The sequence below is a fragment of the Variovorax sp. 01N425 genome, assembly GCF_056399465.1.
The window spans coordinates 225,224-315,983 of the sequence record NZ_JBFTRJ010000009.1 but is presented as its reverse complement, the minus strand read 5'-3'; the positions used below and the strand labels follow the sequence as shown (position 1 = coordinate 315,983).

The following is a 90,760-nucleotide window of genomic DNA, read 5'->3' as shown; positions in this document are numbered from 1 at the left end:
GGCGCCCGAGCGGCGAGGAGGCCAAGCAGATCGCCAACGAACTGCGCGCCTGGGTGGCCAAGGAGATCGGCCCGATCGCCAAGCCCAAGGACATCCGCTTCGGCGAGAACCTGCCCAAGACGCGCAGCGGCAAGATCATGCGGCGCCTGTTGCGCAGCATTGCCAAGGGCGAGGCCATCACGCAGGACATCTCGACGCTGGAGAATCCGGCGATTCTGGAGCAGCTCGCGCAGAAGAACTGAGCCGAAGCCGCCGCGCGCGCCGATCCCTGCCGTCCGGTGCATCGGCAGGCATCACGCGAACTGGTGATGCGGCCGCATCCGCGGACGCCGAGAATTTCTCTGGCAAAAGAAAGGATCGGCCGTGCAACACCTTTTCACGTTCGCGCTGGTGCTTGCGCTCCTGTCGGGATGCGCCGCCACTTCCTCCACGTCGTCTTCATCGGTGCCACTGCCGCCCGACGTCGCCATCACGCCTCCCGACGCCGCACTGGCGCCACAGCAGCGCGCGTTCTCCGGCAAATGGTCCGGCAAGTGGCGGGGCCTGGCGGGCGGGCAGCAGCAGGAAACGGTGCTCGTGGTGGAAAGCGTGACGGCCGACGGCGCAACGGTCGTCTACGCGCAGGGCGACCATAGCCGCTTTCGGTCCTTCCATCGGCGGACCACCGCGCGCATCGCGGACGGCAAGCTGAGCTTCACTTTCGACCAGCGCTCGCCGATCACGTTCACCTACCAGCTGCAGCCCGACGGCACCCTCGAGGCGCAGTCGCAGTCCAGGGGGTTCACGGCGGTCGCGACCTTGACCCGGGCAAGCTCCTAGCGCAACGGCGGCCTGCCGGTCATGGTCCCACGCGCAGGGCGGCCCGCACCAGGTCCACCTGCCTCGTGCAGTCCATCTTCACCATCATCATTGCCACCTGTTTGCGCACGGTGTGGATGGACACGCCGCGGCGCAGCGCAAAGTCGTTCAACGAAACGCCGGTGGCCAACGCATGCAGCACGCGCGCCTCGGCCAGCGTGATGTCGAGCGCCTGCGACAGCAGGTCGGGGCTTGCCAGCGGGCCCGCGGCCGCGCGCCGCAGCCGGATGAAGACCATCGGTTCCCTGCCGAAGCGCAGCGCGGGGTTGGCACACGTCAGCTCGACGTGCAGCGGGCCGCCGCAGCGGCTGTCCCTGAAAGCGAGCCGCTCGACCCGGCCAGCCCCTGCGGCGCGCAGCACCGCCGCCAGCAATCGTTCGCGCTCCCCGGCATTCGGATGCGAGAGCCGCGCACCCTGAACGACGACGGTTCCCCGCGTGTCGAAGATGGCTTTCGCGGCCGGAGAAGCGTGCACCACATGGCCCGTGCCGTGGACCAGGCAGCTGGCCTCGCCCAATGCGTCGAAGGCGCTGTCGGTGGCTGCGAGCCACGAAGCCGCCTGCGCCCGGCGCCGTTCCGCCGCCAGCTGCACCGCCTGGCTGTAGGCGCGGATCCGATCGCTCGCGAGGAAGGAAGACAGCCCGTCCCATGCCGACGCGCGCTGGAATCCAAAGCTCGTTCTCCGGTCCGGACCGTTCTCGATGATGAAGGAGTAGAGCTGCCTCATGCGGTGCTTGCACATGAAGTCGACGTAGTAGGCATTGCGCTCGCGCAGCGGCTTCGGAAGCAGGGCCTGCGTATCCAGCCATGAGCCCTCGGGCTTCGCCACGTTCGACTGGGTCATGACGTCTTCCGTATGGAAGTGCTCCGCGTAGTCGCGCACCGCGGCCGCATCGGCACCCGACTGCTGGACGTCGACCACGCCGGTGCCCTCGAAGACGATCAGCACGGCCGCATCGCTTCCCACCAGCCGGCTGGCCGTCGAAAGAATGGCGGACCACGGAGGATCGGGGTCCGAGAGGTGGTGAACCGCCTCGAGCGCGCTGCGCAATACGGCGTCAGGCTGCATGGGCTTTCCTCCTGAAGGAAAGATTGCCTCGATCCGCGCGCCCGCGCCGCCCGAGGCAACCCGCACCTGGGAATGTCGTGGAAACGGCCCCGACTGGATATCACTCATTTGAGTGATGACGTAGATCGGCGCCCGAACCCCTCTCTTTGCCAGGGCCATCCAGCCGTTGCCTTCCGCTGCGATTCATCTCATGACAATCTCGTTCGCCAGATGATTCGACCGGTCGAGATCTGCCGAGGAAGAAAGAGCACCTGATGTCCAGCAATGAACTGAATCTGCCTGAACGCTTCGATTTCCAGGGACACGCCGTTGCGTGGGGATCCATCGGGGAGGGACCGCCGGCCGTGCTTCTTCACGGCACGCCGTTTTCCTCGGCCGAGTGGCGGCGGATTGCGCCATGCCTTGCCCGCGAGCGGCGCGTCTTCTACTTCGACATGCTGGGCTACGGCCTCTCCGACAAGCCGGATGCAGACGTCTCTCGCGGCGTGCAGAGCGAACTCTTCGCCGCCTTGTATCGGCACTGGGGGCTCGGCAGTTCCGACGTGGTGGCGCACGACTTCGGCGGATCGAACGCGCTGCGCGGCCACCTGCTGAACGGCCTGGACTATCGCTCGCTGGTCCTGATCGATCCGGTGGCGATCAGCCCGCAAGGTTCGCCGCTGGTGCAGGCGGCCCGGAAGCACGAAGAGGTGTTCGCGAGCCTGCCGGCCCACATCCACGAGGCCATGCTGCGGGCCTACATCGGCACGGCCGTCGGGAGCGCGCTGCGCGAGGACGAGATGCAGCGCTACCTCGCGCCCTGGCTCGGCGATGAGGGGCAGAAGGCATTCTGGCGGCAGGTCGCGCAGATGGACGACAAGTACACCGAGGAAGTCGAGTGGCGCTATGGCGAGATGCGCTGCCCCGTCGCCATTCTGTGGGGAGAGGAAGACGAGTGGATTCCGATGGCCGACGGGCGCGAGTTGGCCCGGCGCATGGGCACTGCGTCCTTCACGCCGGTGCCCGATGCCAAGCATCTGGTGCAGGAAGATGCGCCCGAGGCGATCGTGGCTGCGGCCTTGCGGTTGTGGGCGGCGGTCGATCGATGATTGCCGGGTGCCGACCGCAGGTCACAGCAATCGCAATCCCCGGGGAAATCGAATGAAGGCCTGCGCCGGTTCGGGCATCTTGCCCGCCCTGGCGATCTCCGCGAAGCCCTCTTCCGTGATGCGGGTCACGGTGGCCACCTGCCATACGGCTTGCCGCGCGCGCGATCTGATGGCTGCGAACTCGGCCTCGATCAGGCCTGTGGCCACGAGCAGCGAGACCTGCCGGACTTCCTCCGGATCGGTGACGCGGACAGGCAACTGCACACGGTGCAGCCTCAACAGCAGAAAGAGCGGCATTTGGTTCTCCGATGGCCGGCTCGAGGGGGGCCTCGAATGCCGTCCGTTTGGAATTGGTTGAATGTGAATTTGTCACATTCAAAGCCGCCACCCGAGTCAGAATAAGTCGATCGGCCGTGTCCGCCACCGCCGCCTCGCAGACAGGTCCTAGCCCGGGCGCAGGACCGAGGGGCTGAGCGCGTCCTTCAAGCGCCCCGCGGCAAACGCGTTGACGTGGTCGAAGGCGATGCCGAAGTAGCGCTCGTAGTTGTCGCGCTCGACATAGCCGATGTGCGGCGTGCACAGCGCATTGGGCAGACGCAGGAGCGGATGTTCGCCGGCGCGCACGGGCTCTTCCTCGAACACGTCCACGGCCGCGAAGCCCGGCCGGCCCACCGCCAGCGCGCGTTCCAGCGCACCGGGCGCGACCAGCTCGGCGCGGCTGGTGTTCACCAGCAGGGCGCTGGCCTTCATGCGGGCCAGATCTTCGCCCGAGACCATGCCCCGGGTGTGCTCGTCGAGCCTCACATGCAGGCTGACCACGTCGCTCTGTGCGAAGAAGGCCTCGCGCGAGGGCGCCACTTCGAAGCCGTCTGCGCGTGCCGCCGCAGTCGAGCCCTCGCGCCCCCATACCCAGACCTTCATGCCGAACGTGCGCCCGTAGGCGGCCACCTGGCGGCCGATGCGCCCGTAGCTCCACACACCCAGACGCTGGCCGCCGAGCTGCTGGCCCAGGTGACCCTGCCACCGGCCCTGGCGCAGCCGCGTGGCTTCCTCGACCAGATGCCGGCGGCTTGCCAGCGCGAGCGCCCAGGTGAGTTCTGCGGTGGCCGAACCCGCGCCGCTGCCTTCGGCCACCGCCACGCCGCGGGCAGTGCAGGCCGCGAGATCGACGTGGCCCGCCAGCTTGCCGGTCTGGCTGATGAGACGCAACCGGGGCAGCCGCTCGAGCAGCGCCGCATCGATGCGCGTGCGCTCGCGGGTGAGCACGATGGCCTCGGCATCCGCGAAACGCGCCGCGAGTTCATCGGTGCCCTTCACCGTGTCGTTGAAGATGCGGACCTCGTGTCCATCGAGCTTGCCGAAGCAGTCGAGCGTGCGGACGCAGTCCTGGTAGTCGTCGGGGATGACGATGCGCATCGGGCGGCGCTCCTTCATTGCAAGGTGATGTTCAACTGCTCGACCGTGCGCTTCCACAGCGCGAGGTCGTCGCGTATCAGCGCCGTGAAGTCGGCCGGCGGCATGCCGCCCGGCTCGATGCCCTGGGCCTGGAAGATCTCGCGCACTTCCTGCGTATCGAGCGAGCGCTTGACCTCGGCATAGAGCCGCTGCATGAGCGGCGCGGGCGTGCCGGCCTTCAGCAGCAGCCCGTACCAGCCATGCACGTCGAAGCCGGGATAGCCCTGCTCGGCGACGGTCGGCACATCGGGCAGGCCGGCGAAGCGCGACTTGGGCGCGACCGCGAGCGCGCGCAGCTTGCCCGCCTTGATCTGCGCGAGTGCCGAGCTCATGTCGAGGAACATGAACTGGATCTGGCCGCCCAGCAGGTCCTGCACCGCCGGGCCGGCGCCCCGGTAGGGCACATGCACCGCGCGGATGCCGGCGCGCTGCACGAACAATGCCGCGCCCAGGTGCGCAGAGGTGCCGTTGCCCGATGAGCCGTACGAAAGGCTGCCGGGCTTGGCCTTGGCCATCTCGACCAGTTCCTGCAGGTTCCTGGCGGGGAAGTCCGGCTTCACCACCACCGCATGCGGAATGAAGCCCACCACCGTGAGCGGCGCAAAGTCGCGCAGCGTATCGAACGGATAGTTCGGCATCAGCGCCGGATTGGTGACCGCGAGGATCGAGGGGAAGACCATCGTGTAGCCGTCGGCCGGGCCGCGCGCGATCTCGCTCATGCCGATCACGCCGCCGCCGCCGGGCTTGTTGTCGACGATCACGGGCTGGCCGAGGCCGGGTGCCATGTTCTTGGCGATGGCGCGCGCCATCAGGTCGGTCGGGCCGCCGGCTGCAAAGGGCACGACGATGCGGATCGGCTTCGACGGAAAGGCGGACTGCGCGCTTGCGAGCGGGCTCAGGGCCGCGAGCGCAAGGCCGGCGCCCGCAACGGCGTGGAAGCCTCGGCGCGACATGCGATTGAGGTTCATGGTGTCTCCATTTTTTGTCATGCACCGGATCAAGGGGCGAGCACGGCCATGCCGTCGGCGCTGCGCACGGATGTATGTCTCTCTTTCTTTCCCGCTTGTCGGTGTGTCCGAGCTTAGGACGCATACTCCGCCAGCGCACCTGCCCTCTTCCACTGCGTGGAATTGGAGGGTTGCCGCAAGGAGACACCGAATGCCCACCCCATCCAACCGCTCGCTCGAACGCGGAATCGAGATCCTGCGTGCCTTCCGGCCCGGCTCCACGCTGCTGGGCAATGGCGAGCTCGCGGAGCGCACCGGCCTGGCGCCAGCCACCGTGAGCCGCCTGACGCAGACGCTGGTCGGCGCGGGACTGCTCGAGCACGACCGGCCCGCGCGCGCCTACCGGCTCGCGGCGCCGGTGCTGAGCTTCGCGCACGCCATGCGCACCGGCTCCACCGTGCTGCAGGTGGCCGCCCCGCGGATGCGGGCGCTGGCCGAGAAACTGCGCATCAACGTCGGGCTCGCGGTCGCCGATCGTTCCGAGATGCTGTACCTCGAATCGATCCGCTACAACAAGAAGGCGTCGCTGCGCAGCGTGGTGAGCGGACAGCGCGTGCCGATTGAGCTCACCTCGCTCGGCCGTGCCTGGCTGGCAACGGCGCCGCCGGCGCGGCGCGCCGAACTGGCGAAGGAGTTCGAGGCGCGCCGCAGCAATTGGCCGCGGCTTCGCAGGGAAATCGACAAGGCCATCGAGAGCGTGCGCCGCCGCGGCTGGTGCGCGGCCTCGTGGCAGCCCGAGATCGTTGCGCTGGCCATGCCGCTGGCGCTTCCGAACGAGCCCGTGCACGTGCTCAATGCGAGCCTGTCCACCAGCGATCCGGCGAACGAGGTGGCGCTCGAACTGGGTGCGCCGCTGCTGGCGCTCGGCGAGCAGATCACCCGAGAATTCATCGCGCGCGGCGGCAGTCTGGCGTAGGCCATTCGCCAGATGATGGCGAGAAGCCTGTAGGACGGCGTTGACGGGGCTGGCGTGCAGGTCCACCATGGCCGGGCCACCATCCGGAACTTCAAGGAGATCTCATGGCTGAGAGCGACAAGGTGTTCTCGGGTTCGATCCCGAAGTTCTACGACACGCTGATGGTCCCGCTGATCTTCGAGGCCTATGCCGCCGACATGGCGGAGCTTGCCGCGGCCTCCTCGCCCGGCGCGGTGCTCGAGACGGCGGCCGGCAGCGGCGTGGTCACGCGGGCGCTGGCGCCAAGGCTCGGCGCCGGCGCGCGCTACGTGGTGACCGATCTCAACCAGCCCATGCTCGACTACGCCGCCAGCCGGCAGGGCCCCGACAGCCGCATCGAATGGCGGCAGGCGGACGCGCTTCACCTGCCGTTCGACGATGCTTCGTTCGACGTCGTTTGCTGCCAGTTCGGCGCCATGTTCTTTCCCGACCGCAGTGCCGGCTACGCCGAGGCGCGCCGCGTGCTGAAGCCGGGCGGGCGATTCGTCTTCAATGTCTGGGACCGCATCGAGGAGAACGCCTTTGCCGACGAGGTCACCCAGGCCGTCGCCGCGGTGTTTCCGCACGATCCGCCGCGGTTCCTTGCCCGCACGCCGCACGGCTATCACGATGTGGCGCTGATCCGCGAGGATCTGAGCCGCGCAGGATTCGCCGACATCGCAATCCAGACGCGTGAGAAGCGCAGCCGCTCGCCCTCGGCGCGCGAAGTGGCCACGGCCTACTGCCAGGGAACGCCGCTGCGCAACGAGATCGAGGCGCGCGACGCCAGCCTGCTTCAGCGCGCGACGGACCGCGCGACGGAGGCGATCGCCAGCCGCCATGGCGAAGGGCCGGTGGAAGGCAAGATCCAGGCGCATGTGATCGTGGCGGCGGGATAGCGCGGGCCCAGCAGGCGTCTGCGATCGGCGCGGGCAATTGGCCCCGCTCGAGAGCAGACAAAAATCTTTTTATGGTCTGTCCATGCGGGCGGCGCTTCAACGCGGCGAGGGCGTTGGCAACACTAGCGGCAACAAAAACGCGTCCGGACATCGCCCGCTCGCACCGGCGATCCGCTCGCCCCTTGCCCGGAGACAGACCATGCCCCCCACGACTTCGCGGCTGCGCCGCCTGATCTTCAAGGCCGGTGCCTCGGCCGTCCTGTCCATCAGCGCCGCGAGTGCCTTCGCGGCCTACCCCGACAAGCCCATCAAGCTGATCGTGCCGTATCCGCCGGGCGGCGCGACCGACGTGATCGGCCGGATCATCGCGCTCAAACTGGGCGAGCAGCTGGGACAGCAGGTGGTCGTCGACAACCGGGGCGGCGCCGGCGGCAACGTGGGCGCCGAAGCCGCTGCCAGGTCTGCGCCGGACGGCTACACCTTGTTGATGGGTGCGCTCACCTCCCATGCAACCATGGCCACGCTGGAGAAGGGAAAGATCCGCTACAGCATCACCAAGGACTTCGCGCCCGTCATGGTGGTGGGGTCGGTGCCGCTGGTGGTGGTCGTGAACCCCAGGCTTGCGGTGAAAGACCTCAAGGAACTGGTCGCCTATGGCAAGGCCAACCCCGAAAAGCTGAACTACGCGTCGTCGGGCGCGGGCGCGCCGCAGCGCCTGGCCGCCGAGATCATCCGCAGCGATGCGAAGATCAGCATGACGCACATCGCCTACAAGGGCAGCGGTCCCGCGATGACGGATCTGGTGGGCGGGCAGGTGAACATGATGGTCGAGACGGTGCCCGCGGCGCTGCCGTTCATCGTCTCGGGCAAGCTGCGTGCGCTGGCGGTAACGATGCCCGAGCGCATCTCGATGCTCCCGGAGGTGCCGTCCGCGGTCGAAGCCGGGATGCCGGCGCTGGACATCGCATCGACTTTCGGCGTGCTCGCTCCCGCCGGCACGCCCGAGGCCATCGTTGCGCGGCTGAACGAAGCATTGGCCGGGCTGGTTCGATCGCCCGAGGTCAAGGACATGCTGCTCAAGCAGGGCGTCTATGTGGCAGAGCCGACGACGCCGGCGCAAACGGCAAAGCGCATCGAGCTCGAGGTGGCCCGCTGGGAGAAACTGATCACCACGGCCCACATCAAGGCGGACGAATGAGGCCAGCAGTCCCGATGCACAGAACAAAGGTAACGCAAGCATGACCGACGAGAAATCTCCTTTCGAGCCCGACGATGCAGCCGACGGATCCGGCATGCGCAAGGGCCTCACCAGCTACGGCGACCAGGGCTTCTCGCTCTTCCTGCGCAAGGCCTTCATCAAGGGCGCGGGCTTCACCGACGCGGCGCTCGACCGTCCGGTGATCGGCATCTCCAACACGGGGAGCGCCTACAACCCCTGCCATGGCAACGCACCGCAGCTGGTCGAGGCCGTCAAGCGCGGCGTGATGCTGGCAGGGGGGCTGCCGATGGACTTCCCGACGATCTCGATCCACGAGAGCTTTGCCGCGCCGACCAGCATGTACCTGCGCAACCTCATGTCGATGGACACCGAGGAGATGGTGCGCGCCCAGCCCATGGACGCCGTGGTGCTGATCGGCGGCTGCGACAAGACCGTGCCGGCCCAGCTGATGGGCGCGGCTTCGGCCGGCATTGCCTCGATCCAGCTGATCACGGGCTCGATGCTCACGGGCGGCCATCGCGGCGAACGGGTGGGCGCCTGCACCGACTGCCGGCGCTATTGGGGCAAGTACCGCGCCGGCGAGATCGATGCGGAGGAAATCGCCGACGTGAACAACCAGCTGGTCGCGAGCGTGGGCACCTGCTCGGTGATGGGAACGGCCAGCACCATGGCGTGCATTGCCGAGGCGCTGGGCATGACCGTGCCGGGCGGTGCATCGCCGCCCGCCGTGACGGCGGACCGCATCCGCATCGCCGAGCAGACCGGCGCCCAGGCGGTACAGATGGCGCGCACCGGCCTGACGATCGACAAGGTGTTGACGCCCGAGGCCTTCGAGAACGCGATGCGGGTGCTGTTGGCGATCGGGGGCTCGACCAACGGCATCGTGCACCTCGCGGCGATCGCCGGGCGCATGGGGCTGGAGATCGATCTGGCCGCGCTCGATCGCATGGGGCGGGAAACGCCGGTGCTGCTCGACCTGAAGCCATCGGGCCAGTGGTACATGGAGGATTTCCATCATGCGGGCGGGATGGCGACCCTGCTGCGCGAACTGAAGCCGCTGCTGCACCTTGGCGCCATGACCGTCAGCGGCCGCACGCTCGGCGAGGAGATGGAGCGGGCGGGCCCGGGCTTTCAGCAGACGGTGGTGCGGTCGATCGGCAACCCGATCTATCCCCAAGGCGGCATTGCCGTGCTGCGAGGCAATCTCGCCCCGGGCGGCGCCATCATCAAGCAGTCCGCCGCGGACCCGAAGCTCATGGAACACGAAGGACGGGTCGTGGTGTTCGAGAACATCGAGGACCTGGTCCACCGCATCGACAGCGAGGAGCTCGATGTCACGGCGCAGGACGTGCTCGTGCTCAAGAACATCGGCCCCAAGGGCGCGCCGGGCATGCCCGAGGCCGGCTACATTCCGATCCCGCGCAAGCTGGCCCGCGCCGGCGTCAAGGACATCGTGCGGATCTCCGACGGCCGCATGAGCGGTACGGCGTTCGGCACCATCGTGCTTCATGTCACGCCCGAATCCGCGGCCGGCGGTCCACTGGCCCATGTCCGCAATGGCGACCGCATCCGCTTGAGCGTCGAGCGCCGCGAGATCGCATTGCTGGTCTCCGCGGAAGAACTCGCCCGGCGCGCGCAGGAGTCCCCGGTCGCCGTACCGACCGCCGAGCGCGGCTACCGCAAGCTGTTCCTGCAGACGGTGACGCAGGCCGACCTGGGCGTGGACTTCGATTTTCTGCGAGCGGCCCGGATGGTCGGCAAGGTGCCGCGCTAGCATGGACCGCCGGCCTGCCGATGCGGTGAGGTGGTCCGAAGGCGCGGAGCCGCCGAACACGCGCGTTCCAGCCGATGCCTGCGACTGCCATCACCACATCTACGATGCACGCTACCCGTTCGCGCGGGGCGCGGCACTGCGGCCTGGCGATGCATCGATCGCCGACTACCAGGCCTTGCAGAAGCGCATCGGCACGACGCGCAATGTGATCGTCCAGCCGTCGAGCTACGGGACCGACAACCGCCTGCTGCTCGAGTCGATCGCGCAGTTCGGCGAAAAAGCGCGCGGCGTGGCCGTGGTGGACACCGACGTGACGGATGCCCAGCTGCGCGAACTGCACAGCGCGGGCGTTTGCGGCATCCGGTTCAATCTCGCACCGCCGGGTGCGACCACGTTGGCCATGGTGAAGCCGCTGGCCGCGCGGATCGCGCCGATGGGCTGGCATGTCCAGGTCAACGCGCCCGCGGCCTTTCTGCTGGAGGCGCGTGCGATCTGGGCGGACCTGCCGGTCCCCGTGGTGTTCGACCACCTGGCGCGCGTGCCTCAACCGAACGCGACACAGCACCCGGCCTTCCTGATGGTTCGCGGCCTGCTCCAGCAGGGCAGGGCCTGTGTCAAGCTGTCCGGGTTCTACAACGAATCGGCGGTGGGCGCGCCGGGCTATGCGGATGCCGTGGCGGTGGCCGCCGCCTACGCGCGCGAAGCGCCGGAGCATGTGCTCTGGGGAAGCGATTGGCCGCATCCGACGGAGCAGCCGCACAAGATCCCGAACGATGCGGCCTTGCTCGATGCTTTTGCCGATGCGGTGCCGAGCGAGGCCGCGCGCAAGTCGATCCTGGTCGACAACCCGGCCAGGCTGTATCAGTTTTCCTGAGCGTACATGGCCTGCGCTTCGTGCAGCAGCGCCTGCGACAAGGCAGCGCGTGGGCCGTGCGTGGCCCACACCAGGCCCACGCGCCGCACGGGCGCGCGCGAGGGCAGCGGGACCGGCACGATGCCGTAGCCGACGTGCCACATGGGCGACCAGTCCGGCAGCAGCGCCACGCCCAGGCCCTGCCCGACGAGGGCGGCGATCGCCATCAGGTTGTCGATCTCGAGCCGCTGCTTCACGACCAGGCCGTTGTCGCGAAGATAGCGATCGGCAAGCTGGCCACCCAGCACGGAGCGGTCGTAGCGAATGAAGGGTTCGGTCTCCAGCAACTGGTGGGCAGTGCGGTCCGCCAGGCCTGCGGGCGCCACCACCACGAGCCCTTCCTCCAGCAGCGCGTGCCATGCGCAGCCTTTCCCCACGGCGAACTGGGGCTCGACGACGATGGCGGCATCCAGCGCGCCGAGGGTCACCTGGCGGCAGAGCTCGACGGAATTCCCGGGAGCGACGAACACCGACAGGTCCGGGTACCGATCGTAGAGGCGCTTGAGCAGGGGCGGCAGCACGCCCGTCAGCGCCGAGCCGAACACGCCGAGCTTCAATTCGCCGAGCGCGAAGCCGTCGCCGGCGGCGGCCCGCAGGTCGCGGATTTCCCTCAGCACGGTGCGCGCCCGGTCGAGCATCTTCAGGCCGGCTGCGGTGGGGCGAACGGAGCGCCCCGCCCGCTGCACCAGGGAGAGCCCCATCTCTTCCTCCAGCGCCTTGACGCGCGCCGCAATGGCCGCAGGCGTCAGGTCCAGATGGCGTGCCGCTTCGGCCATCGATCCCAGCTCGACGACGGCAACAAAGCTCTGCAGGTAGCGGGTGTCCATGCGAAGGAATGTAACTTTGCGGATGAACCGGAACAAAAAATTATTTTGCTCTGACGGTGCCGCCATCGCTTCTTCCGAAGGGCCCGCGCTTTCAAACTCGGCCCGCACAAGCAATAAGGGCCCGCTTCGAATCCGTCGATCGGTGCCACCTTCGGAAGACATCACAGCATGACCACCAGACTACGCGGCGTGATTGCGCCCGTCCTGACACCCTTCACCGGCAGCCTGGCGCCCGATGTCGAACGCTTCATCGCGCACTGCGAATGGCTCGTCGGCAACAACGCGGGCCTGGCCATCTTCGGCACCAACTCCGAGGCCGCCTCGATCAGCGTGGCCGAGCGCAAGTCGTTGACCGAAGCACTGGTGGAAGCGGGCATTCCCGCGGCGAAGCTGATGCCGGGGACCGGCGCCTGCGCGCTCCCCGACGCGGTCGAGCTTTCGCGGCATGCGTCCGAACTCGGCGCAGCCGGCCTGCTGACGCTGCCGCCGTTCTTCTTCAAGGGCGTGTCCGACGACGGCGTGTTCGCCTACTACGCCGAGATCATCGAACGAGTGGGGCCCGGCTGTGCGCCGATCTACCTGTATCACATCCCGCAGTTCAGCCACGTTCCGATCACCCTGGGCCTGATCGAGCGGCTTCGCAAGCGCTATCCGACGGTGATCGCCGGCGCGAAGGACTCCTCGGGGGACTGGGCGAACACCAAGGCCATGATCGACAACTTCGCCGCCGATGGCTTCGACGTGTTTCCCGCCAGCGAGTCGCTGCTCTCAATGGCGATGCCGCTCGGTGGCGCCGGCTGCATCAGCGCAACGGTGAACATGAATCCCGCGGGAATCCACCGGGTCTATGCGGGATGGCAGGGTGCAGACGCTCCCGAACTGCAGGCCAGGGCCGATGCGGTCCGCAAGGTGTTCCAGGGCGGCTACATGATCCCCGCCATGAAGCATGCGCTGGCCACGTACGCCAACGATGCGCCATGGCGCATGGTGCGCCCGCCGCTCGCGCCCCTGGACAGCTCGACGCGCGATGCAATCGACGCGCAGCTTCAGGCCATCGACTTCAGCATGCCGGGCTATCCGCGCGCCTGAGTCCACTGCGGCGGCGAAGACCGCCTCGATGCCCGATTCGGATTCATACAAAAAAGGAGACACACATGACGCATTTTTCTCTTCCCGCGGCCTGGCCAGGCCTTTGCAGCGCCCGACGAAGCGCGGCAGCGCTGGCCCTGGCCGGCACCGTGCTCGCATTGATCGGCGCGCCTGCCATGGCGCAGCAGCAGCAGACGCTCACGATGTGGAGCCACTGGCCCGACGAGGTTTCGAAGCGCAGCTTCATCGAAGAGCGGGTGAAGCAGTTCGAGGCGGCTACGCCGCAGTGCAAGGTCAATCTGCAGTTCGTTCAGAAGGCGGACCTCTACACGTCCGTGAAAACCTCCGTGCGCACCGGCCAGGCACCGGACATCTTCTGGCTGGAGCCCGACGAGATCGCATTCGCCAAGAGCGGCTACCTCGAGCCGCTCGACAAGTACATCGACCTGGCCAACCTCGAGGACTGGGCCAAGCGCGCATGGACCTGGAACGGCAAGGTCTACGCCATGCCGCAGGAGGCCTACTCGGTCGAGCTTTACTACAACCGCGACCTGATGAAGAAGATCGGCGTGACGCCGCCGGCCGGCATGCAGATGACGCAGGCCCAGTTCGCCGACATGGTCAAGCGCTCGGTCGCCGCCGGCATCACGCCGACAGCCACGGGCGTGGGCGACCGGCCCTACCCGGGTGCCTACTTCCTGCAGGAGATCCTGTTGCGCAAGCTGGGCACCGAAGACTACGAGAAGCTCCTGACCGGCAAGCTGCCGTTCCAGGACCCGCGCGTGATCGAGGCCATGACCTGGGTCAAGCAGCTGGTCGATGCCGGCATGTTCCCCAGGAGCATGGCCACGATGAAGCTGGGCGAGTCGCACTACTACTTCCACACCAACCCGGGCGCGCTGATGTTCCCGATCGCAAGCTGGTACACCGGGCGCGCCTTCGTGGCACCGGAGAAGGGCGGGCAGCCCAAGGACTTTGCGCTCGGCCTGATGAAGTACCCGGCGATGGACGGCAGCAAGTGCCCCGAATGCAAGACGCTGGCGGTCGGCGGCAGCTACGTGATGTATTCGCGGAGCAAGAACAAGGAATGCGCGGGCAAGATGCTCTCGTCGCTCGCCACCGTGGAGAACGGCAACAAGTGGATGGAGAGCGTGCTGCTGCAGACGGGCGTCAGGACCGACCCGTCCCGCATCACCAGCATCTATGCACCGTACTTCAAGGAACTGCAGGAGCGCGGGGCCGGCGCCAGGTACTTCATCGGGACGCCGCTGCACTACATGAGCGGCAAGTGCGGCGACACCTTCGCGCAGGTGCTCAACCGGGCCTTCCCCGGTGGCCTGGTGAGCGTGAACGACGCCGCCGCGCAGATGGATGCGGCATGCAAGGCCTCGGGCTGATCCGGCAGGCTCGGAGCGATTCGACATGACAGATCCTTCTTCCGGCGTCGCAGCGGCGATGCGCCGCACGCTCGCCTCCTGGCTTTCGGCGCCGGAGGCCGACTCCCGGCGCGCTTCGCTGCCCACCGTGATGCTGTTCCTCGCGCCGGCATTGCTCGTGTATGCGGCCTTGACGGCCTATCCGGTGCTGCGCACCTTCTACAACAGCTTCTTCAACGTGGCCGACCTGGCCTCGTCGGAGTTCGTCGGCTGGGCCCACTATGCCGAGGTCTTCAAGGACAGGACTTTCTGGGCGGCGGTGCGCAACACCGCCGCCTGGTCGGTCATCGGACCCATCCTCGACGTGGTGGTCGGGCTGCTGCTTGCGCTGTGCCTGTACGCCGGCGTGCCGTTCTCGCGCTTCCTGCGCGTGGCGTGGTTCACGCCCGTGCTGCTGTCCTATGTGGTGGTGGGGATCATGTGGGTCTGGATCTACAACTACGACTGGGGCGTCGTGAACGGCATGCTGCGCGCCATGGGGCTCGAGAGCTGGGCGCAGGCCTGGCTGGGCGACCCGCGGTTCGCGCTAGGCTCGCTGATCGTGACCCATGCCTGGAAGTGGGCAGGCTTCAACATGGTCGTTTGCCTGGCCGCGCTGCATTCGCTGCCGTCGGAGGTGCTCGAGGCCGCCGAGCTCGACAACTGCGGCTGGTGGCACAAGCTCACCGACATCATCGTGCCCATGCTCTGGCCGACCTTGCTCAACCTCTACATCCTTGCCTTCATCGGCAAGATGAAAGTCTTCGACCTGGTCTGGATCATGACCGAGGGCGGCCCGGTGTGGTCAACCGAAACGGTGTCGACCTATGTGTACAAGCGGGCCTTCAACTGGAACACCTTCGACCTCGGCTATCCCTCGGCGATTGCCGTGGTGTGGTTCTTCGTGGTGGTCGGCTTCGTCGTCTTCTTCAACCTGCTGTTCCGTCGCCGCGAGCGCATGGAGTACTGATTTCATGACCTCGGCTTCCACCACCCTGAAACCACCCGCCGCGGTGGATCATCGCGAACCGCTGACGGCCGCGCTTTCGCGCATGCTGCGCAACGGCGGGCTCATGGCCGCCGTGGTGCTGTACACGCTCTACTCCGCGCTGCCTTTTCTGTGGATCGGGACGATGTCGGTGCGCACGACCTCCGAGATCAGCGCCAACCACTTCGCATGGCCCGAAACCTTTCATTGGGAGAAGTTCCGCATCGCATGGGTGGATTCGAACTTTGCGCAGTACTTCTGGAACAGCTCGCTCATCGTCGTTTCCGCGGTAGCCATCGTCACGCTGCTGGGCGCGGCGGCGGCGCATTGCCTGGCGCGCTACAACTTCCGCGGCAACCGGCTGGTCTACTTCATCCTGTTCAGCTCGATCGTCTTCCCGCCGCAGATCATCCTGATCTCGCTGTTCCAGGTGCTGGTGGAGTACGAGCTCTACAACTCGCGGCTCGGCCTGATGATCGTGTACGTGAGCCTGCAGTTGCCGTTGACGGTGTACCTGCTCGAAGGCTTCTTCGCCCGCATTCCGCAGGACCTCTTCGACGCCGCCAAGATGGACGGGTATTCCGACTTCGAGATCTTCTGGCGCATCGTGCTGCCGGTGGGAATGCCGGCCATCGCGACCACCATCATCCTGAACTTCATCCAGCTCTGGAACGAGTTCCTGTTCGCGGTGGTGCTGCTGAGCGACCAAGGCTCGCGCACGCTCCCCATCGGCATCCGTGCGTACATGGGGGACTACTTCCAGGACATCGGGATGATCGCCACCGGCATGATGATCGCGGTCATTCCGGTGGTGGTGCTGTACGCCTTCTTCTCCGAGAAGCTCATTCAGGGCATGACGGCCGGCGCCGTCAAGTGAGCGCCGGGCCTTTCTTCTTCTCTTCCCAATTCCAACGACCGGGGCACAAACCGTGGCAGCAGTCCATCTCGAAAACATCTTCAAGCGCTACAAGGGCACGGCGCAGCCCGCCGTCGACGACGTGTCGCTGTCCGTGCAGGACGGCGAATTCATGGTCCTGCTCGGCCCCTCGGGCTGCGGGAAGTCGACCACGCTGCGCATGATCGCGGGGCTGGAGGCGATCAGCGAAGGCTCGCTGGCCATCGACACGCGCAAGGTCAACGAGGTGCCCGCCAAGGACCGCGACATTGCCATGGTGTTCCAGTCCTATGCGCTCTATCCGCACATGACGGTGGCCGACAACCTGTCGTTCGGACTTCGAAGGCGCAAGGTGGATAGCCAGCAGATTGCCGCACGCGTGAAGTCGGCCGCCGGCATCCTGGGCCTGAACGAGCTGCTGGCGCGTAAGCCCGCGGCGCTGTCGGGTGGGCAGCGGCAGCGCGTGGCGCTCGGCCGCGCGATCGTGCGCGAGCCCAAGGTCTTCCTGTTCGACGAGCCGCTGTCGAACCTCGACGCGGCGCTGCGGGTGAACACACGCAACGAGCTGGTGCGGCTGCACCGCCGGCTGGGCGCGACCATGATCTATGTGACGCATGACCAGGTCGAGGCCATGACCATGGGCCAGCGGATCTGCGTCATGAACAAGGGCAAGGTGGCCCAGGTCGGCAAGCCGCTGGACGTCTACCGCGCGCCGGCCGATGCCTTCGTCGCCCGTTTTCTCGGCAACCCGCCGATGAACATCCTGAAGGCGCGCATCGTGCAGGGCCCGTCCTCTGCTGTCGCGGCACTGGGCGGGAGCGAACTTCCACTGGCCCGCTGGGCCCGCGCCGCGCTGCCTCCGGCGAGTGAACTGCTGGTTGGCGTGCGGCCCGAGGAACTGCAATTGCACGAGGCCCGCGAGGGCGTCGGCACGCTGCGGGGCGTGGTCTCGGCCATCGAGCCGCTGGGTGCGGAGACGCTCCTCATGGTCTCGCTGGAGGGCGATGCCGGCGATGTCATGGCCCGCCTGCACCGCGATGTGAAAAGCAGCATCGGCGATCGCGTGGGCCTGACCATTCCGGACGAGGCGCTTTATCTGTTCGATGCCTTCACGGAGAAGGCGATCCCCGCCGCCGACGTGGGCGCGCCATGACGAAGCCCTTGCGCGTGGGCCTGGTCGGCGCAGGTTGGGTCAGCTCGCACCATCTTGCGGGTTGGCGGGCGCTCGAAAGGCAGGCCGTGGTCGTGGCCATCGCCGACCCGAACATCGCCAACGCCGAGGCGCGTGCACGCGAGTTCGGCATCGCCCGGGTCTTTGCGAGCGCGCAGGAGATGCTTGACGCGATGCCTCTTGATGCGGTCGACGTGGCGGCGCCGCGCGAATTCCATGCGGCCATCGTGCGCGCCGCGGCAGAGCGTGGCCTGGCCGTGCTGTGCCAGAAGCCCCTGGCTCCCACGCTCGCCGAAGCCCGTGCACTGGCCGACGAAGTGGCGCCCAGGTGCCGGCTCATGGTCCACGAGAACTGGCGCTTCCGTCGCTGTTACCGCGACCTCGCGGGATGGCTCGCGGAGGGCCGCATCGGAGACGTGGTCCAGGCGAGCATGACCTTGATGACCTCCGGCCTGCTGCCCGACGAGGCCGGCAGGCTGCCTGCGCTCGAGCGCCAGCCCTTCATCGCGGGTCTGGAGCGCGCACTGGTGATGGAGATACTGATCCACCACATCGACACGTTGCGCTTTCTGCTGGGCGAACTGACGCTGGTGCATGCGCGGCTCGGGCGCGCGAGCCCGGTGATGCGCGGCGAGGACCGGGCCTTCCTGTCCTTCGAGACCACGTTGCAGGCCCCGGTGGCGCTGCTGGCCAACCTGTCGGTGCACGGCCGCGCGCCGGCCCAGGCCGACCGGCTGACCCTGGTCGGCACCAAGGGGACCATCGAGCTCGAGGACGACACGCTGCGCTGCCTGGGTGCACAGCCTGCTGAGCTGCGCTACGACCTGCCCGCGTGCTATCTCGCCTCCTACGCGGCAACGATCGCGCATTTTGTCGACAGCGTACGCAATGGCCGCGCCTTCGAGACCGAGCCGGCCGACAACCTGCGCACGCTGGCGCTGGTCGAGGCGGTGTATCGGCAAGGGGAAACTGCGAGCGAAGCCTTCCTGGAACGGACGCCGCGGATCGGGGCCTGAATCGGCACCCGGCCGCGCGCCCGCAATTGAAATTTATTGTTGGCGCACCCGGCCCAGATACAGAGGGATACGCAAGCCGGTCGCAGGGCTGCCGGTGCGCCGAACAATGGCTCCATCACTTCGCAACCATGGAGCCCCCGATGACCGCTTTTCCCCTGCTGCCCCGCCGTTCCTTCCTTGCCAAGGCGGCGCTCGGCATGGCCGCCGCCCAGCTGGCCCCGATCGTTCCCGCCTTCGCCCAGTCCGCGGGTACGCCGAGCCTCCGGCGCCTCGAGCCGCTCAAGAGCATCGACGCGGGCTCGCTCAACATCGGCTACTACGAGGCCGGCCCGGCCGACGGCGCCCCCGTGATTCTTCTTCACGGCTGGCCCTACGACATCCACATGTTCGTCGACGTCGCCCCGCAGCTTGCGGCCGCGGGCTTTCGCGTGATCGTGCCGTACCTGCGCGGCTACGGCAGCACCCGCTTCCTGTCGGCCCGCACGCCGCGCAACGGGCAGCAGTCGGTGGTCGCCGTGGACATCATCGCGCTGATGGACGCGCTGAAGATCAAGGCCGCCACCGTGGCCGGCTGCGACTGGGGCGCGCGCACGGCCTGCATCATGGCCGCGCTGTGGCCGGAGCGCGTGAAGGCGCTGGTGTCGGTCAGCGGCTATCTCATCGGCAGCCAGCAGGCCGGCAAGGCCCCGCTGCCGCCCGCGGCCGAGCTGCAGTGGTGGTACCAGTACTACTTTGCGACCGAGCGCGGCCGCCTGGGCTACGAGAAGAACCGCCACGACTTCGCCAAGCTCATCTGGCAGCTGGCCTCGCCGAAGTGGAACTTCGATGCGGCCACCTTCGAGCGCAGCGCCGTGGCCTTCGAGAACCCCGACCACGTGGCCATTACGGTCCACAACTACCGCTGGCGCCTGGGCCTGGCCGACGGCGAGGCCAAGTACCAGGCGCTCGAGGACCGGCTGGCCAAGGCGCCGGTGATCGGCGTGCCGACCATCACGCTCGAAGGCGACGCCAACGGCGCACCGCATCCGGAGCCCGGCACCTACGCGAAGAAGTTCTCGGGAACCTACGAGCACCGGCTGGTCAGCGGCGGCATCGGCCACAACCTGCCGCAGGAAGCGCCCGAGGCCTTTGCCAAGGCGGTGCTCGACGTGGCGCGCGGCTGAGGCGGCGGACCCCATGTGGAACATCGACCAGGCCTACATCGATGGCGCCTTCGTGCCCGTGCAGGGCAGCGAGCGGCTGGAGATCTGCAACCCCGCGACCGAGCGGGCCATCGGCACGGTGACGTTGGCGAACCGCGAGGATGCGAAGCGCGCCATTGCCGCGGCGAACCGCGCCCAGCCGGCGCTCGCGCGAAGCACCAGGGCGCAGCGCATCGACATGCTCCGGCGCCTCGAGGCCGCGGTGCTGGCACGCACCGACCGGATCCGCGAAGCCACCATCGAGGAGTACGGCGGCCCGCTGGCCCGCTCGCAGTGGGTCAGCAACTACGCCTCGCAATGCTTCGCCACCACGGCGCAGGCGCTGCGGGACTACGCCTTCGAGCGCCGCCTGGGCGAGGCCACCGTGGTGATGGAACCGGTCGGCGTCGCCGGCCTCATTGCGCCCTGGAACGCCGCCGCCGGAAGCATCTGCAGCAAGCTGGCTTCGGCCATTGCCGCGGGCTGCGCCTCGGTCGTCAAGCCGAGCGAGCTGGGCCCGCTGCAGGCGCAGGCCGTGACCGAGGCGCTGCACGACGCGGGCCTGCCGCCTGGCGTCTTCAATGTGCTGCTCGGGCGCGGCAGCGATGTGGGCGACGAGATCGCCACCAGTGCGGGCATCGCGAAGATCTCGTTCACCGGCTCCACGCAGACCGGAAAGCTCATTGCGCGCGCGGGCGTCGACACCATGAAGCGCGTGAGCCTCGCGCTCTCGGGCAAGTCGGCCACCCTGGTGCTGGACGACGCCGACCTGGCCGCCACGCTGCCCCTGGCACTGAACGCCGCCTTCATGAACAACGGCCAGGCCTGCGTGGCGGGCACGCGCCTGCTGATCCCGCGCGTGCACATGAAAGCCGCCATTGAACAGGTGCGAGCGGCGGCGGCCGCCCTGCGCGTGGGCGATCCGCGCGATCCTGCCACCGCGGTCGGACCGCTCGCGAGCCAGGCGCAGTTCGATCGCGTGCAGCACTTCATCCGCCGCGGCCTGGCGCAGGGCGCCACCCTCGTGGCCGGCGGCGAGGGCCGGCCGGACGGTTTCGAGCGGGGCTGGTTCGTGCGGCCTACCGTGTTCGCAGAGGTGCGCAACGACATGGACATTGCGCGCGAGGAGATCTTCGGGCCGGTGCTCTCGATGATCGGCTATGGCGATGAGGACGAAGCCATCGGCATCGCGAACGACTCGCCGTACGGCTTGCAGGCCTACGTCTTCTCGTCCGACGCGCAGCGTGCCCTGCGCGTGGCCTCGCGGCTGCGGGCCGGCACCGTGCTGGTCAATCGCATCGCGCCCGAGCTGGCCGCGCCCTTTGGCGGCGTCAAGCAGTCGGGCGTCGGCAGGGAGTTCGGTGTCTTCGGCATGGAGGCTTTCCTGGAGCCAAAGACCATTGCCGCCGCGGACGGCATTGCGTGAAAAGGTGGGTGCCGGTGGCGGGCCGCGTGCTGGCTGTTGCCGATGCCGACATGGCCAGGCCGCCACCTGGGTACCCATCCGATGCGCTCGACCGGGCGCTTGTCGTACGATAGCTGCTGGCCGCTGCGGCTTTGAGAGAACTCTCCAGGGCCATTCGCCAGGTCAGGCAGCAGCCGATCAGACGTACTGCCATCGTGACATGAGCCCGGTATTCCTTTTGCTTGTTCATGCGGATCCACAGCAGGCAAAGCGCTTGCTGCGGCGGCTGGTTTCGGTCGGCCGCTGCATTGTCCATGTCGATGCCAAGGCCGAGCTTTCCGCGTTCCGGATCGACGATCCGCGCGTAAGTTACGTGAAGGACCGTGTCGATGTGCGCTGGGGCGCCATCTCCCAGGTCGATGCCACCCTGAAGCTCATGCGCACCGCGCTCGCGGAATGCGAGGTGTCGCAGGTGAGCCATTTCATGCTGCTTTCGGGCAACTGCTATCCCTTGCGCCCGCTGGAAGAATTCCGCACCTTCTCGCAGCTGCATGTCGACACGAACTTCATCAAGATGATTCCGCTGGCAAGCACGCGCAAACTGCATGAGCGAGTCCGCCACTTCTGGTTCTACCAGGACCTTCCCGTGGATGGACGGAAATTCACCCTGGTGCGGCTGTCGCGCGGCCTTCTGCAATTCGTCGGCAAGCTCGGGCGCCGGTCGTTCCCGCTCTTTGCGCAGTGGCACTTCGGTTCCCAATGGTGGGCGCTGACCCCTGAAGCCGTGAGCTACCTCGTGTCGTATCCGCATGAAACGTCCGTGAAGCGATTCCTTCGGTTCTCCAAGGCGCCCGACGAAATCTACTTTCATACGCTGCTTGCAAACTCCCCGCTGCAGCACACCGTGGAGCCCGTCAGCGGAAGCGGCGTCTGGGACGCGGCGAACCTGCACCTGATCGATCCCTCGCTGTCGCGGTGGTTCCACACGTCGGACTACGAGGAGATCGTCGCGTCGGGCATGTGGTTCGTGCGCAAGGTTGGCAGCGGCGTCTCCAGCGATCTGTGCGACAGGCTGGACCGCAACGGCAATCACAACCTGGTTGCGGAAGCGGGCGAGGAGGCGGCCTAGCCGTGGGCGCCGGCTTCGGCCCGGCGATCCTCGTCGGTCCCGAAGGCAGAATACGAGCCGGGAGCGGTCGTCCGGCCGCAGGAGGGCAGCGCATGAAGATCGAACCACGCGGCGCTCGCCGTCGCCGCCTGCGGTTTCTGCGCCACTCGGTTTGGCGACAGCTTCTGGGCCAATCTGCGGTGGCTGCAGTAGAGCACTTGCCATGAGATGGTTGGAACTGCTGCGCAGCGTTCTGCGCGTGCTGTGGTGGGCCGTGGCAGCGGCCCTGCCGGTTGTGCAATACCGTTTCCACGAAAGCTACCGCCGCGCAATCGGGTGCCCCGCCACACCGGATTGCTACGTGCCAGGCGCCGAGCTCCTGATCGACATGCTGCTTCTCGCCGCGGCTTCGGCTGTGGTGCTCTGGCCGCTCTGCGCGTGGTACGCCATCGTCAAGCCATGGCTGGCCCGCCGGGCATCGCTCAAACAGTGACAGGAACTGCATCGGATGTTCTTTTCTCGCAAACCGGCGCCGCCTTCCTCGAGGCTCATGCAACTCCACGAATACATCGACCTGCTCCACGGAGGCACCGAGGATCACGCCGGAAGCGATGCGGTCAAGCAAGGCGCCATGGCGCTTGCGCACAGCCTTCGCGGCCCCCTGCAATTGAAGGCATGGACGGCTCCGCCATTGGCGCAGGTCTTTGCCCGCCGCTCGCAGGCGCAGGATGCATTGCTGGTCCATGTGCCCCTCGACATCCGCGATTGCTTCCTGATCGCCATCTTCAGGAACGGTGCGCCCACCGCACAGGAACATCTTCTTTTCGACATCGGTGCGGAATACCAGGAGCCCATGCTGGAGTGCCCCGAGCTCGGTGTGGCCGAGCCGGCGAACGAAGCCAACATCCGCCACTGGATTCCATTGCTGCAGGACAGCCCGTCGGCGTTCGCAATCGTTGAGCGGCGCGGCGGAACCTACATGCAGGTGTTCGCCGACGCCGAGGGCTTTCATCTGGAGCATCAGCTGGTCACTCCCGGGGCGCACTACCGCGCGGCCGAGCCGGTCAGCGCCGAGGAAGCCGTCGGCATCCTGGTGTCCTATGCGTGCGAAAAATACGAGTGGGCCTACAAGCCCTGGGAGTGGCTCGAGCTGCAGGGCATGTGATCCGTCTTGCTGCGGCGGGGTAGATGGACTCTGCAGAAATGAATCCACCTGGACGAGACCTGCTTGCAAACAGCATAAACTTCTCCCATGAGCACCATGACGTATCCCTGCCGGAAGCCATGAAGTCGTTCGTGGACGAGCAAATGTTCGAATGCGGCCACGGCACAAGCAGTGAGGATGTGCACGAGATCATCCGAAAGGACCAGCAGCGGCTCCAGCTGCGTAGTCTGCTGCTCCAAGGAGGCCTCTCGGCGCCCGTCGCAGTGGTAGACGCGGCCCATTTCGATGGCTTGCGCGAGAGAGTGTGCGATGTGGGCAAAAAGGTGGGCAAGGCCGGCGGCAGGTGACGGCGAAAGCAATCATCCCGACGACTCACTTGCGATTTCCGCACGCGCCTGAGCGTCACAGCCGGTGCTCCCGCGCTAACGCTCCAGAAAGAGATCGGCAATCACCGACCTCAGCCACCTGTTGGAAGGGTCCTGCTGATACCGCTCGTGCCAGTGCTGCTTGACGGCGAACCCCGGCAGCGTGAAGGGCGGCTTGAACACCTCCACTTTAGCGATCCGCAGCAAGGTTTCGGCCACGCGCTCAACGACTCGCCTGAGTTCATCAAGCGCTTCGAGGTCGACGTCCAGGCGGCGGTGGGGCCTTGCGGGTTCAGCATCCGTCGCTGGCTTGACGCACGCCCCGTTCCATCTCAAGGCGGGATGCGACGGGGCCTTGGCAAGGATGAAATAAAGGCAGGCTTCGCGAGCAGTTCCGCGATCGCTCCATGCCCGAGGGTTACGCACCCACCAGCACGCGGGTTCGCACCGACTTGCGCACGACCCAGTCGCGCGTCATCGCGTCGAACGCAAGGAAGTGCGGCGCAGCCAGGTGGGCCTCGATGGCCGCTGGATCGTCGTACAGCTCGTAGAGGAAGAAGGCGCCAGGGTCGGCCGGGTCGCGGCATACATCGAAGCGGCTGCAACCCGGCTCGTCGCCGAGCGAACGCTGCGCATTGTGTGCGATGGCTTCGGCAAAGGCTTCGGCTCGCTCGGGGTGGATCTGGAAGTCGACGAGCAGTGCGTGGGTCATGATTTTCAATCTTTCCGTCGGCGTCAGTCGAGGCTCAACTTGGCCTTGCTGGCGAGCGCCGCGAATTTCGCGATCTCCGCCTGTATCTGAGCGGCCATCTGCTCGGGCGTGTTGCCGATCGGCTCCGCGCCCATCTCCAGCCATTGCTTCTTCATCTCGGGCATCGCGAGGATTCGGGTGGAATCGGCGTGGATCTTGTCGACCACGGCCTTGGGCGTGCCGGCCGGCGCCATCAGACCGAACCAGGTCGCGATGTCGAAACCGGTGAGACCCGCTTCCGACAGCGTCGGCACCTCGGGCAGTGCCGACGAGCGTCTGGCCGTGGCCACCGCCAGCGGGCGCAGCTTGCCGCCCTTGATGAGCGGCAAGCAGGAGGCCACCGTGTCGAACATCATCGTCGTCTGTCCGCCCATGAGGTCGACCAGCGCCGGGCTGCTGCCCTTGTAGGCGACGTGCAGGATGTCGGTGCCGGCCATGTCGTTGAACTGCTCGCCGATGAGGTGGTGCGCGGTGCCGGCACCGGTGCTGCCGTAGCTGAGCTTGCCGGGGTTCGCCTTGGCTTGCGCGATAAGCTCGGCCACGTTCTTCGCAGGGTTGGCGGCCGATACGATCAGCACGTTGGGCACGATGGCCAGCACGGTGATCGGCGCCAGGTCCTTGCCGAAATCGTAGGGCAGCTTCTTGTAGACCGACTGCGCGATCGAGTGGTGCACCGCACCCATCAGCAGCGTGTAGCCGTCGGCCGGCGACTTGGCCACATAGTCGGCGCCCAACGTGAGGCCGGCGCCGGGCCGGTTTTCCACCACTACCGGCTGGCCCCACGCCTGCGACAGCTTCTGGCCGATGGCGCGGGCGATCTGGTCGGTGCTGCCGCCGGGCGGCGAGGGCACGACGATCTTGACCGGCTTGGCGGGCCACGCCTGGGCATGGACGGCGAGCGGTGCGGCGAGGGCCGCGGTCGCGAGCAGGGCGGCGTTCAGGAAGCGCTTCATGGTTTTGTCTCCGCGTTGTTTGGAAAACGGGACGGCGGGCGTGGCCGCCGGCAGCACTGCCGCGTCGCGCAGCTAGGCCGCGCGCAGGGCGTTGGTGGCCGCGCGCGTGATGTCGGCCGTGCTGTGCATGCCGCCGAACTCCATCGGCCGCACCTGGCCGGTGGCGAACACCTGCTCGACCGCGCGTTCGATCAGCGCCGCGCCGTCGGCCAGTGCGGTGTCACCGCTGCGCTCAGCCAGCCACTCGAGCATCATGGCGGCCGACAGCAGCATCGCGGTCGGGTTCGCCTTGCCCTGGCCCGCAATGTCGGGCGCGGTGCCGTGCGCCGGCTGGAACAGTGCGTGCCTGTCGCCGATGTCGCCCGAGGGCGCCATGCCCATGCCGCCGACCAGCGCGGCAATGAGGTCCGACAGGATGTCGCCGAACATGTTCTCGGTGACCAGCACGTCGTAGGTCCACGGCTTCATCACCAGGTTGAGTGCCATCGCATCGACATAGCCGCTGTCGGCCGCCACCGCCGGATGGCGCGCCGCGACTTCCTCGAACACCTTGCGGAAGAAGGCCATCGAGGCGAAGACGTTGGCCTTGTCCACGTTGGTCACGCGGCCTGCGCGGCCCAGCCGCTCGGCCCGGCGTGCGGCCAGGCGGAAGGCGAATTCGCAGATGCGTGTCGTGCCGTGGCGCGTGATACGCATGGTGTCGAACACTTCCTGGTCACCGCGTACGTCGCCGCGGCCGCGGGCATAGAACAGGCCTTCGGTGCTCTCGCGCACCAGCACCAGGTCGATGTGCTCGGCCTTAGGGTTCGACAACGGCGTGGGCAGGCCGCGGAAGGTGCGGATCGGCCGCACGCCGGCATAGAGGTCGAAGTGCATGCGCAGGTCGAGCTGCGGAATGATCTCGGTGCCGTCGGCGCCGCGCACGTGCGGCAGGCCCATCGCACCGAACAGGATGGCGTCCGCGCTCTCACAGCGGCGCAGCGTGGTCTCGGGCAGCGCGACGCCGCTGTCGAGATAGTGCTGTGCGCCGGCCGGCAGCCATTCGAGTGCCAGCGCACGGCCGACGCGCGGCTGCACGGCTTCCAGTACGGCCTGCGCCGCGTGCATGACTTCGGTGCCGATGCCGTCTCCCGGCAGGACGGCGATGCGGTAGTTCTTTTCCATGGGAGAGAGGGGCTTGTGTGGCGTGAGAAGGGAAGAAGAAAAAAACATCCAGCCGGGCTACATCTGCTGCAGGCGGTAGCGCTCGAACAGCGCCAGCAGCTCGCGGCTCGCGCGCTGGCGGTGGGCTCGGTTCACTGCCGATGCGCCGGCCGAATCGCCGGCGCGCAGGCACTCCACCAGCGCTGTGTGTTCCTGCGTTGAATTCACCGGCTTGGGCCGCAGCCGCAGCGTGAACATGCGGGCGCGGTGCGCGCGGTCCCAGTGACTGAAGACGGCCTCGGTCAGCAGGCGGTTGCCGGCCATGGTGACCAGCTGCGCATGGAAGCTCTCGTCGGCGCGTGCCCAGGCGTCGAGATCGTCCTTGGCCAATGCGTGTTCCATCGCCTGCGTCGCGCGCACCAGCGGCGCCAGCTCGGAGTCCGACGGGCGGCGTGTTGCCACGATCTCGACGGCCAGGCTTTCGAGCGCGGTGAGGATCTCGTAGATCTCGCGCATGTCAGTGGCCGACATCGGCAGCACGCGCATACCGTGGCGCGGGATCACCTGCACCAGGCCTTCGCGCTCGAGCCGGATCAGCGCTTCGCGCACCGGTGTGCGGCTCAGGCCGAGCTCCAGCGCGATCTCCTGCTCCAGCGCCTGATGGCCGGGCGGCCATATGTTGTCGAGGATGCGCCGGCGCAGGCTTTCATAGGCCGCGTCCGTGCGCGAGAGCGCAGGCGAGGCAGCCGGGGGTGGGGTCGTGGTGCGCGGGGTGGGCATGGACGAGTCCGGGTCGGATGGTCAAATAACGTATGAATTAATGTATACGTTAATCGGAATGCCGTTGCCTGGGAAAACCCGGACGCGCACGCGCTCGCTATATTCCTCCCTCCAGAGTTGTTCTGTACAACCCAAATCAAGAGGAGCTCGCGCCTTGAAGCCATCCCCCAAGAAGCAGGCCGGCCTGAACTTTCCCAGGCCGCTGGTCACCGTCGACGTGGTCATCTTCACCGTGCTGGAAGATGCGCTGAAGGTCATGCTGGTACGTCGCCCGAGCAACCCTGACGATCCCTTTCCGGGGCGCTGGGCGCTTCCCGGCGGGTTCATCGACGTCGACAGGGACGCCAGCCTGCTCGACTGCGCACTGCGCAAGCTGCGCGAGAAGACCGGGGTTGCCGCACCGTATCTCGAGCAGCTGGGCAGTTGGGGCGGCGCGCATCGCGATCCGCGCGGCTGGTCGGCCACGCACGCCTTCTTCGCGCTGATGCCGGCCCGGGACCTGGTGCCCGACCAAGGCGTGAATGCCGCGCAGGTCGAATGGATGGACGCCGCTGCCGCGGGTCGCAAGCGCCTGGCGTTCGATCATGCGGAGATCCTGGCCAGCGCCATCGCCCGGCTGCGCAGCAAGGTGGAATACACCTCGCTGCCGGCCTTCCTGCTGAACGAGCCCTTCACGCTGCCGCAGCTGCAGCACACCTACGAGGTCGTGCTCGGCCGAGCCGTCGACAAGAGCGCCTTCCGCAAGCGGATGCTCGATGGCGGCTTCATGGAAGAGGCGGGGATGGTGGAGGGCGCCTCCGGCCGGCCGGCCATGGGCTACCGGCTGCGCGACCGGTCCCAGGCGGCGCTGTTTCCCCGCACCTTCAGCCCGCGCGACGCCGAGGCTTGACTTTCTCCGTCATGGTTGTACAGTGCAACCAAAGAGAGTTGTACAGTACAACTAACACAAGAGGACCCCGCCATGAAGCAGAACATCCATCTCCTCGTGATCGATCCGCAGAACGACTTCTGCGACCTGCCGGCCGACTGGCTCGGCATCGACGCCGCCACGGGCGCGCCGCTGCAGCCGGCCCTGCCGGTGGCCGGTGCCCACGCCGACATGTTGAGGCTGGCCGGCCTGATCCGCGAAGGGGGAGGCGGCATCGCCGGCATCACGGTCACGCTGGACTCGCACCACAGGTTCGACATCGCGCATCCCACGTTCTGGCAGGCGCGCGGCGGCGGCGCGGTGGCGCCCTTCACCGCGATCACCGCGGCGCAGGTTCGCGGCGGCGACTACCGGCCCCGCGACGCCGCGGCCCTGCCGCGCGCGCTGGCCTACCTTGACGAACTCGAGCGCAGGGGCCGCTACACGCTGATGGTGTGGCCGGTGCACTGCGAGATCGGCAGCTGGGGCCACAACGTGCATGCCGCCGTCAAGGCCGCCTACAACGCCTGGGAAGACGCACAGGCCGGCCTGGTGGAGAAGGTCGCCAAGGGCAGCAATCCCTGGACCGAGCACTACAGCGCCATCCAGGCCGAAGTGCCGGATGCGGAGGATCCCGGCACCGCGCTCAACATGCGGCTGGTCGCGTCGCTCGACCGCGCCGACCTGATCGTGATTGCGGGCGAAGCCAGCAGCCATTGCGTGAAGGCCACCACCGAGCACATCGCCGCCCACCTGCCGTCGGGCAGGCCCGCCAAGCTGGTGCTCGTCACCGACTGCATGAGCCCGGTGACCGGCTTCGAGGCGCAGCACCAGGCCTTCCTCGACGACATGGCCGCGCGCGGCGCGCAGCTGCGCAGCAGCGCCGAAGTGCGCGCACTGCTGGCGGCCAACGCCTGACGCCAACCCGCCCAAGGAGCACACCATGCAACCGATCATCCAGAGCCTGCTCGACACCGACCTGTACAAGTTCACGATGTGGCAGGCCATGCTGCACAGCCACCCGCAGACGCAGGCGGAGTACAGCTTCGTGTGCCGCAACCAGCCGGCCTATCCGCTGGCCGAGCTGCTGGCGGACGTCAACGCGCAACTCGACCACCTGTGCACGCTGCGCTTTGCGCCCGGCGAACTCGCCTACCTGCGCGGCCTGCGCTACATCAAGAGCGACTTCGTCGACTTCCTGCGCATCTTCAGCTTCCAGCGCGAATTCATCACCGCCGCGGCCGAAGGCGATGCGCTGCGCGTCCGTGCGGTCGGCCCGCAGGTGCACACGATGGCGTTCGAGATCTTCGTGCTCGCGATCGTCAACGAGCTGTACTTCCGCCGCTTCGATGCCGAGGCGGCGCTGGCCGAGGGCCGCCGGCGCCTGCACGCCAAGATCGAACTGCTGCGCGGTTTTGCGGAAGAGCCGGCGGCGCGGCATCCATTCGAGTTCTTCGACTTCGGCGTGCGGCGCCGCTTCTCCCGCGACTGGCAGCGCGAAATGGTCGGCACGCTCAAGCGCGAGGTGCCGATGTATTTCAAGGGCACCTCCAACGTGCTGCTGGCCAAGGAGCTGGAGCTGGTGCCCATCGGCACCATGGCGCACGAGTACCTGCAGACCTACCAGGCGCTCGGCGTGCGGCTGCGCGACTTCCAGAACGCCGCGCTCGAAGGCTGGGTGCAGGAGTACCGCGGCGACCTGGGCGTGGCGCTGACCGACGTGGTCGGCATGGATGCCTTCCTGGCTGATTTCGACCTGTATTTCGCCAAGCTGTTCGACGGCCTTCGCCACGACTCGGGCGATCCGGTCGCCTGGGGCGAGAAGGCGCTGGCGCACTACGCCAGGCTGCGCATCGATGCGCATACCAAGCGGCTGGTGTTCTCCGACGGGCTCGACCTGCCAACGGCGATCCGGCTGTACCGCACCTTCGCCGACCGCACGCAGACCGGCTTCGGCATCGGCACCCACCTGAGCAACGACGTCGGCCTCACGCCGCTGAACATCGTGATGAAGCTCACGGCCTGCAACGGCCAGCCGGTGGCCAAGCTGTCGGACAGCCCGGGCAAGACGCTGTGCGAAGACCAGACCTTCCTGGCCTACCTGCGCCAGGTCTTCCAGATCGAGGGGTGAGGCCATGCTCCGCATCACTGTCGCCCAGCTCAACCCCATGATCGGCGACCTGGCCGGCAACGCCGCGCGGATGATCGAGGCCGCGCGCCGGGCCGCGGCCGACGAGGCCGACCTGGTGGTCTTCTCCGAGCTGTCGCTCACCGCCTACTACCCGGCCGACCTCCTGGAGGAAGAGGGCTTCATGGACCGCGTGGAGGAGGCGTTCGGGCAGCTGCTCTCGGCCTCGCGCGAGATGCCGGCGCTGCACTGGGCGGTCGGCCTGCCGGCGCGGCGCGAGGGCGCGGGCAAGAAGCTTCGCAACGTGCTGCGCGTCATTTGCGCGGGCGAAGTGCGGCTCGAATATGCCAAGCAGCTGCTGCCGACCTATAACGTCTTCGACGAGCGCCGGCACTTCGAGCCGGGCCCCGACGTGGCACGCGTGCTGCGCATCCGCGACGCGCGCGTGGGATTCCTGATCTGCGAGGACGGCTGGAACGACGAGGGCGAGGACTACCTCGTCAATCCCTTCGACCGCATGCGCGATGCCGCGCCCGACCTCGTGGTGTCGATCAACGCGAGTCCCTCGAACATCGGCAAGCGCGAGCAGCGGCACCGCATCTTCGGCGCGGCCAGCCGCCGCAACGGGCTGCCGATCCTCTACGTCAACCAGGTGGGCGGGCACGACCAGCTGGTGTATGACGGGGCCTCGTTCGCCGTCGAGCCGCAGGCCGGCGTGGTGTACGAGGCGCACCGCTTCGCGGAGGACCTGCGCACCCTGCGCTTCGAGGACGGCCGCTTTCTCACGCCGGCCGGCGAAGCACCGCCGCCTGTGCCGCCGCAAGGCCTGCCGACGCTGGAGTTCTACCGCCAGCAGATCGTGCTGGGCCTGCGCGACTATGCGCGGCGCTGCGGCTTCCGGCAGGCGGTGGTCGGCTCGTCCGGCGGCATTGATTCGGCGCTGACGCTCGCGCTGGCGGTCGAGGCGCTGGGCGCGCAGAACGTCGTCGCCATCACCATGCCGTCGCGCTTTTCCTCGGCGGGCTCGGTGGACGATTCCGAAAGGCTGTGCCGCAACCTCGGCGTGCCGCTCAAGGCGCATGCCATCGCGGGCGTCGTTTCGCAGTTCGAGCAAGGCTTCGAGACGGCCTTCGGCCAAGGGCTGCAAGGCGTGGCGCTGGAAAATCTGCAGGCGCGCGTGCGCGGCACGGTCCTCATGGGCTACTCCAACAGCTTCGGCCACCTGCTGCTGACCACGGGCAACAAGTCCGAGATCTCGGTCGGCTACTGCACGCTGTATGGCGACACCAACGGTGGCCTGGGCCTGATCGGCGACCTCTACAAGACCGAGGTCTTCGCGTTGTCGCGACACTTGAACGCACAGGCCGGACGCGAGCTCATCCCGCAGGCCATCCTCGACAAGGAACCCTCTGCCGAGCTGGCGCCGGGGCAGAAGGACGCCGACAGCCTGCCGCCGTATGACGTGCTCGACGAAGTCCTCAAGCTGCTGATCGAAGGCGAGCGGCTCGGGGCGGAGGAGTACGCGCAGGCGCGCAGCTTCGTCGACCGGCTGCGCGCCACGCCCGGGGGCGAGGCGCTGGTCGAGCGCATCCGCGGCATGGTCGCGCGCAACGAGTACAAGCGGCGGCAGTCGCCGCCCATCGTTCGGGTCAGGCCCCGGGCATTCGGCTCGGGCCGCCAGATGCCGATTGCGGCCCGCTGGAACTGAGGATGACAAGATGACAAGCACGAACAAGGCGCCCGATGTCGCCGTCTACATCGGACGCTTCCAGATCTTCCACAACGCCCAGCTGGCGCTGCTGCACCGCGCGCTCGCCGCCGCGCCCGAGTGCGTGGTGGTGCTCGGCTCGGCCTTCCAGGCGCGCACGCCGCGCAATCCCTTCACCTGGCAAGAGCGCGCCGAGATGATCCGCGTCGCGCTGCCGGAAGCGGAGCGCCAGCGGCTGAAGTTCCTGCCGGTGCGCGACCACTACGACTCCGCGCGATGGGTCGCGGCGGTGAAGCAGGGCCTGGCCCGGCTGCATCCCGGCCAGCCGTCGGTCGTGCTGGTCGGGCACCTGAAGGATGCGACCAGCAGCTACCTGCGCGACTTTCCCGGCTGGGCGCTCGACGACGCCGGGCGCCGCGGCGACATCCATGCGAGCGCGCTGCGCGACGCCTATTTCGGGGCGGCCCACGATGGTTCGCTGGAGCCGGCCTTGGCAGCCCTCGCCGGCCAGGCGCCGGAGAGCACGCTGCAGTTCCTGCGCGCCTGGGCCCGCCTGCCGCCTTATGCGGTGCTGGCGCAGGAATGGGAGAGCCTGCGCCGCGAGAAGGCGCTGTGGGCCGGCTCGCCGTACCCGCCGGTCTTCGTCACGGTCGATGCGGTCGTCCAGTGCGGGCGCCAGGTGCTGCTGATCCGGCGCGGCCGCTCGCCTGGCAAGGGTTTGTTCGCGGTGCCGGGCGGTTTTCTCGAGCCGCGCGAGACCGTGTGGCAGTCGGCCTTGCGCGAGCTGGAAGAGGAAACCGGCCTGCGCCTTCTGGACAGCGACATCGAAGCCGCCTTCAAGGCGGTGCAGGTGTTCGACCGCCCCGACCGCAGCCAGCGCGGCCGCGTCATCACCCACGCGCACTGGTTCGACCTGGGCCCGCGCCGCCCGCCCGAACTGACCGCCGGCGACGACGCCGCGGACGCCCGGTGGGTGCCCATCGACCAGCTGGCCGGCATGGAGGACCAGTTCCATGACGACCACTTCCACATCCTCGATTTCTTCTTCGGGTTGACCGCGGACAACGCGCAGGGCGGTACCGCATGAAAGACCAGGAGCGATACCGCGGCTGCCTCCTCGGGCTCGCCTGCGGCGATGCGGTGGGCACGACCGTCGAGTTCATGCCGCGCGGAACTTTCGAGCCCGTCACCGGCATGGCTGGCGGCGGCCCATTCAGGCTGGAGCCGGGCGAATGGACCGACGACACCTCGATGGCGCTGTGCCTGGCAACGAGCCTGGTCTGGCGGCGCGGCTTCGATGCCGTCGACCAGATGAACCGCTACTGCAACTGGCGCAGCGTCGGCTACCTGAGCAGCAACGGCGAGTGCTTCGACATCGGCATCACGGTGGCCACGGCGCTGGACCGCTACCTCGTGACCCGCGATCCGTTCGCTGGCGACCCCGACCCCAGGACGGCCGGCAACGGCGCGCTGATGCGGCTCGCACCGGTCCCGATGTACTTTCGCGCCAGCGCGGACCACACCTTCCGGTTTGCCGGCGAAAGCACGCGAACCACGCATGGCGCGCGCGAAGCCATCGATTGCTCGCAGCTCTTTGCGCTGCAACTGCGGGCAGCGTTGATGGGCGCAAGCAAGGAGCACATTCTTGCAACCGCAGTCCCCGAACCCCTGTCCGACAAGGTCGCAGCCATCGCGTCGGGTGGCTACGTCGGCAAGCCGCGCGAGGCCATCAAGGGATCGGGATACTGTGTCGATTCGCTCGAGGCGGCCCTTTGGTGCTTCTTCGGCACCGGGTCGTTCGAGGATGCCGTGCTGGCCGCGGCCAACCTGGGAGACGATGCCGACACCACGGCCGCGATCTGCGGGCAGCTGGCCGGTGCGCACTACGGCGCGTCTTCCATTCCGCCAGCCTGGCTCGAGCGATTGGCCCTGCGCGGCGACATCGAAGGCCTCGCCGATCAACTGCTGGAAGGCGCCGGGCCGTCCTGAGCCGGCCCCGCAGGGCCACTGTCTGCATCCACATGCACTGAAGTGCGCCCCATCGCTCGACATTTGGCGGCCCCGGCCGAGCGTGAATCTCCGCTTTTCACTTCGTGTGGTTTCCCCCAGCGTGGAAATCGCTTTGAAGATGCAACATCGTGCAGCCCTGGCGCGCCGGGGCTCGGGCGGATGAATCTTCATCTGCAGTTTATTTCCAGTCTGGAGACCACGATGGCCGTCAAAAGATCAGGCGCTTCCAAAGCCGCCACTTTCTGCTGCATTGCAGCACTCGTCACGGCCTGCGGAGGCAGCGGTGGCCCTCGCGGCTTTCCCATCGTGGGCGTTCCGCCGGACACCGGCGCACCGCCAGCGCAGAAGCTGGCCTGCGACGACAGCATGAAGACCCGCTTCGCGCCCGATGCGTCGACCACGGTGCTGCTGGTCAAGGCCTTCAAGAAAGGGGAGGCGCTGCTGCTGACGGGCGCCGCATCGCCGAGCACGCCCATCGCGCAGAACGACCTGTGCTTCGTCAAGCTCAATGTCGGCCCGGGCAACCCGGGCGTGGCCGGCGCGCCCTCCACCTCGCCAGGCATCGGCATCGAGATCTGGCTGCCCACGGCGGCCAACTGGAACAGGCGCATCCATGTGAAGGGCGGCGGCGGCTGGGCCGGCGGCACCCATGGAATCCTCACCGGCATCACGCCGGTCTCCGGCAGCGCCGGTTCGGCCAGCGACACCGCGGGCGTGGAGGGTGCCGTTTCCGCCACCACAGACACCGGCCATGCCATCAGCAACGGCTCCTTCGCGATGAACCCCGACGGCACCGTCAACACGATTTTGTGGAAGGACTTCTCGGAGCGCGGCATCCACGAGATGGCCGTCAAGACCAAGGCGCTGGCCAAGGCCTACTACGGCGAAGACGCGAAGTACGCCTACTGGAACGGCTTCTCGACAGGAGGGCGGCAGGGGCTCAAGGAGGCCCAGGCCAACCCCGCCGACTTCGACGGCATCCTGGCCGGCGCGCCCGCCAACAACTGGACCCGGTTCATCACGACCGAGCTCTATCCGCAGATCGTGGTCCAGCGCGACCTGGGCGGCGTGGCGATCACGGCGGACCAGCACACCACGGTCTCGAATGCCGCGATCAACGCCTGCGACATGGTCGGCGGCGTTCACCTGGGCTATGTGCCGGACCCTGCCGCCTGCCGCTACGACCCGACCATCGACGCGGCCGTGATCTGCACCGCCGATGGCGGCAGCAACGCCACCGCAGGCTGCGTGAGCCCGGCCCAGGCGCTCGCGTTCAACAAGTTCTGGTACGGCCAGACGGCCGACGGCTCGGTGCCCAGCCCCGCGGCCGACAACGGCTTCGCGGCCGCCACTGCGCCTGCGCAGAAGTGGTACGGACTGGCGCGCGGCGCCAGCCTCATGGGCCTGGCCGGCGCCACGCCATTCCCCATATCCAGCGACATGGTCGCGCTCGAACTGCAGGATCCGACGATCGCGACGCCCAGCTTCCTCAACGCCACCGGCAATGGCGCCGACCGCTGGAAATCGCTCACGTACGCGCAGCTCGCCAACGCCTGGGACCGCGGCGTGGCGCTGCAAGGCGCGTTCGCCAACATCAACACCGACAGCGCCGACCTGAGCGCGTTCCGCGACCGCAAGGGCAAGCTGATCTCCTATCACGGCCTGGCCGACACCTTGATCCCGCCGCAAGGCACGATCAACTACTACAGCCGCGTCGCCGCGCAGATGGGCGGCGTGGCGGCCACGCAGGGCTTCTACCGGCTCTACCTCGTTCCCGGCATGGGCCACGGCTTCAGCAACGGCACGTCGAATGCCAATGCGAATCCTCCGCTGCCGACCAACGCGCAGCTCTACGAACTGCTGACCGCCTGGGTGGAAAAGGGCATCGAGCCGCCGGCGCGCGTGGAAGTGGCGACGGTGGCCAGCGCCAGCTTTCCGGCCGTGAAGTCGCGCCCGCTGTGCCTCTATCCGCTCAAGGCGAACCACACCTCGGGCGACCCCAACCTGGCCGCGAGCTACAGCTGCTCCTGAGTTGCCCCGTCTCCCCGGGCATTGCGGTTAGCATATTCGGCTGCATACGGCCGGGGCGAGAATCAATGCGGATACTGCTGGTGGAAGACGACAAGGTGCTGGCCGACGCGCTCTCGCGCGCGCTGGTGCAGTCCGCCCACGCGGTGGACATCGTCTCCACCGGCGAAGAGGCCGACCATGCGCTCGCGCTCGGCATCTACGACCTGGCGATCCTCGACATCGGCCTGCCCAAGCTCAGCGGGCTGGACGTGCTGCGGCGGCTGCGCGCCCGCAAGTCCACCATGCCGGTGCTGATGCTGACCGCCTTCGACACCCTGCAGGACCGCGTGCGCGGGCTCGACCTGGGCGCCGACGACTACCTGGCCAAGCCCTTCGACCTGCCGGAGCTGGAAGCACGCGTGCGCGCGCTGCTGCGCCGAAGCACCAATTCCACGCCGTACCTCGAGCACGGCCTGCTGCGCTTCGACACGGTGGGCCGGCGCGTGTTCTACGACAAGAAGCCGCTGGACCTGTCGCCGCGCGAGCTCGCCGTGCTGGAGCTGCTGATGATGCGCGAGGGTCGCGTAGTGGGCAAGGAGCAGATGGTCAACCATCTCTACGGATGGGGCGACGAGGTCGGCGACAACGCGATCGAGGTCAACGTCTACCGGCTGCGCAAGAAGCTCGAGCCGCTCGGATGCGAGATCCGCACCGTGCGCGGCATGGGCTACCTGATGGACCGCGGCGATGCGCAAACCTGAGCCCAGGCTGCAGCGCAAGCTGCTGGCCTGGCTGCTCGGTCCGCTGGCCGTGCTGCTGGTGCTGGACACCGGCGCCGCCTACTGGAACTCGCTGCGTTTTTCCAACCTCGCCTACGACCGCGCGCTGTACGAGATCGGGCGCGAGATCGTGCTGCACGTGAAGCTCGACGGCCTGCAGCCGCGGCTCGACCTGTCCGAGGCCGCGGGCAACATCCTGCTGCTCGACCAGGACGACCTGCTCTTCTACCGCGTGGCCAGCGAGGACGGCAAGGCGCTGGGCGGCGATGAAGAAATGCCGCCGCCGCGCCCCGGCGACCCCGCCAGGCCGCGCTTCTACCGCGACACGGTGCGGGGCGAGCCGGTGCGGATGCTGGTGGCCTCGATGCCCATCGGCGGCAACCCCGAGGCGCCGATGGTGCAGGTGCAGGTGGCCGAAACGCTGCACAAGCGCACCCATCTTGCGTGGGAGATGCTGGCCAACGTGGTGGTGCCGCAGCTGCTGCTGATCGTGATGGCCACGGCGGTGGTCTGGTTCGGCATCTCGCGCGGGCTCGAGCCGCTGCAGCGGCTGCGCCGCGCGGTGTCGGACCGCTCGCACCTGGACCTGAGCCCGATCGACATCCACGACGTGCCGGGCGAGGTGCGGCCGCTGGTGGACGAGGTCAACGAGCTGATGGCGCGGCTCGGCCGCACCTTCGATTTCCAGAACCGCTTCGTGGCCGACGCCGCGCACCAGCTGAAGACGCCCGTGAGCGGCCTGAAGGCGCAGATCGAACTGGCGCTGCGCGAGAGCGACCCCGAGCGCGTGCGCCATTCGCTTGCGCAGCTCTACATCAGCGCCGACCGGCTCTCGCGGCTGGTGCGCCAGCTGCTTTCGCTCGCGCGCAACGAGCCCGGCGCGCTCGACGCCATGCAGCTGCAGCCGCTGGACCTGAACGCCTACGCGCTGGAGGTCAGCATGGACTGGGTGCCGCAGGCGCTCAAGCGCGACATCGACCTGGGTTTCGAAGGCGCCGAGCATCCGCTGGTGATCAACGCCGACCGCGACCGGCTGCGCGAGCTCATCAACAACCTGATCGACAACGCGGTGCGCTACAGCCAGGCGGGCGGCCGCGTGACCGTGCAGGTGGGCCAGAGCGACAGCGACCAGTGCCGCCTGGCCATCAGCGATGACGGTCCCAGCGTGCCGGTGGAGGAGCGCGCGCGCATCTTCGAGCGCTTCCACCGCCTGCTCGGCACGCAGGAGGACGGCAGCGGCCTGGGCCTGGCGATCGTCAGCGAGATCGCCACGCTGCACGGCGCGCGCATCACGCTGGAAGAAGACATCGACGGCGTGGGCAACACCTTCAGCGTCTTCTTCCCGCTGCGCCAAGCCTGAACAGTGCCGCCCAGGCCGGCCCTGTAAGCTGGCTGACAGCTGGGGGACATGTGGCTGACAGCCAGCCGGCAGAAAGGTGACAGCGCCGGCCCGTAGCCTCGAACACGTCGGAACCGCCGTGGTTCCGCGTCCACTTCGAGGAGACACCCCCCATGTCGTTTTTGACCAGTCCGGATTTCTGGATTGCCCTGTCGCAGATCATCCTGATCAACATCGTCCTGAGCGGCGACAACGCCGTCGTCATCGCGATGGCTTCCCGCTCGCTGCCGCCTGCCCAGCAGAAGAAGGCGATCCTGTTCGGCAGCATGGGCGCCATCGTGCTGCGCGTGGTGCTGACCTTCTTTGCGGTCTACCTGCTGACGCTGCCCTACCTCAAGCTGGTGGGCGCCGCGCTGCTGTTCTGGATCGGCATCGGCCTGCTCAAGGGCGATGACGGCGAAGAGAACCTGGAAGGCCATTCGAGCCTGGCTGCGGCCATCAAGACCATCGTGGTCGCCGACCTGGTCATGAGCCTGGACAACGTCGTCGGCGTTGCCGCCGCGGCCAAGGGCAACGTGCCGCTGCTGGTGTTCGGCCTCGTGATCAGCATTCCGCTGATCATCTTCGGCAGCACGCTGATCCTCAAGCTGATGGACCGCTTCCCGATCATCATCACGCTCGGTGCCGCCCTGCTGGGCTGGGTGGCCGGCGAAATGGCGATGTCGGATCCGTCGATCGCCGGCTGGGCCGCGAGCCAGCATGCGCTGCACACGATCGTGCCCGCGATCGGCGCCATCTCCGTCGTGGCGATCGGCAAGTGGCTGACCAGCCGGCAACAGCAGCCGGAACCCGCCAACCAGTCGGCCTGAAGCAGGTGTCGGCGTGAGACGGCGCATTCTGGTCCCCATCGACCCGACCGAGCCGGCCCGCACGCGCGCGGCCATCGAGCAGGTCGTGCGCATCTGCCGGCAGGAGCCGGCGGCTGTGCGGCTCTTGCGGGTGCAACCCGTGGTCTCCGGCCACGTCGCGATGTTCTTCGACCCGCAGGAGCTGCGCGAGCTGCAGCAGAGCGCGGGCGCCGAGGAACTGCAGTTCGCGCAGAACCTGCTCGCGATGTCGGGCGTGTCCTGCAGCAGCACCGTGGCGATCGGCCGCAGCGCCGAGACCATCGTTGCGGCGGCCCGCGACTTCGGCTGCGACCGCATCGTCTTCGGGCGCGACGAGCCCAGCCTTGCGGGGCGCATCTTCGGCTCGCTCGCGCAGCAGGTGCGCCAGCTGCTCGGCGCGAGCGGCGACCTGCAGGTCATCGGCTCCTGACGCATGGCGGCGGCGGCGCCGCGCGCGCCGCCGTCACGTCAGGATGCGTCTTTCTTCGCCATCCTGGTCCAGCGCAGGTCGGTGTGCCGGCCGGCGTATTCGCGGTCGATCTCGTCGATCAGGACATCGGCGTTCTTCGGGTCGACCGCCGCCAGGATCGCATCGATCTTGGCTTCCATGCGGTCGTCGCCTTCCTTGGACTGCGGCGAGCCGACATAGAGCAGGAAGGCCAGGCCGCCGATCTGCCACAGCAGCTGCAGGAACTCCGACTGCCAGTTCTCCAGCGTGTCCCTCGACATCTGGATCAGGTAGCCCGACACCTCCGGCGGCACGCCGAAGTGCTTCTGCTCGTCCACATAGGCGAACCAGCCGAAGACCCAGTGGCCCACCAGCGACACCAGGAAGAAGCCGAGCGTGACCCAGCCATAGCCATACAGTTTCCAGATGGATTTCTTCATGCTTTGCTTTCTGTTGGTTGAGCGCCTTCCTGGGGGGCGCCCCCGTGGCCGCGCCGTGCGCGCTCGCTGCGGGTGCGGTCGAGCGCGGCATGGCTTCTCTTGGCGGCCGCTTCGCATTTCTCGTGCAGCTCGGCCAGCTCCTTGTCAGTGAGCTTCTCGATGCCCATGAACTCGTCGCCGGCGTTCGATGACCGGATCAGCTCGTCGAGCTTGGTCTGAAGTGCCGCCCCGTCGCGGTTCTGCGTGTTCTGGATCAGGAACACCATCAGGAAGGTGACGATGGTGGTGCCGGTGTTGATGGTCAGCTGCCAGTTCTCGGAAAAATGGAAGAAGGGCCCCGCCGCCGCCCAGGCAACGACCAGCGCGACACAGATCAGGAATGCAATCGGACTGCCGGCCGCGCGCGCCGTGGCATTGGCGAAGGATGCGAAGAACTTGTCCATGTCGCGCAGCCTGATGCGTTGCCAACTGCAGAGCGTCATCCAGCGCCGATAAAGAGAGTTTGAATTTTTCCCTTGCGCTTGTGAGACGGCAGCCGGCGAGTAGGAAAGTACCGACCCGCACTGGCGGCACTTGCTTGCGCGGGACCGGTTGCGGCTGCCGCTCAGATGGCGGGGTTCAGGCAATGGAGGTGATCCCATGCATGCAAGAGTCCGTTTCCTTGGCCACTCGGTGCACCAGATGCTGGTGGTGTTTCCGCTCGGGCTGCTCGCCACTGCGGTGGTGTTCGACATCATCTACCTGGCGGGACACAGCCAGGTCATGGCCGCCGTTTCATACTGGCTGATCGCGGCCGGCCTGGTGGGCGGCGTGCTCGCCGCGCCTTTCGGAACCCTCGACTGGCTGGCCATTCCTTCGGGCACCAGGGCCAAGCGCATCGGCGCCATGCACGGCGGGGGCAACGTGCTCGTCCTGCTGCTGTTCGTTGCGAGCTTTCTGCTGCGCGACCGCGACTATGCGCCGCAACTGGGCCAGATGGCCTGGTCCTTCGCAGGCGCGGCCCTTGCCATGGTCACGGCCTGGCTCGGCGGAGAGCTGGTGGACCGGCTGGCATCGGTGTCGACGAAGACGCCGGCATGAACGCTTCGAGCTCGCTGCACAAGCGGCACGTGATCGCGGGCAAGTAGGCTTTCGCGCTGCGCGCCGGCCTCAGGCCCGGCGAAGCGCGGGCACCGGGCGCACGAACTCGGGCCGGAAGCAGCGCTGGCTGCCGTCGGGAAATTCGATCGTCACGGAGACCGCATCGGCGGCCGTGACGCATCCGACCCCATAGCGCGGCACGCGCACCGACGCTCCCCGGGCAAAAGCGGCGGCGTGCTGCGGCGGGTCTGCTTCTTCCTTTGCTGCCGCGTCTCGCGCAGCCGCGCGGCGCTCGCGCTCGTGGCGGGCCAGCCGCACGCAGTTGTCGCAGGCGCCGCAGCGCTGCGCGAGCGCATCGCTTCCAAGGCCCGACAGAAGCACCTGCCAGCGGCACAGGCCGGTCGTCGCATAGAAGGTCATGCGTTCCAGCGCCTCGCGGTCCTGCTCGCGCTTCTCGCGGTGTTCGTCCAGAAGCGCATCGAGTTCGGCGTCTTCGAGGGGCGGCTTCCCGCGCCAGTGCAGCCGTCCCTCGCGGTCGCGCGCCACCCGGTCTTGCTGCCGCAGCAGGCTCAGCAGCACGCGAAGCTTGCCGCGCGGCAGGCGCGCGCGCTGCTGGAGCTGCGCCTCGCTCCAGCCCGGTGCCGCGGCTGCGTTCGGCATCGGCAGCAGCTGCTGCTGCAGCGCACGCAGTTCGGCCAACTCGGGCAGCCAGCCGGCCAGGAAGAACTGCTGCACGGCGCGGTCGCGCCGCAGGTACAGAAGAATGCAGTCGGCGCGCTCGCCGTCGCGGCCGGCGCGGCCCGACTCCTGGTAGTAGGCATCGAGGCTGGAGGGCATCTGGTAGTGCAGCACGAAGCGGATGTCCGGTTTGTCGACCCCCATGCCGAAGGCATTGGTGGCCACCATCACGCGCAGCTTGCCCGCCATGAACGCGTCCTGTGCGGCGCGCCGTTCGCCGGCGCGCCGCCGGCCGTGGTACAGGCCCGCGGACTCGCCGGCGGCCGCCAGTTCGGCGAAGAACGCCTCGGCCGCCTTCACCGTGGCGGTGTAGACGATGCCGCTGCCCTTGAGGCCCGCCACCAGCGCGAGCGCGCGCCGCAGCTTGTCTTCCTCGCGCATCGCCGGCTCGACCGCGTAGTGCAGGTTGGGCCGGTACGCGCCGGTGTCGACGAGGCCGGCGCGCGGAATGCCGAGCTTCTCCATGATCTCCCCGGCCACTTCGCCGTTTGCCGTGGCCGTGAGCGCCAGCACCACCGGATGGTTCAGCGCGCGCACCGCCGCGCCCAGCTCGAGGTAGGCGGGCCGGAAGTCGTGCCCCCACTGCGAGATGCAATGCGCCTCGTCGACCACGAGCAAGGAGGTCGGGTGCCGCTGGAGCAGCGCGAGGAAATCGGCGTCGGCCAGGCGCTCCGGCGTGCTGAAGATCACGCGCGCCGAACCGTCGGCAATGGCGGCCTGTGCGTCGTCGATCTCCTGTGCGGTGCACTGGCTGTTGAGCTGCACGGCGCTCACGCCCGTCGCGTTCAGCTTCTCGCACTGGTCCTTCATGAGCGCGATCAGCGGCGAGACCACCACCGTCTGCCCCGGCGCGAGCACCGCGGGCACCTGGTAGCACAGCGATTTTCCGGCGCCCGTGGGCATGACGGCGAGCGTCGATTCGCCGCCGACCACGCGATCGATCACGCGGCGCTGCCCGGGCCGCAGCCGCCGATGGCCGAACACCTCGTGCAGCACGCGGTCAACGGGTGCTTCAGAGGCGGCGCGGGTGCGTTGCTTGCGGACGGCGGCCCGCGTCGTCGGCTTCGCTTTCTTCGGCGGTGGCTTCTGGTGGTGCTCTGGCATGCGTGAGCGCCAATCTGCCCGCCGGGCGAACGCCGCCCTGTGGGCGCACATCCATGCGCCGCGTCGGCCGGGTCTTAGAAGTCGATGCTGGCCGAGAGGCTCAGCGTGCGCGGCGAACCGACGAACAGGTAGCCCGCGGCCGACGTGCCCCAGTAGTCCTTGTCGAACAGGTTCTCCACGTTCATGCGGAAGGTGACGGGCTTGCCGCCGAGCCGCGTCGCATAGCGCGCGCCGGCATTGAAACGATTCCAGCCGGGGATGTGCAGGGTGTTGGCAGGATCGACGGCGGTCTTGCCCGTGTGGATCATGCGGCCCGTGAGCGTCAGGCCCGGAAGGAACAGCATGTCCCATTCCGCGCCCAGGTTCAACTGCCAGTCCGGCACGCCGATCGCCTTCCTGCCTTCCAGCGCACTCGTGGTCGCCTTGGTGATGATCGCGGCCGATCGCAATGGGTTTTCCCACGGTGCTCCTGCACTAGCGTCACCGCGCGCTCACGCACCTCGGGTGAGAACTTCTTCGACTTCTTCATGGCTCAATCCTCTCCCGAGAGCTTTGAGCCCCACAATCCGGGGCGATTCAAAGAGAGTCAAGGATGGCTTGAGAGGACACGCCTGGGTGCGTGTTGGTATTCAGGCGAGGTCCGCATCTGGTATGGAGAGCGCCAGAAATCGGGTCCTGCCACAGCGGATTGCTTCAGCACTGATCGTACTAACGACGCCATGAGCCCTGGGGCATCTCGAAAGGCCACGCTCACTTTGGACGCAGGTCCGAACCTCGAACAAGCAATTTTCACCAATAGGGTGTTTCAGCGCTTGCTGAAATTAGCTTTGCCGATGAAATTTCTTGACATTTTCACCAAAAAGGCTACTTTCAGCGAATGTTGAAAGCGATCGAGTCGATGAAAGAGGTAGCTTGCCAAGCTGCGGACGCCCTCCGAACGCTGCTCGAACAGGTGTCAGCGATCCAACTGCTGGACATTGAGCACGGGACCCGGGATCCCCACTTCGGGATCAATATCGTGGCGCACATCGACGTGTCGGGCGCGCGGCGTGTCCTGGTTTGCGAAGTGAAGTCGAGTGGGCAGCCGCGCCATGTTCGAATGGCATTGCTTCAGTTGCGCCATTACATCGCTCATCAGGCACCAGACGCCACGCCGGTTTTTATCGCACCGTATCTGACCCCGGAAGCCCAAGCACTCTGTCGCGAGCAGGAAGTCGGGTTTCTCGATTTCGAGGGCAATGCCCGCTTAGTCTTTGACGGCATCTTCATCGAGCGCCAAGTTGCCAGCAAGCCAGTTGCCGAGCGGCGGGAGCTCAAATCGCTGTTCAAGCCGAAGTCAGCACAGGTGCTGCGCGCAATGCTTCGTGATCCCAACCGAGCGTGGCGCGTCACGGAGCTCGCTCAGGTCGCCGATGTCAGCTTGGGCCATGTGAGCAATGTGCGCACCGGCCTGCTCGATCGTGAGTGGGCGCAAATATCCGACGAAGGCATGCACTTGTCTGAGCCCGACGCGCTTTTGGACGAGTGGCGCGACGCCTACGAACCACCGGCTGGCCCGCGAATGAACTTCTACACGACCTTGCACGGTGGTCCGTTGGAGGCGGCTGCGCGGCGGGTTTTGCATGCGGATCGCGAAGCCGGTCGGGCGATATTGGCGTCTTTCTCTGCAGCGCAGTGGCTCGCCCCATATGGCCGCACGGGAATGCAGTATTTCTACGCGGACGATGCGGGCCTTGAACATTTGCTCGCGGGCCTGAAGCTGTCGTCGACTTCGAAAGGCGAGAACGTGACTGTGACTGTGCTCAAGGACCTCGGTGTCTTCCGCGATACAGTGGAGCCAGCACCTGGCGTCATCTGCACCAGCCCGGTCCAGACGTACCTCGATCTCGCTGCGGCCGGGGAGCGAGGGCGGGAAGCAGCCGAGCATCTACGAAAAGAATGGCTGACATGGCCGAAATGACGCAGGGCGAGCCACAGTCCGCCGCCGACTACGACGACCGCACGACAGCGGCCGTCAAAACGGTGCTTGTCGAGATTGGTCAGATCCTTGGGAGCTTCAAGGGCAAGTTCGCCATCGTCGGCGGCGCTGTACCGTGGTTGCTGCTCGATAACCAAGACATGCCGCACGTCGGCACGCTGGATGTGGATCTCGGCCTGGACGCAGGCGCACTAGGCGACGGCGAATATGCCATGCTCATTGAGGCGTTACAGGGCCACGGCTATGAGCAGCGCCGCGAACTCCGACGCTTTCAGCTCGTTCGCGAAGTTCCTACCCAGGACGGCGGTACTCCGATTGACGTCATTGTCGACTTCCTGATGCCCCGTAACGCCGAGATCGTCAAGAACGTGCCGCCTCTGATCAGCGACTTTGCAGTGCAAAGAGCGGACGGTGCCGATCTGGCCCTTCACTTCTATCGGTTGGTGGCGATCACCGGTTCGATGCCGGCTGGCGGGACGAACCGCGTCGAGATCGCCGTCTGCTCGATCCCAGCGCTTCTGGCAATGAAGGGTCATGCAATCGAAGGACGCTACAAACAGAAGGACGCCTACGACATCTATTACTGCGTCCGCAACTACCCGGGAGGCCCAGAGGCGCTCGCCGAGGAGTGCCGCCCGTTGCTCGGTCATGCCAGCGGCGCGGAGGGGTACGGCTTCATTGCGGGTAAGTTCGACACCGTCGAGGGCTTTGGGCCGACATGTGTACGTCGCTTCGTCGAAGAAACGGATGTCCTCGGAGATCGCAGTCCGGAGCAGTGGCAGCAGGATGCTTTCGGTCAGGTCGACGCCTGGCTGCGCGCACTCGGGTTGAGGGAGGCGGCCCCATGACTCACCAACGTTCAGCATCTTCGATGCACTGTCTGCCTGGGGCGAGACGCTACCAGGTTGGCAACATTTCGTTCTGAGCGGGCTCGTGGCGGCGGAGGTGGAATTGCCCGATGAAGCCCTCGATGAGGTTCTTTCCGAGTACCGGATCGATCAGCACCTGGCCGACCCAGATGCAATGCACGTGGACCAAGGCATGACATTGCCGCGGTTTGGGGCAGGCGTGCCGACATTCGCTATGGCTAGTAAGTTGGCCGTGATGTCGTCGGTATCCGAAGTCGATGCACTCGCCGCCAGCGGGCGGGGCTACAGCGAGCAGCTGATCGAGCGCAACCCGCGCCAGACGCGCTCGTCCTCCCTGACCTGGCCGATTCGCCAGGCACCGTCTGGCGAATCTCCGGCACTGCCGCCGGGACATGCTGCGCTGGCGTCTGATGGGCCGTCGCTCGCCGGCGCCGATTCTGCCGGCGCTCCCGGACCGCGACCGTTGGAAGACCTTGCGCGATGTGCACGCTGCCTGGTCCGCCTACGTTCTCCGGCAAGATCATGGCCGCGAACTAACGCACCTGCTGGAACGCCGAGCAGCTGCAGAGCGAACTGGAGAAGACGCGGCGCATGCTGGAGACGCGCGGCGCCCTCGGCGGCAAGGACCAGGCGGGGGACACGGCCGGGCCATAGAAAAAGTCCTGCGGAATTCTTTTCGGCGCCGAATCCTTTTGGCCCTGGAGTGGCCTCCATGCAAGGGTCAACAATCACCGGAGCCCGCACCATGTTTCATCTCAAGCGCAACCTCCCGTCATGGGAGCGCGCAGTTCGGCTGTGTCTCGGCGTCATCGCCGCCCTCGGCGCTTTCTACTTCCTGCCCGCCGGGACGCTTCGCATGCTGGGGTTCGGCACCGCGGGAATGCTCGCGGCCACGGCCATCGTCGGGTTCTGTCCCGCCTGCGCAATGCTCGGCCGGAAGGCCGCGGACCCGGCCCGATGATCGGCGCGTCCGCCGCGCTGATCGAAGCCGCCTGCGCCGGGGACGAGCGGGCGCTGTCGCAATTGCTGCGCGCCTGCCAACCCGACCTCCGGCGATTCGCGCGCCGCACCTGCTCGAACAGCGAGGACGCCGAGGATGCGGTGCAGGTGGCGCTGTGGCAGCTGCACCGCAAGATCGGCACGCTCGGCACCGTGGCGGCCTTTGCCAGCTGGCTGTTCCGCATCGTCGAGCGCGAGTGCTACCGGATCTTCAAGCGCGGTGCCGCCAAGGCGCCCCTTCCAGCGCCGTTGGCAGAGGAACTGGCCGCGCCACCGATTCCCACGGACCTGCGCCTCGACCTTGCGAAAGCGATTGCCGCGCTGCCGGAGGCCTATCGCGTCGCGCTGATCCTGCGCGATGTGGAGGAACTGACCGCCCCCGAAGTCGCGGCAAGCCTGGGCCTGAGCGTGCAGGCCGTGAAGAGCCGGCTGCATCGCGCCCGCGCGATGGTGCGCGAGAACCTGATGAACGGCGGTTACTGGGAGCGGGATGGCGAATCGAGGCCGGGTCCGCGGGCGGACATCGGGTAGCCCTCTTTTTTCACTCGTCCAACGCCGGGTCCTTGCGCGTGCGCGTCAGCAGGCTGCGCACCGAAGATTCGAGCTCGCGCAGCTGGAGCGCAATGCCGTGCAGCTGCTCGGCAAGAGTCGTGAATCCGGCGGGGTCCTCCGTCCTGGCGGCGGCCGGGCTCGCCGGCCGGTGCGAAGCCTCCGGGCTCACGGCGTGCATCAAGGCGGCGACGCTGGCGGCGGCACCGCCGGCTGCACGGCGAAGCGTGTCGATGGCCTGGTCGACCTGCACGTCGCGCCTTGCCATGGCATCTGCCACGCTGCCGCGCCAATCTTCCAGCGCGCGAGGCTCCTTGCCGAACAGGTTGTCGATCTCCTTCATACCCCGATTTTGTCGGAGAACGGGGTTCAGATCACGCATGGCCGTCGGCGGCTCTCGAGCAGCCTTGGCTTAGGATGCGCCGATGCCTCTTTCGCAACTTCCGGCGGATCGCCCCGAAGGGTGCCTTTCTTCATGAGGCCGGCCGGCCCCGTCGCAAGACTGCTCTGGCGCGCGCTGGCGCTGGTGTTCGTCGCCCTCGGCCTGATCGGCGCCTTTCTTCCCGTTCTGCCGACGGTGCCGTTCCTGCTCGCGGCCGCCTGGGCTGCCGGGCGCGGCTGGCCCGCGCTCGAAGACTGGCTGCTCGGGCACCCCCGCTATGGCAAGCACATCCGCCAGTGGCGCCAACGCGGAGCGGTGCCGCGCCGCGCGAAATGGACCGCGACGGCCATGATGGCGCTGAGCTCGGCCGTGCTGCTGGCCGCCGCCGCACCCATCGCCGTGAAGATCGGCGCGCCGGTGCTCATGGCGGCGGTCGCGATCTGGCTGTGGAGCCGGCCCGAAGACTGATCGTCAGACGATCTCGGCCGGACCGGTGAGCACGCGCTGGTACTTGCCCATCGCCTCGGGCTCCACGCCGAGCCAGCGCGCCACCTGATCGAGCGTGGCGCCCCTGCGCAACTGGCGCAGCGCAAAGGTGTGGCGCAGCAGGAAGGAGCCGCCGCCGGCGGCCTCGATGCCCGCATCCTGCAGCACCTGCTTGGCGGCAACGTACTGCGCCTCCTTGCTCCAGGGCTTGCCGGAGCGCGTGGCCGGGAACAGGAACTCGCCCGCGATCAACAGCTCGGCGCGTACCTTGAGCCAGTGCTGCAGCAGTTCGCCGGCCCAGGGAGCGACCGGTGCCTCGCGCGCCGGCGAATTGCCGTTGCCCGGCACCGCCACCTTCCAGGGCCGATCGCGCCGGCCGGCCATCTGCGATGTGGGCGCATCGAGCCGCAGCAGGCGGACGTCTCCGGGCGTGAGCCCCGCGCCCAGCTGCAGGGCAACGGCCGTGCGGTTGCGCAGCGCCTGCCAGCTCAGCGCGGCCTGGGCATGCCGGTCGCCTGCCGCGCCGGGACGTGGCCGGGCGCTCGAGAGAAAGACGATGAGATGCCGGGCCTCGGAGACCGAGAGGAATTCCGGCAGCGGATCGGCCCGCACCGAATCCGCATAGCGAATCTCCGGCTGCGTTGCGATCCAGTCCGCGGCGGCGGTGTTGACGGGAACGTCGTGCGTCTGTGCATGGTGGCGCAGCACCCGGTCGATCAGCCGAAGCAGGCGCAGCGCATAGCGCGGCGACAGCGACAGGTCGTCGCTTTTCATGCCGAAGCGCGCCTGCTGGAACGCCGACAGGTCGCCCTTGTCCAGCGACGCAAGCGTCACCGCGGGCGACTGGCCGAGGCACCAGGCCGTGAAACTGCCCCACATGTCGCGATAGACCGCGATGGAAGAGGGCTGCCGCAAGGCGCCGTTTTCTTGCTGCGCGGCCAGCCAGCTGGCAAACGCCGCCTGATGCGATTCACCGGAGGGTTCGGAGAAGAGGGGAAGCGACGGCATAGGAAATACGCTAACGGCAGGTGTTTCTTTGATGAGCGAAAGGACGGCCGGGCACGGAATGGAGTTCTGATTGAAGGAACGGATTGCCGTTAGTGTATTTGCTTGTCGGATCTCACGGCACTCCCTCGGCGACGCAGCAAATACCACGCAGCCGGAACCACCAGCATGCTCAAGAGCGGCGCGGTGACCATGCCGCCCACCATGGGCGCGGCAATGCGCGTCATCACTTCCGAGCCGGTGCCGCTGCCAAGGAGGATGGGCAGCAGGCCCGCCATGACGACGGCCACCGTCATGGCCTTGGGCCGCACGCGCAGCACGGCGCCTTCGCGGATGGCGGTGCGCAGGGTCTGGTCGTCCATCGGCTCGCCGGCGGCCAGGCGCCGCGCCAGCGCGTTCTTCAGGTAGACCAGCATCACCACGCCAAACTCGGCCGCCACGCCGGCCAGCGCAATGAAGCCCACCGCCGTGGCGACGGAGACCGAGTGGCCCATGGCCCAGACCAGCCAGAAACCGCCGATCAGCGAGAACGGCACGGCCGCCATCACCAGCGCCGCGTCGCCGAACGACCTGAACAGCAAGTAGAGCAGCACGAAGATGACCGCCAGCGTCGCCGGCACGACCAGCTTCAGCCGCTCGGTTGCGCGCTCCAGGTATTCGAACTGCCCGGACCATGACACCGCGTAGCCCGCGGGCATCTTCACGGCGCGGCCGACAGCTGCCTGCATGTCGGTGACGGCGGAGCGCAGGTCGCGCCCGCGCACGTCCACATAGACCCAGCCCGACAGCCGCGCGTTCTCGCTGCGCAGCATCGGCGGACCGTCCTCGATGCGGATGTTGGCGACATCGCCCAGCAGCAGTTGCGCGCCCCTGGCCGTGACGAAGGGCAGCTGCCGCAGGCGCTCGAGCGAGTCGCGGACCTCGCGCGGATAGCGCAGGTTGATCGGATAGCGCTCGCGCCCCTGGATGACTTCGCCCACGTTGTCGCCGCCGATGGCCGTGGACACCACGGCCTGCACGTCCGCCACCGAGAGGCCATGGCGCGCTGCCGCGAGCCGGTCGACATCGACATCGATGTAGCGCCCGCCGGTGAGCCGCTCAGCCAGGGCCGACGACACGCCGGGAACGCCCTTGACCGCGGCTTCGATCTGGGTGGTCAGCGCATCGATGGTGGCCAGATCCGCCCCGGCCACCTTGATGCCGACGGGGCTCTTGATGCCCGTGGCCAGCATGTCGATGCGGTTGCGGATCGGCGGCACCCACACGTTGCTGAGGCCCGGCACCTTGACGGCGCGGTCCAGTTCCTCGACCAGCCTGTCGGCCGTCATGCCCGCGCGCCATTGCGCCCGAGGCTTGAACTGGATGGTGGTCTCGAACATCTCGAGCGGCGCTGGATCGGTGGCCGTGTCCGCGCGTCCCGCCTTGCCGAACACGCGCTCGACCTCGGGCACCGTCTTGATCAGCCGGTCGGTCTGCTGCAGCAGCTGGGACGCCTTCGACACCGAAAGCCCGGGCAGCGCCGACGGCATGTAGAGCAGGTCGCCTTCGTCCAGCGGCGGCATGAACTCGCCGCCGAGCCGCATCATCGGCACCGCGGTGAGGGCCAGCAGCACGGCGGCAACGAAGAGCGTTCCCTTGGGAAAGCGCAGCACCAGCTCCAGCGCGGGCCGGTAGGCCGCCATGAGCAAGCGGTTCACCGGGTTGGCGGCTTCATGCGGAATCCGCCCGCGGACCAGGTAGCCCATGAGCACCGGGATCAGCGTGACCGACAGGCCCGCCGCGGCCGCCATGGCGTAGGTCTTGGTGAAGGCCAGCGGCGAGAACAGCCGCCCCTCCTGCGCCTCGAGCGAGAACACCGGCACGAAGGACAGTGTGATCACCAGCAGCGAGAAGAACAGCGCCGGCCCCACCTCGACGGACGCATCGGCCACCAGCCGCCAGCGCTCGGCCACCGCGGGCGGCCGGCCCTGCGCGGCCTCGAAGGCCTCGATGTGCTTGTGCACGTTCTCCACCATGACGATCGCGCCGTCCACCATCGCGCCGATGGCAATCGCGATGCCGCCCAGCGACATGATGTTGGCGTTGACCCCTTGCCAGTGCATGACCACGAACGCGGCCAGCACGCCGATGGGCAGCGCCACCACAGCGACCAGCGCCGAGCGCAGGTGGAACAGGAACACCGCGCAGACCAGCGCCACCACGACGAACTCCTCGACGAGCTTGGAGCGAAGGTTCTCCACCGCGCGGTCGATCAGCAGCGACCGGTCGTAGGTGGGCACGATCTCCACGCCCGGCGGCAGGCCCGGCTTGAGCGCCTCGAGCTTCGCCTTGACGGCCTCGATGGTCGTGCGCGCGTTCTTGCCCGAGCGCATGACGACCACGCCGCCGGCCACTTCGCCTTCGCCGTCCAGCTCGGCGATGCCGCGGCGCATCTCGGGGCCGATCCGCACGGTGGCCACGTCGCGCAGCAGCACCGGCGTGGCGCCCGTCACTGCGAGCGGGATGGTCCGGAAATCATCGAGCGAGCGCAGGTAGCCGCGCGAGCGCACCATGTACTCCGCCTCGGCAAGCTCCACCACCGAGCCGCCCGAGGCCTGGTTGCCCTTCTGCAGGGCCTCCACCACTGCCGCCTGCGTGATGCCGAGCGCGCGCATGCGGTCGGGGTCGAGCACCACCTGGTACTGCCGCACCATGCCGCCGATGCTGGCCACCTCGGCCACGTCGGGCACGGTCTTGAGCTCGAACTTGAGGAACCAGTCGTTGAGCGCGCGCAGCTGCCCGATGTCGCGCGTGCCCGTGCGGTCGACCAGCGCGTACTCGTAGACCCAGCCCACGCCCGTCGCGTCGGGGCCGAGCGATGCGCTCGCGCCCGCGGGAAGCCTGGCCTGCACCTGGTTGAGGTACTCCACCACGCGCGAGCGCGCCCAGTACGGATCGGTCTTGTCGTCGAACAGCACATAGACGAACGAGTCGCCGAAGAAGGAATAGCCGCGCACGGTTTTGGCGCCGGACACGCTGAGCATGGTGGTGGTGAGCGGATAGGTGACCAGGTCCTCGACCACCTGGGGTGCCTTTCCGGGGTAGGGCGTGCGGATGATGACCTGCGTGTCCGAGAGATCGGGCAGGGCATCGAGCGGCGTATGCGCCACCGACCAACCTCCCGCGGCCACCAGGAACAGGGTCGCGATCAGCACCAGGAAGCGGTTGCCGACCGACCAGCGGATCAGGGCGGCGATCATTTCGTGGCGCCCGATTGCAGTCGCTGGATGGAGACCAGCTCGTAGCCCATGGCGCCGCCTTCCCTGAACTCGAAGCGCACCGGGTCGCCCGGCTTGATCTCGGGGAATGCGCTGGGCGCGGCCTTGCCGAAGCCCATCGTCATCGCGGGCCACTGGAGCGTCGCGACCGGCCCATGCGAAATGGTGATGCCGTCGGGCGCCACGCTCTCGACCTTGCCTTCGGCCTGGTGAGTCACCACGGCCGGTGCCGGGGCGCTTGCGCCCGGTGCGGCCGCGGGTGCCGCCATGTTGCCGAGCACCGAGCGCAGCCGCGCCTCCGAGTCGATCAGGAACTGGCCGCTGGCCACCACCTCTTCGCCCTCGGACAAGCCCGAGACGACCTCGGTGTCGTCGCCCAGGTCCGCGCCCGGCGACACGTCACGCGGCTCGAAGGCACCGTCGGCCTTGCGCACGATGACGACGGCGCGCCGGCCGGTGCGGATCACCGTCTCCGAAGGCACCACCAGCCGGTTGCTCGCGGGCCCCGCCACCTGCAGCCGCAGCAGCATGCCGGGCGCGAGTTTTCCCTTGGTGTTGTCGACCTCGAAGCGGGCCTTCAAGGTGCGGGTGGCGGTGCTGATCTCGGGCAGGATCTCGTCGAGCGCACCGTCGAACGACTGCGATGCGTCGGCCTGCAGAACGGCCTTGGCCTTCTGCCCGCGCGCGAGGCCAAGCGCCTGCGCCTCCGGAATCTCGGCCACCGCCCAGACCTTCTGCAGGCCCGCGATGCGGAACAGCGTCATGCCGGGCGTGACCGCGACGCCTTCGCGCACGCCCAGCTCGGCCACCACGCCATCGACCGGCGCGGTGAGCACGTAGCGCGCCTGCGCTGTGCCGCTTTCCTCGCTGCGCCGGATGAGTTCGGCGGGAATCGACAGCGCCCGCATGCGGGCGCGGGCCGCCGCAACGAGATCGGGCGAAACGCCCGCGCGCCTGAGCGCAAGCCACTCGTTCTGCGGCCCGAGCCAGTCGGGCGCGAAGAGGGTGGCCAGGGCCTGGCCCTTGCGCACGCGCTCCATCGGTGCGCGAACCGACAGGCGCTCGACGTAGCCGGCCACGCGGGTCTGCACCGCGGCATTGAGCCGTTCGTCGAACTGCACGGAACCGATGGCTTCGAACGAGGACGACGCGTCGGTGCGCCGCACCTTCGCATACCGGATGCCGAGGTTCTGCTGCGCGGCGGGGCTGATCTTCACGCCCGCGTCGCCAGCCGCACCGGTGGCGCTGTCGGCATACACGGGCACGAGTTGCATGTCCATGAACGGCGACTTGCCGGGCTTGTCGAAGCGCGGGCCAGGCACCATCGGGTCATGCCAGTAGAGGACCTTGCGGCCATCGGGAGCGGCGGCCGCGATCGAGGCATCCGCGGCCTGGCCCGTCTTGCAGCCCAGGTAGAAGGCACCGGTGGCGAGCAGCAGGGCGGCCAGCAGCAACACGCCCGCGGTGAGTTTTCGGTTCATTGCGCCACCTCGGCAGTGAGCGGCCGGAAGGCCAGTTGGATTTGGGTCCGCGCGAGATCGCGCTGCAGCGCCAGCAGCTTGCGCTGCGCTTCGAGTTCGGCATGCCGCGCCTCGAACGGCGCAGCGAGGCTCGCCTGGTTGGAGCGGTAGGCCGCCATCGCGGCGGCCGTCCTCTGGCCGGCGGGAACGACGACACCGGCGCGATAGCGCTCGATGCGCTGCCGCAGGCGCTCGGCATCGCTCGCGAGTGCGCGGTATTCGGCACCGGCGACGCGGGTGGCCTCGGCCAGATCGGCTTCGGCCTTTTCGACGAGCGCCAGCCTGGCGGCGGTGTCGCGGTCCTGCCGTTCGCCGGGTGCCACGGGCAGCGGAATGCTCACGCCGACCGACACCACGTCGGAATAGCCGGTGCGCTGGCCGTAGGCGAGCTCCCAGGTCCAGTTGGGCTTGCGGTTGGACGCCGTGACCGCCGCCGCCTGCCGGGCCACGTCGACGTCGCGCTGCCGCGCGGCCACCGTGGCGTGCCCGGCCACATAGGCGTCTTCAGCGGGCAAGGGAAGCTCGCCGACGGGCATCAGCTCGTCGGGTTGCACGCCCACCCAGCGTTCGAGCGCCACGCGCGCGGCGTTCTGCTGCTGCCGGATGTCCGCCGCCTCGTCTTCCGAGACGCCCTTTGCACCTGCCATTGCCAGCGCCTCCTGGCTGCTGCCGGCGGCCGACGACAGGCGCGCACGCGAAGCTTCCAGCTCTTCATGCGCGTGGTGTTCCGCCAGCACGGCGAGCTTCAGGCTTTCGCCGGCGTAAAAGGCGTCCAGGTATGCGAGCGCGGTCTGCAGGCGGGTCTCGGCCGCGGCCACCTGCGCCTGCACCCTTTCGCGTCCGACCGCCGCATCGGCAGCGGCCTGGCGCGCCGCGCGCTTGTCGGCGGACAGCCATTCCTGGCTGATGCCGATGCGCTTCATCGTCATCGGTTCGCGCGCGGTGTGGAAGCGGTCCGGCCCGGTCGCGGGCAGGTTGTCGATGCCCACGCGCAGCACGGGATCGGGAAGCTGGGCCGCGGCCTGCGCCGCTTCGGTGGCGCTCCGCACCCCGGCGCGGGCGGCGCGTGCCGTCTCGGAGCGCCGGGCGGCCAGCTCCAGCGCGGCGTCGAGCGACAGGGGCGCGGCCGTCGCAAGGCACGGCAGCAGCACAACCGCCAAGGCGGTTGCGCGGGAAAAGAAAATGGACATGACAACTCCGCGGACGAACGAGGCAATCGCTGGCAAGCGGACGCGCCGCACCAGCACCGGTCAGTCGACGGAGGGGTCAGACGCGAAGTCTGAGAGTCGCAAGAAAAACAGGATCAGGCGGCGGATGCTGCCGCTCGGGCAGTGCCTGGCGCGGGAGCGGCTCGGCCAGCGCTGCCAGCACCAGCGGCACGGCCAATACCTGCACGATGGCAGGCAGCGAAGGCGTGGCGGCCTTCACCGGTTCGAACGACAGCGACATGTCGGCGGCATGCTGGTGGCACAGCAGGGGCTGGGCGGTGTCCATGCCCTCGCAAGGCTCGCCCGGCGCCATCGCCATCCCGGCCGTCGATGCCGTGTCCGCTGCCCCGGGACAGACATAGCTTGCCAGCGCCAGTTGCGAGAACAGCAGCGACAGGACCACGAGGAACGCGGTCGTGCAATGTCGGGGGAGGCGATAGCCGCGCATGGCCGCTCAGTGTATCGCCAGCCACGGCACGTTCCGCGGCCCTCGATCAAAGGGGTCATGGAAAGAACGGACTGTCGGGCTTGGCCGCTCGCCGATAAGATTTTCGAACGGCAACGTCGCCGCGGCCCTTCAGCAAGCACCGACATGAACACAGCGCCCGCAGCCATTCGTCGTTCGAGGTTTGCAGCGCTGTCCTGGCGGCGGCACGGCTTTGGCGCCGCGCTGCTTCTCGCAATGCTCTGGCATGCCGGTGCGCGGGCGATGCCTGCGGACTCCGCGCCGGATGCGCCGCAGGCGAGCACCTTTGCCGACGGGCTGGAGTCGCCCTGGGGCATGGAGTTCATGCCCGATGGCCATCTGCTCGTCACCGAACGACCAGGCAGGCTGCGCATGATCAGCGCCGATGGGCGCGAGATCTCTTCCATCGACGGCGTTCCGCGCGTGGACCATCGCGATCACGGGGGCCTGCTGGACGTCGCCATCGATCCGGCCTTTGCCTCGAACCGCCTCGTGTACCTGAGCTACACCAAAGCCGGCCGCGGGCTGCACGCCGACCGCAACGGCTTGGCGGTGGCACGCGCCCGCCTGAGCGACGACGGATCGCGCATCGATGAATTCAAGGTGCTGTTTCGCCAGACGCCGGGCGCGGTGAACGGGCAGAACCTCGGCGGGCGGCTCGCGCTTTCCGCCGACGGCCATCTCTTCGTCACCATCGGCGACCGCCATGCGCCGCAGGACCGCATGCGCGCCCAGGCGCTCGCCTACTACCAGGGCAAGACCGTGCGCATCCGCACCGATGGCACCGTGCCCGACGACAACCCCTTCGTCGCACGCCAGGGCGCGCGCCCGGAAATATGGAGCCGCGGGCATCGCAATCCGCAGGGCGCATTCGTCCATCCCCGGACCGGGCAGCTCTGGGTTGCCGAGCACGGGCCGCAGGGCGGCGACGAGATCAACATCGTGCGCAAGGGCCTGAACTACGGCTGGCCGGTGGTGACCTTCGGCTGCGAGTACGACACCTGCGCCAAGATCGGCGAGGGAACATCGAAGCGCGGCATGGAAGCGCCGCTGGCCTTCTGGACAACGCCGAAGATCGCACCGAGCAACCTCATCCTCTACACCGGCGACCAGTTTCCCGCGTGGAAGGGAAACGTCTTCGTGGGCACATTGGCCGGCAAGGCCGTATGGCGATTCGAGCTCGCGGGCGAGGACAGCGCACCGCGCGTGGTTCGGCGCGAAGCCCTGTTCTCCGAACTGGGCGAGCGCATCCGCAACTTGAGGCAAGGGCCCGATGGCAGCCTCTACCTGCTCACGGATGGTGCCAAGGCGCGCATCGTGCGCGTGGCGCGGGCAGACTCGATGCTGTAGCAGGTGGCGTTCTTCTCGATCTTCGTTCGCCCCGCAAAAAAATTGCCGAATCGCACCGGGCCTGTAACCCGGGCTTCGCACGCCGCGAACTAGCAAGGGACTGCGCATTGGGCGCGGTTGCAATTTCTCAATCAATCTTCTGGAGTTCATCCATGATCAATCGTTCTTTCGCGATCACCGCTCTTGCACTGGGTGCCCTTGCCGCGGGCTCTGCCATGGCGCAAGACAAACCGATGGCCGACAAGACGGCCGCCATGGAAAAGTGCTACGGCGTCTCGATGGCCGGCAAGAACGACTGCGCCGCCGGCCCCGGCACCACCTGCGCGGGCACCTCCAAGGTCGACTACCAGGGCAACTCGTGGAAGAACGTTCCGGCCGGCACCTGCACCACCATCAAGACACCCAAGGGCATGGGTTCGCTGATCCCGATCAAGTCCTGACCGCTGCACTGCGCACGCTGCCATGTCCGACACCCTCGCGGCCGGCCTCGGCCTCAAGCCGGAGCACTACGAGGCCGCGCTCGGCGCGCGTGCCGAGGGCCTGTGGTTCGAGGTGCACCCCGAGAACTACATGGTGGCGGGCGGCCCGCGCATCGGATGGCTCGATGCGATCCGCGCGCGCCATCCGGTGTCGCTGCATGGCGTCTCGCTCTCGCTCGCAGGCGAGGCAGCGCCCGATGCGGCGCATCTCCAGCGGCTGGCGGCGCTCGCCCGGCGCATCCAGCCTGCGCTGATCTCCGAGCACCTCGCGTGGTCCACATGGAACGGCCAGTACTTTCCGGACCTGCTGCCTTTTCCGCGCAGCACCGCCGCGCTGCATCGCATCGCCGGCAACATCGCGCGCACGCAGGACGCGCTGGGCATGGCGATGGCCATCGAGAACCCGTCCCACTACCTGCACATCGACGGGCATGAATGGGACGAGATCGATTTTCTTGCCGAGCTGTCACGCCGCACCGGCTGCAGGCTGCTGCTCGACATCAACAACGTGTACGTCTCCGCATGCAACCTGGGCTTCTCGGCCGCGGACTGGATCGACCGCTTTCCGCAGGCGCCGGTCGGCGAGATCCACCTTGCGGGCCACAGCGCCGACCCCACCCTCGGCGATGCACTGCTGATCGATTCGCACGATGCGCCCATCGCACCGGAGGTCTGGCAGCTGTACCGGCGCTTCGTCGATCGCGCCGGCGCCCGGCCCACGCTGATCGAGCGCGACGGCAACGTGCCGGCCTTCGGGGAGCTCATGGCGGAGCAGCAACAAGCCGCGGCCGTGCTGCAGCGTGCCGCGCAGGAGGCCATCGCATGAACACGCCGCGCGATCAGTTCCAGCAGGCCTTTGCGCAGGCCCTGTTCGCTCCTTCGGAAGCCGCGCACCCTGCAGTGCGGGCGCTCGCCATGCAGCCCGCCTTCGCGGTGTACCGCAACACCGTGATGAAGGCCTGCATCGATGCGCTGCAGGCCAACTTCCCGACCGTTGCGCAGCTGGTGGGCGAGGAATGGTTTCGCGCCGCCGCCGCACTCTATGTAGCGGCCGATCCGCCGAGCGACGGGCGCCTGCTGCACTACGGCACTGGCTTCCCCGGTTTCCTGCGCGGCTTCGAGCCGGCCGCCGAGCTCGTCTACCTGCCCGGCGTCGCGCAGCTCGACACGCTCTGGCGCGAAGCCCATGCCGCGCACAACGCACCAGCCGCCGACGCCGCATGGATCGCCCGCCGCACGCCGCAGCAGATGGCGGCCCTGGTCCTTGCGCCGCATCCGGCAGCGCGCTGGGCCTGGTTCGACGAGCAACCGGTCTACAGCATCTGGGAGCGCCATCGCCGGCCGAGCGCGGTTGGCGACGAACTGGCCTGGCGAGGCGAGGGCGCTTTGCTGACGCGGCCCGCCGACACGGTGAATTGGCAAGGGATCACCCAGGCCGGCTGCGCCTTCCTCGACGCCTGCGCCAGCGGCGCAAGCCTTGCCGAAGCGGCGGAGCGCGCGCTGGCGGCCGACCCGGCGGCAGACATCTCGGCCATGTTCGCGGCCCTGTTGCGCGCCGGTGCATTCGCCGGCACTTCGGCTTCGCCTGCATCCAACGAAAGAGCACCATGAGCACCCACCTTCAGGCTCCCGCATCGATCGAAAACAGCAATCGCCGCGGTCTTCGCGCGCACTGGAACGCAGTGGCCGAACGCCTCACGCGCATCGTGGCCCACGACGCACTGGCACTGGCCACGCGCGTGGCCGTGGCGGCCATCTTCTTCTACTCGGGCCGCACCAAGGTCGAGGGTTTTCTCACGCTGACCGACAGCGCCTACGAGCTGTTCCGCACCGAATACAAATTGCCCTTCGTGCCGCCCGAGATTGCCGCGCACCTGGCGGCCTACTCGGAGCACCTGTTCCCGCTGCTGCTGGTGCTGGGCCTCTTCACGCGCTTGTCGGCGCTGGCCCTGCTGGGCATGACGCTGGTGATCCAGGTGTTCGTCTATCCGGATGCATGGCCGACGCACCTCTCGTGGGCTGCGCTGCTGCTGTACCTGGCGGGCCGCGGCGCGGGCCGCCTCTCGCTGGACCACGCGCTGCGCATTCGCTGACCGGCCGGCGCGCGGCCCGCGGGCTTCCACCCTGTTGAATCGGGCGCGGCTTGCCTATATTGGGCTGCCATGCCTTCCACCTGGTTTCTCGACACGCCACCTGCGGGCCAGCTGCTGGACGCAGGCGCCGTCGCGCACCTGCTCGACGCGGGCAGCGAGGAGGCGCCCGCGCTCCACATGCTCGACTTCATCAACCACGTGGTGCCGGTCGAATACATCTCGCTCGTGGAGTACATCGACGGCGTTCCGTCGCAGGTCGAAGGGCATGCGATGGGCCGGTGCGACAACATCACGGCCGAGTGCTTCTCCCTCTACAAGAAGCGGTTCCGGCTGGCGGACGACATGACCCGCCTGGCCGCGCGCATGGGTGGAGAGGCGCTGGCCCACGCACCCGTGACCGCCTTGCTGTATGACGCGGCGGACATCCCCGACCCGGCGTGGCGCGAGCAGATCTTCGTCGGCCGGCAATTGACGGGGCGGTTGAGCTTTCTCTACTCGCCCGTGCCGCGCACGATCTTTGCGATCAACCTGTACCGCAACCGGCAGAACGGCCAGTTCGCGCAAGCGGATGTTGCGCAACTGCTCGGCCTTGCGCCCCTGTTGAAGCGCGCGCATCGCAATGCGCTGTTCGCGCAGCTCGCATCGCCCGATACGCCGCTGCGCGTGGCGGGCATCGAGCGCACGCTGCAGCGCACGGCACCGCAACTGTCGCCGCGCGAGCGCGAGGTCTGCGCGCGCATCGCCTGCGGGATCGGCGCCGACGGCATCGCCGCCGACCTGGGCATTGCCGCATCGAGCGTGACGACGCTGCGCAAGCGCGCCTACCTGAAGCTCGCGATCCACGGACGCCAGCAGCTCCTGCGCTTCATTCACTAGGGCCGACCCGGAGCCTTTTGTACCCTTCCGCAGGGACAGACGAAAGCCGCGCGAATTCCTACATTGCCTGGACTCTGGGAGACAGGCATGTGGGTTCGAAACTGCTGGTACGTCATTGCGTGGGATCACGAGATTTCCGACAACGCGCTGTTCACGCGCACGGTGCTCGAGGAGCCGATCCTGGTCTATAGAACCGAGGGCGGCGAGCTCGTGGCGATGCAGGACCGCTGCTGCCACCGGCATGCGCCGCTGTCGCGCGGACGCAGGGAAGGCGACTGCGTGCGCTGCGGCTACCACGGCCTCAAGTTCGCCGCCGACGGCGTTTGCGTGGAGGCACCGGGGCTGGCCAGCATTCCCGTGAAGGCGCGCGTGCGGACCTACCCGGTGGTCTCGCACAACAAGTGGATCTTCGTGTGGATGGGGGACCCGTCGCTTGCGGACCGTGCGCTGCTGCCGGACAACTTCTCGTGCGACCACCCCGACTGGCGCTACAGGCCCGGCTATGTCCACTACGACACGCCCTACCTGCTGGTCTGCGACAACCTGCTGGACTTCTCGCACCTGAGCTATGTGCACGAGGGCACGCTGGGCGGCTCGACGGCCATCGCCCAGGCCGTGCCCAGGATCGAGAAGGTGCCGCGCGGCATCCGCGTGACGCGGCACGTGCCCGACGTGCCCCCGTCTCCCTTCTGGAAGTCGTTCCAGAGCTTCGACCGCAACGTCGACCGCTACTTCATCTACGACTTCCTCCTGCCCGGCACCTTGCTGATGAAATCGGGCGGCGCGCCGGTGGGGCAGGCCGAAGGCGAGCAGCGCGGCGGCGTGCAGCTGCACAGCTGCCAGGCGCTCACGCCCGAGACGGCAACGACCACGCACTACTTCTTCCAGCAGTCGCACCGAAGCAGCATCGCGGACCCCGCGGTCACCGAGACCATCTACCGCGGCCTGGTCACCGCGTTCGAGGAAGACCGCGAAATGATCACCGCGCAGTACCTGAACATCGATCCCGAAGCGCGGATGCTGCCGCTCGCGATGGACGCCGCGCTGGTGCAGTACCGGCGGCTGCTGCAGGAAGAGGTCGAGCGCGAGCAGCGCGCCTCGCAGGCCGGCTGACGCGCCGCCCCACATCCAGAACAACTCCAGGAGACCCCGATGCGCCGCCACTTTCTCACCCTTGGCCTCACCATGCTCGCCGCACTGCCGTTCGCGGGTTTCGCGCAAGGCAACTTCCCGGGCAAGCCGATCCGTGTCGTCGTCACAGCCCAGGCCGGCGGCGCCAACGACTTCGTCGCGCGCCTGATCGGCGAGCATGCCGCGAAGGCACTGGGCCAGTCCTTCGTGGTCGACAACCGCGCCGGCGCCAACGGCGCGGTGGGCCTGGGCGAAGTGGCGCGGGCCGCGCCCGACGGCTACACGATCGCGGTCACGCTCGGCGATTCGCTCATCAACAACGTCGCGCTCTACAAGACGCTGCCCTACGACCCGCAGCGCGACTTCGTCTTCCTGACGCAGGTCGTGCGCAGCCCGGCCATCCTGTCGGCCAACCTCGAGCTCGGCGTGAAGGACATGGAAGGCTTCCGCAAGCTCGCGGCGCGGCCGGGCCAGCAGCTCAGCTATGGCACCTGGGGACCGGGCGGCCTCGGCCACCTGGCGGGCGAGGCGCTCAACCGCAAGCTCGACGCGCACATGGTGCACGTGCCGCAGCGCGGCGAGGCGCCGGTCATGGCCGACCTGCTGAGCAACACCGTGAGCGTCGGCCTCACGTCGGCGGGCCTCGCGCGCCAGCATGTGCAGGCGGGCAAGGTCGTTCCGCTCGCGATCATGGGGCGCGAGCGCTCGGCCGTGCTGCCGCAGGTGCCCACGATGCGCGAACTGGGCTTCGACGATCCGCTGTTCGAGGCGGCGGTATGGATCGCGTTCGTCGCGCCCGCCAGGACGCCGCCCGCGGTGGTCGAGCGGCTGACGGTGGCGCTGCGCAACGCCGCCGCCATGCCCGAGGTCCAGGCGCGGATGGCGGAGCGCGGGCTCGAGATGCTCAACACCACGCCCGAGCAGTTCAATGCGAACTACCGGCGCGACTTCGACGTGATCACCCGGCGCATGCGGGAGTTCGGCATCGAGGCGCAGTAGCCGCCGCAGCGGCATCGAAGTGCGCCGCGCGCCCGCTGCGCCGCGCCGGCGCCTGTCTGGCTCCTTTGCGAAGTCTTGAACGTCCTGGTTGGACCTCTGCGCTGAAAAGCGCGCCCGAAGAGGTGAATTCCTTTATAGTCAACCAATCAGTTCACCATTTTCGATCTTCCACTGGAACAAGACAATGAACACTGCTGCCTCAGCGCGTCCGGCCGACGCGCTCGACTCCAACTGGTCCCTCGTGGCCGCCGGCGCGCTGATGACCTGCGTGGCCATCGGCGTGCTGTTTTCGCTGGCCGTTTTCCTGGAGCCCATGAGCGCGGCCACCGGCTGGTCGCGCGCGGGCATTTCCAGCGCCATGACGCTGGCCTTCCTGAGCATGGGCGTGGCCGGCTTCGGCTGGGGCGCCTTGAGCGACCGCTACGGCCCGCGCGTGGTGGTGCTCGCGGGCACGGTGCTGCTCGGGCTTTCGACGGTGCTGGCCAGCCGCGCATCGACCTTGCTCGAATTCCAGCTCTTCTACGGCGTGATGATGGGCCTTGCGGCCGGCAGCTTCTTCGCGCCGGTGATCGCCACTGCCGCGTCGTGGTTCGACAGGCACCGCAGCCTGGCCGTCTCGCTGGTGTCGGCGGGCATGGGCGTGGCGCCCATGACCATCTCGCCGCTGGCCGCCTGGCTGGTCACGCATTACGACTGGCGCACCGCCCAGCTGATCATCGGCATCGGCGCGTGGGTCGTGCTGCTGCCCGCGGTCTGGCTCATTCGCGCGGCGCCGCGCACCGCCCACGCCGCTCCCGGAGGCGCGGCCCCGGCGCCCGAAATGAAGATCGGACAGGCGCTGCGCTCGCGCGCCTTCCTGGTGCTCGGCATCACGTTCTTCGCCTGCTGCGCCGCGCACTCCGGGCCGATCTTCCACACGGTCAGCTATGCCATCGGCTGCGGCCTGCCGACCTTCGCGGCCGTCACCATCTACAGCATGGAAGGGGCGGCGGGCCTCGGCGGGCGGCTGCTCTTCGGCGTGCTGGCGGACCGGCTGGGCGCTAAGCGGGTGCTCGTGGCCGGCCTGCTGATCCAGGCCTTTGCCGCCGCGAGCTACCTGCTGGTGAACCGTCTCGGCGGCTTCTATGCCGTGGCCATCGTCTTCGGCCTGGCCTATGGCGGCGTGATGCCGCTCTATGCGGTGCTGGCGCGGGACTACTTCGGTCGCCGCATCCTCGGCGCGGTGCTGGGCGCGGCGTCGATGCTGTCCAGCCTGGGCATGGCGCTCGGCCCGGTGCTCGGCGGCTGGCTGTTCGACCGCTACGGCAGCTATGCCTGGATGTACATCGGCTCGATGGCCGTGGGACTTGGCGCCGTGGCCATCGCGCTCACGTTCCCGCGGACCGGTGCTGCCGGCGAGGCGCCGCGGCTACAGCCGGCGGGCTGATTTCTCGGGCGTCGATCAGCGGCACCGCCGCCTCCAAGAAGCGGCGCAGCTACAGTGCTTGCTGGGTTGTATCCTGTAGGCTACAATCCGTTCATGGTCACGGTCATTGAAACCGATGAGTTCTCCGCCTGGCTCGAGGGGCTGAAGGACGGCATGACGCGCATCCGTCTGGTCCGACAAGCCGACCCAGCAGCGCGACATTGAACGAGCCAAGAAGTTGGCTCTGGAGTTGCGAAATGAGCAAGATCAAGACCCGTCCATTTGATATCGCCAACTACCTTGCCAGCGAGGAAGACATGGTGGAGTACCTGCGCCAGGTGATGGATGACAACGACCCCGCCGAATTTGCCGGGGCGCTGGGTGCCATTGCGCGCGCACGAGGCATGGCCCAGCTCGCCAAGGACACGGGCCTCTCCCGCGAGAGCCTGTACAAGAGCCTCTCGGGAGAAAGGGCACCCAGCAGCGATACCCTGTTCAAGGTCATCAACGCGCTGGGCTTCAAGCTGAAGATAGAGCCGGCGCATTCCTGACAGCGGCCGATTCAGTTCGCATTGGCCCGCGCCGTGGCCATCGCGCTCACGTTTCCGCGGACCCGCTGCATGACTCCTTTTGCAGGCCTGGATCGTCCTGGTTCCATCCACAGCACACAACGGAGCCAGGTCATCATGAGCATCATCAAGGACAAGAACATCGTCGTCACCGGCGGAAGCCGCGGCCTGGGGCTGGGGCTGGTCGAAGCGCTGGCCGCGCAAGGCGCCAGGGTGAAGCTGGTCGCGCGCGACGCCGGCGCGCTCGAGGCCGTGCGCGCGCGGCTGGGCGTGGCCACCGTCGCTGCCGACGTGACCGACGAGGCCGCGGCCCACCGCATCCTGGCCGAGGTCCGCCCCGACATCCTCGTGCTGAACGCCGGCACGCCGCCGCGCATGGGCCGGCTGGACCAGCTGAGCTGGGCCGACTTCAGCGCGGCCTGGGAGACCGACGTCAAGGCCGGGCTCTACTGGCTGCAGGCGGCGCTCAGGCTGCCGCTCGCGCCCGGCGCCCGCGTGCTGGTGGGATCGAGCGGCGCGGCGCGCAACGGCTCGCCACTCTCGGGCGGCTATGCCGGCGCCAAGCGCATGCTCTGGTTCATGGCCAAGTACGCCAACGGCATTTCGGAGCAGCAGAAGCTCGGGATCCGCTTCCAGGCGATCGTGCCGATGCAGATGATCGGCGGCACCGGCGTGGGCGACGCGGGGGCCGCCGCCTATGCGCGCGCCATGGGCGTGGCGCCCGGCGAGTTCCTCGCGCGCTTCGGTACGCCGATGCCGCCGCGCGCCTTCGGCGACAAGGTGGTTTCGATGCTGGAGGACCCGGCCTATGCCAAGGGCTTCGCCTTCGGCTTCGGCGGCGACTCGGGCATCACGGTGCTCGAGGAGGCGGCCTCGTGAGTGCAGCACAGGCGCCTTCGCCGAACCGCAGCGGCAAGCAGGCGCAGCTGGCGGCGCTCGCCGAGGCGCTGCGGCCCGAACTGCACCGCTACTGCGCGCGCCTGATGGGCTCGGTCATCGAAGGCGAGGACGTGGTGCAGGACACCTTCGAGCGCGCCTTCGCGGCCGTGCACGCCATGGACGAGGCGACGCCGCTTCGGCCCTGGCTGTTCCGCATCGCCCACAACCGCGCGCTCGATCTGCTGCGCGGCCGGACGATCCGCATGGCCGAGCCGATCGACGCGGCCAACGACCTGGCCGACACGGCCAATCCCGACCCGATGGAGATGCTGATGCGCCAGGAAGCTGTCAAGACCGCGGTGTCGCGCTTCGCGGAACTCCCCATCCACCAGCGCAGCGTGGTGATCCTGAAGGACCTGCTCGGCGAATCGCTGGCGGAGATCGCAGCGGTGCTCGACCTCACGGTCGACGCCGTGAAGGGCCACCTCGCGCGCGGGCGTGCGCGCCTGCGGGAGATCAACGCAGAGCCGCCGGGCCCGCCCGCACCACCGCCGCCGCCGTCCGCCGCGCTCGTGCGCTATGTCGCGCTCTTCAACCAGCGCGACTGGGACGGCCTGCGCGCGCTGCTGGCCGACGACGTGCGGCTGGTCCAGTCGGCGCATCCGGTGCGCGCCGGCCGCGCCGACGTCGGCATGTTCTTCACGCTCTACGCAAAGGTCGATGGCGTATGGCTTGCCCCGGCATGGCTCGAGGGCCGCGAGGTGATCGCGGTGTTCGACCGGCGCGGCGATCCGGAACCGGGCTACATCATGTGGCTCGAGTGGCAGGGCGGCCGCATCAGCCTGATCCGCGACTACCGCCACATCCGCTACGTCACGGCCGATGCGCGGCTGCAGCTGATGGTTTCCGTCTGAGTTTTCGGAGCCAGCGGCCGCCGGCATCGAAGCCGCGGCAGGCGCCCACGGCGATCGCACCGGTGACCGCGAGCATGGCCGCGGTATGAACGCCGACCGCCGCGAGCGCCAGCAAGAGCGAGTCCGACGCGCTGAACGCCGTCGCCGCCCCATCGCCCATGCACAGCGGGATCAGCGCCGGCACTAGCATCAGGCCGGCGCCGTGGGCGGTGGACACCATGAAGGACCAGAGCGCCATCCCCGCATGCCCGGCCGGTGCGCGCGCCGCGCTGGGCGTGCGGCCCCACAGGTGAAGCCCCGCGAAGACGATCACCAGCACGCCCGCCAGCACCTGCAGCAGCGCGCGGTCGAGCGACAGGCCGAAGGCCACCGCGCCGGCCAACAGCGCCACCGAGGCGGCATGGCCGAATGCGATCGGCAGCAGCGCCCGCAGGGCCTGCCTGCGGTCGCGCGAACGCAGGCCCCAGGCGGCCGCCCACATCCAGCCGCTGGCAGGGTTCAGCCCGTGCAGGGCACCGACGCCCGCGACTGCGAGCCACGGCCAGAGGCTTGCCATGATGGTGTGCCTGCCGATTCAGCGCGGTTCAGTCGGGCGCGTGGCAGCACGAACCCGCCGCGGCCGCCGGCTTTGCGGCCGGTGCCGGTTCGTAGCGGTCGTGGTGGCGCACCCAGTCCATCGCGTAGACGGGGTTGGGCTCGTCGCGGCCCTTGGGCGTGAGGTCGAGCAGGCTGTAGGTGCCCATCATTGCTTCGACGCCGCGCTCGTAGGTCGAGTAGGTGTGGAACACCTCGCCCGCATCGCCCTTGTAGAACACGCTGATGCCGGGCGCCTCCTGCGCCGGGAAGGGCCGCACGCCGTAGTTGTAGTAGACCTCGCCCTGGCCCTCGGCCCACTGCTGCGGCGTGAAGCTCACGTTGAAGTCGTAGTTGAAGTCGTTGCCGTGCGCGGAGACCCACCTGAACTCCCAGCCCATGCGCCGGCGGAAGCGCTCGATCTGGTCCAGCGGTGCACGCGAGACGACCAAGAGCGTGACGTGGCGGTTCTCCAGGTGCACCTTCATTCCGCCGAGGTGGTCGGACATGTAGGAACAGCTCGGGCAGCCCTGCTCCCAATCGGGGCCGAGCATGAAGTGCTGCACCAGCAATTGGCGGCGGCCTTCGAACAGGTCGGCCAACGCGCGCGGGCCCTCGGGCGTGTCGAAGACGTAGTTCTTCTCGACGCGAGTCCACGGCATCGCGCGGCGCTCGCGGGCGATCTCGTCGCGCAGGTGCGTGAGTTCCTTTTCGCGCGCCAGCAGCGCCTTGCGCCGGGCGAGCCACTGGTCCTTCGAGACGACGGGGTGGTTTGTCACGGTGCTCTTTTCGGCAATGGCGGTGTTCATGCGTTTCTCCTTGGGCTCGGTGAGCCGATGTGGGTTGGGTCCATGCGCGGCTCCACCCGCCTGGTGGCCGGCGCGCTCGTCTTCGGCAGCAAAGCCGAAAGGGGGTTGTCGCGGTGGGCCGCTCAGGCCCGGGCGGCTTTCGGGCGCCGCACGGCGCGGACCTTGCCGCTGCCGCCGCCACCGCAATAGAAGAGATCGGCGCCGTCGGACTCGAGCCCGCTCACGTTGGCGCCGCGCGGCATCTCCAGCCGCTCGAGCACGGCGCCGCTGTCGGGGTCGACGCGGCGCAGCTCGCTCTCGTCGCCTTCCCAGGTGGCGTGCCACAGCTCGCCGTCGACCCAGGTCACGCCGGTCACGAAGCGGTTGGACTCGATGGTGCGCAGCACCGCGCCGCTGACCGGGTCGATCTGGAGGATCTTGCGGTCGCGGTACTGCCCGATCCAGAGGCTGCCCTCGGCCCATGTCAGGCCCGAGTCGCCGCCGTGGCCGGGCGTGGGGATCGACGCCAGCACCTTGCCGCTGGCCGGATCGATCTTGTCGATGCGCGCCTCGGCAATTTGATAGAAGTAGGTGCCGTCGAAGGCGGTGCCGGCATCGCAGGCGCAGTCGAGGGTGCGCGTGGTCTCGCCGCTCGCGGGATCGAAGGCCACCAGCTGCGCGCCGGTGGCCGCCCAGACGCGCTCGCCGTCGTGGGTCACGCCGGCCACGCTGGCGGCGCCGGCGAAGGGGCCGTACTCGCGCACGATCTCGGCCGTGCGCGGCGCGGCTTCCGTCTTGTCTTTCTTGCTCGCTTTGCTGCTGTTCATCGCTGGCTCCTTGTTGGCGGGCTCCGGGTTCGGCGCCTTGGAGACAACTCTATTCAATCGGCAGCGCGGCGGGGAGTAACAAGATCGTCGTGAATCCCGCCAGCGGCGGCGCCAGCCAGCGCTGCGCCCGCGCCCGGCCGATGGCGCGCACCCGCCCCTCGGCCTCGAGCTCGGCCAGCGCGCGCTGCACCGTGCGCTGGCTCGCGTCCAGCGCCAGTGCCAGCGCCGAGGTCGACCATGCCGCGCCATCGGACAGCAGCGCCACCAGCGAAGCCTGTTCGCCGTCGATGGGCGGCGCAAGCACGACCACCTCGCGCGCATCGCGCGGCCTGAGCGCAAAGCCGCGCGCCGTGGCCTCGATGCCGGCCTCGGCCGCGACCAGCGCGCGCAGGCGGCCGATCTCGACCCGCAGGCGCGCGCGCAGCGTCTCGTCGGGATGGCGGGTGTTGAACGCGTAGGCGATCAGCGCCTCGCGGTCGACGTCGCCGGGCCAGGCCTCGGCGAGCGCACGCGCCAGCGCGAACAGCACCGGCCGGCGCGCCAGCGGCCGCCATGCGCCGCCGGCGCCCACGCCGCGGCGGCAGGCGTCGACCACCAGCGCGTCCGAGGCCCGCAGCGCCGCCACCTCGTCGAGCCGCAACTCCTCTTGCCCGCCGGCAAAGAGCCGCCGTGCCGCGGGACGGTCGAGCGCGGCCCGCGCCTCCGCCACCTCGGCCGAGAGCGCGGGCACGCGTGCGCGGTCGGCCGCCGCCTGCGCACGGGCCAGCGCCGCGCGCGCCGGGCCGACGTGCAGCGAGCGCAGCGCCAATTCCATGGCGGTCAGCTCGGCCACCGCCTCGAGCGCCGGCGGCAGGTCGCGCGCATCGAGCGGCGCCAGCGCGGCCCGGGCCGCCTCGAGCCGGCCGAGCAGCAGCTGCTGGCGCGCCGCGATGAGCCGCGCCTGCAGCGCGTTGGCACGGTCCGCGTGCGCTTCGAGCGTGGCCGCCGCCGCGGCCAGCGCGCGCGGCGAGCCGCCGAGCTCGCGCATGGCCATCGCCACCTCGGCCTCGGCCACCACGCAGCGCGCGCGCGCCAGTTCCTCGTGGGCGCCAAAGCCGCGCGCGGCGCGCCGCAGCAGTTCGCGCGCACGCGGATGCTCGCCGAGCTGCGCCATCGCAATGCCGCGCAGGGCCAGCGCCGGCGGGTCGTCGCGCAGCGCGACCCGCTTGAGCGCGCCAAGCGCGTCGCCGGCGGCCAGGGCGCGGGCGGAGGCGGCAATCAGGGAATCCATGGGGCGAGGCTACACCGGCGCCAACACCGATCTCGGCCTGCAACAGGTCTTTCGAACGCTTGAGGGGATCGCGGTCCGGATATTTCTCCAACGTCAGCTTGACGTCCACGAAATCCATGGGATGCATGGTGTTCATGAGCGCCATCTCACCGGTCGTGGAGACCACATCTGCTGACCGTGGAGAGGCGAGGCCTCGCTTCCTTTCACTGCAAACAGACGATTTCAAAGAACATGGTGAAAGTCCATATAAGTCAACCGTTTAGATAGAAATCTCAAGGTAAGACACTGTGGTTTCTGACGGCCATTGGCTGGCCGTCTCCTCTCAATGAACCTGCTTTATGAAGCCTGACTTCACAAGGCATGCAATATTCGCCACTGTTTCTTTCTGATGCTTCTTCCTACAGTCGCCTCCAGCGCCGACCGGCGCCCCCACCCCACGAAGAAGAACGGACCCCACCATGAGCGCGCTCAATGTCAACGGCCGCGACCACACGGTCGACGCCGATCCCGGCACCCCCATCCTCTGGGCCCTGCGTGACACGCTGGGCATGACGGGCACCAAGTTCGGCTGCGGCGCGGCGCTGTGCGGCGCCTGCACGGTGCACCTGGACGGCCAAGCCATCCGCTCGTGCATCACGCCCATCTCGGCCGCAGAGGGCAAGAAGATCGTCACCATCGAGGCCGCAACGGACGGCAGCGACCCGGTCGGTGCCGCGGTGCATACCGCGTGGGTCAAGCACGACGTGGCGCAGTGCGGCTACTGCCAGAGCGGCCAGATCATGAGCGCCACGGCGTTCCTCAAGTCGCAGCCCCGGGGCAAGCAGCCCACGGCGGCCGAGATCGATGCCGCCATGGCCGGCAACATCTGCCGCTGCGGCACCTACGCCCGCATCCGCGCCGCGGTGGCCGATGCCGCCAAATCCCTGGCCTGAAGGAGCATCCGCCATGTTGCCCACTCACATCGATTCCACCGAACTGCCGCGCATCCTTCAGCGCCTGATGGCCGAAGCAAGCCAATCACAACCCGAGGACACCACCGCATTGCCGCGCCGCAGCTTCCTCAAGCTGGCTGGCGCCGGCGGCCTCGCGCTCGGCGCCTTTCCCCACATGGCCATGGCGCAGGCCACCGGCAAGCAAGCGGCGGCCAGCACCCTCAAGCCGACGCAGCAGCCTTCGGCTTTCGTGCAGATCGCGCCCAACGGCGAAGTCACCGTGACCCACAACCGCCTCGAATTCGGCCAGGGGGTGCAGACCGGCCTGCCGATGATCCTGGCCGAGGAGCTCGATGCCGACTGGAGCCTGGTGCGCAGCAAGAGCGGCACCAATGACGCCGCCTACCACGACCCGGTCTTCGGCATGCACCTGACCGGCGGCTCCAACTCGATCAAGAACAGCTTCACGCAGTACCGCGAGCTCGGCGCGCGCGCCCGCGCCATGCTGCTGTCGGCCGCGGCGGCGCGCTGGAACGTCGACGTATCCACGCTGCGCACGCAGGCCGGCACCGTGCTGGGCCCGAACGGCCGCAAGCTGGGCTACGGCGAACTGGCCGAGGCCGCCATGGCGCTGCCGGTGCCCGAGAAGGTCAGGCTGAAGGACCCCAAGGACTTCAAGCTCATCGGCCGACCGACCACGCGGCTGGATGCGCGCGCCAAGAGCAGCGGCCGGCAGGACTACGGCATCGACGTCAAGCATGCCGGCCAGCTCACGGCCGTGGTGGCGCATCCGCCGGTGTTCGGCGCGCGCCTGGCTTCGGTGGACGACAGCGCCGCGCGCGCCGTCAAGGGCGTGAAGGCCGTGCTGCGCGTGCCGCTGGACCGTGGCGCCGAGGGCGTGGCCGTGGTGGCCGACGGCTACTGGCCGGCCAAGCTGGGCCGCGACGCGCTCAAGCTGCAGTGGGATACGGCCGCCGTCGAAAAGGTCGACAGCGGCAGGCAACTGGTCCAGTACCGCGAACTGGCCAAACAGCCCGGCGCGCGCAAGTTCGACGCCGACATGGCGCCGCTGGCCAAGGCGCCGCGGCAGCTGGAAGCCGAGTTCGTGTTCCCCTACCTCGCCCATGCGCCGATGGAGCCGCTGAACTGCACTGTCCAGCTGTCGGGCGACAGCGCCGAGCTGTGGGTCGGCACCCAGTGCGCGGGGCTCGACGGTGCCGCGGCGGCGCGCGCGCTCGGCCTCAAGCCCGAGCAGGTGCGCGTGAACGTGCAGATGGCGGGCGGCGGCTTCGGCCGGCGCTTCGTGAGCACCAGCGACGTGATCGTGGAGGCCTGCGAGATCGCCAAGGCCGCGCGCGCCGCCGGGCTCAACGCGCCGGTGCGCCTGCTGTGGAGCCGCGAGGACGACATCAAGGGCGGCTACTACCGCCCCATGCACCTGCACCGCGCGCGCATCGGCTTCGACGAGCGCGGCAAGGTGCTGGCCTGGGACCACGTCATCGTGGGCCAGTCGATCACCGCCGGCTCCGTGTTCGAGCCCTTCCAGGTGAAGAACGGCATCGACGCCACGGCCACCGAGGGCATGCGCGATCCTTACCCGCTGCCGATGCGCCTGACCGTGCACCACCCCAAGGTCAACGTGCCGGTGCTGTGGTGGCGCAGCGTGGGCTCCACCCACACCGCCTTCGTGATGGAGACCCTGCTCGACGAGATCGCGCGCAGCACAAAGCAGGACCCGGTGGCCTACCGCATGCAGCTCTTCGGCGACAAGCACCCGCGCCACCGCGCCGCGCTGCAGCTCGCCGTCGACCGCAGCGGCTATGGCAAGAAGCAGCTGCCCGCCGGCCGCGCCTGGGGCGTGGCGGTGCACGAGTCCTTCGAGTCGGTGGTGGCCTATGTGGTGGAGGCTTCGGTGAAGGACGGCCAGCCGGTGCTGCACCGCGCCACCGCCGGCGTGCACTGCAACCTGGCCGTCAATCCGCGCAGCGTGGAAGCGCAGGTGCAGGGCGCCGCGGTCATGGGCCTGTCGATGTGCCTGCCGGGCGGCGCCATCACGCTGAAGGACGGCGAAGTGCAGCAGGGCAACTTCGGCGACTTCACCGTGCCGCGCATCACCGACATGCCCGAGTTCGCCGTGCACATCGTGCCGAGCGCGGAACCGCCCAAGGGCATCGGCGAGCCGGGCCTGCCGCCGCTGGCGCCGGCTTTTGCGAACGCGATCGCGCAACTGACGGGCAAGCCGCTGCGGCAGCTGCCGTTCGACCTGGCTGACACAAAACCGGCATGAGCCGCACCCCGACGCGCATGCACTGAGCCGGGCGGGCACGGAACGGTGTGCGCCCTAACGGCGCAGCGCCGGCGAAGCTTCGGCCTCCTCGATGTGCCCACCCAAAGCGGCATTCGGGCTCGGCTCCGCAGGCCGCCGAAGCGTTGCTTCCTGGGCCAGCCGCGTGGCGATCGCCTGTTCGACGGCCCGGCGCGGCGCAAGCTGTATGCGGCCGCACTGGGCGCAGCGATAAAGCCGCAGCGAAGGGAACAGGCGCATCCACAGCCGCCGCTGGAGCCGTTTCATGTGGGCAAAGCCGCACGTGCAACTTGAAAACAGGTTGTGCAAGACAAGCTCCAAAGGGTTCACGGCACCGAGCTTGTCTGTCGCTGGAACCTCTCAGCTCCAGGCAGCTACGTTGCGTAATTGTTTGTCTAAATTTCGCGCCATTGTGTTGAGATTGGTAACTGTTAACACTCCCACAAAGTGGTGAGTGGCTGCGCGGACCGTTGGGGTATGCCGATGCCTCCGGCATGGGATGCACGGGGCTCAGGGCGTGCTTTCCGGCCGCGGCACGCCCAGCTTGCGCAGCGTCCGGTGGAAGTTGCTGCGGTCGATGCCGGCCTCGCGCGCCGCATTGGCCACGTGCCCGCGGTGCCGCGCCAGCGCATCGGCGAGCCAGGCGCGCTGGAAGGCCTCGGTGGCTTCGCGCAGCGTGGCGCCGCCACTGGCAACGCCCGCGTGCTGGCCTGCCGGCGCCGGTGCAGGTGGCGCAGGCGACGCTGCCGGACCGCCGGCCGCCGCAGCCTCCAGCGCCAGGTGATGCGGCTCGATCGCCGTCCAGCGCGCGCCGCGGCGCTGCTCCCTGAAGGCGCGCAGCGACGCGCGGCTGATCACATGCTCCAGCTCGCGCACGTTGCCGGGCCAGCCGTGCGCGAGCAGGGCGGCCTTGGCGGCCGGCGACAGCCGCAGGTTGCGCGCGCCCAGGCGATGCTGGTTCTCTTCAAGGAAGCCGCCCGCGAGCGCCACCACGTCGCGCCCGCGCTCGCGCAGCGGCGGCACGACCAGCGGATAGACCGAGAGCCGGTGGTAGAGGTCGGCCCGGAAGCGGCCCTGCGCGATCGCCGCGGGCAGGTCGCGGTTGGTGGCCGCGATCACGCGCACGTCGACCTTCAGCGTGCGGTCGCTGCCGGGCCGCTGCAGCTCGCCGCTCTGCAGCACGCGCAGCAGCTTGGCCTGCACCGTCAGCGGCAGTTCGCCGACCTCGTCGAGAAAGAGCGTGCCGCCATCGGCGATCTCGAACTTGCCGTTGCGGTCCTGCACCGCGCCGGTGAAGGCGCCGCGCTTGTGGCCGAAGAGCTCGCTGTCGGCCAGCGTCTCGGGCAACGCCGCGCAGTTCACCTGCACCAGCGGCTGGTCGCTGCGGCGCGAGCGCGCATGCAGGCGCTGCGCCACCAGGTCCTTGCCCACGCCGGTCTCGCCGAGCAGCAGCACCGTGAGGTCGGACACCGCGACCGTGTCGATCTCGCTGCACAGCTGCTTCATCGCGGGGCTGCTGCCAAGGAGCTCGCGCGTGGCGCCGCGGCCCGAGCGCAGGGCCTGGGCCACGGCCTGCTCGCGCATGGCGCGCGCTTCCATTTCCTGGATCGTGTGGGCAGCCTCGATGCCGGTTTCGACCAGCGCCACCAGCGCGTCGAGCTGTGCCGGGCCCACGGCCTCGAAGGTGCCGGCGTCGAGCGCGTCCAGTGTCAGCAAGCCCCAGGTGGCACCGCGCAGGCGCAGCGGCGCGCCCATGCAGTCGTGCACGGGCAGGATGCCCGGCTGGCCCGCGACGAGGCCGTCGTACGGGTCAGGCAGGCCGCAGTCGTGCGGGAAGCGCAGGCCCCGCCCGCTCTCGAGCAGGCGGGCAAAGCGCGGGTGCGAGGCCACGGGGAACTGCCGCCCCAGGGTTTCGTCGCTCAGGCCGTCCACGGCCAGCGGCCGCAGCACGTCGCCGTCGAGCCGCAGCAGCGCGGCGGCATCGCATCGCACGAGGCCGCGCGCAGCGGCAAGGAGCGAGCGGTAGCGCTGCGCCTCGGTGGCCGCGGCCGCTTCGCCCGTGGTCGAATTGACACTGTTTGTGGTCATAAATACAACATGGATCCTGTTGCGAATTTGACCACGTATCGCAAATCCCCAGCGGCGGCGGGCACTTGCGGGGGGCCAGGAGCTGGCACGGATCGTGAGAAGGAAAAGCATCCCAACTGCCGACCCCGAAAGCCACAGATGACCCCGCAAAACATCGCCATCGTCAAAGCCACCGTTCCCGCGCTCCAGGCGCACGGAGAGGCCATCACCAGCCACTTCTACCGGATCATGTTCGAGAGCCATCCGGAGGTGAAGGCCTTCTTCAACGAGGCGCACCAGGCCGCCGGCAGCCAGGCCCGCGCACTGGCGGGCGCGGTGCTGGCCTATGCCACGCACATCGACCGGCTCGAAGAGATTGCAGGCGCGCTGCCGCGCATCATCCAGAAGCACGCCGCGCTGGGCGTGCTGCCCGAGCACTACCCGATCGTCGGCGGCTGCCTGCTGCAGGCCATCAAGGACGTGCTCGGCGAAGCCGCCACCGACGAGATCATCGCGGCCTGGGGCGAGGCCTACCAATCTTTGGCGGCGCTGCTGATTGCCGCAGAGGAAGAGGTCTACCGCGCCAATGCCGCGCAGACCGGCGGCTGGCGCGGCGAGCGCGAGTTCCGCGTGGCGCGCCGCGAGCAGGAGAGCGACGTCATCACCTCCTTCTACCTGGAGCCGACCGACGGCGGCCCGCTGCTCGCGTTCTCGCCCGGCCAGTACCTCACGCTGGTGCTGAACATCGACGGCGAGCCGCTGCGGCGCAACTATTCGCTGTCCGATGCGCCGGGCAAGCCCTTCTACCGCATCAGCGTCAAGCAGGAAGAGGGCGGCCGCGCCTCCAACTGGCTGCACGAGAAGGCCGGGGTCGGCACCGTCTTGCGTGTGCAGGCGCCTTGCGGCGACTTCGTGCTGCAGCCCGCCGGCGAGCGCGTGCGGCCGCTGGTGCTGGTGACAGGCGGCGTGGGCATCACGCCGGCCATGAGCATGCTCGAGTCGATGGCGCACACCGGCCGGCCGGTGCACTTCATCCACGCCGCGCGGCATGGCGGCGCCCATGCGTTCCGCTCGCGCGTCGATGCGCTGGCCGCCCGGCATGCCAACGTGAAGCCGCTCTACGTCTACGACGCGCCGCGCGAATCCGACCGGCCGCATGCGACCGGCTTCGTCACGCGCGAGCTGCTCGCGCAGCAACTGCCGGCCGACCGCGACGTCGACCTCTACTTCCTCGGCCCCAAGCCCTTCATGAAGGCGGTGTATGCGAGCGGCCTGGCGCTGGGCGTGCCCAAGCAGCAGCTGCGCTACGAATTCTTCGGTCCGCTGGAGGCGCTGGAGGCATGAGGCGGGCTACCCCATCTTGTCGACGCTTCGGCTTCACGGGTATAGGATGAAAGTGCACTCACGAGGAGATCCCAAATGCCCGCCCTGAACGCCCCCGAGAGCAGCAGCAGCCGCGCCGTCGAACGCGCGCTGGACGAAAGCAAGCAGGTGAAGAAAACGGTGGAAGAAGCCGCCGACGAGCTCGCCGTCGTTCACGTGGTGCTGGACAAGGGCGTCTCCGAGGACACGCGCACCGACGACCTCGACCGCGCGATCGAGCAGACCGGCCAGATCGAGAAGAAGCTGTCGAAATCGGTCGATCTGCTCGAGAAGGTCGCCGAAGCGCTGGAGACCGAAAGCAACCGCAAGGCGTCCTGAGCAAGCCCCGGCGCGCGCTTCGGCGGCGCGCTTCCTGGGCACCGTCTCCAAGTCGAGAAGCTTGCCTACAAGGACGAGCAGGGCCGGGCCGTACAAAGACCGCATTGGTGGTTGCGTTCCGATGTCCCAAGAGCCTCCAGACGCCGAAAGCGTATGCATGCCGCTCACTACGATCCTTGTCGAGGACAGCCGGACGATCCGGGACAACCTGATTCCCGCACTCGAAGAGCTGGCCGGCGCCCGTGTGGTGGCCACCGCCGAGACGGCCCAGGCCGCCATCGATGCGCTTGCGCAGCATGGCACCTGGCAACTCGCGGTCATCGATCTCTTCCTCAAGGAAGGTTCCGGCCTCACGGTCATCCGCTCCTGCCAGGGCCGCGCGAGCAACCAGCACGTCATCGTCCTCACCAACTATCCAAGCGCTGAGATGCGCCGCCGCTGCCTGGCGCTCGGCGCCGATGCGGTGTTCGACAAGTCCACCGAGCTCGACGCCTTTTTCGAGCACTGCCTGGGCTACCAGGCCCCCTGAGCCTGCGTGCGGACAGCCGTCCATGAAGAACTCTCCCGCCAGAGGCCTGGGCCGTGCCCGCTGGGTTCCGGGCAACCGGGTCTCGCTGCTGGAGAACGGAGAGGAGTTCTTTCCGCGCGTGTTCGAGGCGGTGCGGCGCGCGCAGCGCGAGGTGCTCATCGAGACCTTCATCCTGTATGAAGACAAGGTCGGCACGCAACTGCATGCCTGCCTGTGCGAGGCGGCCAGGCGCGGCGTCCGGATCGACCTGCTGGTCGACGGCTTCGGTTCACCGGATCTCTCCGAGGCCTTCATCCAAGAGATGGCTGCGGCCGGCGTCCGGCTCCGGGTGTTCGATCCGGGCCACAGCATCCTGGGGCAGCGGCTGAACCTGCTGCGCCGGATGCATCGCAAGATCGTGGTGGTCGACGATGCCTGCGCCTTCGTGGGCGGCATCAACTTCTCCGCCGATCAGCTGCTCGACTTCGGCGCCACGGCAAAGCAGGACTATGCGGTGGAACTGAACGGGCCGATCGTGCAGCTGATCCATCGCTTCGCCGCGCGTGCGGTTGCCGCCGACAAGAAGAAGGCGCAGCAAGGCGCGCGCAGCCATCGGCCCGCGCCGCCGGAGCGCCAGCAGGAAGGCAGCGGCCACGCCACCGGCCATGCGCGCGCCGGCGAAGCCGAAGTGTGCCTGGTCACCCGCGACAACTGGCGCCACACGAACGACATCGAGCGCCACTACCGCGTGGCCATCCGCAGCGCACGGCAGCGCGTGGTCATCGCCAATGCCTACTTCTTTCCCGGCTACCGCCTCATCCAGGACATGCGCAACGCGGCGCGGCGCGGCGTCGACGTGCGCCTCATCCTGCAGGGCGAGCCGGACATCCCGATCGTCAGGATCGGGGCCCGCATGCTGTACCACCACCTGCTGCTGGCGGGCGTGAGCATCTTCGAATACTGCGAACGGCCGATGCATGCCAAGGTGGCGCTCACCGACGACTGCTGGAGCACCGTGGGCTCGAGCAACCTGGACCCGCTGAGCCTGGCGCTCAATCTCGAGGCCAACGTGGTCGTGCACGACCCGGCGTTCAATCGCGCGCTGTCCGAGCGGCTCGAGCACATGAACCGCAACTGCAAGCGGATCGGGGCCGCGGACCTGGACAAGTGGAGCAGCTGGCGGCTGGTGCGCAGCTTCGTCGTCTTTCACCTGCTGCGGTGGTATCCCTCATGGATCGCATGGCTGCCGCGCCATGCGCCCCGCGTGACCCCGCTGGGCCGCTGAGCGCTGCGTTCACTGATGCCCGGCCTGAGCCACCCACACCGTCTTGATGTTCACGAACTCCTTGATGCCGTAGCCCGACAGCTCGCGGCCGTAGCCGCTGTCCTTCACGCCGCCGAAGGGCAGCCGCGGATCGGAGCGGACGGCCTCGTTGACGAACACGCAGCCCGCCTCGATCGACTCGGCCGCGATGCGCTCGGCGCGGGCCAGGTCGCGCGTGATGACGGCGGCGCCCAGGCCGAACGACGAGTCGTTGGCGACGGCGATGGCCTCTTCCTCGCCCCGCACCGGAATGACCGCGGCCACGGGGCCGAACAGCTCTTCGTCGTATGCGGGCATTCCCTTGGCGACGTCGGTCAGCACGGTCGGCGGGTAGTAGGCGCCCGGGCCTTCGGGAACCTGCCCGCCGAGCAGGCAGCGCGCGCCGCGCTGCACGCTCTGCGCGACCTGCCGGTGCAGCGCGTCGCGCAGGTCGTGCCGGGCGAGCGGGCCGATTTCCGTCGCCATGTCCAGCGGATCGCCTTGCCGCGCCGCCTTCATCTTCTGCACGAAGCGCTGCTCGAATTCGCGCCGCACCGGCTCGACGACGATGAAGCGCTTGGCGGCGATGCAGCTCTGGCCGCCGTTGACCAGCCGGCCCTTGGTGCACACGCTGGCGGCCAGGTCGAGGTCGGCGTCCTCCAGCACCAGGTAGGGATCGCTGCCGCCGAGTTCGAGCACCGTCTTCTTCAGCATCTCGCCGGCCTTGCGCGCCACCGCGCTTCCGGCCGGGCCGCTGCCGGTCAGCGTGACCGCGCGCACCAGCGGATGCCCGATGGCCGCATCGACCTGCGCATTGCCGATCAGCAGCGTGCGGAACAGGTGCTCGGGCATGCCGGCCTCGCGCAGGATCTGCTCGATCGCGAGCGCGCAGCCCGGCACGTTCGACGCATGCTTGAGGACCGCCGCATTGCCGGCCATCAGCGCAGGCGCGGCGAACCGGAACACCTGCCAGAACGGGAAGTTCCAGGGCATCACGGCCAGCACCACGCCCAGTGGATTGAAGGTGACGAAACTCGTGCGCGCCTCGGTATCGGCCGGCTCGCGCGCCAGCAGCCGCGCCGCGTTGTCGGCGAAGAATTCGCAGCACGCCGCGCACTTCTGCGCCTCGGCAATGCCGTCGCGCAGCGGCTTGCCCATTTCGTGCGCCATCAGCCGGCCCCAGGTGTCGGACTTCGCGCGCAGGATCTTCGCCGCCTCGCGCAGGTGCTGCGCGCGCTGCTCGAACGAGGTGCCGCGCCAGGCCAGGAAGGCCTCGTGCGTCTTGCCGATGATGTCGTCGACCGCGGCACGCGGCATTTCCGCATGGGCCTCGAGCTTCTCGCCGGTCGCGGGGTTGATGGATTCGATGGTCATCTTGCTGCCTGTCCTCACTTGGCGGCCTTGTGCGCGGCCCGCGTGCGCGCTGCCTTGCGGGCGGCATGCGAACGCTCGGCGGGACTCTTGGTACGCGCCGCCTTGCGCGCCGCTGCCGAGCGCTCTGCCGCGGTGCGCTCCTTGGACGCCGCCTTGGCATGCCGGGCCAGCGCCGGCCTGGACGCCGCGGCCTGGCTTTCGTGCTGCAGGGCGCCGATGGTCGCGCGCGAGCGCTTGCGCGACACCTTGGCAGCCGGCTTGTCGCCGGCCTCCAGCGCCTGCTGTGCGCTGCGCCGCGTCTTCTCGGAGACCGTGCCCTTCTTGGGCACGGGCAGGTCGACGCCCGCGCGGCGCGCCTTCGACAAGCCGATTGCAATGGCCTGCTCGGGCGAACGCGCCCCGTGGCGGCCTTCGCGGATGTGCTCGATTTCCTCGCGCACGAACTCGCCGGCCTGCGTGGTCGGCGCCTTGCCTTCGCGCTTGTCGCGCTCGGCGCGTTCGATGGTTTTCTTCTCGGGCATGGTGGATCTCCCGCAGTTGAAATTTCACTCTAGGCCGCTGGCGCGCCGCGGGTGTAGGGCGCCGCGACCTCGTCGATGTAGGCCTTCGACGATGCAGGCGATCACGCGCGTGGGGCGCCGAGTCCTACAGAGGGGAGGCGGCAATTTTTCGCAAAGTGTTCACGAGGCCCCGGCGCCGGCCGCCTCGGCCGGACCCGCCGCGTGGCCTTTCAACCGAAGAGGAGATTTCTCATGCACACGATCAAGGATGTGATGAGCCGGGACGTGCAAGTCATCAGTCCCGATGCGAGCATTGCAGAGGCCGCGCGGCAGATGCGCGACGGCGACTTCGGCATGATGCCGGTCGGCGCGAACGACCGGATGATCGGCTCCATCTCGGACCGCGACATTGCCGTGCGCGCGGTGGCCGAAGGCCGCGGCGCCGACACCAAGGTGCGCGAGGTGATGTCCGACCGGATCCGCTGGGCCTATGAGGACGAACCGGTCGAACGCGCTGTCGCGATCATGGGCGAGTACCAGATCCGCCGGCTGCCGATCGTCAGCCGCGACAAGCGCCTGGTGGGCATCGTGGCGCTGGGCGACCTTGCAGTCAGGGAAACCGAGTCCGAACCCGCGGCCGAAGCGCTGTGCGAGATCTCGGAGCCCGCCTGAGCACTGGCGCCCGCGCCGAGGTTGGCGATTTCCTACAGCGCTTCCGCATCCCTCTGACAGAAGTGGGCGATGCGGCGGCGCAGTCTGGAGTTGGATGTGGTGCGCCCCTCCGGGGCTCCGACGGTGCTCATGTGGAATCGAGCGAGCACGACGAGAACGGGGCCGGACAGGCCGGCGCAAACGCCAATGAGCGTGGCTCGTGGGCAAGGCGCATGGCATGAAAGGCGCACCACGTCCCCCTTTGAAGCGCAGCGGCCGGCCGCTGCCTTTCTTTCTCTTTCTCTCTCTTGCAAACACGGCCGAAAGGATTTCCCCAATGAGCAAGACCCAACTCGATGGCGCCAAGGTCGCCATTCTCGTGGCCGACGGCTTCGAGCAAGCCGAGATGACGGAGCCGCGCAAGGCGCTCGATGCGGCCGGCGCCGCCACCAAGATCGTCTCGCCGAAGGACAACACCGTGCGCGGCTGGAAGCACCACAAGCCAGCCGATGAATTCAACGTCGACATACCGCTGCCGCAGGCCGCCGCGCACGAGTTCGATGCGCTCGTGCTGCCCGGCGGAGTCATGAACCCCGATGTGCTGCGCATCAACGAGGAGGCCATCGCCTTCGTGCGCGATTTCTTCAAGGCCGGCAAGCCGGTGGCCGCGATCTGCCACGGACCGTGGACGCTGATCGAGGCCGACGCGGTGCGCGGCCGCACGATGACCTCGTGGCCCTCGCTGCGCAGCGACCTCACGAATGCCGGCGCCAAGTGGGTGGACCGCGAAGTGGTGGTCGACGGCAACCTCATCACCAGCCGCAAGCCGCAGGACCTGCCGGCCTTCGACCGCGAGATGGTCCGGCTGTTCGCGGATGCGCGGGCCCACGCCTGAGACGGCTCAATGCAGCGGGCGCCCGGCGGGCTCGGTGCGGCCCTGCAACTCGGAGATTCCCTCGGCCGTGTCGTGGCAGCTGAGTTCGTTGGTCACCGCCTGCACGCCCCGCATCTGCTTCAGCTCGTAGAGCAGGTCGTCCAGCTCCCGGGTCAGGATGTGGCCCCGCAGGTGGACGCTGCCCCGGTCGACTTCCACCTCGATCGACCTCGGATGGCTCACGACCCGTCCGAGCCGTGCGCGGATGCGCTCGTGCAGTTGGGAGTCGGTCTCGGGTTCGCCGCCTCCGGTGCGATCGAGCCGGCCGGTGGCCATGTATCCCTTCAGGTGGTCCGCCGCTCTCTTGCCTGCGGATTCGGCCATGTCCGCGGCCTCATGCCCGGCCGCAATGGCCTTGTCGCGCGCGAGCGCCCGGCGCCGCGGGCCGCTCTGGTGATCGAGGTAGTACATGGCCACAGTGCCTGCAGCCACGCCGGCTGCGAAGGAAACGAAATCGCGCATGGTGGTGCTCCTGTTCCTAGTGTGTGGATGGACGACTTTTCACTACTTTGCGCGGGCCGCAAGGGCCGTCTGTCGGACATCGTCGATGGATGGCAGCCGCGGCAACTGTCGTTGCGGCGCGCCCGAATTCCTTCGCACGCGGCAGGGGTTTGCCAACGGCCGAACATAGGCTTGGAGCGTCGCCGTGCCTGCGCGGAGGCGACGTGTTTCGCCACCACACTTGACGGGAGATCATCATCATGAATGCCCTGACCCGCATGGAACGAATAGCGGCTTCACGCTCGGCAGCGAGGTGGACGACAAGACCGCCGTCGCCAGGCTGGAGGACGGCGTGCTGAAGATCGAGCAGGCCTTCGCATGACCATTCAATGGGACGAGCTCCGCACTGCATACGATGCCTGGCGCGCGGAGCGCGACAAGTTCGACCGCTGGATGACGGCCATTGCCGCCGGCGAGCCGTACGACAAGGCCGAACTGCAACGAGACATCGAAGAGCTCGACGCGAGGCACCAGGTCTTCCTGGAGAAGGCCAGGCCGTTCGTGCAGTCGGCCGCCTAGCTCGACGGGCTTGCCATGGGCACGAGGATCGTTCAGTTCCTGGCCATTGCGATCGGCGCTCTCGCGCTGATTCCCTCGGGCGCCCACCTGGCGGCGCTCCCGAACAAGATCGGCCTCGGCCAGCCGGAGTATTTTCTGGTGCAGGGCATCTACCGCGGCTGGGCCGTGCTCGGCTCGCTGTGGGTGGCGGCGCTGGTGGTGAACATCGCCCTTGCGGTCGTCGTCCGCTCGCAGCCCCTGCCGTTCTGGCTCGCGCTCGGTGCCGCGGCCTGCATCGCGGCAATGTTCGCGATCTTCGTGGCATGGACCTTGCCGGGCAACCAGGCCACGCACAACTGGACCAGCGTCCCGGCCAACTGGGAGATCCTGCGGCGCCACTGGGAGTACTCGCATGCGGTGAACGCGGCCATCGTGTTCCTCGCGCTCTGCCTGGTCACGGCGTCGGCGTTGTCCTGGCGGCGGGCGTGACTGCCGCGGCATCCGTGGGCAGCATCGAGCCCACGGCGCGCCACACCATGTGCTCGGCCAGCGTGTCGTACAGCGGCCGGCTGATCATGCGCGAGACCAGGCTGGACAGCATGGCAGCCGCCATCAGGCTCAGCACCATCGAATGGCCATCGACCATTTCCATCACGATGATGAAGGCGGTGAGCGGCGCCTGCGTGACCGCAGCCAGGAAGCCGGCCATGCCCATCGCGATCAGCGCAGGGCCGAGATCGCGGCTGGCCAGCGCGGCCACCGCGTCGCCGATGCCCGCGCCGATGGACAGCGAAGGCGCGAAGATGCCGCCCGGCACGCCGCTCCAGGCCGTGAGCCAGGTGGCGACGAACTTGAGCACGGTGTTGAGCGGCGTGAGTTCGTCATGCCCCTGCAGCATCTGCTTCACGGCCTCCGACCCGGCGCCGAAGGTGACACCGCCGGTGACGAGCCCGATGATGGCCACGGCCAGGCCGCAGGCAGCCGCGAAGCGCACCGGAAAGCGCGCGCGCCAGCGGTTGAGGCGCCCCGGCGCGCCCGTGAGCGAGGCGATCAGCAGGCGCGCGAACAGGCCGCCCGCCGCGCCGCTGAGCAAGGTGACCAAGAGGCCCGGCCCGAGCGCATCCCACCCGAGCCGCGGCACGCGGATCACGCCGAAATAGCTGCTGTTGCCGAACACCGAGACGGCCACCAGGCCCGCCAGCACGATGGCGGTGATGATCAGGCCGCTGGAACGCGCCTCCAGGCGGCCCGAGAGCTCCTCGATCGCGAACACCACGCCCGCGAGCGGCGCATTGAAGGCGGCCGCGATGCCCGCCGCGCCGCCGGCCACCAGCAGCGCGCGCCCGTCGATGGTGGTGCGCGGCGACAGCCAGCGCCGCGCATGCTGCATCACCCCGGCCGCCACCTGCACCGAAGGCCCTTCGCGCCCGATCGAAAGCCCCGCCGCGAAGCCCGCCGCGCCGAGCCCGATCTTGGCGACCGTGAGGCGCAGCGATGCGAAGCTGAAGCGCCGTTCCTCCGGCAGCGTGGCGTGCAGCGCCGCCTTGATCTGCGGAATGCCCGAGCCTCCAGCGCCCGGGAAGAAGCGCAGCGTGAACCACGCGATGGCGGCGGTGAGCAGCGGCGTGGTCAGCAGCACGGCCCAGGGCCACGCGCGGTGGAAGCGCTGGAACGCGCCGAACACCCAATCGCTCGCAAGCGTGAAGCCCACCACGAAGAGCCCGGCCGCAATCGCATAGCCCAGCACGATGGCGCGGTCGAGCCAGGTGCGGCCGCTCGAGAGTTCGGCCCGCAGATGTTCGAGGAAGTCTGGCTCGCGGTTCATGGGTGCGGGCCAGTTTACGCAACCTTCGTGCCGCCTCAGGCCGCCGGCTGCTCCAGCAGTTGCTCGCCGCGCGCCGGGTAGTCGTTCTTGATGACGAAGTCCAGCGCCTGCACCATCTCGGCGAAGTTGGGCCGCACGAAGGGCATCGATTGCACGGACAGGTAGTAGACCGTGTTGTCGGGCCTGATGAGGAACAGGCCGGGCTCGGAAAACAGCGCCGGCTCGTCGATGCCGATGGAGGTCTTGCCCCGGCTCGCCGAGATGTACAGGCCCCACTTCCCGGCGTCCGCGAGCGACAGGCCATGGCCGATGCGCAGCTTGGCCGCGCCGATCTTGTCGGCCATGGCGCGGGCACGCGCCTCATCGTCGGAACTGATCGCGATGGTGGCCACGCCGCGCTCAGCGAAGGCCGGCGTCAGCCGCTCGAGTTCCTTCAGGTAGCTGGCGCAGATCGGGCAATGCAGCCCACGGTAGAAGCACACCAGCGTCATGCGCTCGGGCTTTTCGTCGATCAGCCGGAAGCGGCCGGCGCCGAGGGTGTCGACGCTCAGGTCCGGGGCTTGTTGGCGTGGAATCAGCATGGGGGTTGCTCCTTGAATAAAGCGGAGGGTTGCAAACAAGGCCCAAAGATCTCATGCTCGGCGCCATGAAACGTCCGACTTTCATGACTCAAAGTCCGAATCCACCCAAGATGGACCGGCTCGCCGCCTTCGTCGAGGTGTTCAAGCTGCGCGTGGCGGTGCTTGCACCGGGCGAGCCCGGCACGCCGGCCCTGCTGCTCGCGGGCCCGGAAGACGGCAGCGCAGGCCGGGTGGTCTTCCGGCCCGGCGGCTTTTCCGAACTGCCGCCCGATGCGCGCATCGCGGCCAGCGTCGATTTCGACAACGAGGCCAATCCGCTGATGAGCGCGATGCCCGAGGAGGTCTCGGTGCCGCTGGACGGCTCGCCGTCGCTGCAGGCCACCGCCGCAGCCTTCATGGCGGAAGCGGCGGGGAGCCGCTGCGGCCGCAGCGCGGCGCTGAACCGGCTCGCCGAGGTGCTGGTGCTGATGGCGCTCCGGAGCGCGATCGATGCGGGCACGCAGAAGCCGGGCCTGTTCGCCGCGCTCGCGCATCCTTCGCTGCACCGGGCCGTGGTGTCGATCCACGACATGCCGTCGCGGCAGTGGACCGTCGACGACCTGGCGAGCCGGTCGGCCATGTCCAGGAGCACCTTCATGTCGACCTTCCGCACGATCGTCGGCACCACGCCCATGGCCTACCTTGGCGCATGGCGCCTGACGCTGGCGCGCCGCTATCTGATGGCCGGCGACCCGGTCAAGCTCGCGGCCCGCCGCACCGGGTTCGGCAGCGCCGAGGCTTTCTCCAGAGCCTTTTCAAAAGCGTACGGCCACGCACCCGCGGCCCTGAAACCGGCGCGGGTCGGCCAGCCGAAGATGTGGTGAGGCGAACGCGCCCGTTGCCGCGATGCCGTCAGCGGCGCTGCGCACGCACGGCGTCGACCACCGACAGCACGGCGTCCACCACCGCCTGCGGCTCGTCGAACTGGATGTCGTGCCCGGCGCCCGCCACCAGCAGCTGCCTGCCGCGCGAGGACCACGCCGCCATTTCCCCGTGCATGTGCTGCCAGATGGCCTGGACCTGCCGGCCCTGCTCGGGCGTGAGCTTCATTCCGCGCAGTTCCGCGGCGGTGTATGGCGCCATTGCGGTCAGCACCACCAGCGGACGATCGCCCAGGTGCTGGAAGTCCATGGCTTCGGCCAGCGAGGCGTCGACCGCATCGCTTTCGGCGAGCTGCGTGCGCAGCGACTTGGGCGCGAAGGCGCGGACCGCCTGCATGTCCTGTGCGCTGTGGTGCGGGCTCTCCGGCAGCAGCACCGGCGCGGCCGCGCGCAGCACGCCGAACGGTGCCAGCGCAATGCCGATGCGCGAGCGCATCGAGCGCGATTCGGTCATGAAATGCGCCACGCGCTCGACCTGCTCCGGATGCGACGGATCGACCAGCACCAGCCCCGCGACCTCGGCGCCGAAGCGATGCGTGAAGCCCAGCGCGTAGAGCCCGCCCAGCGATTGGCCGGCCAGCACGAAGGGGCCGCGTTCGCCCGACTTGGCCAGCACGGCATGCAGGTCGTGCACCGCCTGCGCTGCGCCCGGCGGCGTGTTCGAAGGATCGCTCCACATCAGCCCCGCACGGCTGTAGGCGCATGTGCGCGTGTGCGCCGCGACCTTCGGCTGCACGGCCGACCAGCTCAGCGATCCGTCCACGCTCAGGCCCGCTTCGAACACCACGGTGGGCGAGCCGGTGCCGCGGCAGTCGAGCTGGATGCGGCGTCCGGCGCCGACGTCGACCATCTTCCCGGGCGCCGGGAAGTCTCGTACCGCGCGGTAACGACCGATCTGCTCGTAGGCAATGCCGGCCAGAGCCGCCAGCACGGCGAGCGCCGCAACCGCGGCAAGGCCGGCGCGCAGCGTGCTGTGTCTTGAAGTTCTCACTGTGCGGCTTTATGGCATGAAGACGCCGCTCGCGCCATGGGTTGATTTTATATAAGTTACCTATATCGTAGGCAGACTACGATCTGGACAGATATTTCAAGTTTGCCATTACTTGAAAAAAGTGCTTGAATCGCAGTATGGCTACGATTGGAAAGAGCAAACTAAACGCGCTCTATACCCGCCTGGTCCCTGGAATTCCACTGACCTCAGAAGACTTGGCGGCCCTGGGGATCTCCGCGGACCTGGCCGTGCACTATGTGCGCGCCGGCTGGCTCACGCGTCTGACACGCGGCGTGTTCTGTCGTCCCAACGACACCCTGGCCCTGCATCCGAGCCTCCTTCTGCTGCAGCGACAGCTGGCGGGCTTGCACGTGGGCGGCAAGTCGGCGCTGGACTGGTACGGCGTGCGCCAGTATGTGGCGCAGCAGCCAGTACTTCAGCTTTATGGTTGGGCGGCGGGGCACCTGCCGGACTGGTTCACTGGGCGCTTTCCGGCCGAGTACCACCGCAAGCGGCTGTTCGACGAACAACCGGGCGCCTTGCTGCACGCCGGCCCTTTCGAGAAGCGCGACGGGGCGGCGCAGGTGGCTGAACCGGAGCGCGCCTTGTTGGAGTTGCTGAGCGAGGTAGGCGTACGCCAGCCGCTGCAGGAAGCCCGCGAACTTGTGGAGAGCACCTACAGCCTGCGCGCCAATGTGCTGGGCGAGCTGCTGCGGCGGTGCACGAGCGTCAAGACCGTACGGTTGTGCCTGCAGCTCGGCCGCGAGGCCTCTGTGCCCTGGGCGGCCAAGCTCGATCCAGCCACGCTGCCAACGGGCAGCGGCCGGCCCTGGGTGTCCCGTTCGGCCGACGGCCTGTTGGTGCTCAAGCCATGAACCCCGCCTATCTGGAGACCGCGCGCCTGTTGATACAGGTGGCGCCGCTCGTCTTTGCGGACGACACCTTCGCCCTGAAGGGTGGCACCGCGATCAATCTGTTCGTGCGCGACATGCCGCGCCTGTCGGTGGACCTGGATCTGGTATTCCCCGATCACACGCTGCCGCGCGACGCGGCGCTGGCGCGCTTCAACGAAGCTATTCGCCAAGCGTCTGAGCGCTTGAAGAGGCGAGGCTTCCAGACGCACGCCCCGGCAGCGCTGGCAGGCGAAACCAAGCTGCTGGTGCGCCGCGGCTCGGTTCAGGTGAAGATCGAAGTCAACTTCGTGATGCGGGGCACCGTGCGGCCGGTGCGCCGAGCCGCGCTCACGCCGGCCGCGCGTGACATCTTGATGGCTGACCTGGAGATTCCGGTGGTGTCGCTGGAGGACGTGTACGGCGGCAAGCTGGTGGCGACGCTGGACCGCCAGCATCCGCGCGACCTGTTCGACGTGATGCAGCTCTTTGCGCATGAAGGCATCACACCCGGCATCCGCCGCGCCTTCGTGGTCTACCTGGCCAGCAGCAACCGGCCGGTGCACGAAGTGCTGTTTCCGCCGCTGCGCGACATCCGGCACGACTTCGAGCACAACTTCCAGGGCATGACGGCCGAGCCGGTGCCGCTCGACGCACTGCTCGCGGCCCGGGAGCGCCTCACGCGTGAGATCCAGCAGGGGCTCGACGACGATGAGCGGCGCTTCCTGCGATCGCTGGTCGCCGGCGCACCCGAGTGCGCGCTGCCAGGCATCGGGCATCTGGAAGATCTCCCGGGCGTGCGATGGAAGCTCCACAACCTGGCGCAGCTGCAAAAGACAAACCCGAAGAAGTTTGCCGAACAGGCCGAGACGCTGACCGCTCGGCTGGCCACCGTGGCTTCGAGTGCGAGTGTCCCGCTGTCTTCAAGGAAGGAATGAGCATGGACATCCGTCAGCTGCGCTATTTCGTCAAGGTCGTCGAGCTCAAGAACATCACGACCGCGGCGGAGGCGCTTTTCATCGCCCAGCCTTCCTTGAGCCAGCACATGGCCAATCTGGAGTCGGAGCTCGGCGTCACCTTGCTGGAACGCAGTGTTCACGGCACGCGGGCCACGGCCATCGGCGAGCTGCTCTATCGCCATGCGAAGACGATCCTGCGGCAGTTCGAAGACACCCGCTCGGCCATCCGGCAGGAGAGCGAATCGCCTTCGGGCCGGGTGGCCATCGGGTTCCCGACCAGCACCTCGCGCATCCTGGCCGCGCCGCTGCTGGCGCGGCTGCAGGAGCGCTATCCGCTGATCGAACTGGAAATGGTGGAGGCCTCCAGCGGGGACTTGACGGGGCAGGTGGCGGCCGACCGGCTGGCGCTGGCGGTCACGATGGATGCCCGGGCCGATTCGCGCCTGCGCATCGAGCCGATCCTGGAGGAAGAACTGTTCGTGGTGGTGGCCTCGTCGCAAAAAGCACCGCGCGCCTTCGGCATCGAGGCCTTTGCCAAGCTGCCGCTGCTGCTGCCCACGCATCCGAATTCGGTGCGCGTGGCCACCGAGCGGCTGCTGCGCGATCGCCAACTGAAATTCCGCCTGGTGGCCGAAACCAGCGCAGTGGAAATCCTGATCCTGGCCGTCGAGCGCGGGCTCGGTGCCACGGTGCTGCCGACCGCGGCCTTTGCGCTGGCGCAGCAGCATGGCCGCGTGCGCGGCGTTCCCATCAAGGGACGGCCGCTGCTGCGCGAGCTGTCGCTGAGCCTGTCGGCCCCGGCGGCGCACAGTCCCGCCGTGCAATGCGTGCGCGAACTGCTGCTGCAAGTGATCGACGAGGAGATCGCAAGCAAGCGCTGGAAGGGCGTGCGGCGGTTCAGCGACGCAGGCTAGGGCGGTGCGCTCCTTCGCGAGCACCTCATGCTCATTCCACGCGGATGTTGTTCCTGGTGATGAAGGCACTCCAGAAAGCCTGGTCATCGATCGCGCGGCGGCGGATATCCGCTTCGCCGCCGCTCATGGCCGGCAGCGAGAGGTCGGCCAGCCGGGCCTTGACGGCCGGATCCGCCATCACCTTCTGCAGCGCGGCGTTGAAGGTGGCAACGACCTTCGGATCCAGGCGCGCCGGGCCGGCAATCGCGTACCAGCCGGGCATCGGCGGCACGTTCAGTCCCGCCTCCTTCACCGTCGGCACCTGGGGCCACTGCGGCACGCGGCTGGCGCCGAGCACCGCCACCGCCTGCACCTTGCCCGACTGCACCTGCGGCAGCGCCGGGCCGACGACGCTCACCATGGCGTCGACCTCGCCCGCCAGCACGCCCGTGAGCGCCGCGGCCGAGCCCTTGTAGGGCACGTGCATCAGCTTGACGCCCGCGGTCGCG

Annotated in this window: 97 protein-coding genes and 1 pseudogene (1 of these 98 only partly in view); 64 read left to right on the top strand and 34 right to left on the bottom strand. The window is 68.3% G+C overall.

Annotated features, from left to right (window positions below):
* Both AC1DSC_RS18680 and AC1DSC_RS18675 read left to right on the top strand, forming a co-directional pair.
* A partial coding sequence (locus AC1DSC_RS18680) for an AMP-binding enzyme (protein WP_420856711.1) occupies window positions 1-242 on the top strand: 242 nt, incomplete at its 5' end.
* A gap of 121 nt (window positions 243-363) precedes the next feature.
* A complete protein-coding gene (locus AC1DSC_RS18675; RefSeq protein WP_018906931.1) occupies window positions 364-819 on the top strand; it encodes a hypothetical protein in 456 nt (151 codons plus the stop codon).
* A gap of 19 nt (window positions 820-838) precedes the next feature.
* Here AC1DSC_RS18675 and AC1DSC_RS18670 read toward each other — a convergent pair whose 3' ends face one another.
* Window positions 839-1,927: a helix-turn-helix transcriptional regulator gene (locus AC1DSC_RS18670; protein ID WP_062365263.1), complete on the bottom strand. Its 1,089-nt coding sequence runs from the start codon at window positions 1,925-1,927 to the stop codon at window positions 839-841.
* Between the two features lie 254 nt (window positions 1,928-2,181).
* Between AC1DSC_RS18670 and AC1DSC_RS18665 the strand changes: the two genes are divergently transcribed.
* Entirely contained in the window at window positions 2,182-3,015 is an 834-nt protein-coding gene (locus AC1DSC_RS18665; RefSeq protein WP_062365264.1) for an alpha/beta fold hydrolase, read from the top strand.
* 21 nt (window positions 3,016-3,036) lie between these two features.
* On the opposite strand, the gene AC1DSC_RS18660 is transcribed toward AC1DSC_RS18665, so the two are convergent.
* From AC1DSC_RS18660 to AC1DSC_RS18650, 3 genes are all read right to left on the bottom strand, one after another.
* Window positions 3,037-3,312, bottom strand: coding sequence for a hypothetical protein (locus tag AC1DSC_RS18660; RefSeq protein WP_015866278.1), 276 nt, complete (start codon window positions 3,310-3,312; stop codon window positions 3,037-3,039).
* 147 nt (window positions 3,313-3,459) lie between these two features.
* Window positions 3,460-4,431 (bottom strand): D-2-hydroxyacid dehydrogenase family protein, encoded by a 972-nt coding sequence (locus AC1DSC_RS18655; RefSeq protein ID WP_062365265.1) that lies wholly within the window; start codon window positions 4,429-4,431, stop codon window positions 3,460-3,462.
* Between the two features lie 14 nt (window positions 4,432-4,445).
* Window positions 4,446-5,438 carry a Bug family tripartite tricarboxylate transporter substrate binding protein gene (locus AC1DSC_RS18650; RefSeq protein ID WP_062365266.1) on the bottom strand — a complete coding sequence of 331 codons (993 nt, stop codon included), beginning with the start codon at window positions 5,436-5,438 and terminating at the stop codon, window positions 4,446-4,448.
* 190 nt (window positions 5,439-5,628) lie between these two features.
* Here AC1DSC_RS18650 and AC1DSC_RS18645 point away from each other — a divergent pair, with 190 nt between their 5' ends.
* The 5 genes from AC1DSC_RS18645 (at window position 5,629) to AC1DSC_RS18625 (ending at window position 11,177) form a co-directional block, all read left to right on the top strand.
* Window positions 5,629-6,393: an IclR family transcriptional regulator gene (locus AC1DSC_RS18645; RefSeq protein ID WP_062365267.1), complete on the top strand. Its 765-nt coding sequence runs from the start codon at window positions 5,629-5,631 to the stop codon at window positions 6,391-6,393.
* Between the two features lie 104 nt (window positions 6,394-6,497).
* Window positions 6,498-7,310, top strand: a complete 813-nt coding sequence (locus tag AC1DSC_RS18640; protein ID WP_062365268.1) for a class I SAM-dependent methyltransferase — start codon at window positions 6,498-6,500, stop codon at window positions 7,308-7,310.
* A gap of 199 nt (window positions 7,311-7,509) precedes the next feature.
* A complete protein-coding gene (locus AC1DSC_RS18635; RefSeq protein ID WP_062365269.1) occupies window positions 7,510-8,508 on the top strand; it encodes a Bug family tripartite tricarboxylate transporter substrate binding protein in 999 nt (332 codons plus the stop codon).
* A 40-nt stretch (window positions 8,509-8,548) separates the two neighbouring features.
* Complete coding sequence (locus AC1DSC_RS18630) at window positions 8,549-10,303, top strand: IlvD/Edd family dehydratase (protein WP_015866284.1); 1,755 nt, start codon at window positions 8,549-8,551, stop codon at window positions 10,301-10,303.
* 1 nt (window position 10,304) lies between these two features.
* On the top strand, window positions 10,305-11,177 hold the full coding sequence (locus AC1DSC_RS18625) for an amidohydrolase family protein (RefSeq protein ID WP_015866285.1): 873 nt from the start codon (window positions 10,305-10,307) through the stop codon (window positions 11,175-11,177).
* Here AC1DSC_RS18625 and AC1DSC_RS18620 read toward each other — a convergent pair.
* The gene (locus tag AC1DSC_RS18620; RefSeq protein ID WP_041945825.1) at window positions 11,165-12,043 is read right to left on the bottom strand and encodes a LysR family transcriptional regulator; all 879 of its coding nucleotides are present in this window, start codon (window positions 12,041-12,043) and stop codon (window positions 11,165-11,167) included. The genes AC1DSC_RS18625 and AC1DSC_RS18620 overlap by 13 nt on opposite strands.
* Before the next feature lie 168 nt (window positions 12,044-12,211).
* On the opposite strand from AC1DSC_RS18620, the gene AC1DSC_RS18615 reads away from it, so the two are divergent.
* From AC1DSC_RS18615 to AC1DSC_RS18560, 12 genes are all read left to right on the top strand, one after another.
* Entirely contained in the window at window positions 12,212-13,132 is a 921-nt protein-coding gene (locus AC1DSC_RS18615) for a dihydrodipicolinate synthase family protein (protein ID WP_015866287.1), read from the top strand.
* 65 nt (window positions 13,133-13,197) lie between these two features.
* Window positions 13,198-14,529 carry an ABC transporter substrate-binding protein gene (locus AC1DSC_RS18610; RefSeq protein ID WP_015866288.1) on the top strand — a complete coding sequence of 444 codons (1,332 nt, stop codon included), beginning with the start codon at window positions 13,198-13,200 and terminating at the stop codon, window positions 14,527-14,529.
* Window positions 14,530-14,554: 25 nt separating this feature from the next.
* Entirely contained in the window at window positions 14,555-15,517 is a 963-nt protein-coding gene (locus tag AC1DSC_RS18605; RefSeq protein ID WP_015866289.1) for a carbohydrate ABC transporter permease, read from the top strand.
* Between the two features lie 4 nt (window positions 15,518-15,521).
* Window positions 15,522-16,412 carry a carbohydrate ABC transporter permease gene (locus AC1DSC_RS18600; RefSeq protein ID WP_015866290.1) on the top strand — a complete coding sequence of 297 codons (891 nt, stop codon included), beginning with the start codon at window positions 15,522-15,524 and terminating at the stop codon, window positions 16,410-16,412.
* 52 nt (window positions 16,413-16,464) lie between these two features.
* A complete protein-coding gene (locus tag AC1DSC_RS18595; protein WP_062365270.1) occupies window positions 16,465-17,583 on the top strand; it encodes an ABC transporter ATP-binding protein in 1,119 nt (372 codons plus the stop codon).
* Complete coding sequence (locus AC1DSC_RS18590) at window positions 17,580-18,617, top strand: Gfo/Idh/MocA family protein (RefSeq protein ID WP_062365271.1); 1,038 nt, start codon at window positions 17,580-17,582, stop codon at window positions 18,615-18,617. The genes AC1DSC_RS18595 and AC1DSC_RS18590 overlap by 4 nt, the downstream gene beginning before the upstream one ends.
* Window positions 18,618-18,757: 140 nt before the next feature.
* Window positions 18,758-19,780, top strand: a complete 1,023-nt coding sequence (locus AC1DSC_RS18585) for an alpha/beta fold hydrolase (RefSeq protein ID WP_018906938.1) — start codon at window positions 18,758-18,760, stop codon at window positions 19,778-19,780.
* A gap of 13 nt (window positions 19,781-19,793) precedes the next feature.
* Window positions 19,794-21,224 carry an aldehyde dehydrogenase family protein gene (locus AC1DSC_RS18580; RefSeq protein WP_062365272.1) on the top strand — a complete coding sequence of 477 codons (1,431 nt, stop codon included), beginning with the start codon at window positions 19,794-19,796 and terminating at the stop codon, window positions 21,222-21,224.
* Between the two features lie 199 nt (window positions 21,225-21,423).
* Entirely contained in the window at window positions 21,424-22,332 is a 909-nt protein-coding gene (locus AC1DSC_RS18575) for a beta-1,6-N-acetylglucosaminyltransferase (RefSeq protein WP_062365273.1), read from the top strand.
* A 202-nt stretch (window positions 22,333-22,534) separates the two neighbouring features.
* Complete coding sequence (locus AC1DSC_RS18570; RefSeq protein ID WP_062365274.1) at window positions 22,535-22,804, top strand: hypothetical protein; 270 nt, start codon at window positions 22,535-22,537, stop codon at window positions 22,802-22,804.
* Between the two features lie 57 nt (window positions 22,805-22,861).
* Entirely contained in the window at window positions 22,862-23,476 is a 615-nt protein-coding gene (locus AC1DSC_RS18565; protein WP_155736606.1) for a hypothetical protein, read from the top strand.
* 23 nt (window positions 23,477-23,499) lie between these two features.
* On the top strand, window positions 23,500-23,823 hold the full coding sequence (locus tag AC1DSC_RS18560) for a hypothetical protein (protein ID WP_310649287.1): 324 nt from the start codon (window positions 23,500-23,502) through the stop codon (window positions 23,821-23,823).
* Between the two features lie 75 nt (window positions 23,824-23,898).
* On the opposite strand, the gene AC1DSC_RS18555 is transcribed toward AC1DSC_RS18560, so the two are convergent.
* From AC1DSC_RS18555 to AC1DSC_RS18535, 5 genes are all read right to left on the bottom strand, one after another.
* A complete protein-coding gene (locus tag AC1DSC_RS18555) occupies window positions 23,899-24,177 on the bottom strand; it encodes a type 2 periplasmic-binding domain-containing protein (RefSeq protein ID WP_162269823.1) in 279 nt (92 codons plus the stop codon).
* A gap of 82 nt (window positions 24,178-24,259) precedes the next feature.
* Entirely contained in the window at window positions 24,260-24,553 is a 294-nt protein-coding gene (locus AC1DSC_RS18550; protein WP_062365277.1) for a putative quinol monooxygenase, read from the bottom strand.
* Window positions 24,554-24,576: 23 nt separating this feature from the next.
* The gene (locus AC1DSC_RS18545; protein WP_062365278.1) at window positions 24,577-25,545 is read right to left on the bottom strand and encodes a tripartite tricarboxylate transporter substrate binding protein; all 969 of its coding nucleotides are present in this window, start codon (window positions 25,543-25,545) and stop codon (window positions 24,577-24,579) included.
* 72 nt (window positions 25,546-25,617) lie between these two features.
* Window positions 25,618-26,709 carry an isocitrate/isopropylmalate dehydrogenase family protein gene (locus AC1DSC_RS18540; RefSeq protein WP_062365279.1) on the bottom strand — a complete coding sequence of 364 codons (1,092 nt, stop codon included), beginning with the start codon at window positions 26,707-26,709 and terminating at the stop codon, window positions 25,618-25,620.
* Window positions 26,710-26,766: 57 nt separating this feature from the next.
* The gene (locus tag AC1DSC_RS18535) at window positions 26,767-27,468 is read right to left on the bottom strand and encodes a GntR family transcriptional regulator (RefSeq protein ID WP_015866303.1); all 702 of its coding nucleotides are present in this window, start codon (window positions 27,466-27,468) and stop codon (window positions 26,767-26,769) included.
* A 154-nt stretch (window positions 27,469-27,622) separates the two neighbouring features.
* Here AC1DSC_RS18535 and AC1DSC_RS18530 point away from each other — a divergent pair, with 154 nt between their 5' ends.
* From AC1DSC_RS18530 to AC1DSC_RS18480, 11 genes are all read left to right on the top strand, one after another.
* Window positions 27,623-28,357 carry an NUDIX hydrolase gene (locus AC1DSC_RS18530; protein WP_018906944.1) on the top strand — a complete coding sequence of 245 codons (735 nt, stop codon included), beginning with the start codon at window positions 27,623-27,625 and terminating at the stop codon, window positions 28,355-28,357.
* A gap of 72 nt (window positions 28,358-28,429) precedes the next feature.
* Window positions 28,430-29,293, top strand: a complete 864-nt coding sequence (locus AC1DSC_RS18525; RefSeq protein ID WP_062365280.1) for a cysteine hydrolase family protein — start codon at window positions 28,430-28,432, stop codon at window positions 29,291-29,293.
* A gap of 25 nt (window positions 29,294-29,318) precedes the next feature.
* Complete coding sequence (gene pncB / locus AC1DSC_RS18520) at window positions 29,319-30,506, top strand: nicotinate phosphoribosyltransferase (RefSeq protein WP_062365281.1); 1,188 nt, start codon at window positions 29,319-29,321, stop codon at window positions 30,504-30,506.
* 4 nt (window positions 30,507-30,510) lie between these two features.
* Window positions 30,511-32,211, top strand: coding sequence for an NAD+ synthase (locus AC1DSC_RS18515; protein WP_062365282.1), 1,701 nt, complete (start codon window positions 30,511-30,513; stop codon window positions 32,209-32,211).
* Between the two features lie 10 nt (window positions 32,212-32,221).
* Entirely contained in the window at window positions 32,222-33,298 is a 1,077-nt protein-coding gene (locus AC1DSC_RS18510; RefSeq protein ID WP_478131845.1) for an NUDIX domain-containing protein, read from the top strand.
* Entirely contained in the window at window positions 33,295-34,200 is a 906-nt protein-coding gene (locus AC1DSC_RS18505) for an ADP-ribosylglycohydrolase family protein (protein ID WP_015866309.1), read from the top strand. The genes AC1DSC_RS18510 and AC1DSC_RS18505 overlap by 4 nt, the downstream gene beginning before the upstream one ends.
* Window positions 34,201-34,422: 222 nt before the next feature.
* Entirely contained in the window at window positions 34,423-36,252 is a 1,830-nt protein-coding gene (locus tag AC1DSC_RS18500) for a tannase/feruloyl esterase family alpha/beta hydrolase (RefSeq protein ID WP_062365285.1), read from the top strand.
* A gap of 65 nt (window positions 36,253-36,317) precedes the next feature.
* Window positions 36,318-36,992: a response regulator gene (locus AC1DSC_RS18495; RefSeq protein ID WP_015866311.1), complete on the top strand. Its 675-nt coding sequence runs from the start codon at window positions 36,318-36,320 to the stop codon at window positions 36,990-36,992.
* Window positions 36,979-38,370 carry a sensor histidine kinase gene (locus tag AC1DSC_RS18490; RefSeq protein WP_062365286.1) on the top strand — a complete coding sequence of 464 codons (1,392 nt, stop codon included), beginning with the start codon at window positions 36,979-36,981 and terminating at the stop codon, window positions 38,368-38,370. The genes AC1DSC_RS18495 and AC1DSC_RS18490 overlap by 14 nt, the downstream gene beginning before the upstream one ends.
* Before the next feature lie 152 nt (window positions 38,371-38,522).
* Complete coding sequence (locus AC1DSC_RS18485; protein WP_015866313.1) at window positions 38,523-39,218, top strand: TerC family protein; 696 nt, start codon at window positions 38,523-38,525, stop codon at window positions 39,216-39,218.
* A 13-nt stretch (window positions 39,219-39,231) separates the two neighbouring features.
* Window positions 39,232-39,666, top strand: a complete 435-nt coding sequence (locus tag AC1DSC_RS18480; protein ID WP_369664631.1) for a universal stress protein — start codon at window positions 39,232-39,234, stop codon at window positions 39,664-39,666.
* Window positions 39,667-39,704: 38 nt separating this feature from the next.
* On the opposite strand, the gene AC1DSC_RS18475 is transcribed toward AC1DSC_RS18480, so the two are convergent.
* Both AC1DSC_RS18475 and AC1DSC_RS18470 read right to left on the bottom strand, forming a co-directional pair.
* Window positions 39,705-40,124, bottom strand: a complete 420-nt coding sequence (locus AC1DSC_RS18475; protein ID WP_015866315.1) for a DUF6766 family protein — start codon at window positions 40,122-40,124, stop codon at window positions 39,705-39,707.
* Complete coding sequence (locus tag AC1DSC_RS18470) at window positions 40,121-40,567, bottom strand: low affinity iron permease family protein (protein ID WP_062365423.1); 447 nt, start codon at window positions 40,565-40,567, stop codon at window positions 40,121-40,123. Before AC1DSC_RS18470 ends, AC1DSC_RS18475 begins: the two co-directional genes overlap by 4 nt.
* A gap of 196 nt (window positions 40,568-40,763) precedes the next feature.
* Between AC1DSC_RS18470 and AC1DSC_RS18465 the strand changes: the two genes are divergently transcribed.
* Window positions 40,764-41,204 (top strand): DUF2231 domain-containing protein, encoded by a 441-nt coding sequence (locus tag AC1DSC_RS18465; protein WP_478131844.1) that lies wholly within the window; start codon window positions 40,764-40,766, stop codon window positions 41,202-41,204.
* 69 nt (window positions 41,205-41,273) lie between these two features.
* On the opposite strand, the gene AC1DSC_RS18460 is transcribed toward AC1DSC_RS18465, so the two are convergent.
* The gene (locus AC1DSC_RS18460) at window positions 41,274-43,046 is read right to left on the bottom strand and encodes a RecQ family ATP-dependent DNA helicase (protein ID WP_062365288.1); all 1,773 of its coding nucleotides are present in this window, start codon (window positions 43,044-43,046) and stop codon (window positions 41,274-41,276) included.
* Between the two features lie 74 nt (window positions 43,047-43,120).
* A complete protein-coding gene (locus AC1DSC_RS18455; RefSeq protein WP_018906954.1) occupies window positions 43,121-43,495 on the bottom strand; it encodes a TonB-dependent receptor domain-containing protein in 375 nt (124 codons plus the stop codon).
* Between the two features lie 428 nt (window positions 43,496-43,923).
* On the opposite strand from AC1DSC_RS18455, the gene AC1DSC_RS18450 reads away from it, so the two are divergent.
* The 4 genes from AC1DSC_RS18450 to AC1DSC_RS18435 all read left to right on the top strand — a co-directional run bounded on the left by AC1DSC_RS18450 (window position 43,924) and on the right by AC1DSC_RS18435 (window position 47,423).
* Window positions 43,924-45,006 carry a type IV toxin-antitoxin system AbiEi family antitoxin gene (locus tag AC1DSC_RS18450; protein ID WP_062365289.1) on the top strand — a complete coding sequence of 361 codons (1,083 nt, stop codon included), beginning with the start codon at window positions 43,924-43,926 and terminating at the stop codon, window positions 45,004-45,006.
* Window positions 44,994-45,872 carry a hypothetical protein gene (locus AC1DSC_RS18445; RefSeq protein WP_062365290.1) on the top strand — a complete coding sequence of 293 codons (879 nt, stop codon included), beginning with the start codon at window positions 44,994-44,996 and terminating at the stop codon, window positions 45,870-45,872. The genes AC1DSC_RS18450 and AC1DSC_RS18445 overlap by 13 nt, the downstream gene beginning before the upstream one ends.
* A 766-nt stretch (window positions 45,873-46,638) precedes the next feature.
* On the top strand, window positions 46,639-46,854 hold the full coding sequence (locus AC1DSC_RS18440; RefSeq protein WP_018906958.1) for a YgaP family membrane protein: 216 nt from the start codon (window positions 46,639-46,641) through the stop codon (window positions 46,852-46,854).
* The gene (locus AC1DSC_RS18435; protein ID WP_062365291.1) at window positions 46,851-47,423 is read left to right on the top strand and encodes an RNA polymerase sigma factor; all 573 of its coding nucleotides are present in this window, start codon (window positions 46,851-46,853) and stop codon (window positions 47,421-47,423) included. Before AC1DSC_RS18440 ends, AC1DSC_RS18435 begins: the two co-directional genes overlap by 4 nt.
* 10 nt (window positions 47,424-47,433) lie before the next feature.
* On the opposite strand, the gene AC1DSC_RS18430 is transcribed toward AC1DSC_RS18435, so the two are convergent.
* Window positions 47,434-47,784 (bottom strand): hypothetical protein, encoded by a 351-nt coding sequence (locus tag AC1DSC_RS18430; RefSeq protein WP_062365292.1) that lies wholly within the window; start codon window positions 47,782-47,784, stop codon window positions 47,434-47,436.
* A gap of 132 nt (window positions 47,785-47,916) precedes the next feature.
* Between AC1DSC_RS18430 and AC1DSC_RS18425 the strand changes: the two genes are divergently transcribed.
* The gene (locus AC1DSC_RS18425) at window positions 47,917-48,291 is read left to right on the top strand and encodes a YbaN family protein (protein WP_369664630.1); all 375 of its coding nucleotides are present in this window, start codon (window positions 47,917-47,919) and stop codon (window positions 48,289-48,291) included.
* Window positions 48,292-48,294: 3 nt separating this feature from the next.
* Here the strand turns inward: AC1DSC_RS18425 and AC1DSC_RS18420 are convergent, their stop codons facing one another.
* From AC1DSC_RS18420 to AC1DSC_RS18400, 5 genes are all read right to left on the bottom strand, one after another.
* Window positions 48,295-49,317 carry a tyrosine-type recombinase/integrase gene (locus AC1DSC_RS18420; protein WP_018906962.1) on the bottom strand — a complete coding sequence of 341 codons (1,023 nt, stop codon included), beginning with the start codon at window positions 49,315-49,317 and terminating at the stop codon, window positions 48,295-48,297.
* 89 nt (window positions 49,318-49,406) lie between these two features.
* A complete protein-coding gene (locus AC1DSC_RS18415; RefSeq protein ID WP_369664629.1) occupies window positions 49,407-52,553 on the bottom strand; it encodes an efflux RND transporter permease subunit in 3,147 nt (1,048 codons plus the stop codon).
* On the bottom strand, window positions 52,550-54,052 hold the full coding sequence (locus AC1DSC_RS18410; RefSeq protein ID WP_478131843.1) for an efflux RND transporter periplasmic adaptor subunit: 1,503 nt from the start codon (window positions 54,050-54,052) through the stop codon (window positions 52,550-52,552). The genes AC1DSC_RS18415 and AC1DSC_RS18410 overlap by 4 nt, the downstream gene beginning before the upstream one ends.
* Window positions 54,049-55,281, bottom strand: a complete 1,233-nt coding sequence (locus tag AC1DSC_RS18405) for a TolC family protein (protein WP_436288331.1) — start codon at window positions 55,279-55,281, stop codon at window positions 54,049-54,051. The genes AC1DSC_RS18410 and AC1DSC_RS18405 overlap by 4 nt, the downstream gene beginning before the upstream one ends.
* Window positions 55,282-55,357: 76 nt before the next feature.
* Window positions 55,358-55,747 (bottom strand): hypothetical protein, encoded by a 390-nt coding sequence (locus AC1DSC_RS18400; protein ID WP_369664626.1) that lies wholly within the window; start codon window positions 55,745-55,747, stop codon window positions 55,358-55,360.
* A gap of 144 nt (window positions 55,748-55,891) precedes the next feature.
* Between AC1DSC_RS18400 and AC1DSC_RS18395 the strand changes: the two genes are divergently transcribed.
* From AC1DSC_RS18395 to AC1DSC_RS18340, 12 genes are all read left to right on the top strand, one after another.
* Complete coding sequence (locus tag AC1DSC_RS18395; RefSeq protein WP_369664625.1) at window positions 55,892-57,115, top strand: PQQ-dependent sugar dehydrogenase; 1,224 nt, start codon at window positions 55,892-55,894, stop codon at window positions 57,113-57,115.
* A gap of 152 nt (window positions 57,116-57,267) precedes the next feature.
* The gene (locus AC1DSC_RS18390; protein WP_369664624.1) at window positions 57,268-57,555 is read left to right on the top strand and encodes a BufA1 family periplasmic bufferin-type metallophore; all 288 of its coding nucleotides are present in this window, start codon (window positions 57,268-57,270) and stop codon (window positions 57,553-57,555) included.
* A 22-nt stretch (window positions 57,556-57,577) separates the two neighbouring features.
* Window positions 57,578-58,420, top strand: coding sequence for an MNIO family bufferin maturase (bufB, locus tag AC1DSC_RS18385; RefSeq protein ID WP_369664623.1), 843 nt, complete (start codon window positions 57,578-57,580; stop codon window positions 58,418-58,420).
* The gene (locus AC1DSC_RS18380) at window positions 58,417-59,205 is read left to right on the top strand and encodes a DNA-binding domain-containing protein (RefSeq protein WP_369664622.1); all 789 of its coding nucleotides are present in this window, start codon (window positions 58,417-58,419) and stop codon (window positions 59,203-59,205) included. Before bufB ends, AC1DSC_RS18380 begins: the two co-directional genes overlap by 4 nt.
* Window positions 59,202-59,687: a DoxX family protein gene (locus AC1DSC_RS18375; protein WP_278879722.1), complete on the top strand. Its 486-nt coding sequence runs from the start codon at window positions 59,202-59,204 to the stop codon at window positions 59,685-59,687. Before AC1DSC_RS18380 ends, AC1DSC_RS18375 begins: the two co-directional genes overlap by 4 nt.
* A gap of 69 nt (window positions 59,688-59,756) precedes the next feature.
* On the top strand, window positions 59,757-60,563 hold the full coding sequence (locus AC1DSC_RS18370) for a helix-turn-helix transcriptional regulator (protein ID WP_278879724.1): 807 nt from the start codon (window positions 59,757-59,759) through the stop codon (window positions 60,561-60,563).
* An 87-nt stretch (window positions 60,564-60,650) separates the two neighbouring features.
* Window positions 60,651-61,676: an aromatic ring-hydroxylating dioxygenase subunit alpha gene (locus AC1DSC_RS18365; RefSeq protein ID WP_412512458.1), complete on the top strand. Its 1,026-nt coding sequence runs from the start codon at window positions 60,651-60,653 to the stop codon at window positions 61,674-61,676.
* A 39-nt stretch (window positions 61,677-61,715) separates the two neighbouring features.
* Window positions 61,716-62,693, top strand: coding sequence for a Bug family tripartite tricarboxylate transporter substrate binding protein (locus AC1DSC_RS18360; protein ID WP_278880859.1), 978 nt, complete (start codon window positions 61,716-61,718; stop codon window positions 62,691-62,693).
* Between the two features lie 184 nt (window positions 62,694-62,877).
* Window positions 62,878-64,119, top strand: a complete 1,242-nt coding sequence (locus AC1DSC_RS18355) for an MFS transporter (protein ID WP_436288328.1) — start codon at window positions 62,878-62,880, stop codon at window positions 64,117-64,119.
* A 236-nt stretch (window positions 64,120-64,355) separates the two neighbouring features.
* Entirely contained in the window at window positions 64,356-64,649 is a 294-nt protein-coding gene (locus AC1DSC_RS18350) for an addiction module antidote protein (RefSeq protein WP_015866336.1), read from the top strand.
* Between the two features lie 135 nt (window positions 64,650-64,784).
* Window positions 64,785-65,546, top strand: a complete 762-nt coding sequence (locus AC1DSC_RS18345) for an SDR family NAD(P)-dependent oxidoreductase (RefSeq protein ID WP_278880857.1) — start codon at window positions 64,785-64,787, stop codon at window positions 65,544-65,546.
* The gene (locus AC1DSC_RS18340; RefSeq protein ID WP_369664619.1) at window positions 65,543-66,460 is read left to right on the top strand and encodes a sigma-70 family RNA polymerase sigma factor; all 918 of its coding nucleotides are present in this window, start codon (window positions 65,543-65,545) and stop codon (window positions 66,458-66,460) included. Before AC1DSC_RS18345 ends, AC1DSC_RS18340 begins: the two co-directional genes overlap by 4 nt.
* On the opposite strand, the gene AC1DSC_RS18335 is transcribed toward AC1DSC_RS18340, so the two are convergent.
* The 5 genes and pseudogenes from AC1DSC_RS18335 to AC1DSC_RS18315 form a co-directional block, all read right to left on the bottom strand.
* Complete coding sequence (locus AC1DSC_RS18335) at window positions 66,420-67,016, bottom strand: hypothetical protein (protein WP_369664618.1); 597 nt, start codon at window positions 67,014-67,016, stop codon at window positions 66,420-66,422. The genes AC1DSC_RS18340 and AC1DSC_RS18335 overlap by 41 nt on opposite strands.
* 28 nt (window positions 67,017-67,044) lie before the next feature.
* Window positions 67,045-67,842, bottom strand: a complete 798-nt coding sequence (locus AC1DSC_RS18330; protein ID WP_369664617.1) for a DUF899 domain-containing protein — start codon at window positions 67,840-67,842, stop codon at window positions 67,045-67,047.
* A gap of 122 nt (window positions 67,843-67,964) precedes the next feature.
* Entirely contained in the window at window positions 67,965-68,648 is a 684-nt protein-coding gene (locus AC1DSC_RS18325; protein WP_015866341.1) for a Vgb family protein, read from the bottom strand.
* Window positions 68,649-68,697: 49 nt separating this feature from the next.
* Window positions 68,698-69,918 carry a helix-turn-helix domain-containing protein gene (locus AC1DSC_RS18320; protein ID WP_369664616.1) on the bottom strand — a complete coding sequence of 407 codons (1,221 nt, stop codon included), beginning with the start codon at window positions 69,916-69,918 and terminating at the stop codon, window positions 68,698-68,700.
* A 43-nt stretch (window positions 69,919-69,961) separates the two neighbouring features.
* Window positions 69,962-70,144 (bottom strand): annotated as a pseudogene (locus tag AC1DSC_RS18315) (hypothetical protein); the annotation flags it as partial.
* A 232-nt stretch (window positions 70,145-70,376) separates the two neighbouring features.
* Here AC1DSC_RS18315 and AC1DSC_RS18310 point away from each other — a divergent pair.
* Both AC1DSC_RS18310 and AC1DSC_RS18305 read left to right on the top strand, forming a co-directional pair.
* Window positions 70,377-70,850 (top strand): (2Fe-2S)-binding protein, encoded by a 474-nt coding sequence (locus AC1DSC_RS18310; RefSeq protein WP_062365312.1) that lies wholly within the window; start codon window positions 70,377-70,379, stop codon window positions 70,848-70,850.
* 13 nt (window positions 70,851-70,863) lie between these two features.
* The gene (locus AC1DSC_RS18305) at window positions 70,864-73,137 is read left to right on the top strand and encodes a xanthine dehydrogenase family protein molybdopterin-binding subunit (RefSeq protein WP_369664615.1); all 2,274 of its coding nucleotides are present in this window, start codon (window positions 70,864-70,866) and stop codon (window positions 73,135-73,137) included.
* Window positions 73,138-73,191: 54 nt separating this feature from the next.
* Here AC1DSC_RS18305 and AC1DSC_RS18300 read toward each other — a convergent pair whose 3' ends face one another.
* Window positions 73,192-73,422, bottom strand: coding sequence for a hypothetical protein (locus AC1DSC_RS18300; RefSeq protein WP_478131842.1), 231 nt, complete (start codon window positions 73,420-73,422; stop codon window positions 73,192-73,194).
* Window positions 73,423-73,665: 243 nt separating this feature from the next.
* Window positions 73,666-75,243, bottom strand: coding sequence for a nitric oxide reductase transcriptional regulator NorR (gene norR, locus AC1DSC_RS18295; protein ID WP_369664614.1), 1,578 nt, complete (start codon window positions 75,241-75,243; stop codon window positions 73,666-73,668).
* A 138-nt stretch (window positions 75,244-75,381) separates the two neighbouring features.
* On the opposite strand from norR, the gene hmpA reads away from it, so the two are divergent.
* The 4 genes from hmpA (at window position 75,382) to clsB (ending at window position 78,716) form a co-directional block, all read left to right on the top strand.
* Complete coding sequence (hmpA, locus tag AC1DSC_RS18290) at window positions 75,382-76,566, top strand: NO-inducible flavohemoprotein (RefSeq protein ID WP_369664613.1); 1,185 nt, start codon at window positions 75,382-75,384, stop codon at window positions 76,564-76,566.
* Between the two features lie 75 nt (window positions 76,567-76,641).
* Complete coding sequence (locus tag AC1DSC_RS18285; protein WP_018906986.1) at window positions 76,642-76,923, top strand: hypothetical protein; 282 nt, start codon at window positions 76,642-76,644, stop codon at window positions 76,921-76,923.
* Between the two features lie 157 nt (window positions 76,924-77,080).
* Entirely contained in the window at window positions 77,081-77,452 is a 372-nt protein-coding gene (locus AC1DSC_RS18280; protein WP_369664612.1) for a response regulator, read from the top strand.
* A 22-nt stretch (window positions 77,453-77,474) separates the two neighbouring features.
* Complete coding sequence (clsB, locus tag AC1DSC_RS18275; protein ID WP_418148292.1) at window positions 77,475-78,716, top strand: cardiolipin synthase ClsB; 1,242 nt, start codon at window positions 77,475-77,477, stop codon at window positions 78,714-78,716.
* A gap of 9 nt (window positions 78,717-78,725) precedes the next feature.
* Here clsB and AC1DSC_RS18270 read toward each other — a convergent pair whose 3' ends face one another.
* Complete coding sequence (locus AC1DSC_RS18270; protein ID WP_369664610.1) at window positions 78,726-80,108, bottom strand: NAD-dependent succinate-semialdehyde dehydrogenase; 1,383 nt, start codon at window positions 80,106-80,108, stop codon at window positions 78,726-78,728.
* A gap of 14 nt (window positions 80,109-80,122) precedes the next feature.
* Window positions 80,123-80,629 carry a transcription elongation factor gene (locus AC1DSC_RS18265; protein WP_369664609.1) on the bottom strand — a complete coding sequence of 169 codons (507 nt, stop codon included), beginning with the start codon at window positions 80,627-80,629 and terminating at the stop codon, window positions 80,123-80,125.
* 231 nt (window positions 80,630-80,860) lie between these two features.
* Here AC1DSC_RS18265 and AC1DSC_RS18260 point away from each other — a divergent pair, with 231 nt between their 5' ends.
* Together AC1DSC_RS18260 and AC1DSC_RS18255 are read left to right on the top strand one after the other, a co-directional pair.
* Window positions 80,861-81,280: a CBS domain-containing protein gene (locus tag AC1DSC_RS18260; RefSeq protein ID WP_015866352.1), complete on the top strand. Its 420-nt coding sequence runs from the start codon at window positions 80,861-80,863 to the stop codon at window positions 81,278-81,280.
* 316 nt (window positions 81,281-81,596) lie between these two features.
* The gene (locus AC1DSC_RS18255) at window positions 81,597-82,154 is read left to right on the top strand and encodes a type 1 glutamine amidotransferase domain-containing protein (RefSeq protein ID WP_018906990.1); all 558 of its coding nucleotides are present in this window, start codon (window positions 81,597-81,599) and stop codon (window positions 82,152-82,154) included.
* Between the two features lie 6 nt (window positions 82,155-82,160).
* Here AC1DSC_RS18255 and AC1DSC_RS18250 read toward each other — a convergent pair whose 3' ends face one another.
* Complete coding sequence (locus AC1DSC_RS18250; RefSeq protein WP_018906991.1) at window positions 82,161-82,655, bottom strand: BON domain-containing protein; 495 nt, start codon at window positions 82,653-82,655, stop codon at window positions 82,161-82,163.
* A 220-nt stretch (window positions 82,656-82,875) separates the two neighbouring features.
* On the opposite strand from AC1DSC_RS18250, the gene AC1DSC_RS18245 reads away from it, so the two are divergent.
* From AC1DSC_RS18245 to AC1DSC_RS18235, 3 genes are read left to right on the top strand one after another with little or no spacing between them, the layout of a single operon-like run.
* Window positions 82,876-83,016: an Hsp20/alpha crystallin family protein gene (locus AC1DSC_RS18245; RefSeq protein ID WP_018904114.1), complete on the top strand. Its 141-nt coding sequence runs from the start codon at window positions 82,876-82,878 to the stop codon at window positions 83,014-83,016.
* On the top strand, window positions 83,013-83,213 hold the full coding sequence (locus tag AC1DSC_RS18240) for a hypothetical protein (protein ID WP_018904115.1): 201 nt from the start codon (window positions 83,013-83,015) through the stop codon (window positions 83,211-83,213). The genes AC1DSC_RS18245 and AC1DSC_RS18240 overlap by 4 nt, the downstream gene beginning before the upstream one ends.
* A gap of 15 nt (window positions 83,214-83,228) precedes the next feature.
* The gene (locus AC1DSC_RS18235) at window positions 83,229-83,681 is read left to right on the top strand and encodes a DUF1772 domain-containing protein (RefSeq protein WP_369664608.1); all 453 of its coding nucleotides are present in this window, start codon (window positions 83,229-83,231) and stop codon (window positions 83,679-83,681) included.
* Here the strand turns inward: AC1DSC_RS18235 and AC1DSC_RS18230 are convergent.
* Together AC1DSC_RS18230 and AC1DSC_RS18225 are read right to left on the bottom strand one after the other, a co-directional pair.
* Window positions 83,647-85,017, bottom strand: coding sequence for a chloride channel protein (locus AC1DSC_RS18230; protein ID WP_369664607.1), 1,371 nt, complete (start codon window positions 85,015-85,017; stop codon window positions 83,647-83,649). The two genes, AC1DSC_RS18235 and AC1DSC_RS18230, sit on opposite strands and share 35 nt — an antisense overlap.
* A 35-nt stretch (window positions 85,018-85,052) precedes the next feature.
* Complete coding sequence (locus tag AC1DSC_RS18225; RefSeq protein WP_015866358.1) at window positions 85,053-85,598, bottom strand: peroxiredoxin-like family protein; 546 nt, start codon at window positions 85,596-85,598, stop codon at window positions 85,053-85,055.
* Window positions 85,599-85,681: 83 nt separating this feature from the next.
* Between AC1DSC_RS18225 and AC1DSC_RS18220 the strand changes: the two genes are divergently transcribed.
* The gene (locus AC1DSC_RS18220) at window positions 85,682-86,461 is read left to right on the top strand and encodes an AraC family transcriptional regulator (protein WP_369664606.1); all 780 of its coding nucleotides are present in this window, start codon (window positions 85,682-85,684) and stop codon (window positions 86,459-86,461) included.
* 28 nt (window positions 86,462-86,489) lie between these two features.
* Here the strand turns inward: AC1DSC_RS18220 and AC1DSC_RS18215 are convergent, their stop codons facing one another.
* On the bottom strand, window positions 86,490-87,509 hold the full coding sequence (locus AC1DSC_RS18215) for an alpha/beta fold hydrolase (protein WP_369664605.1): 1,020 nt from the start codon (window positions 87,507-87,509) through the stop codon (window positions 86,490-86,492).
* A 137-nt stretch (window positions 87,510-87,646) separates the two neighbouring features.
* On the opposite strand from AC1DSC_RS18215, the gene AC1DSC_RS18210 reads away from it, so the two are divergent.
* Genes AC1DSC_RS18210 through AC1DSC_RS18200 form a run of 3 tightly spaced genes read left to right on the top strand, consistent with a single transcriptional unit; the run spans window position 87,647 to window position 90,272 of the window.
* A complete protein-coding gene (locus AC1DSC_RS18210; RefSeq protein ID WP_018904120.1) occupies window positions 87,647-88,384 on the top strand; it encodes a type IV toxin-antitoxin system AbiEi family antitoxin domain-containing protein in 738 nt (245 codons plus the stop codon).
* Window positions 88,381-89,337, top strand: a complete 957-nt coding sequence (locus AC1DSC_RS18205; protein ID WP_018904121.1) for a nucleotidyl transferase AbiEii/AbiGii toxin family protein — start codon at window positions 88,381-88,383, stop codon at window positions 89,335-89,337. The genes AC1DSC_RS18210 and AC1DSC_RS18205 overlap by 4 nt, the downstream gene beginning before the upstream one ends.
* 2 nt (window positions 89,338-89,339) lie before the next feature.
* Window positions 89,340-90,272 carry a LysR family transcriptional regulator gene (locus tag AC1DSC_RS18200; RefSeq protein WP_038106943.1) on the top strand — a complete coding sequence of 311 codons (933 nt, stop codon included), beginning with the start codon at window positions 89,340-89,342 and terminating at the stop codon, window positions 90,270-90,272.
* A gap of 31 nt (window positions 90,273-90,303) precedes the next feature.
* On the opposite strand, the gene AC1DSC_RS18195 is transcribed toward AC1DSC_RS18200, so the two are convergent.
* Window positions 90,304-90,760: the 3' end of a Bug family tripartite tricarboxylate transporter substrate binding protein gene (locus AC1DSC_RS18195; RefSeq protein WP_478131841.1), read on the bottom strand. It continues 536 nt past the right edge of the window; only the last 457 of its 993 coding nucleotides appear in the window; its start codon lies beyond the right edge, outside the window; it ends in the stop codon at window positions 90,304-90,306.

Bases quoted from the DNA above. Each gene is read 5' to 3' on its own strand.
- AC1DSC_RS18670 (WP_062365263.1), bottom strand. From the start codon at position 1,927: ATGCAGCCTGACGCCGTATTGCGCAGCGCGCTCGAGGCGGTTCACCAC.
- AC1DSC_RS18665 (WP_062365264.1), top strand. From the start codon at position 2,182: ATGTCCAGCAATGAACTGAATCTGCCTGAACGCTTCGATTTCCAGGGA.
- AC1DSC_RS18660 (WP_015866278.1), bottom strand. From the start codon at position 3,312: ATGCCGCTCTTTCTGCTGTTGAGGCTGCACCGTGTGCAGTTGCCTGTC.
- AC1DSC_RS18655 (WP_062365265.1), bottom strand. From the start codon at position 4,431: ATGCGCATCGTCATCCCCGACGACTACCAGGACTGCGTCCGCACGCTC.
- AC1DSC_RS18650 (WP_062365266.1), bottom strand. From the start codon at position 5,438: ATGAACCTCAATCGCATGTCGCGCCGAGGCTTCCACGCCGTTGCGGGC.
- AC1DSC_RS18645 (WP_062365267.1), top strand. From the start codon at position 5,629: ATGCCCACCCCATCCAACCGCTCGCTCGAACGCGGAATCGAGATCCTG.
- AC1DSC_RS18640 (WP_062365268.1), top strand. From the start codon at position 6,498: ATGGCTGAGAGCGACAAGGTGTTCTCGGGTTCGATCCCGAAGTTCTAC.
- AC1DSC_RS18635 (WP_062365269.1), top strand. From the start codon at position 7,510: ATGCCCCCCACGACTTCGCGGCTGCGCCGCCTGATCTTCAAGGCCGGT.
- AC1DSC_RS18630 (WP_015866284.1), top strand. From the start codon at position 8,549: ATGACCGACGAGAAATCTCCTTTCGAGCCCGACGATGCAGCCGACGGA.
- AC1DSC_RS18625 (WP_015866285.1), top strand. From the start codon at position 10,305: ATGGACCGCCGGCCTGCCGATGCGGTGAGGTGGTCCGAAGGCGCGGAG.
- AC1DSC_RS18620 (WP_041945825.1), bottom strand. From the start codon at position 12,043: ATGGACACCCGCTACCTGCAGAGCTTTGTTGCCGTCGTCGAGCTGGGA.
- AC1DSC_RS18615 (WP_015866287.1), top strand. From the start codon at position 12,212: ATGACCACCAGACTACGCGGCGTGATTGCGCCCGTCCTGACACCCTTC.
- AC1DSC_RS18610 (WP_015866288.1), top strand. From the start codon at position 13,198: ATGACGCATTTTTCTCTTCCCGCGGCCTGGCCAGGCCTTTGCAGCGCC.
- AC1DSC_RS18605 (WP_015866289.1), top strand. From the start codon at position 14,555: ATGACAGATCCTTCTTCCGGCGTCGCAGCGGCGATGCGCCGCACGCTC.
- AC1DSC_RS18600 (WP_015866290.1), top strand. From the start codon at position 15,522: ATGACCTCGGCTTCCACCACCCTGAAACCACCCGCCGCGGTGGATCAT.
- AC1DSC_RS18590 (WP_062365271.1), top strand. From the start codon at position 17,580: ATGACGAAGCCCTTGCGCGTGGGCCTGGTCGGCGCAGGTTGGGTCAGC.
- AC1DSC_RS18585 (WP_018906938.1), top strand. From the start codon at position 18,758: ATGACCGCTTTTCCCCTGCTGCCCCGCCGTTCCTTCCTTGCCAAGGCG.
- AC1DSC_RS18580 (WP_062365272.1), top strand. From the start codon at position 19,794: ATGTGGAACATCGACCAGGCCTACATCGATGGCGCCTTCGTGCCCGTG.
- AC1DSC_RS18575 (WP_062365273.1), top strand. From the start codon at position 21,424: ATGAGCCCGGTATTCCTTTTGCTTGTTCATGCGGATCCACAGCAGGCA.
- AC1DSC_RS18570 (WP_062365274.1), top strand. From the start codon at position 22,535: ATGAGATGGTTGGAACTGCTGCGCAGCGTTCTGCGCGTGCTGTGGTGG.
- AC1DSC_RS18565 (WP_155736606.1), top strand. From the start codon at position 22,862: ATGCAACTCCACGAATACATCGACCTGCTCCACGGAGGCACCGAGGAT.
- AC1DSC_RS18560 (WP_310649287.1), top strand. From the start codon at position 23,500: ATGGACTCTGCAGAAATGAATCCACCTGGACGAGACCTGCTTGCAAAC.
- AC1DSC_RS18550 (WP_062365277.1), bottom strand. From the start codon at position 24,553: ATGACCCACGCACTGCTCGTCGACTTCCAGATCCACCCCGAGCGAGCC.
- AC1DSC_RS18545 (WP_062365278.1), bottom strand. From the start codon at position 25,545: ATGAAGCGCTTCCTGAACGCCGCCCTGCTCGCGACCGCGGCCCTCGCC.
- AC1DSC_RS18540 (WP_062365279.1), bottom strand. From the start codon at position 26,709: ATGGAAAAGAACTACCGCATCGCCGTCCTGCCGGGAGACGGCATCGGC.
- AC1DSC_RS18535 (WP_015866303.1), bottom strand. From the start codon at position 27,468: ATGCCCACCCCGCGCACCACGACCCCACCCCCGGCTGCCTCGCCTGCG.
- AC1DSC_RS18525 (WP_062365280.1), top strand. From the start codon at position 28,430: ATGAAGCAGAACATCCATCTCCTCGTGATCGATCCGCAGAACGACTTC.
- pncB (WP_062365281.1), top strand. From the start codon at position 29,319: ATGCAACCGATCATCCAGAGCCTGCTCGACACCGACCTGTACAAGTTC.
- AC1DSC_RS18515 (WP_062365282.1), top strand. From the start codon at position 30,511: ATGCTCCGCATCACTGTCGCCCAGCTCAACCCCATGATCGGCGACCTG.
- AC1DSC_RS18510 (WP_478131845.1), top strand. From the start codon at position 32,222: ATGACAAGCACGAACAAGGCGCCCGATGTCGCCGTCTACATCGGACGC.
- AC1DSC_RS18505 (WP_015866309.1), top strand. From the start codon at position 33,295: ATGAAAGACCAGGAGCGATACCGCGGCTGCCTCCTCGGGCTCGCCTGC.
- AC1DSC_RS18500 (WP_062365285.1), top strand. From the start codon at position 34,423: ATGGCCGTCAAAAGATCAGGCGCTTCCAAAGCCGCCACTTTCTGCTGC.
- AC1DSC_RS18495 (WP_015866311.1), top strand. From the start codon at position 36,318: ATGCGGATACTGCTGGTGGAAGACGACAAGGTGCTGGCCGACGCGCTC.
- AC1DSC_RS18490 (WP_062365286.1), top strand. From the start codon at position 36,979: ATGCGCAAACCTGAGCCCAGGCTGCAGCGCAAGCTGCTGGCCTGGCTG.
- AC1DSC_RS18485 (WP_015866313.1), top strand. From the start codon at position 38,523: ATGTCGTTTTTGACCAGTCCGGATTTCTGGATTGCCCTGTCGCAGATC.
- AC1DSC_RS18475 (WP_015866315.1), bottom strand. From the start codon at position 40,124: ATGAAGAAATCCATCTGGAAACTGTATGGCTATGGCTGGGTCACGCTC.
- AC1DSC_RS18470 (WP_062365423.1), bottom strand. From the start codon at position 40,567: ATGGACAAGTTCTTCGCATCCTTCGCCAATGCCACGGCGCGCGCGGCC.
- AC1DSC_RS18465 (WP_478131844.1), top strand. From the start codon at position 40,764: ATGCATGCAAGAGTCCGTTTCCTTGGCCACTCGGTGCACCAGATGCTG.
- AC1DSC_RS18460 (WP_062365288.1), bottom strand. From the start codon at position 43,046: ATGCCAGAGCACCACCAGAAGCCACCGCCGAAGAAAGCGAAGCCGACG.
- AC1DSC_RS18450 (WP_062365289.1), top strand. From the start codon at position 43,924: ATGTTGAAAGCGATCGAGTCGATGAAAGAGGTAGCTTGCCAAGCTGCG.
- AC1DSC_RS18445 (WP_062365290.1), top strand. From the start codon at position 44,994: ATGGCCGAAATGACGCAGGGCGAGCCACAGTCCGCCGCCGACTACGAC.
- AC1DSC_RS18440 (WP_018906958.1), top strand. From the start codon at position 46,639: ATGTTTCATCTCAAGCGCAACCTCCCGTCATGGGAGCGCGCAGTTCGG.
- AC1DSC_RS18435 (WP_062365291.1), top strand. From the start codon at position 46,851: ATGATCGGCGCGTCCGCCGCGCTGATCGAAGCCGCCTGCGCCGGGGAC.
- AC1DSC_RS18430 (WP_062365292.1), bottom strand. From the start codon at position 47,784: ATGAAGGAGATCGACAACCTGTTCGGCAAGGAGCCTCGCGCGCTGGAA.
- AC1DSC_RS18425 (WP_369664630.1), top strand. From the start codon at position 47,917: ATGAGGCCGGCCGGCCCCGTCGCAAGACTGCTCTGGCGCGCGCTGGCG.
- AC1DSC_RS18420 (WP_018906962.1), bottom strand. From the start codon at position 49,317: ATGCCGTCGCTTCCCCTCTTCTCCGAACCCTCCGGTGAATCGCATCAG.
- AC1DSC_RS18415 (WP_369664629.1), bottom strand. From the start codon at position 52,553: ATGATCGCCGCCCTGATCCGCTGGTCGGTCGGCAACCGCTTCCTGGTG.
- AC1DSC_RS18410 (WP_478131843.1), bottom strand. From the start codon at position 54,052: ATGAACCGAAAACTCACCGCGGGCGTGTTGCTGCTGGCCGCCCTGCTG.
- AC1DSC_RS18405 (WP_436288331.1), bottom strand. From the start codon at position 55,281: ATGTCCATTTTCTTTTCCCGCGCAACCGCCTTGGCGGTTGTGCTGCTG.
- AC1DSC_RS18400 (WP_369664626.1), bottom strand. From the start codon at position 55,747: ATGCGCGGCTATCGCCTCCCCCGACATTGCACGACCGCGTTCCTCGTG.
- AC1DSC_RS18395 (WP_369664625.1), top strand. From the start codon at position 55,892: ATGAACACAGCGCCCGCAGCCATTCGTCGTTCGAGGTTTGCAGCGCTG.
- AC1DSC_RS18390 (WP_369664624.1), top strand. From the start codon at position 57,268: ATGATCAATCGTTCTTTCGCGATCACCGCTCTTGCACTGGGTGCCCTT.
- bufB (WP_369664623.1), top strand. From the start codon at position 57,578: ATGTCCGACACCCTCGCGGCCGGCCTCGGCCTCAAGCCGGAGCACTAC.
- AC1DSC_RS18380 (WP_369664622.1), top strand. From the start codon at position 58,417: ATGAACACGCCGCGCGATCAGTTCCAGCAGGCCTTTGCGCAGGCCCTG.
- AC1DSC_RS18375 (WP_278879722.1), top strand. From the start codon at position 59,202: ATGAGCACCCACCTTCAGGCTCCCGCATCGATCGAAAACAGCAATCGC.
- AC1DSC_RS18370 (WP_278879724.1), top strand. From the start codon at position 59,757: ATGCCTTCCACCTGGTTTCTCGACACGCCACCTGCGGGCCAGCTGCTG.
- AC1DSC_RS18365 (WP_412512458.1), top strand. From the start codon at position 60,651: ATGTGGGTTCGAAACTGCTGGTACGTCATTGCGTGGGATCACGAGATT.
- AC1DSC_RS18360 (WP_278880859.1), top strand. From the start codon at position 61,716: ATGCGCCGCCACTTTCTCACCCTTGGCCTCACCATGCTCGCCGCACTG.
- AC1DSC_RS18355 (WP_436288328.1), top strand. From the start codon at position 62,878: ATGAACACTGCTGCCTCAGCGCGTCCGGCCGACGCGCTCGACTCCAAC.
- AC1DSC_RS18350 (WP_015866336.1), top strand. From the start codon at position 64,356: ATGAGCAAGATCAAGACCCGTCCATTTGATATCGCCAACTACCTTGCC.
- AC1DSC_RS18345 (WP_278880857.1), top strand. From the start codon at position 64,785: ATGAGCATCATCAAGGACAAGAACATCGTCGTCACCGGCGGAAGCCGC.
- AC1DSC_RS18335 (WP_369664618.1), bottom strand. From the start codon at position 67,016: ATGGCAAGCCTCTGGCCGTGGCTCGCAGTCGCGGGCGTCGGTGCCCTG.
- AC1DSC_RS18330 (WP_369664617.1), bottom strand. From the start codon at position 67,842: ATGAACACCGCCATTGCCGAAAAGAGCACCGTGACAAACCACCCCGTC.
- AC1DSC_RS18325 (WP_015866341.1), bottom strand. From the start codon at position 68,648: ATGAACAGCAGCAAAGCGAGCAAGAAAGACAAGACGGAAGCCGCGCCG.
- AC1DSC_RS18320 (WP_369664616.1), bottom strand. From the start codon at position 69,918: ATGGATTCCCTGATTGCCGCCTCCGCCCGCGCCCTGGCCGCCGGCGAC.
- AC1DSC_RS18310 (WP_062365312.1), top strand. From the start codon at position 70,377: ATGAGCGCGCTCAATGTCAACGGCCGCGACCACACGGTCGACGCCGAT.
- AC1DSC_RS18305 (WP_369664615.1), top strand. From the start codon at position 70,864: ATGTTGCCCACTCACATCGATTCCACCGAACTGCCGCGCATCCTTCAG.
- AC1DSC_RS18300 (WP_478131842.1), bottom strand. From the start codon at position 73,422: ATGAAACGGCTCCAGCGGCGGCTGTGGATGCGCCTGTTCCCTTCGCTG.
- norR (WP_369664614.1), bottom strand. From the start codon at position 75,243: ATGACCACAAACAGTGTCAATTCGACCACGGGCGAAGCGGCCGCGGCC.
- hmpA (WP_369664613.1), top strand. From the start codon at position 75,382: ATGACCCCGCAAAACATCGCCATCGTCAAAGCCACCGTTCCCGCGCTC.
- AC1DSC_RS18285 (WP_018906986.1), top strand. From the start codon at position 76,642: ATGCCCGCCCTGAACGCCCCCGAGAGCAGCAGCAGCCGCGCCGTCGAA.
- AC1DSC_RS18280 (WP_369664612.1), top strand. From the start codon at position 77,081: ATGCCGCTCACTACGATCCTTGTCGAGGACAGCCGGACGATCCGGGAC.
- clsB (WP_418148292.1), top strand. From the start codon at position 77,475: ATGAAGAACTCTCCCGCCAGAGGCCTGGGCCGTGCCCGCTGGGTTCCG.
- AC1DSC_RS18270 (WP_369664610.1), bottom strand. From the start codon at position 80,108: ATGACCATCGAATCCATCAACCCCGCGACCGGCGAGAAGCTCGAGGCC.
- AC1DSC_RS18265 (WP_369664609.1), bottom strand. From the start codon at position 80,629: ATGCCCGAGAAGAAAACCATCGAACGCGCCGAGCGCGACAAGCGCGAA.
- AC1DSC_RS18260 (WP_015866352.1), top strand. From the start codon at position 80,861: ATGCACACGATCAAGGATGTGATGAGCCGGGACGTGCAAGTCATCAGT.
- AC1DSC_RS18255 (WP_018906990.1), top strand. From the start codon at position 81,597: ATGAGCAAGACCCAACTCGATGGCGCCAAGGTCGCCATTCTCGTGGCC.
- AC1DSC_RS18250 (WP_018906991.1), bottom strand. From the start codon at position 82,655: ATGCGCGATTTCGTTTCCTTCGCAGCCGGCGTGGCTGCAGGCACTGTG.
- AC1DSC_RS18240 (WP_018904115.1), top strand. From the start codon at position 83,013: ATGACCATTCAATGGGACGAGCTCCGCACTGCATACGATGCCTGGCGC.
- AC1DSC_RS18235 (WP_369664608.1), top strand. From the start codon at position 83,229: ATGGGCACGAGGATCGTTCAGTTCCTGGCCATTGCGATCGGCGCTCTC.
- AC1DSC_RS18230 (WP_369664607.1), bottom strand. From the start codon at position 85,017: ATGAACCGCGAGCCAGACTTCCTCGAACATCTGCGGGCCGAACTCTCG.
- AC1DSC_RS18225 (WP_015866358.1), bottom strand. From the start codon at position 85,598: ATGCTGATTCCACGCCAACAAGCCCCGGACCTGAGCGTCGACACCCTC.
- AC1DSC_RS18220 (WP_369664606.1), top strand. From the start codon at position 85,682: ATGACTCAAAGTCCGAATCCACCCAAGATGGACCGGCTCGCCGCCTTC.
- AC1DSC_RS18210 (WP_018904120.1), top strand. From the start codon at position 87,647: ATGGCTACGATTGGAAAGAGCAAACTAAACGCGCTCTATACCCGCCTG.
- AC1DSC_RS18205 (WP_018904121.1), top strand. From the start codon at position 88,381: ATGAACCCCGCCTATCTGGAGACCGCGCGCCTGTTGATACAGGTGGCG.
- AC1DSC_RS18200 (WP_038106943.1), top strand. From the start codon at position 89,340: ATGGACATCCGTCAGCTGCGCTATTTCGTCAAGGTCGTCGAGCTCAAG.